We start from the raw sequence: 115343 nt of genomic DNA on the forward strand, positions 1-115343 counted from the left end.
TAGCTTCTTTTCGGAGCAGTTTCGACGGTGAGAGGCTCATTTTGAGACGCTCACTTCCACCACCTGTGACAAGCAGGTTACTTGATACGCTGAGAGTTCCATTTTCGCACTCCCAGCTTCTTTTCGGCGCGGTTTCGACGGTGAGAGGCTCATTTTGAGACGCTCACTTCCACCACCTGCGACAAGCAAGTTACTTGATACGCTGAGAGTCCATTTTCGAACTCTCAGCTTCTTTTCGGCGTGATTTCGACGGTGAGAGGCTCATTTTGAGACGCTCACTTCCACCACCTGCGACAAGCAGGTTACTTGGTACCTGAGAGTCCATTTTCTCGAACTCTTAGCTTCTTTTCGGAGCAGTTTCGACGGTGAGAGGCTCATTTGAGACGCTCACTTCCACCACCTGCGACAAGCAGGTTACTTGGTACCTGAGAGTCCATTTTCGAACTCTTAGCTTCTTTTCGGAGCAGTTTCGACGGTGAGAGGCTCATTTTGAGACGCTCACTTCCACCAACTGCGACAAGCAGGTTACTTGGAACGCCGAGAGTTCCATTTTCGCACTCTCAGCTTCTTTCGGCGCGGTTTCGACGGTGAGAGGCTCATTCTGAGACGCTCACATCCACCGACGGCGGCAAGCAGGTTACTTGGAACGCTGAGAGCGCTGTTTCCCCACTCTCAGCTTCTTTCCCAGGGTGAGCCTCGCGGACAAACAAAAGGCGTGGAGAAGGAGCCAATTGGCTGCCTCTCCACGCTCCAATAAATGTATTAGTGCGTGCTGCTCGCTTCTTCCTTGATCGCTTTCAAGCGCTTCATGACGTCGTTTGCGCCGCGGCCGTAGTAATCGTGAAGCAGGTTGTACTCGGCATACAGCTTCTCGTAGACCGCAACGTTTGCCGGGATTGGCTTGAACGTTTCTTCGCGAACGCGGGCCATAGCTGCCGCTGCGTCGACGACGCTGTCGTAGCCGCCTTTGTCCGCTCCGGCTGCGACTGCGCCGAACATGGCTGCGCCGAGCGCAGGCGTTTGCTTCGAGGCCGCGATTTTGATCTCGCGGTTGGTCACGTCTGCGTAGATTTGCATCAGCAGACGGTTCTTCTGCGGCAACCCGCCGCAGGCGTAGAGCTCGTGCACTTCCACGCCGTTGCTGTGGAATGCGTCGATGATTTTGCGCGTGCCGAATGCGGTTGCTTCCAGCAAGGCGCGGTAAATTTCCTGCGGCTTCGTAAGCAGCGTCAGCCCGACCAGCATGCCGGTCAAGTTCGTGTCGACGAGCACGGACCGGTTGCCGTTCCACCAGTCGAGCGCAAGCACGCCGGATTCGCCGACGTTCAGCGCGGCCGCAGCCTTCTCCAGCCATTCGTGGACGCTGATTCCTTCGACTTTGGCCGCCTCAACGACATACGCAGGAACTGCCTCATCCACATACCAAGCAAAAATATCGCCAACCGCCGATTGCCCCGCCTCATAGCCAAAATACCCCGGAATGATGCCGTCTTCCACCACGCCGCACATCCCTTCCACTTGCTTCTCTTCCGATCCAAGGAGCATGTGGCAGATCGAAGTACCCATCGCCATAACCAGCTTGCCCGGCGTTACCACGCCAACCGCCGGAACGGCCGCATGGGCATCGACGTTGCCGACTGCAATGGCCGTGCCTGCAGCAAGCCCCATTCGCGCAGCCATCTCGGCCGTAAGCTCGCCGGCCTTCGTGCCGAGCGGAAGAACATCGCCGCGCAGCTTCGTTTCCGCCAAATCCTCGAGCCGCTCGTCAAGCGCTTTCAAGAAAGCGCGATTCGGATAACCGTCTTGCTTATGCCAAACCGCTTTATAGCCGGCCGTGCAGCTGTTGCGTACAATGTTGCCCGTCATTTGACCAACGACCCAGTCGGTCGCCTCAACGAATTTATCCGCGGTTTCATAGATATCCGGCGCTTCATTCAAGATCTGCCATACTTTCGCGAGCATCCACTCCGAGGAGATTTTGCCGCCGTAGCGAGGCAGGAACGCTTCTCCGCGTGCCGCTGCGATTTCATTAATGCGGTTCGCCTCATCCTGCGCCGCATGGTGTTTCCACAGCTTCACCCAGCTATGCGGGTTCTCCTTGTAAGCCGGATCGAAGCACAGCGGCTGACCCGCTTCATTAATCGGCAGCATCGTGCAAGCCGTGAAATCGATGCCAAGCCCGATAATAGCGGCAGGATCAATGCCCGATGCACGCACGACTGCAGGCACGGATTGCTCCAGTACCTCAATATAATCGGCTGGGTGCTGAAGCGCCCAATCATGCTCCAATTTCAAGCCGGTTTCAGGCAAACGCTCATCAATGACATTATGGCGATAAGGGGTGACATGCTCGGCAATCTCGGCTCCATCGGACAAGCGAACAAGCACCGCGCGACCGGACTCCGTACCATAGTCAACGCCAATTGCATATTTAAGATTCATTATTAGGCCTCCTATAATAATGTACATTTCGGCTTGCAACGCTGACTGACTACGCTATACTCCCCGACTTCTACTTCTGCCCGTAATATGCGTTCTTGCCATGCTTCCGCAAGTAATGTCGATCAAGCAGGTGCTGATCCATCGGCTGCACCTGCGGGTTCAGCTGGAAGGTATGCAGCGCCATCTTGGCCGCTTCCTCGACGACAACGGCGTTATGAACCGCATTATGAGCGTCCTTTCCCCAGCAGAATGGCGCATGGCTGTACACGAGCGCAGCCGGTACTTGCAGCGGATCGATGCCGCGTTTCACGAAGGTCTCTATGATGACATTGCCCGTCTCCAGCTCGTACGCTCCACTAATTTCAGCTTCCGTCATCGGACGCGTACAAGGAATTTCGCCGTAAAAATAATCCGCATGCGTCGTGCCCAATGCCGGAATCGCGCGTCCCGCTTGTGCCCAGCTTGTAGCCCACGGCGAATGGGTATGCACAATGCCGCCAATCCCTTCAAACGCCTTGTATAGCGCCACGTGCGTCGGCGTATCCGAAGATGGACGAAGGCTGCCTTCCACCACATTGCCATCTAAATCCACCAGAACAATTTGCTCAGCACGCAGTTCCTCATAAGGCACTCCGCTAGGTTTAATGGCAACCAATCCGCTTTCGCGGTCAATGCCGCTTACATTTCCCCATGTGAACGTCACAAGCCCATAACGAGGCAGCTCCATATTCGCTTCCCATACCGCTTGTTTCAATGCTTCCAACATACGCCCGCTACTCCCCTCGCCAGGTCAATTGTAAGCTCATTATAACTTGTACGTACAAGTGTGTCACGACTTAATTTAGGACAGCACCGAAGCAGGGCCGGTAGATTCACGAACGATCAGCTTCGGTTCATAGATGACATCGGCGATACGTTCCTGTCCGCTGCGGCGCTCGATCATAGCCATCAGCAGAGCTACGGCATCCTCGCCCATCTTCGTCTTGGGATGCTCGAACGTGGTAAGCTTCACTTCCGTTGCCGTCGCAAGCGTCGCATCATCGAAACCGACCATGGATAGATCGCCGGGAACACTTAGCCCGCTTCTGCGAATGACATCCAGCAGCCGTACGGCCAGCTCGTCGTTATAGCACACAATTGCCGTGGGACGTTCAGCCGGGTCACGAAGCAGCAGTTCAGCAAGCATAGCTGCAGGCTTAATTAACTTCTCTTCGGTCGTATAACGGATAATAGATTCAGGCTGCAGAGTAAGCTTTCGCACCCTCAATCCGCGCATAAAGCCCCGCATCCGGTGCACGCCTTGAAAGTCATCCGTCTTAAAGAATCCCGCGATCCGCTGATGCCCGAGCTTCACAAGATGCTCCACCGCGCGGAAGCCTCCCAGCTCATCGTCCACCTTCAAGCAGACCGCATCCAGATCGCTGTATCGTTCATTCAGCATGATATAAGGGATGTTCCGTGCCTCCAGCGCGAGAAAATAATCCAAATTCGGATTGCCCTCCGCACTCTTGGTCGGCTCAATGATCAGTCCGCCAAGCTGCTGCTGGAGCAGCATGGACTCCAGGTTCTCCCGCTCCCGCGACTTCTCGTTCTCTGTGCTGGAGAGCAGCAATCGAGCTCCATGCTTCCGCAACTCGGATTCCACGCCGCGCACGATCGTCGGGAATATATAATCCGAAATATGCGTCGTCATCATCCCAATCGTCAGCTTCTGCTGAGGCTCCGCACGAGACTGACCCCTCTCCGCGTCCGACACAAAGGTGCCTTTGCCTTGAGCCCGGTACAGCCAGCCCTCGGCTTCCAAGTCGCCAAGCGCTTGCCGAACGGTCTGCCGGCTGAAGCCGAAGCGCGCTGCGATTTCATTTTCTGATGGAAGCTTATCATGGGGCTTGAACTGAGCCATCGCGATCCATGAGACAATTTCCTCTTTGAGCTGTATGTATTTGGGTGGAAGCTGTTCCTTCATGGCCAAGCACCTCTATTTTCTGTTGTTTCCGCCAACTTGTATGGATGTAGTATAGCATGCACTCAACTTGTACGTACATACAAGAAGGATAAGGGCCGTTTCCGGCTCCATTCGCATAAAAAACTAGACCTCCGTGCAATTTACAAACACGATCGGACAGCTGTAAGATGATAGCAGCACGGCCATTTTGAGAGGAGGGTTTGCATGCCCGAAGGCAACCGTTATTTGCGCCTGACGATCTTTTTGCTTGCGGTATTATTTGCAGCTTGTATTGTCATTCAAGTGTACATAGCCGGAATGGCTACGTTTATCGATGGCACGCATTGGTCCGACCACAAAAATTTCGTCCATATTATTGAACCGGTGCCGCTCGCGATATTCGTTCTGTCCTTCTTCGGCCGCGTGCGCGGAGCCGTTCGCTGGATTGGATTGGCCATGCTCGTACTCGTTATGGCCCAGTACGCGACCGCTCATTTGAGTGACAAGCTCCCCTACTTCTCTGCTACGCATCCCGTCATCGCCTTAATTCTGCTATGGTTGTCCGTTTATACGGTGAAGCGCTCTTATCTGATTTGGCGCCGTACGATATAGAATAACAAAACCCGCATACGCCGTTAACCAGCGGTACATGCGGGTTTCTTTATTAAGCGTCTCGAATAGCAGGCAAACTGATCTTGACGACGGTTCCGCGCTTCAGCTCACTCTTAATATCAATCTCACCGTGATGTTCATGAATGATTTTGTAGCTGGCCATTAACCCAAGTCCGATGCCTTGTTCATTCGTTCCGTAGAAGGGCTGCCCCAAATATCGGATTCGTTCAGGGGCAATGCCGCGTCCCGCATCCTCTACCCGAATGATGACACGGTCGCCGGTATCCATGCAAATCACTTTCACCACGCCGCCATCCGGCATGGCATCAATCCCATTTTTCACGACGTTCATAATGGCTCGTTTGAGCAGCTGCTCATCGCAATACAGGTAAGCATTCATCGACGCTTCGTTTTCCACCTCTATGGAAACTCCGTTCTGCAACGCTTCTGCCGCCAGCGTGGATTGAACCTGCCTGATGATACTAAGCGGTTCGCGTTTTACAAACTGCACGGAAGGATATGGCCTCGACAGCAAAATAAATTCTTTGGTGAGCGCCTCAATCTGGTTCAGCTCTTCCGTCATAATCTCGATATAGGATCGAAACTCAGAGCTTGTACCCATCAACTGCAGAAACCCTTTCACCGCGGTAAGCGGATTTCGAATTTCATGCGCCAATCCAGCCGCCAGCTGCTGAGAGACATGCAGTTTGTTATAGTGATGACTGAGTTCCTCTATGCGCAGCTGATCAGCAACCCGCTTAAGCTCCAGCTCGTCCATAACGACTTGGGCCAGTGTTTCAAGTATACCGATTTCCTCGTCCGTGATATGTCGCGGCTTGTAATCCAGCACGCAAAGAACGCCTAAATGCTGCCTATCGCGGCCCGTTAACGGAACTCCCGCATAGAAACGTATGCCGCTCTGTCCTCGGATACAAGTCTCCGTGCCCTCACAAGATTCCAGACCTACATCCATCACGAAATAGGGCTTATTGTAATAGACAGCTTCACTGCATAGACCGGAATTCATCTCTATCTCACGCAGATCGGTGCCGTAACTCGATTTCACCCAAATCCGATTTTCGTCAACGAATGTAATCATGCATAGCGGAATGCCAAGCAGCTGCGCCGCCAAACTCGTAATTCTATCAAAAGCATCTACCGGCGTGCTGCCCTGGATCGGATAGGTTCGTAAAGCATTTACTCCTGCATATTCGTTCTCGGATGAATTGGGCATAGATGCCTGCCTTTCAAAGTTGTAATTTTCCCATTTTTTTCATGAATGCATCATGGGTATTAGCCATTATTTTACCAAATTAACTAAGGATTGCATATTCCGCGTTATGCCGATTGTGTAATTTTTTTTTACATTATTGTGCAAAACTCACATGCCACATTGCGGATGGCTATATAGAGCCTTCAACAAGCAGAGGAGCTGTTCGGCAACCTGCCGCTCAGCTCCCCTTGGAAAGATCAGTTCAAGACGATCACGCTTGGATCCTTCGTCTCGTAATGTTTACTCGTTAGCTGCTTTGCGGCCATAGGTCCTAATGATCGCTTGATGTTTCTCATCCGCTTGCTGCATGAGGAGATTGAATTCCTCCCGGTCTCCTCGCAGCAGCGCCATCTGGCTTTTCTCCATCACGACCGCTAACGAGTTGGCCCCGATATCAAAGGCCACCCCTTTGAGCGTATGGACTAGCCGCTTCGCTTTGTTCAGATCCCCTTCGTGAACGGCTTGAAGAATCTGCGCAATCGCTTCCGAGTGATTGGTTATAAATAATGCGAGTATCCGATTATAGAGTGCCGAATTTCCGCCAAGCCTCGTGATAACACCTTCCGAGTCCAGCTTGTCACCAGCTTCCTTCTCCTTGTTCTGACAGAAACGCAGCAGCACATTATAGAGATCCACAGGGTCAAACGGCTTCGTGAGATACCCGTTCATGCCAATCGACAGCACCTGATCCTCTACGCCTTTCATCACATCGGCGGTCATCGCAATAATCGGAACCTCATCTCCGAATTCCTGCGCTCTTTCTTGTGCTCTGATCGCTTTGGTCGCCTCATAACCGTCCATGACCGGCATTTGCAAATCCATCAGAATGGCGTCGTAAACCTTGAGCCCCGCGAGTTTGACCGCCTCTTCCCCATTGCTTGCCACGTCCACATGACGGACCGCCTCGCGCAGCAGCTCTTTGGCAACCAATTGGTTAATTTCGTTATCCTCCACCAGCAAGATTACAGCATCCTTCAGATCTGTAGGCTGGATCGGCTTCATCCCGCCATCCGGCAGATTATAGACGCCATCGCGGTGAAGCAGCTCACCCAGCTCGTTATACAATTGAGACTGGCTGATCGGATACAGCAGCGCCTTCGAGATGTAAGGCAGCTGGCCCGCTGCTTCATATTCCGCTTCATGATAGGCGCTAATGAACAGGACAGATGGGCTTTTCCCATCGAAATCGCGGATAATCTCCTCAGCAAGCTTAGTCGCGCATAACCCACTCAGCTTCCAATCAATCAGAATAAGATCATAGGCATTGCCAGCCAGCAGCAGCTTCCTTGTCTCATCGGCATCCGAGCTGGTTTGGACCTTGAATTCCAGCTGCTCGAGCTGATTCTCAAGCACGGAACGCATCTCGTTATCCTCGCACACAAACAATAAACGAGGTTTCTTCTTACCGTAAACCTTTCCGTCCTCGCTTGGTTTGCCTGATGGCAAGGCCGATTGAAATGGCAGCGTGACGGTGAATAGGCTGCCTGCACCGAGTTTACTTTCAACCGCGATACTTCCGCCCATCGTTTCGGTCAGCTTCTTGCTAATGACTAAGCCGAGGCCGGTGCCCCCGAATTTGCGCGTGGTCGTCATGTCCGCCTGCGTAAATTCCAGGAACAAATTGCTGACTTGCTCCTCGCTCATGCCAATGCCGGTATCGCGAATGCCAAAGGACAGCGTAGTCGTCCGCTCCTCTTGGGCAACCAGGTTTACGGCAATGGACAGCTCGCCTTTAGGCGTGAATTTGACCGCGTTATTCGTAATATTCAGCAGTACCTGCTGCAAGCGGAACGGATCGCCCGTCAGCATCTGAGGAACATCGTGATGGATGTCAAAATGGAACCTCAGACCGGTTTCGTTCGCTTTGTAGCTAATGAGATTCGAAATATTGCGGAGCACCTCATAGAGGTCAAACCGCGTCGATTCCAGGACGATCTTATTGGCCTCGATTTTGGACAGATCAAGCACATCATTGACCAAATTCAGCAGGCTCTTGGCTGCCGTAATGGACTTATCCACGTATTCCAGCTGCTTCGGATTCAAATTGGATTGCTGAAGAATATAATTGAGACCGATAATCGCGTTAATCGGCGTGCGGATTTCGTGACTCATATGAGCCAGAAACTGACTCTTCGCTTTATTCGATTCATCTGCCGCTTTACGTTTCATGATATCGCTCGTATCCACGGCACTGCCAATTACGTCAACAACTGCACCTTGATTCTTAATGGGATGCAGCGTCACGAGAATATTGATATCCATCATCGTGGTTTCGTAGGTTATCTTCTCTCCTTGCCACGCCTTCTCATATTGAACTTTAAGAAACGCCGCAAAATCCTTCGGAAATATCCGTACGTCGTCGATGGATTTCCCAATAAAGTCATTCGGCTTCCCTCCTACTCGTTTCAAGAGCTGGCCGTCAATCAAGCTGTAAACAAACAGACCGTTCTTCTTTCGAAAACGAAACGTAAAACCGGGCTGCATGCGAAGTAAGTAACTCATATCACGTTCGGTTTGAATCATCTTGGTTTTGTAACGATGATTGCGGATGAGATAATAAAGGAAGCAGGCGATCAGCTGGGAGTAAATAAGTTGAATGAGGATGTAGAGCAGGATTGTGTCGAATTTCATCTGACCTGCCAAACATAAGGCTCCATAGTAATAGATTAGCAGAAACAGAGCTCCGACAGGCCACTTGAGCCAATACGATCGGATTCGGAAGAACAGATAACCTGTAGCATAGGCTGCCGTTATCCCAATAGCCGCTTGTACCCAATTCATAGAACCGTCTTTAATAAATCTGCCTATGTATACGACGATCAGCTCTGCAAGCGCCCCTGCCGGACCCCCGAAGAAAGCAGCCAGCATCAGCGCGATTCCCCGCAAGTTCAAAGGCACTTCCGCACCTTGAATCTGTATGCCGAAGAACATCAGAATGACACCCAATAAACCGAATATGCCACCTATGTATACACGTTTAACAAACGTCGGTTTAGCCTGATTCTCCTCTCGGATAAAGAACGGGGAGACAAAAAAAAGATACACGCTGAGTATCGCAAAATTTAGGATTAAATCTTTAGGCACACCGTCACCGTCCAAGGGCTTTTTATACTAATTTACAACATTAATCGACATTTCAATAGCCCTCGGACATAAATAAATGTGAATATTGAAGTAGGTATTTCCTCCTTGATTCGCAGGCGATAAATCTGACATGAGTTGGAAAGTTTTACCCTGTTCGGTTGGCAATATTACACAGTAATGGGGTGGTTTCGCGCGGTGAGCGTTGATATTCTCACATTCGCACCTGCAGGGTATAGCTTACCGTAATCGGCCTGCCTTCTCTGGCGAATTGCCCCCACACTTTATAGATTCCGGGAGCAGGGAAGGTCGCATGAAATGCAGGCGCCGAATCTGCGCCTTTCGCATCGATAGGGTGCACATGAATGTACTGCTCCGAATCTCCGCTAATAATGACGACATGTCCGGCAGCTCCCAAATAAGGTTCGAGATCGGTAGCAGGCTTCTTCGTCTTGGCATCCGCAATATGGAACGTCAAGTTCGTCTCTTCACCTGCCGCCAAGCGGTCATAGGTTAACGTAACGATCTCTTGCCCGGTAGATTTCGTGAGTGTTGTGTCCGGTATGAGCGGCTTCGACTCCGCTTTACCGCTTAACAGGATGGCTTGTCTCGATACGACAGAGCCGCCTCCCTCCGGCTGAAACTCCGCGAATAAACGGTACTCGCCCCCGAAAGGAAACGTTGTATCGATCGTGAACACGCCCTCTCCGTCATAGTCCGGATGGATATGGTTGAAATACGACAAATCTTTGCTCACCACAATGAGATGAAGCAGCTTCTCATGCATAACCGCGAACTCCGTCACGAGCTTCCCATCCGGGCCATGAGCCATAAATTGTATCCGCGTGTTCGACTTCGGAGTCGGCAGCTCGGGATTTAATCGCCACATGCCTTGAATCTCGGAGCTCCCCATCTCATGGCGCTCATGCTCGTGATTTCCGCTGACGGGGGCGGAGTCTCCCTTTATGCTCGCCGCTCTGGAGCAAGCGCTTAAACTAAGTACGAGTACTGCCAAGCCAACTATTGCCGCGTTTCGTTTCAAGCTTTCCACCTCTTCGAGAAATCATCCTATCCCCCTCTATATTCCACAAAATGGCGTCATCCATACTCTCCCGGTAACGCAAGCTCAGTAGGACAAGGCTACAGACTGATTCACGTAAGTCGCATCCTTGAGCGTCCTCAGCAGAAAATGTGCCACGTCGGCACGGGAAATTCGCCCTTTTCCACTCGGCACCCCATGTCTGGCCTCCAGGTATTCGCCTCGCAGCCGTCCATTCATAAGCTGCAGCGGTCGAGCAATTGTCCATTGCAATCCGCTGGCTTCGAGCGCATCAGCAGCTCGGCGATGATCGGCCAGCACCTGCCTCAGAAGCAGCTGCGCCAAGAATCCGGTCAGCCCCGGAATCTCGCGGTATATGCCTGCAGAAGCGACGTAACCAATCCGCTCCACGCGATGCTGCTGCATGCCCGCGATGAGATTGGCGGTCATTTCGGATATCGTTTTTCCGCGGCTGAACCCTCTTGTACCGAGACAAGAAACAACGCTATCCTGGCCTTCAATGGCACGGCTTACAGCAGCAGGATCCAGCGCATTGCCTTGCACAATATGAAGCTCGCCATTCCCTTTGCTTGGCAAGTCGATTTGCAGCTTCTGCGGCGAACGAACGAAAGCGGTTACGGATTTCCCCTGCTCCAGCGCCTGCCTGACTACCTCTTGCCCCGTCCTCCCGCTTGCTCCAAAGACGATGATCTTCATCGTACTTCCACCTCCCGTCCGCTGCATTTTTCTATTGACTTTCGACCTTATTTATAATAATTTTAATTTAGTACTTATTATCATCTAGATTCAAGTTCAATCCCGTTGGGTTATAGAGGGGAAAGGAGCAATCATTCATGGAAGATATCGTTATCGTAGGCACAGGGCCAGCCGGATTAACTGCAGCCATTTATCTCGCTCGTGCCGGTTACAGTCCGCTTGTACTCGAGGGACCGCAGCCGGGCGGCCAATTGACCACTACTACAGAGGTGGAGAACTTCCCGGGATTTCCAGGTGGCATACTGGGCTCCGAACTCATGTCGAATATGCGCAGTCAAGCGGAGCGCTTCGGCGCGCGTTTTGAGACAGGCTGGGTGCAGCATGCTGACCTGTCTGAACGTCCGTTTAAGCTGTCTTTGGACGGCGGCCGTGAATTGATTGCAGGTGCCATGATTATTTCGACAGGTGCTTCGGCAAAATATATGGGTATCCCTGGTGAACGTGACAATATTGGGCGAGGTGTGAGCACCTGTGCAACTTGTGACGGCTTCTTCTTCCGAGGCAAGAAGATCATTGTCGTTGGCGGCGGCGACTCCGCAATGGAGGAAGCCGGCTTCCTGACCAGGTTTGGCACTGAGGTTCGTCTCGTGCATCGCCGGGAAGAGCTTCGCGCATCCAAGATTATGCAGGACCGGGCACGCGCCAATGACAAAATAAAATGGAGCCTCGGCGTCACTCCGATCGAAGTCGAAGCAGGTGAGCACAGCGTGAAGGGACTTCGTGTCCGCGATAACGCCACCGGCGAAGAAACGCTCCTTGAAGCAGATGGTGTATTCGTAGCCATCGGCCATACGCCGAATACCGCTTTCCTAGGCGGACAAGTAACGACGGATGAGCTTGGTTACGTCGTTGTCACGCCGGGCACCTCGAGGACGAATATCGAAGGCGTCTATGCCTGCGGCGACGTGCAAGATCACCGTTACCGTCAAGCGATTACTGCGGCAGGAAGCGGCTGTATGGCTGCACTGGATTGCGAGCATGATCTGGAAGCATGGAACAGGGCGGCAGGGCTTGCGACAGACACAGCGGTCAATGTGTAAAGTGTAATTCCTATATCCTATTATGAAGGAGCTGTTCAAGATGACGACTAAACTACAAACGAAACTCCAAGGCACTCTAAACAAACAAATCGCAACGTGGAGCGTATTGTACATCAAGCTTCATAACTACCATTGGTATGTGAAGGGCAACCAATTCTTCACCCTGCACGTGAAGTTCCAGGAGCTGTACGAAGAAGCCACGCTGCACGTGGATGAAATCGCGGAACGCTTGCTCGCGATTGGCGGCGAACCGATTGCGACTATGGCAGAGTACCTCAAGCAATCCAGCGTGAAAGAAGCAACGGGCAGCGAGTCCGCCGTAGAAATGGTCGACTCCATCGTAGCCGATTTCACCTTGGTCGCTTCCGAGCTTAAGGAAGGTATGGAAGAAGCGCAGTCCGCCGGCGACGAGACGACCGGAGACATGCTGCTTGCGATCCACAGCGGACTAGAGAAGCACATTTGGATGCTTAAAGCGTTTAACGGGAAACAAGTTTAAGTCGGCGATCCGGCTGGAGCAACTACCATCGCGCATCATCTGCGCGGGGTTTATTTATACAAAAGACACCTTTTGCAGCCGGGAGCTTCCCGCTGCAAAAGGTGTCTTTTTCGCATCTCATCTATTTCTTCTTATTCGCCGCAATTTGCTCGGCCAGCTCGTTCAAGTAAGCCCAGCGGTCCATCAGCTGCTCAAGCTTCGTTTCTAGCTCCTGCTGTTCCTTCAGCAGATCTTGCAGGGTAGCCGAGTCGCTGCTCGATACTTCCATCTTCGTTTGAACGGCCGCAAGCGCAGCTTCGGCCTTCTCGATATCCGAATCGATGGATTCAAATTCCTTCTGCTCTTTGTAGGTCATCTTAGTCGGAAGAGCAGGGTCGTTGCCGGTCGCAGCCGGCGGAACCGAGGCAGCTTCCGTCTTGCGCTCCGCAGCTGTTGCACCGCCTGTGCCTGCGTTCGTTCCGGAACGACTGCCGTACTGAGCCGCATACTGCTGGTAATCCGAGAAGTTGCCCACATGCTGCTCGATCATGCCATCGCCCTCGAAGGCGAAGATGCGCTCGGATGTCCGATCCAGGAAATAACGGTCATGGGATACGGTGAACACGACACCGGGGAAGTCGTCCAGGTAATCCTCCAGCACCGTTAGCGTCGTAATGTCCAAATCATTCGTCGGCTCATCGAGCAGCAGCACGTTCGGCGCTTCCATCAGCACGCGCAGCAGCTGCAATCTGCGCTTCTCTCCGCCGGAGAGCTTCGCGATTGGCGTCCATTGCTGCGCCGGCGGGAACAAGAACCGCTCCAGCATTTGTCCCGCGGTTATGTTCGTTCCGTCGCCGGTCGTGATGCGCTCCGCGCTCTCGCGGATATAATCGATGACGCGCAGCGACTCGTCCATCTCTTCGCGCTCCTGCGAGAAGACGCCGAGCTTCACCGTCGGGCCAAGCCGAACCTCGCCTGCATCCGGCTCCAGCTTGCCGGAGATCAGCTTCAGCAGCGTCGACTTGCCTAAACCGTTACGGCCGACGATGCCTACGCGATCCTCCGGTACCGCAATATAGCTGAAATCGCGGATGACTGTCCGTCCCTCGAAAGCTTTGGTCAGCCCTTCAAGCTCGATTATCTTCTTACCAAGCCTCGTGGAAGCTACGGAAACCTCAAGCTTCCCGTTCGCCTTCTCCGGAGCTGCAGCATTCAGCGCTTCAAACCGCTGAATACGCGCCTGCTGCTTGGTCGTCCGAGCCTTAGCGCCTTTTCGCATCCAAGCAAGCTCATTGCGAAGCAAGTTCTTGCGCTTCGCTTCCGACGACGCCTCGCGTTCCTCGCGGTCCAGCTTCAATTCAATAAACTTGCTGTAATTCGCCGTATAGAAATAGGCTTTCCCTTTGTCGAGCTCCAGCGTCCGGTTGCTGACGCGGTCCAGAAAGTACCGATCATGCGTAATCATCAGCAGCGCGCCTTTGCGTTTCTGCAGCATACCCTCCAGCCATGCGACGGACTCGTTGTCGATATGGTTGGTAGGCTCATCGAGCAGCAGCACATCGGCCGGCTGAATCAATGCCGCAGCCATCGCGACACGCTTGCGCTGGCCGCCGGAGAGCGTCCCCAGCTTGGCGCCATAGCTTGCGATGCCGAGCTTCGAGAGCGCGATCTTCGCTTCGCTCTCGATGCCCCAGGCATCCAGCTCCGCCATCCGCTGATTGGCGCGCACCAGTCGCTCTTGCAGCCCTGCGTCGCCCGGCAGCAGCTCCAGTGCTTGCAGCGCTTCTTCATAGGCGCGCACCGCAACCATTTGCGGCGAATCGCCGCCGAGCACATGCTCCAGCACGGTCTGCTCGGGGTCAAACTGCGGATCCTGCGAGAGCATTCGCACCGTTACGCCCCCGGCAACAAGAATAGAGCCCGAATCAGGGGGCTCTATTCCTGCAACAACTTGAAGAAACGTCGATTTACCGGTGCCGTTGACGCCGATAATTCCGATTTTGTCGCCCGTTTCCACGCCGAACGACACGTCTTGAAACAATATTTTTTCACCGTAGGTCTTTGAAATATGATCAACCGTTAATACGTGCATCTTATTATTCCCGCCTAACGTTAGTAAATCGCAAAACGCACCGCGCTACGCGTGAATGGTTCGAACATAGCGATAGCCGTTAATCCGTATCTACCCACTTTAAACGATCTGCTAAGCTTCAATCAAATCTTTCTTTGCAAAATCGCTTGCCGCTTGCTCAGCCTTGATCGCGATTGCCGCCATCGTACGGACCGCCTCTAATGGATAGCTCCCTGAAGCCGTCTCGCCGGAGAGCATCACGGCATCCGTGCCGTCCCATACGGCGTTGGCTACGTCGCATGCTTCTGCGCGCGTCGGACGCGGGTTGCTTTGCATCGAATCCAGCATTTGCGTAGCGGTAATAACGAATTTGCCTGCGCGGTTACATGCTGCAATCATGCGTTTCTGTGCCATCGGCACTTCTTCAATCGGAATCTCTACGCCAAGGTCGCCGCGAGCAACCATGATGCCTTCGGACGCTTCCACGATTGCGGCAAGCTCATCCAGACCTTCTTGGTTTTCGATTTTCGAAATAATTTGGATATGGCTTGCGCCCTTCTCTGCAAGCAGACGCTTCACTTCAAGGACATCCTCCGCGCGGCGGACGAACGACATCGCGATCATATCAACGCCCGTTTCGATACCGAAGGCGATGTGCAGCTTGTCTTTCTCCGTTACGCCCGGCAGGCTTGTTTGAATGCCCGGCAAGTTAACGCCTTTACGAGACTTGATGATGCCGCCGTTCAAAATCACGCACACCACTTCGCTGCCCTCAATACGAACCGCTTGCAGCTCGATCAAGCCGTCGTCAATCATAATGCGCGAGCCGACTTTAACATCTTTCGCCAAGTCATACGAAACCGAAATCCGCGTAGCCGTACCGACGATCTGCTCTGTCGTCAAGGTCAGGAACTCACCGCTTCTAAGCATATAAGACGATTCTTGAAGGACCCCTGTCCGAATTTCCGGTCCTTTAATATCAAGCATAATGGAAACAGGTACGTTCAACTTGCTCGCTGCTGCCCGAACCGATAAAATCCGTCCGCGGTGGTCATCCAGCTCGCCATGCGCCAAATTCAATCTTGCTATATTCATGCCCGCTTTCAGCATTTCTTCCAACATGTCAGCCGACATACAAGCAGGTCCCATCGTGCATACAATCGCCGTCTTTTTCATGTCGATCACTCCCAAGTCTAATTTCGTTCCGTTACTTTCATTCTAAAAGAACAATTGCACGATTGCATAGGACTATAGTACAGTGGTTGTAAAATAGTACGATCATTGTCTGAAAGTGAGCGTTGCCCCATGTTTCATATCTTCGATATCCGGCAAGAACGCGGCATTCTGCAGGGGGAGCGCCGCGTCCTCGGCATGGACAGCTATACATTGGTCTGGGTTCGTTTCGGCCAAACGAGCTACGCCTACTCCGGTCAAACGATCAGCTGCCGCAAAAACGAGCTGCTGCTCATTCCCGCCGGCGTTCCCGCTGCGGAGCTGCATGGCGCCGGGAGCATCCGCGAGAGCGTAACGGTGCGCTTCAGCCCGGCTGATATTTCGGCCATGCAGCTGCTGCCTATTCTGGCGAGAAGGACACCGCTGCGCTGGATGACGCATATGCCGGAGCTGCTGCTGGAGAAGCTGCTCTATATCGTGGAGCAATGGAGCGCCCGCGACCGTTACTTCTCCGTCATGTGTTCGGCGCTGCTGACCGAGCTGATCGTGACGATCAGCCGGGAGTATGACGAGGGCGAGAAGGCGCCGTCCTCCATCCAGCACATTGAGCGAATGAAGCGCTACGTCGAAGACAATTACCGCGGCAAAATCACAAAGCTCGAGCTCGGCACCTGCATCAACGTCAGCCCGAACTACGCCGCCTCGTTATTTCGCAAAGTAACCGGCCTCACCATCAGCGAGTACGTGCACCGCAGACGGATGAAGACGGCCCATTACATGCTGCGCCACTCCCAATTAACCGCACAGGATATCTCCGAGCATCTCGGCTACAGCGATCCTTCATATTTCAATCGCATTTTCAAACGCATCATCGGCAAGCTGCCTTCAGATTTAATCGCAGAGCGCACGGCGCGGGAGTGAGTTGGCGGGTTGTGTGCACTCTCTTCCACACATGGGGGCACCATTGGTTAGCTTGAACACTGAGAGTTCGATTTCGGGACTCTCAGCATCATTTTCGGCGATGTTTCGGTGGTGAGAGTTCGGTTTTCGAACTCTTACTTCCACACAAGGAGGCGGGATTAGTTGGTTGGTTCGCTGTGTAAGCGGAATAGCCGCTTACACGGTGCATTTTTGGCGGTTGGACAGACTGTAAGCGGATATGCCGCTTATGGCCTGCAAATGTGTCTGTTCGGAGGCGGGATTGGCTGGTGCGCAAAGGTGTCTATTCGGGGCGGGATTGGGCAGAAGTGGCGACTTGGGACAGATAATAAATAAATAGACGTTTACTAAATAACGCTATTATTTAAGCGAATTTAATTAAGAAACATCTATTTTCTACTTCGGCACCTAAGTTTCTCCCCACAACAAAAAAGGCCGCCAACACAACCTTGGCGGCCTTCCATAAACGTCAACCCATTCCTCTACCCCACTCCGTGCGCGGCGACTCGAAATCGACCATGTCGTCGATGCTCGGCGACAGCGGTATGGCAACCATTCGCAGCGCATCCATCGGGCGAAGCATGGAACGCAATTCGTATGGCGTCCGCAGCCCGCGCTTCAACCAATCGTTGATATCCTCCTGCTCCAGGATCGCCGGCATCAGCGACTGATAAGGAGACACATGCGAGTTGGCTTCGGTCATCAGCATCGTGCAGGTGCGCATCTCTTCGCCGGAAGCCGGACGAAAGACATCGTAGAGTCCTGCAATGGCAAACGTCCCGCTTCGCATCGTAAGCTTCATGCGATGCACTTCCTTGCCAATGGTGCGCGTTACATAGAACCCCGTGCACGGGATAATGCAGCGCTGCTTATTCGCAATGCGCTCATAAATCGGTTTATCAAACAACTCCGAGCTGTCCATCCGCACGGAATCCCGTGCCCAGTAAGGTACCATCCCCCACCTGAACTCATCCAAAACCCTTCCATTCTTCGTCTCAATAATCGCAGAAACCGAATCCGTCGGGTTAACTTCATACCGGTTAGAAATATAGAACAGTACATTGTCGAGCTCGAACCGCTCCGTCAGCTCAGATGCTTGAGCCGTTATCGATATTGACTGACACATGGTAAACACCTCCATCTATTTCGGCTATTATTTCCGGTTTAGCCAAAATCATGTGCGTCCATGGACAGATCCTATATAATATTACTCAACATGACTCAAGCAAAAGGAGGGGACACGCGGCCAATGACGGATAACTCCATTCAAAATTTCTCCAAAGGAGAACGGCTGCTGCCGTACGCCTCCCTATTCCAAACCGATCACGAATCGCAGCAGCTGCCGATCTTCGTCAACCGGGTCCACGAATCGTTCGACCTCGTCATGCACGCGCATGATTTTATCGAAATCTGCATGGTGACTGAAGGGACCGGCTTCCACTATATCGGCGACGACCAAATGCCCGTATCCCGCGGCGACTTGTTCTTCATTCCGGTGGGCATCTCGCATGTCTTTCGTCCCAGCTCCACGGCAAAAGGCCGCTCGCTCATCATGTACAACTGCATCTTCACGACGGGGCAGCTGGACAAGCTATTGCAAGCCGTCTACGCAGACCCGCAAATTTCCGATTTGCTAAGCGAGCTCAATAAAGCGGGACAATGGCTTCATGTTCGGGATCGCAACGAGGAAGGGCAGCAGCTCTTTCATAAACTGCACGACGAATTTACGTCTCGCAAACCCGGGTTTACCGCTAATCTGTGCGCCACAACCATTGAGCTGCTCATCATGGTCTACCGCAGATGGCTGGAGAAATCCCAGCCACAGACGATGCAGCAGCAACAACCAACCCCCTCCGCATCCGCGTCCATGCAGCAAATCGTGGAGCAGATTGACGCCAACTGCACGGCGGAGCTGCATGTCGCCGATATGGCGGCGCAGCTCGGAATCAGCGAGCGGCATTTTCAACGCGGTTTCAAGAAAGCAACAGGCATGACGTTTCTGGACTATGTACAGAGTGCGCGAATCGATCTCAGCTGCAAGCTGCTGCTGCGCACAGATGCCAGGATTAGCGAAATCGCCGTCCAAGTCGGCTACCAGGATATGAAGTTTTTTAACGAGCTGTTCAAGAAGAAAACCGGCGTAACACCGCGCCAATACCGACTCTCGCCCAAGTAACCGCGAGGTGCGGCACCAACCGAAACCGGGGAGCCCGCCGGCTCGATGGACTCCCTATGCACCGCCTCGAACTCTCCGCTAGCTCGTCAGGATAAAAGCTTCCCCATCCGTGATCGCCACCGTATGCTCGTATTGCGCACCGATCGATCCGTCCAAAGTCCGTGCCGTCCAGCCGTCCTGATCAATATTGATGTACGGCTTCCCCGTCACAAAAATCGGCTCGATGGTGATGACCATGCCTGCAGCAAGCTTCTTGCCGGTTCCGGCCTTCCCCTTGTGATGAACCTGCGGTTCCTCATGCATGCTGCGTCCGATTCCATGTCCGATGAACGCATCGACGATGGAATACCCCTCCGACTCCGCCACACGCTGCACCGCATTCCCGATATCGCCTATTCGTTTGCCCGCAGTCGCCTGTGCTATCCCTTGATAGAGCGCATGCTTCGTCGCATTCATCAGCCGCTCCAGCTCAGGACTCACATGGCCAACCGCGTAGGTCCAAGCCGAATCGGCCATCCAGCCATCAAGCTCCGCGACCATATCAATGGTCACGATCTCCCCTTCGCGAAGCGGCACATCCTTCGGAAAACCATGACAAACAACCTCGCCCGCAGAAGCGCAGGTCGCGTACGGGTAGCCTTTGTAGCCCTTCTGAGCGGGGCGCGCCCCATTTTGGCGCATATAGGCCTCGACGAACCGGTCGATTTCAAGCGTGGTGACACCGGGCCGAAGCCGCTTCGCAATCTCGGCATGGCAGCCCGAAACGATCCGGCCCGCTTTGCGAATCAGGAGCAGCTGTTCATCGGTCTTGAACTGAATCATACGGCATCCCTCCATAAGCGTTAGCTGAGGTCCAGGAAGCAGAACACACGGAACACGCGAAATAAAAACAAAAAAACCTTGTCCCTATCGTGCCGGGCAAGGTTAATGGTTCAACTTAATTAGCTTACGGATGATCGAAGTCGTCCCATCTCATGCTCAACGAGCATGGTCAGTTCCTCCTCATACCCGCCCATAATACGATATTTGCGGATATAGTCTCGGACAAACTTTCGTGAATCCTTGGGCTGAAAAATTCTTGTTAGTTCCTTGAGGCTTTCTTTGACTTCATTATGGCTGCGTTTCGCCATGAAATCCCCTCCTAGCATCGGCTTAGTGGTCCTAACAATTACTGCACGAGAACGCGCACGGCGGAACTTGAACCGCGGCTGGTACTCCTCATTGATGTCGAACGATCGGCTTGTATGAAGGTGGGTTAGGAGTTTAGGGAACGACAATGAAATCAAATGCCTTTTTTGAAACAATCGAAATTGTTTCATTTATCAATCAATTATAACATTTTAAACTTAGATATAAAAGCGAACAGATTTAATTTTACAATTCATTCAGATTTTGTCGTCTTCCAAGGTTTCGTGTCTGGTCGCAGCAGACTCTTCGGCGGACTGAATGAGCTCTTCGTTCGGTTGATCGGTTCGGTGAGAGTTTGATGGTGATGCGGCTGACCAGGCACTATTCTTATAGACGCGCAAATAGGCCACTACACCTACGATTGCGACAATGATGCCAAACAAGATAACCACGTTCGTCATCCATGGACTAACCACGTCAATCTCCCCTTTCCCCCAATTTGTTTTCCAGATATGCTAATTATAGGGGAAAGGGATAACGCTTTCAATGTCACGAACAACCCTCTGCGAAAATGTAACATGTTACAATTAAGTTACTCTGCGAAACGTTCCGCTCCCCCATGCAAGCAGCTCTCCACTATTATCGACAATACGCCCCTGCATTGTGAGCGTTCGACGCGATTTATGAATAAGCAGCGCTTCACAGCGTATAGTCCCGATACCCGTGCTCTGCAAATAGTGGACATTCAGCTGCGTCGTCACCGTCTTCTCGCCCGGACACTCCAAGATCACGACAAGCCCCATTGCATTGTCCAGCAACGAGGCCAGCACGCCGCCATGAACGATGCGGGCTAGATTCAGATGCTCCGGACGCACATTCAGCGACACGACCGCCTTCCCCGGTTCCGCATGATCCAGCTCGCAGCCAAGATGTCCCCAGAATGTCGGTTTGGCCGCCTCGGCCAACGCATCAAGCGCAGCTCTTGCATTATGGGGGCGCGCTTGGTCCGATCCCGTTTCCTTCTCGCTCATTCGCTTCCTCCTCCTGCAGCTTGCGCCGCAGCACCTTCCCAATCATCGTCATGGGAAGCTCGGTGCGAAATTCATACAGATGCGGCACCTTAAATACAGCTAACCGATCTCTGCACCACCGATCAAGCTGCATGGATGACAGGCTCACATCTTTGCGCAGCACGATAAACGCCTTCACCGTTTCTCCCCGATAAGGGTCCTTCACGCCAATAACGGCAGCATCACGCACGCCTGGATGCTCGTAGAGCACCTCTTCTACCTCGCGGGGGTAGATATTGAAGCCGCCTGCGATAATGATATCTTTGATCCGATCCACAATGGCGAAGAAGCCGTCGCTGTCCATTTGCGCCAAGTCTCCGGTGCGCAGCCAGCCGTCCTTAAAGGTCGCTGCGGTAGCCTCCGGCCTCCCCCAATAGCCGAGCATCACCTGCGGTCCGCGCACGAGCAGCTCGCCTACTTCTCCCTGCGGAAGCTCTTCGCCCGTCGTCATATCGACGATTTTGGCATCGGTGTTAGGCAATGGCAGGCCGACAGTGCCGATTTTGCGCTTGGTCCAGATCGGATTGACATGCGTCACCGGCGACGCTTCCGTCAGGCCGTAGCCTTCGATAATTTTACCTCCGGTTAACGCCTCGAACTGCGTCTGCACTTCAAGCGGCAATGGCGACGACCCGCTGACGCATACCCGAACAGAAGATAGATCGTATTTTTTTACGTCGGGATGGTTCAACAACGCGATGTACATCGTCGGCGCGCCCGGAAATAGCGTCGGTTTCAGCTTCTTGATCGTCTCCAGCACCACGCCGACCTCGAAGCGAGGAAGCAATATGATCGTACCGCCAATCATCACGGACAAATTCATAATGACCGTCAATCCAAAAACATGGAAGAGCGGCAAAGCGGCAAGAAATCGCTCTTTCCCTTCTTCCATGCGGTAAAACCACGCCACAGACTGCCTGGCGTTCGCGATTAAATTTCGGTTCGTAAGCATGACGCCCTTCGCAATGCCCGTGGTACCCCCGGTGTATTGAATCAGTGCGACATCGGCGGCAGGATCGACAGCCACCTCGGACGGCAGCTTAGGCGCTTTTGACATAAATGAGGTATAACGCATTACTCCGTGCTTGCCATACGCAACTTGCGGATTATTTCCGGAGCGTCTTTGTTTAATCGGGAAGAGCAGGTTTTTGGGAAAAGGGAGCGCGTCTTGGATAGAGGTAACGATTACGGTACGCAGCTGGGGCACGGGGCCATCCTCAGGCGTCTTGCCTCGCACCCGTTCTAAACGGGGGTACAACAAATCCAAGGTTACAATCGCTGCCGCGCCGCTATCCTTGAGCTGATGCTCCAGCTCCCGCTCCACATAGAGCGGGTTCGTCATGACGACAACAGCGCCGGCGAGCATCACACCGAAGTATGCGATCATCGTCTGCGGGCAGTTCGGCAGCATGATCGCGACGCGGTCGCCTCTGCCGATGCCGGCTGCCTGCAGCCCCGCGGCCATCCGCTGGGAAGCGGATAGCAGCTCGCGGTAGGTTGTTTTCTTGCCGTAGAAATGCAGCGCTTCATGGTTAGGGTACTTGGCGGTTGTTTGAAGCAGCATATCGCTTATGCTTATATTCGGAATTTCCACATCAGGCGCAATTTCACCGGGGTAACAGCGAAGCCAGGGCCTCTCTCGCGGTTCTTCCATCTCCAAACGCCTCCCCCTACAACGTGTATTGCTGGCTGCGGATGACGCGCGCGGCAATGCCGCGTTTAAGCGAGATCGTATCGACAAGCGGGGAGCGTGTCAGTTTCTTCATGACGGCCAGCTGGGTTTGGAGCGCATCCCCTTCTTCCAGCGCGGCGAGCGTCGTTTTGGCGTAGCGCTCGATCCGTTCCATCGCCTCTTGAACGAAGACGACTGTCATGTCGATTGCATTTTGCGTGGCTGCAGCTGATGCTGAATCGCCGCGCAGCAGCATTTTGCGCGTACGCAGATTGGCGCTTTCCATTGCGAACACTTGAATCATCATGTCGGCCAAGAGGCAGAGCACTTCCTGCTGCTGCTCAAGCGCAAGCCCATACTTCTGTACCGCCATGCCGCCGACGGCGAGGAAGATTTTCTTGCCCTGCTGGATGCGGAACGTTTCCTTGCTGAGCGGCTCGTCGAACAGAGGAAGCGGCATGGGCTGCAGCAGCTCCGCCTGCAAGGCGCGTGCTTTGCGCAGGAGAGGCAGCTCGCCCTTGAGCGCTTTCTTCATCAAGGTGCCCGGAATGAGCATGCGGTTGATCTCGTTCGTGCCCTCGAAGATGCGGTTTATCCGAGAATCCCGGTAGATGCGCTCCACCTTGTAATCCTTGATATAGCCGTAGCCCCCGTGGATTTGGACGCCTTCGTCCGCGACATAATCGAGCACTTCCGTCGCAAACACCTTATTAATGGAGCATTCCAGCGCATACTCGGAAATGGCTTTTGCCGCGATCATCCCGGCGTCCGCCCCTTCACTCGCCGAACCTTCAACTTCGCTCTCCTTGAGCATTTCGTCGATCCAGCCTGCCGTTCGGTAAACCATGCTCTCCAGCACATACGTAGCGATGTTCATATCCGCGAGCTTCGCGCCGATCAGCGGAAACGACGCGATTGCCCGGCCGAATTGTTTGCGCGTGTTGGCATATTTGACGGCAAGCCCGATCGTTTCCTTCGCACCTCCGACGCATGCCGCCGCCAGCTTGAAGCGCCCGATGTTCAGGATATTAAAGGCGATAAGATGGCCTTTCCCCACTTCGCCCAGCACATTTCCAACCGGAACCGGCGTATCGTCGAAGAAGATCGGGCAGGTCGAGGAGCCTTTAATGCCCATCTTGTGCTCCTCCGGTCCAATGCTGAAGCCCGGCAAGCCGCGCTCCACGATGAAGGCAGTGAAGTGGTCCCCGTTCACCTTCGCGTACACGATGAACAAATCCGCGAAGCCGGAGTTCGTAATATACAATTTCGAGCCATTCAAAATATAGTGCTTCCCGTCCGGCGTCAGCCTCGCCGTCGTGCGCGCACCGAGCGCATCGGAGCCGGAAGCGGGCTCCGTCAGGCAGTAAGCGGCGATCTTCTTGCCCACCGCAAGGTCGGGCAGATACTTCTCCTTCTGCGCCTGCGAACCGAAGAAAACAATCGGCAATGTGCCGATCCCGACATGCGCCCCGACGGAGAGCGCGAAGGACGAGGCTTCCGCCAGCGTCTCCGCGAGCAGCGTCGAGCTTACTTTATCGAGCCCCAGCCCGCCATAAGCTTCCGGCACGTCAGCGCCAAGCAAGCCGAGCTCGCCGGCCTTCTGCATCAACTCCACCGTCAGCTTATAGTCGAGCGCCTCGATTTCGGCATCGCGGGGGCGAACTTCGCCCACCAGAAAAGCGCGCGCCGCATCGGCAATCATCCGCTGCTCCTCGGTAAAATCCTCCGGGGTCACGATTGCGCTCGGCGACATATCCTCCACGACAAATCGGCCGCCCCATCGATTGTTTTGCGCCATCTGACGTTCACTCCTTTCTATCATGGCGATACTTCGAGCACCCCTGCTGCGCCCATGCCGCCGCCGATACACATCGAGACGACGCCGATTCCGCCGCCGCGGCGCCGCAGTTCATGGATGAGCGAGACGGTCAGCTTCGTTCCCGTGCAGCCAAGCGGGTGACCCAGCGCGATGGCGCCGCCATTCACATTGACGCGTTTCGGATCCAGGCCGAGCTGCTCAATAATAGGCAAGCACTGCGCGGCGAAAGCTTCGTTCAGCTCGAACACATCCACCTGTTCTTTCGTAATGCCGGCGCGGTCCAGCGCTTTCGGAATCGCTTCAATCGGACCGATTCCCATAACCTCGGGAGCAACGCCCGCTACGCTATAGGCGCGGAAGACCGCAAGCGGCTTCGTGATCCCCAGTTTCTCCGCACGCGCGCGGCTCATCACGATTACAGCCGCGGCGCCGTCGCTCATCTGCGAGGTATTGCCCGCCGTGACCGTCCCTTCGCGCGCGAAGGAAGGCTTCAGCTTCGCCAGCACCTCCGGGGTCGTATCTGCCCGGACCCCTTCGTCGCGGTCAAAGAGCAAGCTGCGCGCCCACGGCCGGCCGTTATCGTCTACCCCTTCCCGCTGCACTTGAAGGGGGACGATCTCGTCGTGGAACCGGCCTTCCGCTTGCGCCTGCGCCGCCTTGCGGTGGCTCTCCGCAGCGAAAGCGTCCTGCGCCTCGCGGCTAATCCCATAGCGCCGGGCCACCTCCTCGGCGGTATGGCCCATGCCCATGTACACCTCCGGCATCGCGTCGGCAATGCCGGGATGCGGCGAAAGCTTGAAGCCGGTCATCGGGACATGGCTCATGCTTTCCACCCCGCCGGCGAGCACGACCTCGGCCTCGCCAAGCCGGATTCGCTCGGCCGCGTAAGCAATCGCCTGCAAGCCGGAGGCACAGAAGCGATTCACGGTAACAGCCGGCGTCGTGACCGGATAGCCCGCATACAGCGTCATGATGCGGGCGAAGTTCAGCCCTTGCTCGCCTTCGGGCATGGCGCACCCGATAATCACGTCCTGCACATCGCCGTACGTCAGTCCGGGGACACGATCCACCGCTGCTCGCAGCACCGCTCGGCCCAGATCCTCGGCTCTCGTATCCGCCAGACTGCCTTTCTTCGCTTTGCCTACAGCCGTCCGTACCGCCGACACAATGACAGCGTCGAGCGGATGGTTTGCTTTCAACATTGGCGGTCACCTCCTTGAGCTTAACTTCCGATTTCCCGCTAATTCCGCAGCGGCTTACCCGTCGCAAGCATATGCCGCATCCTCGCCTGCGTCAGCGGCTCGCCGCACAGGCTGAGGAACGCTTCGCGTTCCAAATCGAGCAAATATTGCTCGCTCACTTCCGCTCCCGGAGCGGCATCGCCTCCGGCAAGCACATGCGCGAGCTTGCGGCCGATGCGCACGTCATGCTCGCTCACTTGCCCGCCGAGGCGCATCGCGTCGACGGCCAGCTGCAGCACGGCACGGCCTTCGCGCCCCGCTACGCGGATGCGGACTCCCGCAGGCTGCGGCGCGTAGCCCGCTTGATCAAGTTCAAGCACGCGCCGCTTCGCCTCCGCCACGCGGCTCTCGCCGCGGATAATGACGCGATCCTGCGGCCGCATCAGGCCGATGCGCTGCACGTCATAGCCGCTGCCCGAAGTCTTCGCCATCGCGATGGTCTCGAACAGCGCATTCACATGCGGCTGCAGATCGCCTCCAGCTCCGGCGCGCGAAGCCGCCAAAGCCGCCGCTTCCTTGCAGCCGCCTCCGGCAGGAATGAGCCCAACACCGGTCTCCACGAGACCGAAGTACGTCTCCGCGGAGTAGATAATTTCATCGGCAGGCAGGCAAGCTTCCACGCCGCCGCCGAGCGTCATCCGATGAGGCGCAGCGACGACCGGACGATCCAGCCGTTTAAGCAGCAGCATGCTGTCCTGGAACAAGCGGATGATATCGTCCACCTCGTCGAAGTCGCCATTTTGCGCTTCCATCAGCAGCATCATAAGGTTAGCGCCGACGCAGAAGTGACGCCCCTCATTCGCGACGACAAGTCCGCGCCAATTGCGGCTGACCTCATCCGCGCTTTGACGAATCGCGGTTAGAATATCTCCGCCAATCGCATTGTTCGGAGAGTGGAAGGCCAAGCACGCGACTTCATCGCCCAGATCGAGCAGCGATGCGCCGGAATTGCCCAGAATCACTTTGCCGGACCGTTTGAGGCCGGCCAGCGATATGACATCCGGCTCATCCTGCACCAGCCGATACTCTTCGCGGTTCACATAGAACCTGCGCTGTCCCTCTTCCTTGTAGAAGCTCGTGTTACCCGAGGCCAGCCACTCGGAGAGCCACGTCGGAATGTCTTCTCCCTCGGCACGCATCCGCTGAACTGACCGCTCAAGGCCAATGGCATCCCACAGCTCAAACGGCCCGAGCTCCCAATTAAAGCCCCAGACGAGCGCGCGATCCACATCATGGACCGTGTCCGCCACAATGCCGATCTGACGAGCGGCATAGAGGAGCACCGTCTTGATCGACTGCCAAGCAAATTGCGCGTAGCGGTCGTTCGTATCGGTGAAGAGCAGCGCTTTCACCTTGCCTGCTGCCCCTTTTGCCGACTTGGACGCTTCGATAATCGGCGAATTCACGTTTTTCTTCGGGGCGTAAGTCATCGTATCCAGCTGCAAAGTCTCAATATCGCTGCCGCCGCCGGGCCGCTTGATTTTGCGATAAAATCCGGCTCCCGCCTTCTCCCCAATCCACCCGCGCGCAACAAGCGCTTCAAGCTCCGGGGGTCTTGTGAACGCTTCTTGATCGATCGCATCCTCACTGCGCTCCCGCACGTTATCCACAACATGAAGCAGCGTATCGAGTCCGACCAAATCGAGCATGCGGAACGTCGCCGTCTTCGGCCTTCCCATGGCCGGCCCCGTCAGGGCATCCACTTCATCGACGCTTAGTCCATATTGCTTCATAGCCGCAATCGTGGTCAGCATGCCGTACGTTCCGATCCGATTGGCAATGAAATTCGGCGTATCCTTCGCAATCACGACGCCTTTGCCGAGCTGAAGCTCGCAGATCCGGGTCAGCCGACTCATAACAGCCGCACCCGTATCCGGTCCCGCCACAAGCTCAACCAGCTTCATATGCCGAGGCGGATTAAAGAAATGCGCCGCTGCAAAATGGGTCCGAAACGCCTCGCTCCGCCCCTCCGACATCGCCGCAACCGATAGGCCGGAGGTATTCGTCGTAATGAGCGTCCCCGGCTTCAGCACCGTTTCCACGGCCGCAAACACACTGCGTTTCACATCGAGCCGTTCCACCACGGCTTCAACAATCCACTCAACGCCTGCCAGCTTGGCGAGATCATCCTCCAGATTGCCTGCCGTAATCCGCTGGGCAAAAGCCAAATCATACAGAGCAGGCGGCTGCTGCCCCGCCAGCTTGGCAATGCTTGCCGCTGCAAGCCTGTTGCGGACACGCTTATCCTCCAGCGTCAAGCCGGCACGGCTTTCCTGCTCGGTCAACGCGGCAGGCGGTACGTCGAGCAGCAGCACGCTGATGCCTGCATTGGCAAGATGAGCGGCGATGCCGGCTCCCATAACACCCGACCCAATAACAGCCGCGCGGCGGATTGGCGTCGACCGTGAAGCTCGTACTCCCACATAGCTCCCCCCTTTTAAGTGACAGTGCTTGCTTGCGATTTTCCGAATACACTTTCGGCGAGCAGTTCCGCAACATCCCTTGCTCTGACCTTCTCCTCCGCGCCAAGCTGCTTGATGCCATCCTCCATCATCGTGAGACAATACGGGCAAGCCGAACCGATAACCGTCGGAGAGGTTTCCAGCGCCTGTGAAGTTCTGGCCTCGTTAACCCGCAGTCCGGTGCGTTCTTCCATCCACATGAGGCCGCCGCCGGCTCCGCAGCACATCCCGTTTTGCCGGCTTCGTTCCATCTCCACCAGGTTGACGCCGGGGATTGAATTAAGCACTTGGCGCGGTGCATCATAGATACCGTTGTATCTGCCTAGGTAGCAGGAATCGTGATAGACGATCCGCTCCCTTACCTGATGTACGGGCCGCAGCTTGCCTTGCGCGACAAGGCGGGCAAGCATCGTAGTATGATGCTCGACAACGACCGACGTGCTTAGACCAAAGTCCGAGTACTCATTCTTGAGAGAATTGAACGTATGCGGGCAAATCGTGACAATCCGTCGAATGCCATAACGCTGCAGGGTCTCGACATTGTCGCGGCAAAGCGTCTGGAACAGCAGCTCGTTGCCCATCCGCCGCGCCGTATCGCCGGAGTTTTTCTCCTCGCCGCCCAGCACGGCAAACGGAATGCCGGCCTCCTGCAGCAAACGAACGAAAGCAAAAAGCACCTTGCGGCTTCGCTGATCATACGCCCCCATCGTACCGGCCCACAGCAGCAGCTCCGGCTGCTCGCCTTGCCGAACGGCTTCCTGCATCGTCCGCACGGGCTTTGCCGGTTGTTGAACGCCACCGCCGCCGCTCAGAGCAGCCGCTTCAGCCTCATACGCCTTCAGCCATGCAGCACGTTCGCCGCGCGGCAGTCCCCACGGATTGCCTTGCCGCTCGATATTGTTCATCGCGCGCTGGCCTTCTGCCGGAATGCGGCCTTCCATGAGGACGAGGTAGCGGCGCATGTCGATGATTTTGTCCACATGCTCGTTGCCGACGGGACATTGCTCCTCGCAGCTGCGGCAGGTGGTGCAGGCCCATAGCTCCGACTCCGTCATCACCTCGCCGATCAGCGCCACTTCCGAAACCGCCGTATCCTCGTGTACGTTCCATGCTTGCTGCTGCACGGTCATCGTAGGCTCGATCGTCGTCGTCGTCGTTGCCGCCGAATGGTGAGCGTTGCTGCGGTGCACCCATATCGGCGTTGCGCTCGTCATCACATGCGCGCTCGTTTGCAGCTTTTCGACTTGCCCGCCAAACGATGGGACCCACGGCGATTTGGAAGTAATCGCCGCTCCTTTCTCGGTCAGGTGGTCGCGCAGCTTCACGATGAGATGCATGGGCGACAGCAGCTTGCCGGTGTTTGAAGCGGGACAAACGTTGGTGCAGCGCCCGCATTCGACGCATGCGTAGAGGTCCAGCAGCTGTTTGGACGTGAATTGCTCCACCGCGCCGACGCCGAAGGACTCCGCTTCCTCATCCTCCAGATCGAGCGGTACCAGCCTGCCTGGAGGCGTTTTGCGGCGAAGCCACAGATTAATGGGCGCTGTCATGATGTGAAAATGTTTCGACTGCGGCACATACACCAGAAATGCCAGGAGCACCGCATAGTGCAGCCACCAAAACAACTCATAGAAAACCCTTCCCACGGCAGCCGTCATGCCGATGTCCCGCAGCGCTTCCGCTATTGCGGAAGAAACGGGAGCATGGCTCGTGTAAAGGGAATTCGCTTGGAGCTGCAGCTGCCAAGGCGCATGCAGTCTGTCAAACGATTGCGTGAGGAGGACCGTCACCATCAGCCCGCCAATAAACCAAAGCACGAGGGATGGCTTCCACCCCCTCTTGAGCCGTCTAAGCTGCTCGACGTAACGCCTGAAGCCGCCGTACAAAATTGCCAAAAGAACGAGCACCACGGTTATTTCCTGAGATTGGACAAAAGCCTCATAAGCCGGCAGCGGCAGCGGCTTCCCGCTAATTCCTTTCCAGATGATATCAATCGCACCGAATTGCAGCACGATAAAGCCATAGAAGATGACGACATGCATAAGCCCGCTGCGAATATCCTTCAGCAGCTTCCGATGGCCAAACACCTGAAGCACCCAGTCCCAGCCTCTGCGCGTACTCTCGTTTCCCGTTGCCGCCGATGCGAGCGCTGCGTTTGCCGCGAAGGAAGAGGTATGCAGCATCTCCTCGCGGTTATCATTTTCGGGATCGGACGTATCGCGAGCGGCAGAGGATGGCCAATTCGGCCCCCCGTTGCGGCCCATCCGAATGTAACCTACGCGACGCATCACAACGGTGTAGAAGCACCAGAGCGCAGTTCCCGTCATCCCTGCAAAAAGCAGCCATCGCAACAACGCCGCAAGCAGATGCGCACTTAAAAACCCCACAAGGATCCCTCCTTTTCTGGAATCGCGGAGTGATTCAGTATATGTCCTCCCAAGCGGTAACATGCGGAAAGGGCTCCATCGAAGGCGGCCGCCGCGGTCTATTTTAAGGGCCAAGTTCATAAGGTAACACTGGGCGAAGCATGTATAGAGGGCTTAGTTTATCGTATTCGGACGCAGAGCGGCCGTATGACTGATACGAACGATCGGGAGGTGTTTGGTACCGATGCAAGTAGTGGTTCTGATGAAGCAAACCTTTGATACGGAGGAAAAAATCGAGCTCGTTGGCGGGGCTGTATCCGAGCACAGCGTGAAATACATCATTAACCCTTACGACGAGTACGCGCTTGAAGAAGCGCTTCGGCTGCGCGACACCCATGGCGGCAGCGTCACCGTCGTCAGCTGCGGACCGGAGCGCGCCGTCGAGGCGCTTCGCACCGGCCTTGCGATGGGAGCCGACGAAGCGGTGCATATCAGCGATGAGGGGCTGCATGGGAACGACCGCGCCATCGCGGCGGCGCTGGCCGCAGTCGTGAAGTCGCTGCAGCCGGACCTCCTGCTGGCCGGGCTTTTTGCCGTTGACCGCGGAGCGGGAAGCGTCGCCCTGCAGGCGGCGGAGCTGCTCGGTTTGCCGCATGCGTCTGCGGCGCTGAAGGTTGAGGTGCGGACTGGCGGCGGGAGCGGTGCGGGAAATGCAAAAAGCGGTGCGGCTTGGGCAAGCAGCGGCGGGTTGACCGCCGTCGTGGAACGGGATACCGAGTGGGGCTTGGAGACGGTGGAGGTCCCCCTCCCCGCGCTCATTACCGCGCAGCAAGGGCTGAACGAGCCGCGCTACCCTTCGCTGCCGGGCATTATGAAAGCGAAGCGCAAGCCGCTTAAGCAAGTAACCGCAGCGGAGCTCGGGCTAGGCGCGGATGACCTTGCGCCGCGGACGGAGCGGGTCGCGCTGCTTGCGCCGCCGGTGCGCGCCGCGGGCCGCAAGCTCGCCGGCACGCCGGGCGAGCAGGCTGCCGCGTTGGCCGATTTGCTGCAGCGCGAAGCGAAGCTGTTCTGATCGCGGTGAAGCTGCTGCGGAGCAAAAGCGGCTATTTAAGGTCTGTCCCTTTCGATGTCAAAGTAGATCCCTGGGTGATCTACTTTCTCTCCATTTGCTGATTTCCCGCTAATGTAGATCCCTAGGTAAGCTACTTTCTCGCATTATTACGAATTACCGCCAATGTGTATCCCTACGCATGCTGCTTTGTTGCTAACCAGCCACGGCGCGGGCGGACCGATCGGTCGCGCTGCTTGCGCCGCCGGTGCGCGCCGCGGGCCGCAAGCTCGCCGGCACGCCGGGCGAGCAGGCCGATGCGTTGGCCGATTTGCTGCAGCGCGAAGCGAAGCTGTTCTGAGAGCACCACCATTTATGCTATGGAGGTATACGAGCGATGAGCGATTCATTGAAACGAACGGCACTCGTGTATGCCGAGTGCGCGGAGGGCAAGCTGCGGCGCGTGGCGCTGGAAGCGCTCGGCGTCGCCAGGCTGCTGGCCGGTGACGGCGGCAGCGTGCACGCCGTCTTGGCCGGCGGCGGTTCGCCGGCAAGCTCGGCGGCGCTCGCTGAGGCTGCCGCCGAGCTTGCCGCCCGGGGGGCGGGGGTCGTCCATGTCGTCGACGACCCCGCCCTGGCGGGCTTTGCGCCCGAGGCGTACGCCGCCGCCATCGGCGCAGCCATTGCTGCGGTGCAGCCGAGCATCATTCTGCTCGGCCACACCGCGGCGGGGCGCGAGCTCGCGCCCCGCGTGGCCGCCGCCGTGCATGGCGGCCACATCGCGGATGTGACTGCCGTGACCGTGCCGGAGGACGGCGATGTCGCAGACGCGATCTTCACTCGCCCGCTCTACGCCGGCAAGGCGTTCGAGCAGCGGCGCATCGAGCGGGGCGCACCGTGCGTCATCACGGTGCGGCCGAACAACCTGCCCGTCGCGGAGCCGGTCGATGCCGGCAGCGAGGGCACGATAGCGGCGCTCCCCTACGCCGCGCCGCCTTTATGGACCATCGTCCGCGACGTCGTGCGCAAAGCCAGCGGACGAGTCGATCTCGCCGAGGCGGATATCATCATCGCCGGCGGCAGGGGCGTGCGCAGCGCAGATGGTTTCGCGCCTCTCGAAGCGCTGGCACAGGTGCTCGGCGGCGCAGTCGGCGCCTCGCGCGGTGCCTGCGATGCGGGCTACTGCGACTACGCGCTGCAGATCGGCCAGACCGGCAAAACGGTCACGCCAAAGCTCTACATCGCCTGCGGCATCAGCGGCGCCATCCAGCATCTCGCCGGCATGAGCCAATCCCGCGTCATCGTCGCGATCAACAAGGACCCCGACGCCCCCATCTTCGGCGTAGCCGATTACGGCATCGTCGGCGACTTGTTCGAGGTCGTGCCGCTCCTCACCACAGAGTTCGAGCGAATTTTATCGAATCCGAGCAACTAATCGAGCCAAAATGTCGCCCTCAGAGCAACACATCTGCAGAAAAGTAAGGTAACAGTTCCCCCACATTAGCCAAAACAGACCTTTTCAGCTCAATAGCGGTAACTCATACCGCACATGCAGCGAAATCCGGCATGTTCGACTAAAGAGCGGTAACCGATACCGCTCCTACAAATCCAAAAAGGAGCTGCCCTCCACCATCCAACCCGGATGATAAGGCAGCTCCTTTTTTCACGAAAACATCCTCTTCCTCATCACATACCAGCTATCCGCGCCCTCGGGGTAGAATAGATGCTCTCTTACCTCATAACGCATCCCCGCGTAGAAGTTTACGTTGCCCGGAATCGACAGCCTCACGCCAACTTCGGTTTCCGAGCAGCCGCGTTCGACCGCGAAACCCTCTAAATACGCCATGATCTCGCGCCCTATGCCTTTGCCGCGCCAAGCCGGCTTCACGGAAACTCTGCCGATATACAAGCATGTGTCCTTGAACGAGTAAACCGCCGCCCCAACTGGCTCGGCACCTTCCCAGACAATCACGGCACCGCCGCCTCCCGCGATTTCGCCGCGAATGCTCGCTTCGGTTTCCCTCAGCGCCCCCGATTGCGGAACCAGCTTGCCCTCAAACTCTTGAAAAGCTTCCCGAATCGTTAACTGCACGACTCCCGCTTCATGAAGCTCAGCATGTTTAATCAGACGCGACATAGCGACCACCGCCCACTTCGGTTTAACAGCCAACAACTTCCGTTTGTCCTTCTCCCGAGGCCGCTTAGCCTCTTCCGAGCCGCTTTACGAACCGATAGCCGGCAACCGCAATCGCATATAACACCATCACTGCCGCCGCGAGGGTCATGTAACCGATCCACCCGACATGCATCACCAGAAAGTAACTGTCATGGTACGCATAATCCTGCGGTTGCCTATTCTTCAGTTCCACAATGGCATAAAGAATGGCATACACAACTCCCGGAAAAGCGAGCGAGAGCACCGCGCCTGCGGCAGCTTGCCGCCTTGTCATTCCGTATCCCTCCCAGCCTGTGTTTTCCTCATGAGGCAGCAAGCTCTCGATCTATTTTCTATCGTTTTTTAAAATCAATCTCAAGGAAGCGGTCAACCTCAGGAATCCATCTGTTCTCGACAAAATCAACATGCACCGGATGCGCGTTATAAGTCTCGTAATCTTCTTGGCTGTCGAACACCATGGAGAAGCCGTAATCGTAGTCGTTTTTCACACTTACTTGCTTAAACACGCTAAACGCCTTCACGACCGGAATCGAGGTCAACAGACGCTCGCCGTCGTTCAAGAACTGCTCGGCCGCAGCCGATCCTTGCTCATGCTTCAAATTGAAAATAACCATGTGCTGAATGCTTGTCTGATTCATTTGGTTATGCCTCCTAGTTATTAATGATATCTATTGGCCTTGCAACTAACGCCTCTAATAAAAATGTTGCAGAAACCCGCTACCCAGCTGACAATACTCACACTACGTATCCGCCGAAAAAATCGCAATACCCGATCGTTTCATCCAGCCCGACCGCGCCCAGAAGCGATTGCCAATCTCGTTGTTCTCTAAGACGAACAGATGGCATTTCTGAATACCCGCTTCGCGCAGCTTGTCCAAACTCAGCTTCACGAGCTGCCCGCCTATCCCCTTGCCCCGCTGATCCGGCGATACAGCCACATGGTAGATAAAGCCGCGCCTGCCATCATGCCCGCCTAATATCGTACCCGCCACTTGCCCGGCGCTATCTTCACAGACGAAGCTGCAGCCGGGGTTGCGAGCTAAGTAGGCTTCGATTTCCTTGCGGGCATCAGCTTCGCTCAGCACCATTCCCTCCGTCTTCAGCCATAATGCGTGGGATTCATCGTAGTCTGCCGCTAACATCTCTCGGTAGGTCAGCTCCATAAACGTTCCACTCCTATCAGCTCATCCAGTTGAAATTCCAGTCGGTACACGTCCGGCATCGAGGTGTTCTTCCAGAACTCCCAGCCGTAACGAGCATCGAACGCATGCAAAATCATACTCATCACATTGCCGTGCGTCCCCAAAACGATGGATTTGCCCCGATAATCACGGAGCAGCTCTTTGATAACCGGCACCGCCCGTTGCTGCGCCTGCCTGAACGATTCCCCGCCGGGAAGCACCGCATCGTGATCTGCGAAGGATCGCATAATTGCCGCCTGAAACTCGCCTTCTGCCAGCGGATAGTCAATGCCGTGAAGCTGTCGCTCTCGCAGCTCTTCAAACGGAATAATCGGTAATTCGCGCTGCTCGGCTATTCCCTGAACGGTCAGCATTGCTCTGGCATACGGGCTGGAAACGACTGCGTCGACAGGTGTATCTAGCAAAAGCGCCGTTACTCGGTGAACATCCTCTTGTCCTCTTGCAGACAAGCCCCGCGTACGGTCCTCTTTAGGCGAATAGGAGGATTCCGCATGCCTGACCATATAAAGCGTTGTATTCACTCGCACCACTTCCCATCCTGCTCCTCATTCCCATGCCATCCATTATAATCCTATCCGTCTTACAGCAACACCCTCTTTTGCATGCCAAAAAGTCGCCCGCCCCTCATTAGTCGAACAACCTCTCCCGACACTTATTTAGACAGAGTCACGACCTCATTCGAATTTATCTAGACGATTTCTATTATTGCATATATAAACCTAGACTGATTTACCTCTTCGTCTATAAAACCATACCCACAGCATCGTAATCATCGCGCCATAGAGCGTAACCTCCATATCGTGCTGGGCATCCCATTTGTCCCCCTGCGCACCAAGAAACATGTCCCCCTTCTCCGCAGGGGCAACAAACACCACATACATCTCTCCAATCTCATAAACCGCAGCGAAGCCCAGAAGCAACCATGGAACGAGTAAGTAAGACCAGCCTTTGCGCAAACCCGTGACGCCGGTCAGCACCTCGACTGCCGGATAACCAAGCAATAAGCCGAAAGCAAAATGAACCACGCGGTCATACTGATTCCGCTTAAAATGAAACAGATGGTGCATGAGGCGATCCAGAGGCGTTAATCCGTATGCATAGTGCGCGCCAACTGTATGCAGCAAGATGAAGATCATGATCAGCGTATAGGCGAGGTTGTTGAATTTGAAATAGCGATATCCGATTACAAGTCCGACGATCGCCAGGAAATTCAATATATTTTCCATCCACCAGTCAAACACATGGACGGGATAAAGCGCCAGCAGCCCCCATAGAATGACAAATATGACGATGACGACTTGGAGCCCTCGATTGCTTCGAAAAGGCATGCGCATACACTCCTCATGTTCATGTCCCCTCATCATTACCGGGCCGTTGGCTAAATATCCTAGGCAAATGCCCGTTGACAATTGGCTGGCTTGGGAGTATAACAAGGTTAATTGAATGTTGAAATTCGTTGATGGGAACACGCACATCGCTATGGACAATCCCCAGAGAGTCGGCGCACCCGCTGAAAGCCGACGTTTGCCGAGCTATGCCGCATCCTCCCGAAGAAGCCCTGCAGAACCCGCCCGCTTCAAGTTTGCTTGAAGTTTGGTCAGTAAGCATGGACGGTATCCGCCGTTATACGGAGCGCGTATGTTAGTACGTGACAAAGAGCCGTTTCATCCTTCGGTGACGAAGGGTTTAACGGAAGCAGGGTGGTAACGCGAGATCAATCTCGTCCCTTGAGGGACGGGATTTTTTTGTTGTTTATAAATATCCGGGGAGGAATGGGCTGTCATGGGAAATGAATGGAATGTGAGTTCGACGATCTCTGTTGGTTTGACCGAAATTGCACAAGCGCAAATGCACGTAAAGGAAGTGGCGGCACGTACACCTCTGCAGCATAACCGTGTGCTGTCCGAACGCTACGGCTGCAATGTTTATCTGAAACGGGAGGATTTGCAGGTCGTCCGTTCATTCAAGCTGCGGGGTGCGTATCATTTGATCAAATCGCTTCCCGAAGAACGTCTGATGCGCGGCGTCGTCTGCGCCAGTGCCGGCAACCACGCCCAAGGCGTCGCCTATTCCTGCCATACGCTCGGTATCCCCGGCAAAATCTATATGCCCAGCACCACGCCTCGGCAGAAGGTCAATCAAGTCGCTTTCTTCGGCGGTGCCGATGTAGAAATTATTTTAACCGGCGATACGTTCGACGATGCGTTCAACGAAGCGATTGCAGCGAGCCGCAAAGATGATCTTGCTTTCATCCATCCCTTCGACGATCCGAAGATCATCGCGGGCAACGGGACGATCGGCAAAGAGATCATGGAAGCAATCGAATCTGCGCCGGACTTCGTGTTCGTCACCATTGGCGGCGGCGGTCTTGCTGCAGGCGTAGGCGCTTATGTCAAAGCCGTCTCGCCAAGCACGAAGCTGATCGGCATTGAGCCGGAAGGCGCCGCTTCCATGCGTGCCTCGCTTGATGCGGGCGAAGTGCAGACGATGGATACGATCGATAAGTTCGTGGACGGCGCTGCCGTTAAACGAGTCGGCGAACTCACCTTCCGCATGTGCCGGGATATGATCGACGACATTATTCTCGTGCCGGAAGGCAAAGCTTGCACCGCAATGCTGGATCTGTACAACGAGAATGCGATCGTCGTCGAGCCGGCAGGTTCCCTGCCAATCGCGGCGCTGGATCTGTACCGGGAACAAATCGCCGGCAAAACGGTCGTTTGCGTCGTCAGCGGCGGCAATAACGATGTCGATCGCATGCAGGAGATCAAGGAGCGCTCGCTCGTATTCGAAGGGCTAAAGCATTACTTCATGGTCAACTTCCCGCAGCGGGCAGGCGCTTTGCGCGAATTCCTCGATGAGGTGCTCGGACCCGATGATGATATTACCCGCTTTGAATATACGAAGAAGCATAACAAAGACAACGGTCCTGCGCTCGTCGGCATCGAGCTCAAGAACCGCAACGATTACGAACCGCTCGTTGCGCGCATGCACAAGAAGGGACTTAACTTCCTGGAGCTGAACAAGGATCCCGTTTTGTTCAATCTCCTTATTTAATGTTTTTGTAAAGCCTGGCCGCTCCTCCCTTGGAGCGGTCAGGCTTTTTTGCTGTCTCTTACTGTTACAAGCAATGATCCGCCGCTATTTGGGGAACTCTATGCTTTACCAGTTGCGGAGGCATAACTTGGATTTTTGTTCCAGCTTGCATATAATGAAGAAGACGTCTGCCCGCTGGTGATAAAATGCTCCATTAACCTGCCCAAAGGGGATGTGACATCATTACTACTCGTCTATTCGGCCGTGAAATCGTGTTGTTCTCGGTCATTTTATTTCTGGTTGAATTTGTCCGCGGCGCTGCATTGATCAGCTTCCTTCCGATCTTCGGAGAGAAGACGCTCGGTTTGTCCCTCGACATCATCGGCATTGCCATTACCGCTCACTACTTAACCGACACCGCGCTCAAGATGGCCATCGGGTACTTGCTTGATCGTTTCTCCATCCGGTTTGTCGTGCATACCGGCTTATTCGCTTCGCTCGTCGGCATATTCCTCCTTCAATTCGCAGAGCAGCCCTGGCTGTTCATTACCGCTGCCGCTTTATATGGCGTCGGCATATCGCCGATATGGATCGTTTGCCTGACGAAGGTTTCCGAAGATCGCCGGGCCATGCAGATGGGTTTTCTATACACGATCTGGTTCGTCGGCATCGGTGCCGGACCGATTGTGACGAATATTTTGCTCGATCACAGCACGGCTTGGACCTATTATTTGCTGCTTGGCATGGCACTGCTGTGCTGGCTGCTTTCCCTATTCATCAGCAACCAAAAATCGGATGGCGCAACTTCTTCGCTACCATTACGCGAACAGCTCGTAATACTAAAGGAACGTCTTCGGCATATGCGTCTGCTGCTGCCCGGAATGGTGCTTCAAACGATGGGTGCGGGCATGCTTGTTCCGATTCTGCCGAGCTTCGCCGAGAACAAGCTTGGGATGAACGGCGCGCAATATTCGCTGCTCTTACTCGCAGGCGGCGCCTGCACCGTAGTCGGTCTCATCCCTCTGGGACGCTTATCGGACATCCTTGGCGGGAAGAAGTGGTTCCTCGTCCTCGGTTTCGTTATGATCGGCGTTGCGCTTTACCTCCTATCGCTTGCTCCGCCTATGTGGCAATGCATCGTGCTTACGGCCGTCCTCGGCTTATCTTACGCCACGCTGCTCCCTGCTTGGAATGCGCTGCTGGCCAATTATGTGCCTCCTAAGCAGCAGGGGCTCGGTTGGGGAATTTTCTCGACCGTGGAGGGCATTGGCGGGATGATTGGTCCTGTTGTCGGCGGCACGCTGGCTACATGGCAGGGGCAATCCGCCGTACTTTGGTACAGCGGAATTATGTATGCATTAATCGGTTTTTTCTACATTTGGTTCCCATTCCGTGCGTTTAAAGACAGCAGCCACGGCAAAACGTGATGATAGCAAGGAGAGAACACGGAATGAATGTCTTGCAAGAATTGATTGACTCCTTTAAGAAAATGGACCTCGAACACCTGCAGCGAACGCTGGAAAGCTACAAAGCTTACGGACCGCTGCCCGGTATTCTGCTGCCGCTGGCAGAATCGTTTCTGCCGATTCTGCCGCTGCTTGTATTCGTTGCGGCCAATGCGAATATTTATGGGCTGTGGCTCGGCTCATTCTACTCCTGGCTTGGTGTATCCGTCGGATCGATTCTTGTGTTCTGGCTCGCACGCAAGCTGGGCGGTCATTTCAGCGGATGGCTTCGCCGCCGTTTCCCGAGAGCCTCGAAGCTGCTCACTTTTATTGAGCGCCGCGGCTTTACGCCGATCTTTCTGTTTGCCTGCTTTCCTTTCTCGCCTTCAGCCATCATAAATATCGTATCCGGTCTTAGCGGGATTTCCTTCGGTTCCTTTGCGCTTGCTATTCTACTGGGTAAAGCGGTTATGATTTTCAGCGTATCGCTGCTCAGCTTTAATATTGGCGATTTGCTAGAAGAACCGTGGCGCATCGTGATCACCCTCGTGCTGCTCGTCGTCATGTGGTTTGGCGGCAAGAAGCTGGAGTCGCGCTATCACCTGAAATAACCCGGGGGAGGGTCCGCATATATGATGAATGTAGTAGCAACCGGCATCGTCTTGCTTATTGCCGGCGGACTTGTCGCAGCCATGGTTTTTATGATTCGCTTATCGACAGATGATTCAGGCAAACATCCCGAGATCAAACAATTCGTGGAAGCGCTGTTCGGCGGCACCGCTTCCCCTGTTCAAGCTGATCCCGCCAACGGCGGACAACAAGAGAGCGCGGCAGCTCGCGCCGCTTCTTCAGACGAGCCCTTCAGCGAGCCTTGCCCGGCTTGCGGCGATCCCGTCACGCATCTGCATCAGGAGTGCCCTTCTTGCGGGCTGCGACTGATCTAACCGCTTTTCGCAAACGGTCTCCAATGATTCCATTCGCACATAGTTTCGTTCCCCCTGTGGCAAACTGTTAAAGGATTCTCACGACTAACAGCAATCAGGAGGCGATCACGTTTGTCAGGTGAACAACCGTCCCACTTGCAGAATAAAGCGAGTAAGGCACAGTCTAGGGCAGATCGAACAGGAGTAGGCAAAGCGCAGGCAAGCAAGGCGCAATCCGAAGCCGATAGTGCCGCTGTAACGAAGCACGGGCTGTAGTCTTTTCATCAGGAGGAGAACGTTATGAGCGAAGAAAAAGGCCATTTTCAGATGGATCCCATGTCCGGAGAACCGGTTGAAGTAGACGGTGTATATAAGAATGAGTGGGGCCGTGAGGAGAAGCTCGCGCGCGGTGAAGTGTTCCCGGCAGATCCGATGCTGGGCGCGACCGAGTGGGAGCTCACTCAGCTCGATATGGAAAACCATTCAAACGGAGAGACCGATCCTCGGCTCTATCCGAAGAAGGATGCCACTGCCCACGATGCTCATCTTCAGCATCCTAAGCGTCATCCTGCCAAACCGAATAAGTTGGAGTAAACCTTAAAACGCCCCTGTATCCGGCGCCAAGCACCGGTACAAGGGCGTTTTCTCGTTATCAACTAGTCTGCTCGCTGCTGTACCTGGTCCGACACACGCTCTAATCGGCGCAAATGGTACGCATACTCCAGCATGGCAGATGCCACGAAGACAAGCCGTTTATGCTCGTCCGGGTCGTCGCGCATATAATCGGTCAGCTGCTTAATGAGCCTCGCTTCACGTTCTTCCTCGGGCTCGATCGCAGCACTTGGTTTCATTTTTCCCTCAATCTTCAGCAGGATCTGCTCATGGTACTTCGTAAGTTCTTCGATCTGACGATCGAATCGCTGCGCCCATGCTTCTGCCCCCGCAGCCGAAAAATAATGCTCCTCCACAACCTCGAGCAAATCGACGCCTTGATGAAGCGCCTTGATGAGATGCTTCGACAGAATCAATTGCCGTGCGCGTGCCTGCCTGCGCTGCGGCAACAGCGAACGTTCTTCCTCAAACAGCAGATAAGCCTCGTCGAGCTTGCGCAGCGTTCCTTGCAGCTTCTCTTTCTCCTTGCGGTGCACATCCTCACGCATCTCATTGGAAATCGCCATGCGCAGCAGCAACGATAATTGCGTATAAGCTTCCTGCACTTGAACGGTGAACAGCTTGCGCGGACGCGGCGGAATGACGAGAATGTTAACCGCGAAGGCGGCACCCATTCCCGTCAGTACCATGAGGAAACGTTCCACCGCAAACAGCCAGCCTTGTTGATTGGCTTCCATCACCGCTACTACAGTCACGAGCGTCAGCCCGATCGTATTTTCCATACGGAGCCGAATACTGATCAGGATGACGATAATGCAGACCAAACCAACCGCAATCGGAGTTTGTCCGAATAATCGGACGGCTGCGAGCGCCACGATGGCTCCAAGCACATTCGTTTGCAGCTGATCTACAATCTGCTGCCAAGAGCGTGAGATAGAGGGCTGGATCGTAAATATCGAAGCAACGGCCGCGATGATCGGGGAAGGAAACTCCAGCAGATTGCTCAGATATACCGCCAGCGCTACCGCGAGGCCTGTTTTCAACACGCGCGCGCCAATGGTCATTCTGCTTCGCTCCCATTCTCGTTAAGTTCATCGGCCGAAGCATAGACCATTACGGCTGTTTCAGCAACGGGAGCTCCGTTCACGACCAGCTCAAGCCGGTGCAGGCCCGGATAATGCTTACGTGTCGTTAAGTCGGTGAAGTCCAGCTTCTTCCCGCCGGCCAATCTTGTTCCCGGCGCCGCGCGCTTGTCGCTCAGCAGGAACCGCTTCTGCGACACCTTGCCCCCTGCCTTCGCATAGAAGACACCTAGCTCAATGCGAAGTTTAATCGGCTCGCTTGTCGAATCGCCCAGCCGCAAAGCGTACCGGACCTCGACGATTCCGCCGATCTTGACGCTCTCTTGCATAACCTCGATTTCAGCGGCATCCACGCAGTTTTCCGCTGCCCCTTCCTCATAGCCGAACAGCGCCATAATTTCAGGATCGGCTGCTTTAATCAGCGTTCTGCAGCCGTGCCGTACGATCCAGTCCGTGAGCGTATGTTGGCCCTTCCAGCGAGCAGCAATTGCTTTTACGGCGTCAGGATGATCTTTGGCGATATCGTTCAGGTTGTTCGCGACACTCTTGCGCACATAGAGCGATGGATCGCACTTGAGCAGCTCCAGCAGCGGAATGATTGGGGATGGGTCACGTTTGAACATGGTGAGCGCCTGGGCCCACGGCAATCGCGGTCGACAGCCTTCGCTGGCCAGACGGCGCAAATGCTCATTCTCGCTTCGAGCCCATTCCATCATTCGAGCCATCGTCCGCTCCGGCTCTTGCAGCAGAAACGGCCTGATCGCAAACTCTGCCGTCGATTGAATCGTGAACTTCTCCAGTGCATGCATGGAACGCTCCCAATCGGAGAGTCCATAGCGTTCTACGAAATCGGGAAAGAATAAATAAGGAAATCCGGCGCAACGCTCATGAATCGCAAGCAGCACATCCAGAGCCTCCGGGTAAGATGCGGGCAATACCGCCCCTAATGATTCCGTAATTCGGCGGATTCGGCCCTTGAGCTCAAGCTCCTCCCAGCCTTCGCCGGTGACAAGCAGCGTGAAGCGTTCACGCTCGAAGGCCGGCCACTCGGATGCGGTTAGCTCCGCGAATCGCCGCAGAAACGGCATGTCATACATCAATTTCAACGGTTCTGCCATCTCTCTGTTCTCGCCTCCTTTCGCTATTATAGCCGATTCTTCTGCAAAAAGAAGTTTTCAACCTGCTTATCCCCCTTTATAATGAGCACATCAGAGGAGGCGTCAACCACATGTGGATTTTTGCCGTAAACGACAAGTCCGGCGGCGGCCGAGGCAAGAAAGTATGGAAGCTCGTAGAAGCTGAGCTGCAGCGCCGCAAGCTCCCGTACCGCGCGATCCTGGCTCAATCGCCGGAGGAAGCATGCGCAGAAATTCGCAAGCAGCTCGCGTTACACTCGGCCAGCAGTACGGACTCGGCAGTCGAAGCGTCTGCCGGCGGCGGATCACCCGGCAGCCCCGCAGCGCGTTCGGCAGTTCGCGCAGTCGTCGTTATCGGCGGAGACGGTACGATCCACAGCATACTGCCTGCCTTATATGAGAGCGGCGTGCCGCTTGGCATCATTCCTTCCGGCTCAGGCAACGACACAGCGCGCGCCTTTCATATTCCTGCGGAGCCGATCGAAGCACTCAATCGCATCCTCAATTGCGAAAGCGCTTTACCTATAGATCTCATCCGGCTGCGCAGCGCCTCGGCAGACGGACAGACGACGATGCGACCCGTTCTTACCGCGCTCGCGGTCGGTTTCGACGCCGCAATTGCCGCAGCCGTCAACCGCTCCGTCTATAAGAAAATATGCAACCTGCTCGGGGCAGGCTCCTTCGCTTATGTCATCGGCCTCTTCCAGATGCTGATGTCCTATCGCCCCCGTCCGATTACGGTGACGGTAGACGGAACCGCGCACGACTTCGAGCGCGGCTGGATGGCGGCCGTATGCAGCGTTCCGGCTTATGGCGGCGGCTTGCGGATCTGCCCGGATGCTTCGCCCACCGACGGCTTGCTGGACGTGTGCGTGATCCATACTTGCACTCCGCTGCAAATGCTGCGCGTATTCCCTACGCTGCTTAGCGGCGCGCATGTTCGCCTTCCCTATGTAAAGATGCTCCGCGGCAAGGCCGTTACCGTTGAGGCTCAGCAGAGGTCGGGTGCAGAGCCGATAGGAATTTACGGCGACGGCGAGCCAGCCGGCGCCACTCCCTTATACGCAGAAGCAGCCGGCAATCGCATTAGCTTGCTGCGGTAACCGGCTGCCTCTATGCAGCTTATGACGAAAGCGCATCATGATACGCTCATGATGCGCTTTCGTCTTCTTGGCGCAGCCGATGAATCGGCGTGACCTTATTCCAAACCTCAACATCCGTAACCTCTGCCGGAATCTGAAATGGCAAGATGATATCGAATGTCGTTCCATCCCCTACACGGCTTTTCACTTCGATGCTGCCTTGGTGATTGTCTACGATTTTGTAAGTCACCATCAGCCCCAGACCCGTGCCCTTCTCCTTGGTCGTATAGAAAGGCTGACCGATCTTCGAAAGCTGGTTCTGCGGAATGCCGGGTCCCCGATCCGCGATGCGCGCGATAATGCGATTGCCTTCACGCAAGCAAGTAACGGTGATTTTTCCGCCGTCCATCATGACCTCAATCGCGTTCTTGAGCACATTGATAAACACTTGCTTGAGCTGATTCTCGACGCCTCGCACCCATAGCGCTTCCTCGCCTAAATTCGATTCGATCTCAATATTGTGCAAAATCGCCTGTGCTTCCAGCAGCGTAATCGTATCCGCCATAATGGAGCGGATATCCTTGTATGCCAGCTCGTAAATTTGCGGCTTGGAGAGCATCAGCAGCTCGCTCACGATCGATTCGATCCGATTCAATTCCGATTTCATAATGTCGTAATAGTTCTTGCTGTTGTTGCGCCCGGATGCGATGAGCTGCAGGAAACCCTTCAAGGAAGTGAGCGGATTGCGGATTTCATGCGCGATCCCTGCCGCCAGCTGGCCGGCCACATAGAGCTTCTCGGAATTAATGAGCAGCTCCTCGTTCTTCTTGCGCTCCGAGATGTCTCGGATAATGATTTGAAACACCGGCTTGCCCGACAGCTTCGTGCTGGTCTCAATGACCTCCGTATGCAGCGGCTTCCCTTGCACCGTGAACCAATCCAGCTCGATCGGGCTCTGCCGAACCCGCTGCTTCGTCACTTGAAGCATTCTTTTGAGAACCGTGTGAAATTTGGGCTGCAGAAACTGGTAGACCGGCTTGCCGAGCATATCGGCCTCGCTGTCCGCCGCAAACATTTGGAGTCCGGACCGGTTGATATATTCCCATTTCTCATCATGAATGATCGCGATCATGTCGATGGATGTTTCCACCAGCAGCTTATAGCGTTCATTCATAGAGGTATAACGACGATCTACATACCGGGCTACCAGGCTGAATACGAAGATGACCAGCGTAGCCAGACCAAGCACGATGGAGAGCAGCTGCATGTAATCGTTCAGTCGATCCGCGGTAAGCACGACCGAATAGATTACGGTCACGGTTTCCAGCCCTAACAGCTGCATAATAATGCCGGTGAAGCCGAGCAGTAAGCCCGCGAGCAGCATGGAACCGTTCTTCCGCTCGAAGATATAGAAAGAGACCGCTGTCCCGAGGAAGCTGAACAGAAACGAAAAGGATGCTAACTGGTAATGGATGCTGTAGCCTTCCACCTGCACGCTTAGCAGCGTGGAATAAATCAAAGAGCTCGTTCCGAGTGCCATCAGTAAACTGCAGCCCAGCAAACGAATCGTATGCGGTAACCTTGAGCCCAGCAGCCGGAAGGAACCGTAAGCGCTCGCCATTATGCTGAACAGTTTAACAATGATGGTCCAGTCTATGAGAATCATGGTGTCTGATGTCAGTAAGATGATGAAATGGCTTACCCACAAACCGAGTCCATAAACAAGCGCACCGCTAAGCAGCCAATATTGCCGCATGACACGGAGCATTTGGAGGTGACCGATCATGCTGTACATCGTGATGGAGGCAAATAAATTGATTGTGAGTGCCAGCATCAACGGCATCCACTTATCGCCAATCATTAGTTCACTCATTATGATTCTCCGATAACGATAGATTTTTGTGGAAGTCTGCTAGCTGTGAAATTCGACATTTTCCCAAATTATCCTTTTTTCTTCGCCAGGAAAGTGCAGGAACACCCTTCCTATGACATCCGGACTGTTCCTGAAGTGGGAGGTGCGCTATAATATTGCAAGTAAAGGAGTGAACTTATGGTTAAAATTTTAAAAGAGTTTCGAGAATTTGCCGTCCGCGGCAACGTGCTGGATCTGGCAGTCGGCGTTATCATCGGCGGCGCCTTCGGCAAAATTGTAACTTCCATGGTCAACGACATCATTATGCCGCCGATCAGCTATCTGCTTGGCAACGTCAACCTGACCGATAAATTTATCCCTCTGTCCGCAGATGATTCCGTGAAAATCGCTTACGGTAGTTTTCTTAACGTCATTCTCGATTTTACGATTGTCGCCTTCTGTATCTTCATGATTGTTAAAGGGGCCAATACCCTTCGCCGCCTCAATGCCAAAGAGACGGAAGAGAAGCCGGCCGAGCCAACGGACAAGACCTGTCCGTACTGCTTGTCCAAAATCCCCGTCAAAGCTACTCGCTGCGGCCATTGTACGTCTCATCTGAACGACGAGCCGGCCGAGCTTCAAGAAGGCTTGTCCTAGTCCGATGGCCACGCTTGGGCACGCTTCCGAAGAAGAGCACTTCGACATTTACGACGAAGCCGGCGCATGGCTCGGAACGGCTCCTCGCAGCGAAGTACATGCTCGAGGGCTATGGCATCGTTCCATTCACTGCTGGCTGGTGCGGCGCGACGGCAATCGCAAGCTGGTGCTGTTTCAACAGCGGAGCTCGGACAAGGATACGTACCCGGGCTTCTACGACATTACGGCTGCCGGTCATCTGACGGCCGGCGAGTCGATGCGCGATGCTGCACGCGAAATTGAAGAGGAGCTCGGCGCTCCCGTTCCGTATGAAGCGCTTATACCGCTTGGCGAAGCGCGCAAGGAAGCCGCGGGATTCGCCAAGGGTGCAGCGTTTGTAGACCGCGAGGTCAGCGAGGTGTACGGTTTCGTTTATGACGCGCCGCTCGGGTCGCTGATCCTGCAAGCCGAAGAAGTGGCCGGGGTGTACGAAGCCGACCTCGAAGAGATGATTGCCCTGTTTGACGGAGAGCTGGATCTTGCAGAGGCGGCCGGTTTCCGGCTTGGCCCTGATTATCAGCAGCTCCCTTCGACGGTACAAGTGAAGGCCTCTGACTTTGTAACACGGCCTTCAAGCTATTATTCAGGCGTATTCCGCGCTTTGCTGCTCCATTTGTGAGCAGCAGGGCGGAACTGCGCCTTTTTTTGCCTCTTCCGGACTGACTCCTTGCTGAGCTTGCGCTGACCTGCCCCCGGTTCCCTGTGGATGCTGACTTCCGGGCCAGGCTCGCCCCTCTGCCGCCTCCTACGAAGCCGTTCTGCCCCGCCAACTGTTCCCACCGCTTATAGAACTGATCAAGCATGCCATGGATTTGATAGAAATACGTACTCTGAGGCGCCAAATCGAAATCATTCAGAAAGTCTTCGCCAAAAACTCTAGACGCCTCTTGATGAATGCATCCATGGAAATTCGAACCCTCGATAAACAGCCCGAGCTGATCCAGCGAGCTGAAAGACTGTAAGTTATTCATAAGGCGCGCTTCGGCCGATTTGTTATAACAGCGGGTGTTGCGGATCGCCTCAGGCACGCTTTGCCACGGCGCGACCAGCTGCGGATCATACCCTTGTTGATAGTACCACTGCAGCGCTTTATTGATAAAATAACGATGGAATTGCATAAACTTCGCACCATAGCCCGCCGGCAGCTGCGACGGATCATCGTGATGATTGGCATGGTGCCATTGCACATGTTCCTGCAGAAGCGCTTGTGGAAAATTCGGAATTAACGGCATACCTGTCCCCTCCTATGCCAAACGTCCATTTCCAGTTAGTCTATGCCGGTGTCATGGGAGGGGTTCGTCACAAAATAAGGGCTGCCTCACCGAAGTGATGACAGCCCTTACAGAGGAAGACGGTTCGCCAATCAAATTTAGAAGTTGTTGCAATTTCCCATCGATACGCAAATGTCGAATGTAATGCGGACGTCGCAGCAGTTACCAAACACACATGAAATGCGTACGCAAGCCATCCGGCCTTGGTGGAAGAAACAGACAACATTACAGTTGGAGCCGATCAATTCTTCAACGACTTTACGGTTTCTGCAGCGGATCGCACGAACAAGCTTAGCAGCTACAGCCGGCGAACGAAGCTGACAGAACAAATCGGAAAGATCTGCACCTGCCTCTTGGATACCTTCTACAGCGCCATCACGTTGGTTGCAACAATGGCTTCCGCTTCTGCTTCCCATCACTTGCTCGTTGGAAACACGCGCGCTGCTGGATTTCCGGGATTTCGATTTTGCAGCAACCTTCTGAACACTCTTCACTTTCAATTTAATTGACACCTGATTTCCTCCTTTCAAACGAACTACAATACACTATGAAAGGAGAGGTGTTCTAGTATAAGACAAGACTCCCGTGGCTATCGCATAACCTGAAAGCCACTGTCTCTGCGTAGTCGATCGCCTTCCCCTCTATCAGCCTACTTCTTATAGCCGATTTAGTGTCATGGGGGTATAGTAGCCGCTATTTCATCTGCACTCGCGGGCCGCGATTTCACACTTCTGGGAATAGCAAAAAGGCGCGATCTCCGATACTTCGGAAGCCGCGCCATTTATAGCTAGACATGGTGCTGGTGAAGGGAATTGAACCCCCGGCCTACGCATTACGAGTGCGTTGCTCTGCCCCTGAGCTACACCAGCATGCAACTGCAATTGCTGCATAGAACTGCTGCTTTTTTCAATATACTGCAACCATTTCTCATCGTCAATCCTCTTTCCGGCATTCATCTTGCACCGCTGTGAGCCCCCTATGGAGCTTGAATCCCCCGTGATCAAACACGGGGTTAACGTACAGTGAAGAGCCCTTTTTCGAGCGAAACGATTGGATTTGAAAATCAGACCTTTGCAGCCGGCTCCGTTACGTGCTAACGAATTGCAGGGGCCTTATTTGCCTGAAAACAGCCCTTTTTCAATTCTAACGAATCGTGGAAGCCTTATTTCGGGGAAAATGGAGCGAATATGGCATCTAAGCACGAATTAAGGTCTGTACGATTCGTAAGATTTTCAAATCGAGCAATTAGGCTGATTTAAGACCTCAGGGATTCGTTAGAGCAAAACACAAAAAGTGTTGCAATATGCAACAATTCATTTTAGATACTTCATATGCAGCAGCCTGCCGGCGCAAACTGCGCACACAGCGGCTCAGCCTCCGCTCCTACTCCTGCGTCACCATCGGCACGCCGCCATACGGCGTAACCGGAAGCCGCAGCGTGAACTTGCTGCCCTCGCCCTTACGGCTCTCGAGCGACAACGTACCGCCGAGCAGCCGGGCCAATTGCAAGCTGATCGACAGGCCAAGCCCTGTCCCGCCATAGTTGCGGTTAATGGAGCCGTCTTCCTGCTGGAACGCCTCGAAGATCAGCTGCTGCTTCTCCGCCTCGATTCCGATGCCCGAATCGATAATGGAGAACAAAATGCGTTGCGGTGGCACCACTCGCACGGCCGGGCGGCCCCACGACGCCGGATTCCAATTCCGAAGCGTTCGCTTCTTCAGCGCAGAAGGCTCGATCGGCACGCCTCCCTCTACTTTGACAACGAGCTTAACAGAGCCCGATTCCGTAAATTTGAAGGCATTCACCAACAGGTTCCGCAAGATCTGATTGACCCGCAGCGCATCGGATTGCATAGCCTCCGGCACAGCCGGAGAAATTTCGGTTTCGAAGAGCAGCTTCTTCTGTCCTGCAACCGGGAGAAACTGCTGATGCAGCGTTTGGACAAGCTCTTCGATCGATAACGGCTCGAAGTTGATATCCATCTTCCCGGCTTCCACCTTGGAGAGATCAAGAATGTCATTGATCAGCTGCAGCAGATCGTTCCCTGCCCCATTGATCAGCTCCGCATACCGGACATCCTCGGCACTATACCGATCCGTATCCTCTTCCTGCATTAACTGTGACAGCAAAATAATACTGTTTAGCGGCGTCTTCAGCTCATGCGACATGTTCGCCAGAAACTCGGATTTGTATTTACTCGCCAGCATCAGCTCGCGAGCCTTTTCTTCGACCTCGCGCTTAGCCTCCCGCAGCTCCCGCGTCTGTCTGCGCAGCAGCATATTCATGGTTCGCAGTTCGTCGACTCGCTGCTGCTCCTTCTGGAAATCGCGAATGATAAAAATCAGCAGCGCGCATAACAAGAGTCGCAGCGGCAGCGCATAGATGCCAAACTCCAGCCAGTACGTACGCACACTCATGAGATCCAGGTGAAGCAATGTCAGGGTCACAATTAAGGCATACACTACATTTACTACAAGTAGGGTGGCCGTACTTTTCCATACGAATCGCCACGGCTTCCATTTCAGCCAGTTGCTTAACCAAGCACTTACGAGTCCGACGATAGCCATGTTCAGGAACCCTGCTATAGCCGCTTCGTCAAAGTCGAGAAATAGCCGCCCGAAGCCGATACCGACGCCGATCAGCGCGATGACGAGCGGGGACGGGAAGACGAGCACTGCAATGATAAGCGGCGCTATGCGCAGATCGAGCAGGTGCAAATCGCCCATCCGCGGTCCGAATGCCATCGCACACCAACCGCCGATTATGAACATCGCAATCGTTAGGCCATATTTGACACGATTCGACGCGTATTGAAAAAGGTATCTATACCCCAAATCAAACAAATAAGCGAGCGCGATGAGCAAACTGATATTGGCGAACAATGCTTTTGCATTAGTCAAAACGTGATCCCCCTGCCTTCCGATTGTTGGTTATTACCCTATATTTGGTGGAATGACACACAGGCGGATTAATATTGTACCTCTTCGCAAATAATACCATTACCCCCTGCTCAGCATGCCGAAATTTGTTGTAATTTGTTAGAAAAGGTTGAGTAAATCAAACAAAAGTCTCATTTCGATTTTATAAGCGACTAAAAGATTTTGTTTACAATGAGGTTATTAAAGTAAACGGAGGCGCATTCCCAATGACAAAGGTCATTACCTTCAAAAATCGTTCCGTTCCAGTCCACTACCCATCCGAGCAACTCTCCTACATGGAGCTCCTGCATAATAAATTGTTGGAAATGGAATACAACTTTGATTTCCGTAAGAAGTGGAAACGAATCAAGTCGGTTGAAATGATTCGTGACGTCGCTATTTTACAATACAGCGACGGTACAAAGCTATATCTGGAAGTGTGCTAACGGACTCCCCCTCCGGCTTGCATACATCATAGCGAAAAGGGCAGTCCATACACGAAGGCGTATATTCGACAAGTCGAATGTGCGCTCGTGCAGACTGCCCTTTATTTTATTACACGGACTGCAGCTGAAGGAGATGCGTACCGATCGCTTCCTCTTGCATCGGCATGCCGAGCAGGTACCCTTGATAGAAGTCGCAGCCCCATTGCTTCAACAGCTCCAGCTGTCCCTCGTGCTCTACGCCTTCTGCCACAACCTCAAGACCCAGCTCATGCATCAGTGCGATCAACGCCTTCACAATCGCGCTGTCCGCATGCTGATCGCAAATATGCCTGATATACGAGGTTTCCAGCTTCAACGTGTGCAGCGGCAATTTCCTTAAATAAGTCAATGAAGCATATCCGATACCGAAGTCATCCAGTGCAATGCGGATGCCTAAATCTCTTAGCTGCCCCAGAACCGCGCAAGCCTTCTCGCCGCAATCGATCATGCTTCTCTCGGTAATTTCGATTTCCAAGCCTGCTGCCGACGTCGCTGTATCTTCAAGTATGCGCTGCAAAGACCTTACGAAATCCGGCGAAACAAGCTGGTTCGGCGATAGATTAACCGATATGATCATGTTCGTCAGTCCTCTGGCGCCGGTCCTGTTCAGCATCCCGCATGCCTCGCGGATGACCCATTCGCCGATGTCCACGATTTGGCCGTTCAGTTCGGCAAGCGGAACAAATTCCTCCGGCATGATTAAACCCAGTTGTGGATGCTGCCAGCGCAGAAGCGCTTCAAAGCCTCTCAATCGCCCATGCACCTCGTATAGAGGTTGATAATAGAGCGACAGCTCATCGCTCTGCAGGACGGTACGCAGCGCGATTCTGATGGCTTCAGTCCGCAGGATCTGCGCAGCACCGTCTTCCGCATAAACGACAACCTGGTTACCGCCTGCGGCCTTTGCTTGCTGAAGCGCCGTTTCGGCATGACGAACAAGCCGCTCTGCCGTCTCGCCGTCTGCAGGGTAGCTGCTTACGCCGATACTGCAGAATGGCTGCAGGTTCTGTCCGCGGACCTCCAGCCAATCCTCCGCCGTCTTCTTTAGCTCCTCGATGAGCTTGTCCGATTCTATAGAAGCATCGTCCATTTTCACGAGTCGGAATAAGAGGAATGCATTGCCGCTTAGCCGAAACACCGAGCCCGACCAATGCGTAAGCTCGCACAGACGATTGGCCATTTGACGAAGCGCCTCGTCGCCGAAAGCCGTCCCTCTGGTTTCATTGATGAGATAAAAGCGATCCATATCTACTAGCGCTGTAAGCACGCCTCTATTGCAGCTTCTTGCCAAGGAAACTGCTCTTGCCAACATCGCAAATGCAGCCTTCCGTCCCGGCAAGCCTGTTAGCGAATCATATACCTGATCAGCAGGCACATTCCCACGGCGCTGCGAAGCAGCCCGCTGAGAGAATGGATCCCTGACTTCCATCTCCAATCACCCGTCCTTCCGACCTAATTCCAACATTGCCTTACTAGGTAAATTATCACATAAAAACAGTAGGAATAAAGTAGCTATGTAAGGTTAATTTATTAATTTTAGCTAAAAAAACGCATAAAAAAGCGCTCTGCCGCATGAGTTTCGTGCCCCGGCACAGAGCTTCTGTTATTTCTGTCATTATATGGTTTGTTTCATGAAAAAAGCAGCGCTTCAATGATGCGCTGCTTTTTTCATTGTTCATTCGAATTGTTAATGCAAAAAACAGCACACAACGTCTGATTTTTGCATTGTTAATGAACCGACTCCACCTCGGTCACATACTTATACCCGACTCCCCAGACGGTACGGATATAGTGCGGCTCCTTCGGGTTCTTCTCAAGTTTGCGTCGTAGATTCACGATATGTACATCGATTGCTCGGTCCGTAACAAAGGAGTCAAACCCTCGAATCGCATTAATTAGATCTTCTCGGCTGAATACTTTTCCGGGATGTGTAAGGAAGAGCTTCATCAGTTCAAACTCGGAGAAGGTCGTTTCGACAAGCGTACCGCGTACAAGCAGCAAGCGCCGCTCCGAATCCAGCCTGATTGTCGTCTCTGCTTTCTCATTGTCGTTCTCGGATTGAAGTGCCCCTTCCGCAACCGCAGATTGCATCAGCTTCGCTCGGCGAATGAGCGCTTCAACGCGAGCGCTCAGCTCGTGCATGGAGAAGGGCTTGCATAAGTAATCGTCTGCGCCTGCGCGCAGTGCTTGGACGCGTTCAGACACTTCAGATTTCATAGAAACAATCATAATGGGAACCGAGGAGTGTTGGCGTATTTGGAGGCACAGCTCTGTACCATCCCAGTCAGGCAGCATGAGATCGAGTAGAACGACGTCCGGCTCGAACTGTTCCAACAGCTTTAATCCCAGCGTGCCGGTAGCAGCTTGTTTAATTTCGTAGCCCTCTTCAGACATGTACATGGACAGCATATCGCTCATCATCACATCATCTTCGATAACCAGTATTTTGTACATGTTTCTCACCTCATGAAGGGATTCATGAATCGACTAATCTTCTTACTACTAATATACAATAGGAAGATCAACCCAACAATAGATTGTTAGAATTTTGTTAGGTTATATTGTCGAATTCTGTCAAATCTGACAAATGAGAAATAAGCTCTTTCAGAACGTCATTCACTTCTGCAGCGGCTTTGTACACCGTCTCAATTTCCAGTAATTCTTCCGGTACTTTGAGCAGCTGCTCAAGCTCTTGCGCGGCTTTGGCCAGCTTGATTGCCGACAAATTACCCGCGACTCCTTTGAGCGTATGCGCCATCCGGCGGGCCAGCGTGAAATCCCCGTTCGTCAGCGCTTCATGCAGCCGCTCGTCGAAACTTACGTAATCCTTCACAAACAGCTTTAACATATGGTTCAAAATATCTCGCTTCCCATTCACCCGCTGAAGTGCTTCTTCCAGCTGAAGGCCCGGTATCCCCTTGTGCAGCCATTCGTCATCAAGCGATTGCACGGGCACGTAAACAGCACCGACGGCATCACGGTCTCTGGACTTCGTCTTGGTCGGCTCGACACGCAGTTCCCCTCCGTATCGAATCCACTTCGATATGATCTGCAGCAGTGCATCCGGAGGAATCGGCTTCGTCAGCACATCATTCATGCCCAGCTGCATATACCGGTCATGGTCCTCCTGCATAATATTCGCCGTAAGCGCCACTATCGGCAGCCGATCGTACTTCGAGTCCAGGCGAATAATCCGCGCCGCCTCATCGCCGTCCATTTCCGGCATATGGATGTCCATAAGTATGAGATCATAGCGTCTGGAGGTTAGTTTGCGAAGCACTTCGGTACCCGTCTCCGCCACATCCACCGTAAAACCCCATTCGCGCAGCTGTTCCACTGCAACGAGCTGATTGATATCATTATCCTCGGCAAGCAGAATTGCCCCGCTTGGCCGCTTCGGCTTCTCGACAACGGCAGCAGCCACCTCGGCATTAGCCGTCGTCACAACCCGTTCTGTATGCTCAAACAACGTCAATAGCGATTGATAGAGACTTACCCGAGTGGCCGGCTTCACAAGAATGGTATCCGGACGTTTCTCTACCGGCAGCTTCAGAAGCTCTTCGCGGCCGTATGCCGTCGTAAGCGCAATCGTTTTAACCCCGGCATCCCTTGCCGTTTCATGCATGTTGTGCCACGTTTCTTCCCCGTACATATCGGGCATTTCAAAATCAAGCAGCAACGCGAAAGGCCGAACGCCGATACCTGAACGAAGAAGCCTCTCCTGAGCCGTTTTCCATGAAGCGAGTGTGATTGGCGTCACCCCGCAATCTTCGAGTCCAACGCATATTCGCTGACTCAGCAGCTCGTAGTCCTCAACAACCCAGACGGAATACTCCCCGCCTTGTCCCAGCAAGAATCGGCCTTGCTGCCGCTCCTCCGCTACAGGAAGCTCAATCGTAAAGGTAAACTGACTGCCTTTGCCGATCTCACTCTTCACTTGAATGGTGCCGCCCATCAGTTCCACCAAACGCTTCACGATGACCAGGCCAAGGCCCGTTCCGCCGTATTTGCGATTCGTGGCGGCATCCGCTTGCACAAACGGTTTAAACAGCTTGGAAAGCTGCTCCTCCGTCATGCCGATTCCTGTATCTTCCACGAGGAAGGCCAGGCGCACATTCTTCTCTAAACGCCCGCGCGGATGCAATTGCACCTGCAGCTTGACATGCCCATGCTCCGTGAATTTGATCGCATTCACACATAAGTTCAGCAGCACCTGCTCGATTCGCAGCCAGTCTCCGATCAATTGCTCCGGCAGGTCACTCGGTGTATCGATAATGAATTGGAATCGTTCCTTGCCGCCTACGAACATGCTCAGCAGCTCCGTCAGCTTATGGATCATACTGTACGGGTCAAACGGCATTTCGTTCAGCTCGATCTTGCCGGCCTCGACTTTAGCAAAGTCCAAAATATCGTTAATAATCGAGAGCAGCGCTTCGGAGGAATCCCGCGTCTTATGCAGATAATCCAGCTGCAAGGCCGTCAGCTCCGTCTTCTGCAGCAGTCCGGTTAAACCGATGATGCCTGCCAGCGGAGTTCTGATCTCATGGCTGATTTGCGCTAAGAAATGGCTCTTGGCCAAGTTGGCGCTCTCCGCCTCGCGCCTTGCGTGCTCAAGCTCGAACTGTACCCGTTTATGCTCCGAGATATCACGCGCAATACAAGAATAGAAGGTTTCACCCGTCTCATCGTCACGGTGAACGACTAGGATCTTGGAAACCGGAATGAACTCCCCTTGCACCGTCCTCAGCAGTACCTCGTCCTCCTGGTAGCCGTATGCTTGGGCATCTTCGATGCCTTGCAGCAGCTCGCCAATGGTGCGCATCGGCATTTCATCATTGTCATTATAGGATTTATGGATGCCAAGGAGCGTGCGCCCCGCCGCATTAATATAGAGCAGACGGCCTTGATCATCGAACATCGCGATAAGGTCCTTCGCAGCCCCCATCACCTTGAACTGTCTGTTTCGCGCCTTCTCTGCTTGCTTCTGCATCGTAATATCGCGGGCAATCGCAGCCACTCCGATAAACTTGCCCTCTCGGTCCCTCATCCCATTCGAGCTGTGGGCAACCGGGAAGCTGGTTCCGTCTTTGCGCAGATAATTCCACTCCCGTTCATAGGAGAAGCGCTCCGATCGAAGCATTTCGAAAACCGTAATATCAGCCGGGACCGGGTAGCCGTGACGACCGGACAGCCGCTCAGCCTCGCGCTGAATATCCGCCGGATCAATAAACAGCAATCCCGTCGCTTTATTAATGACCTCTTCCGCCTTGTACCCCAGCATCAGCTCCGCCGCCTTACTGAAGTAAGTAACGCGATATTGATCGTCAAGCACAATGAAGGCGAATTGATTCTGGTTAATCATCGCATCCATGCGGCCGAACATGCCGCTCAGCTGCACCTTCATTTCGTTGACCGAATGCGACAGCTGCGAGATCTCATCCCCGCTGTCATCCAGTACGTTATTCACGTCGAATCGACCGGCAGCGGCCGCTTCCGTTACATTGATTACGCGTTTAATCCGTCTGATGATATGATCGGAGAACAAGAAGAAGAGAATCGTCAGCATGGCCTCCGCAATGACAATAGAGAGAACCGAACGCCACTTAATGGCTTCCAGCGGCTGCCTAATTTCGGATAGGGATACGTTTAATCCAATATGCCAGGATGTACCTTTTACAGCGGAGAAAAACAAAATGGAGGAGCCGGATTGCCCATCCAGCTCAAAATAACCCTTATCATTAACGAGCATATCCAGCGCAGCCGGCTGGAATGGCAGCTCTTCGGACAGGATCGATTTCGAAGCCAAGTCAAGCAGCCCGCTCTCCTTAGGCGCTTCGATGATTTCTGCCTTATCGTTATACATGAATAATCTGTCGGTGGTCCCAACCCGAATATTTAAATGTTCACTGTACATACGTTCTGCGAGCAAGGAGGCGTAAATAATGCCAATAACCTCGTTGGTCGTCCCGTATACCGGAACTTGGATCACAATGATTTTGCTCTTCGTGCTGCCGTTTGTCATCGGATCCGTCACGACGACACGACCGCTCATGGCTATAGGAAAGGAGGGATCATTCGCTAATTCGATGATTCTTCCGTCGCTCAGCAGCGCTTTACCGCTTGGATCGGCGTAACCGATCGTCTCGAACGGCGAACCCGTTCTGCGCGTCTCATTCCAGAAGTAAGCTTCTCGTTCAAAATTCGCGCCGAAGCGAACCTGGTCGGTTCGGCTCATCACTTCTACCTCTGCTCGGCGGGTATCGATCCAAGAAGACAAATTGTTAGCTGTATTTTGAACCTTCGTATTGGCCTTCTCGATAAGCGCTTCCATAATGGTATGCTGGGCTGCTGAGTAATTGCCGTAGCCGACAATTGTCAGAGCGCCAGAGGTCACAACGAGGATAAGGACAAGCACTTTGGTTCGCAATGAGAAACTTCCCAATCTAAGCCCTCCAGTAAGGAACAAGGTAGTCATTTTCCCTATTATACCTTGAGAGGAAATAGCTTCATAGATCAGGATAGCGTTTCAGTTCGATAAAGCCTAGGAGTTTGTTTGCATTTGCAATACTTGCACACGATGAATGTAGTAATGTTTGGAGCAGTATCCTTTACTGATCGACGACTTCTGGCATTTCACCCACTTGCACAGGGTTGGCTCCGCGGATTGACGGACCTTGGTCACGACCGGATCTCCGTGTCTGCGCCAGCGCTGATGATGCATGGAGCACATGTTCTTCGCCTTCACCGGTTTGTCACATTCATTAACGGTACAATTCTGCATTCGAATTCGCCCTCTCGATGTAAATACAATGATGCAAGTCTATGTATTATTATGAGTGAAAATGCTTCATTTGGAAAGTTCCCGAATTTGCATTTTTGTTGATATTTGTAGCATTGCAAGATCTGCATGGATGATATAAGGTAGACCGAATAATAAAAATATTCATAAATAATCATAATAACTTATAAATAATCAGTTGATAATTCAGTTTTCCACTCTTATACTGTTCTATAAACGACGAATGGATTGCGTTTACATTCGATAGATTGTAGATGCACTCAACAGCCAAAGCCGATTGCGAGGGATAGCCAAAGTGACACTATTGACCGCTATATTTCATACCATACGAACGCCATTAGCTGTTGTCGTAGGACGGGGTGACGACATACGGTTTAACAGAGCAAACAAGGCCTTCTCCAATCTTGTAGGCTGCTCTGAAGCAGAACTGGCGGGCTTGCCGCCAAGCAGACTGTTTTCGGCTTGGAACAATAACAATCTGCTCACCTCCATTAGTTCTGAAACGGTACTGTTAGATCGGCCGAAGCCCGATGAGCCGCAGCGTCTGCTCCTCACCTGGGAAGCCGTTAAGGATACGGAAGAACCGGCTTACCTGCTCACAGCCGAAGATATTACGGCCAAGACCTGGATCGACACGATGAGCAGCTCGAAGAAAGTCATGTTCTCCGGCATATTAAACGATCGTTATGTCATAGAGCGCTATTATCAGCATGATTCTGCGCCGCTGTATGGCCGCCTCTTCCGCATCGAACAAGAATCTCTGCATGAATTCTTCAATAACCATGATCGCGACCGTCTCTTCTACGCACTGGAGCAAGCAGCTCTTCACAATCGGATGGACCGCATTGTCGTACAAACCAAGCTGGCCGCCAACACCGCCCAGCTGGAGCTGCATATCACCTTCCGTCCCTTCTATAGCGGCGATGGTGTACTGAAGCACTTCGGTTTTATTGTGACGGATGTCCAAACGATTTCGGAGGCTATCGACCCTTCTGTTACGTTAAAAGTGCTGATGGCGCGCAGTTATATGTCGGCTCAGCAGCTATCCATTGAAACCGGAATATCGCTGCAAACGATTTCGAAGCTTCGCAATGGCAAGATCGGCAAGCCGCAGCGGCAAACCGCGATGCTCATTGCATCCAAGCTGAACGTGACGCCGCAAGATATATGGCCTTAATACCCAAAAGCGGAGATCCATGGGATCTCCGCTTTTCTGCGTATTTTGTCGCTTTCCAACTCTAACGGTTGTGACACAGCCGGAGACTTTCACGGGCAGCCTGAAAAAGGAGATCCCGTTTAAGGATCTCCTCTTATCTCATAATTGTGCCGCTTTATGTACGAGCTTCAAGCTGCGGCTGTTTGCCGCGATCTCTTCGAAAAATTTCGCATCCGCAGCAGCCAGACGCCGCCATGCTTTGACACAGGCCGGATCGAAGTGAGCTCCGCTGCCTTGGATAATAATGTTCATCGCTTCCTCATGCGTCATTGCCTGGCGGTAAGAGCGTGAAGAAGTCAGCGCATCATAAACGTCCGCGATCGCAGTAATACGTGCCAGCAGCGGGATGTTCTCGCCGCTCAGCCGATCCGGATATCCGGTTCCATCCCATTTCTCATGGTGAGAACGGATGACCGACAGCTCGTCTTTCAGAAACCCGAGCCGCTTGCACATATCATAACCGGAAACCGGATGCCGTTCGATAACAAGACGCTCCTCCGGCGTAAGCTTCCCTGCTTTGTTCAAGACGGCATCCGGCACTCTCAGTTTCCCTACGTCATGCACCACGCCGCCTTGCGCAATAGCACGCAGCTGATGCTTATTGAGATCCATCTCCTCGCCAAGCCGGAGCGCATACAACGCTACGCGATTATTATGACCGGCCGTATAGGCATCGCGCGCCTCCGTTGCCATAATAAGCGCTTGAACGCTTGGCGTCTTGCATGCTTCCAGCCAAGCGCGCGGATCGGATTGAAACAATACCTTCAGCGAATTGCTGAAGGAGCCTTGCGAGAAATACTGGCGCAGCAGTCCAACCAGCATGATGACCATAGAGAATAATAGCAATACATGATAGAGCCACCAGCTCAGTTTCCAAGACGTGCCCATAACAATGATATATTGTGCCGCGATAATGAGCCCGACACTATAGACAATGGCGCGCTGCAGCGGGAATCCCGCATTTCTGTACGATTGCCAATACCGATACATCGTCCACACGCAAGTTATACAAGTAATCGACGAGGCGATCCATTTGTATGGATCTAAATTAAGCGGAATATCATCTATGAGATGCGGCTGTTGCAGCGCCAGTAAGAAAATAAAACCAAGCAGCATCAGCCACGCCGGAATGAGCCACATTCGTATTTTGGAGAGCTGTCTAATAATAAATCGATCGGTGGATACGGATGACAAGAACAGCCACACGGAGGTAATCAATACGCTAAGCTGCGCTAACACACTCGGCAAATGCCCGGCATGAATGATGAATCCCGGCGTGGTCAGCCCATGTAAGACGAATATACCGGCCAGCGATACATACGCAAGCGACATGAACCCTACTTTGATATTCCGCAGACGATGTCCGGCAATACCAACCGCAATCGCGGCCACTATGGCCAGCGCAGCCACAAGCGTTACAATTTGAAAATGCCCCTCAGGCGCCTCGACGGAAATATCCAGCGTTTTCGAAGAGCGCAGCCCTTCAAAAAATAAAATCGGCAGGAGGGCGCCCAGAATCGGTCCGATGGCGGATTTTTCTTTCATCTGCATGGGTTTAAGCTCCTTCTCTTAGTTCTGCCTCTCAAGGTACGCAAATCAGTCGCCGACTTGAATGGTCGTAAACATCCCGCCGGCCGGCAGCGTAAAATTATTCGAGGTATGATGCGGGATATGGCAATGAAACGGCCAGCGGCCCGGATTCCATGCACCGAACTGAATATCTCGCGTCTCGCCCGGCGCAACGAATACCGTGTTTTTGCGAAGTCGGTTCCACGGCGGTACTTCATTACCGTCATAAGCGGTCTCCAGCATCTGCACGCCATGAAGATGCATGGGATGCCCTTGCATCCCCAAATTAGCCAGTCGAATCCGGACACAGTCCCCCAATCGCACATGAAGCGGAGAAGTATTCGGAAAGCAGCGTCCATTCATCGTAAAGAAATTAAATGCGTCCGACATTGGATCGACGGCATAGCTACCCGGCTGAAGCTCCCCTTTGGGAAGGCCGTCCAAATGAAACTCCTGAAGCATATAGGCAAAGTCTCTGGTGACTTGCTTCTCCTGTCGATTTCGAATGATGAACAGCCCGCCAAGTCCCATCATTTCTTGCCGTATGGATTCATAATGGCTGTGATACATATGGGTGCCGGGCGGATTAACAATCCGAAACCGGTAATCTAATCCGAATCCCGGCTGTATGAGCGGCGATGGCTCGAACGGCGGTACGCCATCCATCGTGTTCGGCACGTCAAGCCCATGCCAATGAACACTCGTCGGCTCCGGCAAGTTGTTAATGACCCGAATTTGTACGAAATCTCCCGGCTCCACGACGATGGTCGGCCCCGGAATAGACCCGTTATATCCATAACCTTGCATAAATACTCCTGGCAGAAGCTCCTGCTGAACCACACCGGCGAACAATTCAAAGCACTTCACCCCACCAATTACGCGATAGGGCAGCAGCGGCAAATCCGGCGATTCTACCATTCACATCTCCCCCTGTTCATAAACAACGAAGTTTATGCTGGGAAGCACTAGGATATGACTTCTGCCTAATAGGTCTATTATCCTTCTTTCAGAATATCGGTTTTTCGACAATAAAACTGTAATTCCGCGGAAACAAAAAAAATAGGGTCCCGCTTGCTCAAATAAGCAAATGGAACCCTATTACATGTTTACTTAGCGCCAACCGTTAAATCGCCGGATCCTGTATGAATATGCAGCGGAATGGATCCACTGCCGAAGAGGAGCACGTCGCGATCATCCTTGTCCGTCGATTGCTCTCCACCATCCCATTCATTGTCGAGGTCGCCCGAGCCGTGACTGAACGTAATGCGCGCCGATGCCGGCTGTTCGTCGGTCAGGATGGATACGTCACCGCTGCCGGTCTCCAGCTCGGCAGGCTGTTCGAGTGCTTTCAGAATCAAGTCGATATCACCGCTGTTTGTTTCGATCTGAAGCTCTGCGACGGCATCTTCTAACTCGACATCCCCGCTGCCGACATCAACCGTAATCTTCTTCGCCTTTACGCCTTCCGTAGATACATTGCCTGAGCCTGCATCCACGGCGATGAGATCCGCTGCCGTAACATCAGCAAAACTCATGTTGCCGCTGCTGATCTCAGCTTCTATGGATTGCGAATTCAGCTTCTTGAGCGTCATATCCCCTGAACCCGAATGAAGATCAATATGATCCGCATTCAGCTGCGCAATATCAATGTCACCGCTGCCCGCATCAAGCATCAGTTTCCGATACTGCTGCTCCGGCAGCTCCAGCCGCAGATCCAAATTGCGAATGTTGATGCCAATTGCAAAGCCGACTCCGTCCTCCACGGATACCCGAAGGACATTCCCCTCTTTCTCAAGCTGCAGCTTCAGTTTATCCCGGTATTTCTTGCTGGCACGGCCTGTGAGCTCTGCTTTCACTTCATTACTCGAGCTCGGAACGACAGTCAGATCCAAGCTGCCGGTATGAATCTCCACCTCTTCAATGCCATCTCCGGCTACTGTCTGCTCTTGGGCTACCTTCTCCGTTCCGAAGGAGAGCGCTCCGTCTTTACGGAACGTGCCGAAGGCGCCGATCAAACCGACCACGAGCAGTATCAACGCGACAACGATCCAATTTCTCATCCTTTTTTCACCCTTATCACTCTGGAATTAAATTTCAAGTAACTTAAAGTCATCTTGGCAAAAGCCCGCGTCAACCAGTGCGCGCCTGCGCCGATCAGCATTCCGAGCGCAATCAGCACCATGGAGAGGAAGGTTCCTTGCAGAAGCGTGATTCCGCCGCCAAATGCGCCTTCATAGATCGCCATAACCGAGGAGAGCCCGATGCCAATGGCCGTCGCCCATATCGCCACAAGCACACCGAGCAGCGCGACATAAGGTCCCAGCACGAAAACGAGATTGAAGAAACCTAAGCTGACCGCAGCGAGTACCGCCCGTGATACGAGCGTGATGCTTCCGCTCTTATTCGACGCTTGATCGACGCGATAATTGAGCATCAGCTCCTTCGCAATCAGCCGCGGGTCGCCAAGCTCATTGGCAGCTTCCACTTCCGAACGTCCATGCTCGGCTGCCATGCGAAAATGCTCTTCATAATCGTACATCCATTCCCTGCGAAGCGGCTCCGGTACGGGAGAAAGCAGCTCCCACAGCTGTCCCAAATACTGCTCTCTGATCATCGTTCGACACCTTCCTTAATCAATTCATCGACTGCGACGGAGAATGTCCGCCATTCACTGATTAGTCCCATGAGATGCGTATGCCCTTTGGGCGTGAGCTTGTAATATTTTCGCGGCGGTCCTTCTGTTGATTCTTTGAGATAGGTTGAAAAATAACCCTCCTGCGTCAAGCGGCTGAGCAGCGGATACACACTGCCGACGGCGACCTCGAACTTCGCGGACATGGTGACCGCCAGCTCGTACCCATATCGGTCCTCCCAAGCAGTTAACGCAAGAACGCACAAATCGAGTACGCCTTTCTTAAACTGTACATTCATAGTCAACGCCCCTATACCATATCGTTAAGTATTCATCATTGTAGAATAGCTGGTCGAAAAAAAAGTCCCTGCTGCTATAGTATATCGCTCACTATTCATTTATGCAATATAGCGTTGGAAAAATAGTTGTTCGCCCTTAGGAACCGTCGCCGGGTTTTTGTCCACTGCCGCAATATGGTATGCTTGTTCGCATATAACCATACTTGGGAGGCTTCCGACATGAGTCAGAATCGCTATGAAGTGAAATCACATCACGATGAAACATATAGGCTATATACATTAACGGATTCCGTTACGAATTCTTCGGTTACGATCTGTCCGGAGCGAGGTGCCATTGCAACCAGCTGCATTCTTGGCGGTGAGGAGCTGTTCTATCTCGATAAAGCGACCTACCTGGATCCGGAGGCGAATATCCGCGGCGGTAATCCGATTCTTTTCCCCATTTGCGGCCAACTGCCCGGTGGGCAATATGAATGGAACGGCACGTTGTATTCGATGCGAAATCACGGTGTCGCGCGCAACCGCGCTTGGGAAGTTGTTGCCGACTCCGATGCCGGAGAAGCCGCTGTAACGGTACGTTTACGCAGCAGCGAAGGTACGCTGGCCGAGTATCCATGGCAGTTCGAGCTGTTGTTTACCTATGCGCTTGTTGAAGGCGAGCTGCAAATCCGCCAGACGTACAGCAACCTGTCGGACTCCGCGATGCCGTTCTATGCGGGATTCCACCCGTACTTCCGCTCCGAATCGAAGGACTTGGTGTATGGAACAGATGCGACGCGTTATTTGGATTATAACGACAATGAGGTTAAATCCATCGACGGCGCGATCTCACTTGATGGCTTGAAAGAATCCGTCGCTTTGCTTGATGCTGCTGCGCGTTCCATTACGTTCCCCGGCCCCGATGGCCGTGGAACCGTTGCATTGTCTTACAGCGATGCGTTCAAGTACGTGGTGCTGTGGCAAGTGAACGGATCCCCGTTCGTCTGCGTCGAACCATGGATGGCGCTGAACGGCGAGCTGGTCAGCAGGGACGAGCTCCCGATGCTGGAGGCCGGCGGGAAGATGGAGCTGCTGCTGAAGATCGGCTACAGCGGGTAAGGATCGGCATGTGCGAAGAAGGGCCAAACATCCGTAGGATGTTTGGCCCTTCTTCATAGTGGCTAGCCGGCTGATTTGGCTCGCCCCGTGCTGCCGGGCTAAAGAGCGTTACTAATGACCTCTCTTTAGCTAATATCCACTATTTGCGGCGTATGAGCGGTAACTCGTACCTCTCGCATGAGAAGTAACTCGTACCTCTCTTTAGCCGATATCCACCATCTGTGGCGCATGAGCGGTAACTCGTACCTCTCATACCCACCCAATGTTACTCCACGGGCCGCTCTCAACTAACTTAGCTGTTCCTACTTCATCCGTCGTTCTCCCGCCATTGTGCTGCTATGGAATACTACTCTCCGTGCAGGCTTCTGTACGTAAATTTGCAGCCTCAGTTTCCGTGTAGACCTCTAGGTGTGCTTTTTGCACGAAATTCACTATTTCGGCTTCTATGTAGACCTCTGGACGAGCTTCTAGCACGGAATTCAATGCCTCAGCCTCCATGTAGACCTCCTGATGGGCTTTTTGTAATTATTAGCTACTCTAAACTCACCATTCCCCACACCATGTGTTGCTCAGGGAGCTACTCTTTCTCTAAACTCACCATTTCCCCGCCAATGAGTTGCCTTCAGAGCTACTCTTTCTCTAAACTCACCATTTCCCCGCTCATGTGTTGCCCTGAGAGCCACTCTTTACTAATTAGCGTTAGCTCCTGCCACTCTAATAGTTACTCCGACAACCGCCCCTACATTGTAACCCGCCCGAGCTACTCCCCGCGGCAGGCGATTACTTGTCGCTCGAACTTACCCTTGCGGACGATGCAGCGGTCGGTGATGGTGAAGCCGGCTTCTGCGATGTCGTCGTCGATGAGCTCCGTCGTGACGATGATGACGCGGTCTGCCAAGCGTCCCGCACTGCGGAGCATAGCCATTCGCTCGGCTGATGGCAGCTTCGAGCACAGATTGTAAGGCAGATCGAGGATCGCCGAATCGAAGGCTCGCCAGCCGGCCGACGCTGCGCCTTCATCCGCTGCCAAAGTAAGCTCTCTCGGTTCCAGCGTCGTCATATCCGCCAGCTTGACCACGTCCGGCATGCCGAAGTGAGCCAGATTAATACGGGCTCCCTTCAGCGCCAGCGGGTTATTATCGAAGCCGACGATGGAGATGCCCATCGACAACGCTTCGATGATAACCGTGCCGATCCCGCAGCAAGGATCAATGACGCGCTCCTCCGTTGTCGGCGCAGCAATATTGACAACCGCCCGGGCTACGCGCGTGCTTAGCGCGGTGGAATACGGCTGCGGTTTGTCGTTATACTTTAGCCACAGCGCCTCGCTTTTCTCATACTCCCCGAACAGGTAGCGCCCCTCCGCATAGGCTACGCCGAATAACCGATCCGGCCGCCGCATCTCCGCTTTGCCAACGATCTGCCAGCCGATCTCCTTCTCAATGGCCCGCTGGCGGTCGAAATCGAACGACTCGCGCTCATCGCCTCCCCCGACAAACATGATCTTGAACGTATCGCCATCAAGTCGGACAGCATCGGCAACCTGCGCAGCAATGCCGGCAGGATCATCGGCCAGAAGCATAACGGCCAGCTTTCCACGGATAAAAGGGCTTCTGCCCGAATCTATATTTTTATCGCTAATCACACAACCATGATTTGGCTCACAACCGAATAACGAGCGCATTTCCATCCCACACAAGTCCGCCTCATCCTCATGAGAAGTGACCGGATAATAATAACTGCCCACGTAACTTGCTTCGACCGACTCTGAACCATTTACCACTTTTTGCACATTTTCACCCTCATTATCCAGCTGCTTAACACCCTAATTCATTGCCCCAAACTGCGGTAGGTTCGAAATACGATCGATTGATTGTAGTTACCGAAGCCCTCGCCGTAGATGGTCAAACCGCCGACATGCTCGGCCTCTTCGGGTACCGCCAATCGGAGCAGCCAATCATTGCGCGTTCTGACAATATCCTGCAGCTTTACGTCCGACAAGCGCTGGCCGTCGAGGTAGGTGCCGCTGCTTGTTACGCGGATGATTTTGAGCCAGCCATATTGGTTGACGGTCCACCAAGCCGGCGTCAGCTTGCCTCGTCCCTCGCCGGAGTCGCCGGGGCTGGTCCATACGCCAAGCAGCGTGTCATTCAAATAAAAATGAATATCCGAAGGCCAGTCCGCTCGAACGCCCGGCGCCTCCGAGCCGATTTCTAGCGAAATCTCAATTTCCTCCAGCGTCTGCCCCTGGAGCACATAATTGGGGATGCGGTACTCCACATACCCTTTGCCGAACCAGAGGATTTGCGCATGCATGCGTTCCGGCTCCATGAAAAAGCGCGGATCGTCATATTGCCCAATGATATGCTCCGAAGTCGCCAGTCCGCACGTCGGATGAATCTCGAAGCCGGTATAATGGCCGACCGGGATCGATACTTCATGAAACTCCCGTTTCGGCTCAGCCGTTTTAGGGATCAGAATCTCCACATGCCCTGCAGCTAGCGAACAGATCTTATGCGTGCCGCCCCCTCGCCTTACCAGCATCGTGTCGATTAAGCCGCCCGCTTCCAGCTTTCTCGCATGCATCGTCACGATCGCACTGCTCAGCCCGAGCGCCGCGGCCAGCTCCTTAATATTCATCGGCTGCACCGACAGCAGCTCCAGAATATGCAGCCTCACCTCGCTCGCCAGCGCCTCATACAGCGGCAGCCATTTGCGGTCCAAATTTGCCCGTATCATTCGATTCACGATTCCCTTCCCATCCTTCAATTAACAAATATATTAATTCAATTTACGTCAAAAGAAAAGCTTGCGCTGTAAGCCCAGGTTAAGGTTTAATTAGCGATATAGCAATCATTATATTATTAACTTATTAATGTTTTTATTAATCCAATTTCATGAATGCAGAGGTGAAACATCGCATGTCGCTGAAAGCAAAAATGATTATCGAAAAGGATTTTACGATTGGCGAGGTGGATAAGCGGGTTTTCGGTTCTTTTGTCGAGCATCTGGGCCGGGCCGTTTACGGAGGCATCTACGAGCCCGGACATCCGAGCGCCGATGAGCAAGGATTCCGCGGCGATGTGCTGGAGTTGGTCAAAGGGATAGACGTGCCGATCGTCCGTTATCCGGGCGGCAACTTCGTTTCCGGCTATAACTGGGAGGACGGCGTCGGCCCGGCGGAGCTTCGCCCGAAACGGCTGGAGCTGGCTTGGCGGACGATCGAACCGAATTTGTTCGGCCTGAATGAATTCGTCGATTGGTGCCGCAAGGCGAACACCGCGCCCATGATGGCCATCAATCTCGGTACGCGCGGGCCGAATGAAGCCCGTCAGCTGGTCGAGTACGCCAACCATCCGTCCGGTACACAATTAAGCGATCTTCGTATTTCGCACGGCTACAAACAGCCTCACCAAATCAAGACCTGGTGCCTGGGCAACGAAATGGACGGACCGTGGCAGATCGGCGCGAAGACCGCGGCTGAATACGGCCGAATCGCTGCCGAGAGCGCGAAGGTAATGAAGTGGGTCGATCCTTCGATCGAACTGGTTGCCTGCGGCAGCTCGAATCTCACGATGGCGACGTTCCCAGAATGGGAGCGCACCGTGCTCGACCTTTGCTACAACGAGGTCGACTATATTTCCTTGCACCAGTACTACGGCAACCGGGACAAGGATACGTCCAACTTCCTGGCGCAATCGATGGGCATGGACTCTTTTATCAACACGGTTATCTCCACCTGCGACTATGTCCAGGCGACGAAACGCAGCAAGAAGCGGATGAACCTCTCCTTTGACGAGTGGAACGTTTGGTACCATTCCAATGAGGCCGATTCCCGGATCGAGCCATGGTCCGTCGCGCCGCCCCAGCTGGAGGACGTCTATAATCACGAGGACGCCCTGCTGGTCGGCAGCATGCTGATCAGTATGCTGAAGCGAGCCGACCGCGTCAAAATGGCCTGCCTCGCACAGCTCGTCAACGTCATCGCCCCGATCATGACAGCAAACGGCGGCGGCGCTTGGAAGCAAACGATTTACTATCCTTACATGCACGCCAGCGTATTCGGACGCGGCACGGTGCTCGTTCCGCTGATCCAATCGCCGAAGTACGACGCCAAAGATTACACCGACGTTCCGTACCTTGACGCCGTGGCTGTACACAATGCCGAAGCCGGCGAAGTTACGGTATTCGCGGTGAACCGCCACTTAAGCGAAGCGCTGCCGCTCGAAATCGATCTGCGCAGCTTCGGAACCTTCCGCATTCTGGAGCATATCGTCATGGAGAGCGATGACTTGAAGGCAGCCAACACGCTTGATTCGCCGAACCGCGTGTCGCCTCATTCGCAAGGCAGCGCCATTGTCGAAGGCAGCACGGTCCAAGCCGCGCTTGGTAAAGCTTCTTGGAATGTAATCCGGATTAAGCTGTAGGCATAATCGATAAAAGACCCGTAAGCGCCGCTGCGCACACCGTGCGCATCCGTCTCCTACGGGTCTATTCGCGTTACAAACGCCCCTCTGCAAAAGCAAGCACATAGGTCCAATCCACTTCGTTCAAATCATGCCGCCCTGCCCGGATATGGTACCCGCAGCGCTCGGCATGAAGCGGCGTATCCAGCTCCGGAAACGGCGCGGCTGCCAAGCCGCCCAAGCCATGCAGCCGGTAAGCAGGCTCAGCCAGCTGAAGGGACAAATACTCCGAAGCCGGATCGGCCCACTCATCCTCCGCGGCGCTTGATACATACAACAGCCGCGGTGCAATCATAGCGAGCAGCATGTGCTGGTCAACCGGCAGCTCTTCTTCACGCTCGTTATAACGCTTGTAATTATCCGCGAACCAGTGCGGGAACGCGGTATTGATCTGATGAACCCGCTCCCCGGCCTTCCCTCTCGAAATAGCCGCGCCGGTACAGCCCGACTCATTGCTGACGACCATGGCGAAGCGCTCGTCGAGCGCGCCGGCCCAGAGCGCGGTTTTGCCCCCGCGGGAATGGCCGATGACGGCAACCCGGGCCGAATCGACGTCCGGGTCTGTCTCCAAATAGTCCATGGCGCGGCTAAGCCCCCACGCCCATGCGGAGATCGTGCCCCATGCATCCCCATCGCGAGGCCGATCATTCGGATCAAACAACCCATGAACCCCGTTGCGGAAGCCGTCATGCTCGTCGGGATCGATGTCCTCGGCGGCAATCATCGCCGTGCCATACCCGCTGTCGATAATTTGCTCCACCGGCCAGAAAGGCGTGGAAGGCGATTCCCCTTCCCGCACCGCCGACAGCCTGCCGTGATCAAGGAGCAGAAACGCGGGCCACCGCTTCTTCTCAGCCTCACCCGTATCGGCAGGAACATACAAGGTTAAGCGAATCCGACCTTGGCCGCCGCTTTCTCCTTCGCCATCCCCTACAAAATGAATATCGATCTTCTTGCGGACGGCCCTGCCATTAAAACACGGCTCTTGCGCAGCAACGGCGAAGATCATCCATTGCGGCCGACTCACCGGCTGCCTGCCGTAAACATGCTCAGCGAATAGCTCAAGCAGCTCGGGCCTGCGCCGCTCCATCCATTCCCCTGCCGAATCGATTTCATTGCCATCAAGACTGACCAGAAGCTGCGGTATCGAACGTTCCACGGATTGTTCCTCCTTTGATAGCTGCATATGCCGTAATACATTCGACCCGGTGCATAATTTTCCTCCGCTTGGAAAAAAATACTTCGAGAGGTGTAGCAATGGAAGCCTATGTCGAAACGCTGAAAAAGCAAACAAAAACCCAGCACGACTTAAGAATCGATCAGCTCCAAGTGGGATCGATCACACTGTGGATCGCCGGCTACGAATCCCTTGTAAGCTGGGAGGAAACCATTTCGTTTATCTCGAACTGCGGCATCGGCGCGGATTCCGGCTTCGAGGAAATCTGCGCGCGCTTATTAGGGCAAGCTTGGACACCGGCCACTATGGATCTTTTGCTGCAAGGGAAGGTCGTCTTGATCGATGCGACGGCAAATCGCGCATTCAGTTTTCAAGGCAAGCTCAAGCAGCTCGATCGCGCGATTGATAAAGCGGAAAACGAGTTCCTCCCCTTCTCATCAGCGATCGCCTTCATGGAGCCCTTAACCACCAACATGGGCATTCTGCGCAGAACGATCGATTCAACCGAGCTCCAGATCGAGATTCTTCACTTCCATGGCGTGGCTCAGAAGCAAGCTGCCTTGGTGTATCTGTCGGAGGACGTGGATCGGGATTTGCTCGAAACCGTCAAGAACGCCTTGAAGAAGGCTTCGAAGCAAGACGTCCGGAACGGACAGGACCTCATCCGCATCTTCGGCCAAAGCCGCTATCATTTGTTATCTCCTTATCATAAAACGGAGCTGCCCGGACAAGCCGTCGCGTCCATGATGCAGGGCAGAGTCCTTCTGCTGATCGACGGCGAGCCGACCGCGTACGTGCTTCCCTTGATATTCAGTGATTTCATTGCCTTGGAATGGGACAGGCAATTCCCTATACCCATCATGCTGCTCCTGCGCGGCTTGCGCTTGCTCAGCATTCTGGTCGCGCTGCTGATACCGGGGCTGTATGTGGCTCTTGTATCCGTTAATCCCGAGACGCTGCGGATCGAGCTCGCCCTTTCCATCGCCGAGAGCCGGATCGGCATACCGCTGCCGACGTTTCTGGAGATGCTGCTGCTTCTAATAATCAGCGAAATCATCATCGAAGCGACGCAGCGTCTGCCCAAAACCATCGCATCGACGAACTGCTTGATCGGCGGCATTATCCTCGGTCAGGCCATCGTCGACGCCAAGCTCGTCAGCAATCTCGTCATCATCGTGCTTGCCGCCTCGGTGACGGCTCATTTTGCTTTTCCAAACTACTTGAATACGCTGATCGTGCGGATGCTGCGGTCAGGCGTCGTCATCCTTTCCGGCGTATTCGGGATCTTCGGCTTATTCGTCGCCTTTATCGCCATCTGCTACTACGCGTGCAGCCTGCAGCGGTTCGGCGTTCCGTTCATGGATTTTCTCTCCGCGAAAGAAGCGAGAACAATGACTCTAAGAAAGAAGTGTCGCAATTGATGCATCGATGGGTCGCCACTATGACTGCTCCTATATTCTTTATAGCCGCCCACTGCAGCATCCTGTTTGCCGCCTTTACGCGTTCGATGCTGGAAACGACCGAATACGGCCATTGGGAGCCCGTATGCTTGAGCATGGGGATCGAACTGTTTCTGCTTCTGCTACTTCTGCTCGGGTTCCGCAAAGCGGGGAACAAAGATTACGCCGACCTGTTTTTGCCCCTTGGCAAATGGATTAGCGCCGCACTGATCGTGCCGCTGGCAGGTTTTATCTTGCTTATTCCGATTTTGGCGCTGCGTTATTTTGCCGAACTGATGATTATCGTGTTCATCGCGCGCTCACCGCTTCACGTCATCTTGGCTGTGCTCTGCCTGCTTATGTTCTTCGGGGCTTCCATCGGACCGCAGGGCATTATGAGAGCCAGCACCCTGCTCACGTTAATCAACTTTCCCGTGCTGTTATTCGCCGTATTCGCATGCTTTCAGAATGCCAAATTCGTGCGCGTTTACCCGCTTATCAACCCAAGCATGGACTTTTTGTCCAACAGCACCTTTTTAATAACGCTGTTCTCGATCTGCCCGTTCCTGCTTCTAGGCATGCTGCCTCCCGTATGCAAGGTGAAGATAAGGCCGATCTTAATCAGCTTTATCTTAATTTCGTTGCTGCACGTTGTCGTCCTGTATATTCCGATCGTTATTTATGACCTTAATGCGGCGAAGATTATGAACTTCCCGCTCATGACCAGCTTCGACTCCGTTAACATTACATGGACGGTGTTCAACCGGATTTCGCTGTTTTACGCCGTTGCGCTGCTTGCATTCGTCATGACGCTCAGCTCGTTCTCTATGTGGTCTTCCGCGCTCCTGATTCGCAAGATTATTCCGGCTTGGCGCGAGACCTACATCCGGATTTGCCTTAGCCTCATTGTCTTCTTGATCAGCTTCATCATTCCAAGCTGGAACGATTATATCCGCGTCTTTGCCGCGGATACGTGGTTCCGCCTGTTGATTTACGCGGTCATTCCGACCGCCGTCTTCTTACGGGGAAGATCTATTGCCGCTCAGGAGCGAAAGCGGGTTTTGAGTGAATGATGCGCCGGGCACGTACAGCTGTTTTGCTGCTCCTTTGCATGCTTTCCTTAACCGCCTGCTGGGACATCAAGGATGTCAACCATCGCATGCTCCCTATCGTTATGGGCATCTCTTACGGGGAGGCAAAGAAATATCGGGTTTTTATTCAAGTTCCGCTTCCGTATGGCCGAAAGCTCATTTCCAAGGTGCATTACGAAGAGGCCGACACAATCAGCAAGGCGCTGACCCAAATCGATACCAACATCGAAGCCGGCATCGACTTCATGCATCTGCAGCTGGTTTTGTTCGATCGCAAAGTGGCCATAGACGGCATCCGGGACGAAATGGCTTATATGATACGAAGCCAGCATATGCCGACGAAAGCGCTTGTAGCCATCACCTCGCAAAATATCGAGCAATTTCTCAATCATACCGGAAAATCCATCCAGACCGACGGAAGCGCCTTAATGAATTTTTTCAATAAGAACGCCGGCTGGAGCCCCGAAATCAATCTTGCCTATCTCTGGCAAACCTTCGGCGCCATCCACTCGGATACGCAGGATGTCACGATTCCGATTCTGCAGTCGGGCAAATCGACCATGATGGAATTCGTTGGCTCGGCCATCATGTCGAAGGAAAAAATGGTAGGCGAAATTTCGCAGGAGCAATCGCTGCTGGTGAACTTATACGACGAGCTGTTCCAAGGCTCGGTAGTCGAAACCGCCCATCAAGCCAGCGTGTCCATCGTCAATTGCGATAACCGCCTTCGCACGTCTTGGAGGGACGGAAAGCCCGTGCTGAACATGCGCTTGAAGCTGTCGCTGCATCTGCTTGAGAACAACGGCAACATGACCGAGCAGCAAATCGAAAACGCGTTATCGGAGGCAATGGAGGTCCGGTACAAGCAATTATTCAAGAAGCTGCAAGCCAGCAAAGCGGATTCGCTGGGGACGGGCGAATATTTCCGGAACAAGCTGGCCTTCTCCAAGCTCAAGCAATGGCGCGAAACGTATTACCCCCAGCTCATTCCGGAAATCAAAGTGAAATGTATCATTACGAATACGGGCGACATCCGGAAAAATTAGCCGCTTTTAGTTCGGCTCGCTTAACAAAAGAAAGACGGCGCTAATCTCTGCGCCGTCTTTCTTTTGATGCCTGAAGCAGCCGAGCTGCGGCTGAGGCAAGCCTACAGCTGGTAACCGACGGCTTTCTTCCAGCCCCCGTACACGTCATCACGCCACGCTTCATCCAGCTCCGGCTCGAAGGTACGATCCAGCGCCCACAATCCGCGCAGCTCATCCATACCGCTCCAGAAACCGACGCCGAGACCGGCCAAATACGCGGCGCCGAGCGCGGTCGTTTCAAGCAGCACCGGTCTAATTACGGATGCGCCGAGCAGATCGGCTTGGAACTGCATGAGCAAACCGTTCGCGACCGCTCCGCCGTCGACGCGCAGCTCCCGCAGCGGCAGCCCCGATTCCTCGGTCATCGTGTTCAGCACATCCGCCGTCTGATACGCGATCGACTCGAGCGCCGCGCGCACCAGATGGGCCGAGGTAGCGCCACGGGTAAGTCCGGTGATCATGCCGCGCGCATCCGCGTTCCAATACGGCGTGCCAAGCCCGGTAAACGCCGGCACGAAGTAGACGCCAAGCGTATCCGCGACCGAAGCGGCCAGCGCTTCGCTGTCCGCTGCATGCGCAATCAGACCGAGCCCGTCGCGCAGCCACTGCATGACGGAGCCTGCCGTGAACACGCTGCCTTCGAGCGCGTACGTAGTGCGGCCGTCAATCTGCCATGCAATCGTCGTGAGCAGTCCTTTCGCCGATGCTACCGGCGCGCCGCCGGTGTTTTTGAGCAGGAAGCAGCCTGTCCCGTACGTATTCTTCGCCATGCCGGTATCGAAGCAGCCCTGCCCGAACAGCGCTGCCTGTTGGTCGCCCGCAACGCCCGCGATCGGAATCCCTGCCGATTGCGAGCCTGCCGCACCGCCTCCGGCAGCATCGCCAAGCAAACGCGTATACCCGAATATGCCGCTGGACGGCTTCACCTCGGGCAGCATGGCTGCGGGAATACCGAGCTTCGCCAAAATGTCGGCATCCCATTCCAGCGTATGGATGTTATACAGCATCGTCCGCGACGCATTGGACACATCCGTAGCATGCACGGCACCTTCAGTCAGCTTCCAGATCAGCCAGCTGTCGATCGTTCCGGCCAGCGCGCGTCCTTGCTCCGCTTGCTCGCGAATACCAGGCACCGCATCGAGCAGCCACTTCAGCTTCGTGCCGGAGAAGTACGGATCGAGCAGCAAGCCGGTCCGCGCGCGCACCTCGTCCTCCCAGCCATCGGCTTTCAGCGATTCGCACAGCGCACTCGTCCGGCGGCATTGCCACACGATCGCGGGATGAAGCGGCTCACCGGTTTGCGCGTCCCAGACCACAAGCGTTTCGCGCTGATTCGTAATCCCGATCGCGCGAATCTGCTCCACGCCAACGCCGGCCGCCGCATCGCGCATCACCTGCAGCTGCTTCCGCCAAATCTCATTCGCATCCTGTTCCACCCAACCAGCCTGCGGGAATATAGAAGCGAACTCCTGCTGCGCCGATCCCGCAGCACGACCTTGCTCATCGAACAGGATCGCCCGGCAGGAGGTAGTCCCCTCGTCCAAAGCTAATATATAGCGTTCCATCGTCTTCGCTCCCCGTTACAAGCCTTTTCAACCTATTCCTGCACGAATTCGGGAAATTCCGTCACAGCTTTCAGCTCCGCTTGCACGCGGGCCAATTCTGCCTTGCACTGCGCGTCATTCCAGCCGAAGCGCTGCCCCATCAAGTGGAGGATAGGCTGTACCAGCGTTTCCGCCCGTTTGCGGTCAAATAAAATCATACTCGTCCGCCGCACCAAGAAATCAACCGCGCTGCAAGTCATCTCTTCCTCGATCGCGTAATCGAGCTCCGCCCGTAAAGCACGATCCCATTTCGCAGCAGCAGATGCACCTGCAGGCGAGGAAGCAGCCTGCCCTGAAGCCGAAGCACCGGCCGCACCGGTAAAGCCGACCGATACCGTAATGCGGCCGTTTACCGCTTTGGCCGCCGGCCCCAATACGGAAGCCCCCGCGCCTGCACTTACGCCAGCCGAACCGGCTCCCGGCAGCCCCGCGCTCGCAACCCCGCCGGCAGCTCCCGCAGCAACGCCTGAGTTCCCGCTCTCCGCTTCCCTGAGCGCGGCATAACGCGCCAATAGCTGCGCGGCATTGCTGCCATACCTCGCAACCCAGATCTTCAAATCCTCCTGCGGCACACCCAGCTTCAAGCCTTGGCTTAGCAGTTCCTTTTGCAGCTCGTCGAACGAATGATATCCGCCATAATCGCCGCCGGAGAGCATCTCATCTCCTGTCGTGCACCGGCCGAACTTACGGCCGGTCCCGCGCTTAATCTCATCCGCCACGAGATCCACGACCTTCTCGGCCATTTTGCGGAAGCCTGTCAGCTTGCCGCCTGCGATCGTAATGAGTCCCTTCTCCGAAATGAACATTTCGTCTTTCCGGGAAATTTCCGAAGGGCTCTTTCCATCTTCGTGAATGAGCGGCCGAACTCCTGCCCAGCAGGACTCCACATCCGCCGCCTTCAGCTTCGCCTCGGGGAAAGCCGCATTGGCCGCATGGAGCAAATAATCGCGGTCGGCGCGCGTCGTCACGACGGAACCGGGATCGCCGTGATAGAACGTATCCGTCGTCCCGATATAGGTTTTGCCGTCCCGCGGGATGATGAAGATCATCCGGCCATCCGGTACGTCGATGTAAACCGCCTGCTGCACCGGCAGCCGTTTACTGTCCACGACCAAATGAACCCCTTTTGTCAGCAGCAGCCTTTTGCCCGTTACCTCGCCGTCCAGCCTGCGCACGTGATCGACCCAAGGCCCTGCCGCATTCACGATCTTCCGCGCATAAACGTCATAGTGCTTGCCGCTTCGCATATCCGCAATTCGAGCGCCGCATACTACGCCGTCTCGATACAGCATTTCTTCGACTTTGGCATAATTCACAATCTCCGCGCCATGCCGATGAGCCGTCTTCATCACCTCAAGCGTGAGCCGCGCATCGTCTGTCCGATACTCGTAATAGTAGCCCGAACCGCGCAGCCCCTCCCGCTTCAGCAGCGGCTCCAGCGCTTCCGTTTGCTCACGCCGGTACATTTTGCGCCGCTCCGCACGTTTAACGCCCGCAAGTCTGTCATAAATATATAACCCAATGGAAGAAGCCAAATAACCGTAGGTGCCGCCTTTATAGACCGGCATCAGCATCGGCGTCGGCGTCACGACATGAGGCGCATGCTTATGCAGCAGCGCCCGTTCGCGACCTACCTCCGCAACCAATTTGACCTCACCTTGTTTCAAATACCGCAGCCCGCCATGCACCAGCTTGGTGGAGCGGCTGCTCGTACCTTGCGCAAAATCGCCCATCTCCACAAGACCTGTCCGAAGACCGCGCCGCGACGCATCCCATGCAATCCCGGCCCCGGTTATGCCACCCCCGATGATAAGCACATCGAGCAGCTCCGATGACATTCGCTCTAGACGCGCAGCCCGGTGCTCCACCGAGAAAGATTCGCCCATGCCGTTCATTCCTCCTTTACCGTACATCCGAAAACGGAACCGTTACCCCTTAACCGCCGAACCGACCGTAAGCGCATTTTCCACCTGCTCGCTAAAGAGCATATACATCAGCAATGTCGGCAAGCTGGCAATCGTCATCGCCGCGCCCATCGCACCCCAGTCTGTCGTGAATTGACCTTGGAAGAAGAGTAAACCAAGCGGCAATGTTTTCAAAGACTCTTTAGTTATCAGTATAAGCGCAATAGGAAATTCATTCCACGCGGCGAGAAATACGAAAATAATCATCGTCGCAACCGCCGGCCGTATAATCGGCAGCATGATGCTGAAGAACGCCCGATAGATCGATGCCCCGTCGATGCATGCCGATTCTTCGAGCTCAACCGGAATACTGCGGAAGAAACCGTAGAATACCAAAGTGGCAAAAGAAAGATTGAACGCAATATACGGAACGATCAGCGTCGCGTAGGAGTTCGCCAGATGAAAATCGCGCATCAGAATCGCGAGCGGAATCATAATGACCTGCACCGGCACAAACATGCCGATCGTCATATAGACTCTGGCGGCGCCGCTAAGCCGCCATTTCATGCGCGCCACCGCATAGGCGAACAGCACCGCAAGCGATAGACTTCCGACGACGGTAGCTATAGATACGATGACGCTATTCGTAAAGTACTGCGGCACATTGAAGCTTTTCCAAGCCGTCACATAGTTCTCGAACCGGAAATGCGCCGGAAATCCAAACGGATTGGTGACGAAGATTTCATTATTGTCTTTGAGCGAATACGCGATCATCCAGAACAAGGGATAGATAGAGAGCAAGGCGTACAGCCAAATCATCAAATTGGACACGGGGTGCTTCAGTTTGAACATTCTCATAGATGGCATCTCCTTCCTAGTATACGATGGGATCGCGCGCGATAAGCCGGTTAATCAGCAGCGTAATGACCAAACATTCCATGACAAGAAACGCTGCCGAGGCGCTGCCGTAACCAAACTCGCCCACCCGGAACGCCGAGCGATACATCATGTAGGTGAGCGTATACGTAGTCGTACCCGGGCCGCCGCCGGTCATAATGAACATGTTTGCAAAAGCATTCAAGCCGCCCGTGAGCGCCAGCACCAAGCAGAATTTATAAGTTTCGGAAAGCAGCGGAATCGTAATGCGGGCATGGGCCTGCAGCTTGTTGGCCCCATCGATCCGTGCCGCTTCCATGTAATGCTCCGGTACCGATTTGACCGCCGCCAGCAGCAGTGCAAAGTGATACCCCATGTACTGCCAAGCATTAACGGCTGCGAGTGCAAAGATGGCGGTCTTCTCATCCGTCAGCCAATCCTGGCGGTACGAAAGGCCGAGCGCCTCAAACAGCTTATTCAGCAAGCCATACTCGCCGTTATACATCGCAAGCCACAGCTGGCACACTACCGTGATGGACAGCACGACGGGAATAAATACGCTGATCCGCACGAATTTACGGCCGCGCATGGCGATTTCCGCTACGGCGAAGGCAAGCAGCGTGCCGATCACGATTTGCACAACCGCAATGACGGCCGCGAACACCGCGCCGTTATACACGGACGTTCGGAATATGCGGTCATGGAACAGTCGCGTATAGTTGTCGAGGAAGATGAACTTCCCTTCGGTCAACCCATCCCAATCCAGCAAGCTGCGATAGAAGACCTGCACGACCGGATAGAACACAACGATGGTATATAGTAAAAGGGCCGGTAAAATAAACAGTAGAATTGCCGTCTTGTTGCCCAGGTATTTTCTCATGCCGCCACTTCCTTTGTTATGAAATCAATGCTATAGAGAAGAAAAACCCATACCGGGAAGCCGGCATGGGTTTTTCCGGTTAAGCTTACGCGCCGCACCGCTATCGGACGGTGCTTTGAACCTGATGCTTCATGCTTGCGTCTGCCTTACTTCGAAGCCTCAATTGCACTGTCTACATCCTGCACGAACTGCTCGGCCGTATAGTTGCCTGTCATTAGATTTTGCGATGCATCCTCAATGGCTGCTTTAAACTTCGGATTGCTCAGTCCCCATGCGAACGAGGTTGTTTTCATGCTAGGGATATCTTTGGCCAGCTGCTCCATCGTTGGCGGGAATTTATTGATGATCGCTTTATCGACCTTCGTTGCCACGATCGGCGTACCGCGCTCGGTGTATTTGTACTCCGCATATTTCTCAGCGATGAACGCCGCTACTTTCGCCGCAAGCTCAGGATCCTTTGTTGCCGAGCTGACCGCATAGCCGCCGGGACCGCCGCCGCCGCTGAAGTTCAGCTTCGCGCTTTCATACGCCGCTGCATCTGCTGCCGGGATATACATGTAAGCCAGCTTGTCGCCAAGCGCTTTGGTCGAAGCATCGATTTCCCACTGACCGTTGACGAACATCGCCGCTTTTCCTTCATGGAACAGCGCTGCCGCTTGATCGTAGTTGAGGTTCGTTGCGCCTTTCGGCAGCAAGCCTGCACGTACAAGCGTGACGATTTGCTCCGCCGCTTGCTTGAACGCCGGGTCGCTTGCTTTCGCCTCGCCTTTGTCCAGCTTCGTAATGCCAGCCGGCTCTGTGCGAGTAGCGAACATATCGAACAGGGCTACTGTCGGCCATTTCTCTTTCGCGAATAGGGAGAGCGGCGTGATGCCTTTCTCGTTGAACGCTTTTACCGCCGTCATCAGCTCATCGTAGGTAGTAGGAACCTTTACGTTGTTTTTCTCGAAGAGCTCTTTGTTGTAGAACATCAGCGCCAGCTCATTGCCGGCATAAGGGAAGGCGTAGATGTGGCCGTCTTCCGTGACGAGCGTGTTCATCGCGCTCGGCTGCATTTTGTCCTTGAAACCGAACTTGTCGGCATATTGGTCAAGCTCGAGAATGTTGCCTGATTTCTTCAATGTATTGATAATGTCCAGACCCGCTTGGAAAATATCCGGCAGATTGCCTGTAGCTGCATAAGTCTTGAGCTTCTGTCCATCATCTTGCGCCTGTACGTCGAGCTCCAGCTCCACATTCGGCATTTCCTTCTTCAGCTCCGCGACCGCATAATCGTAAGGCTTCTTCGTATCGTCATCCGCATATTGCGCGTAAATCCGCAGCTTCACCGGCTCCGTATTCTCTGCCGGAGCGTTCGTACCTTCTTCGGCCGGCTTGTTGCTGCTGCCCGTGCTCGCATTCTTCTCTGTGTCGTTATTCGAGCCGCATGCCGCCAAACCAGTTACCATCACGGCTGAAATAAGCATTAGTGTCCATTTTTTCATCTTTAATACCCTCCCCTATTACTATTACTGTGTGCTTCCCTTACGTTTCTCATTATAAAATGCCGTTTCTCCCCCGATAATGGAAAAAACGATGGCGTTTTGTATTATCCGCGCATCGTTTCATTCCCTTTTATCCGATTCTCGTATTCGCTCGGCGACCAGCCGAAGAACTTCTTGAAGCTCTTGCTGAAGTAGCTGCCGTCGCTGTATCCGATGCTCTCCGCAATGTCCGACAGCTTGCGATTGCCTGCTCCGAGCAGCTCCTTCGCTTTATTCATCCGAATATGCGTGATGTAATCCGTGACGGTCATCCCGCTCTCTTTCTTGAACACGGCGCGCAGATAGCTGGCGTTGATGAATACATGCTGCGCTACCTTCTCTACCCCAAGCTCGGCATCACCGTATTGCTCCTCGATGAAAGCTTTTGCCGCCTGCGCGATGATGGACGATCTTGTTTTCTTGTATCGCCTCGTATAGTGAACGGCCTTGGCGAACAGCTCCTTCATCCACAGCTCCGCTTCGTCTATGGAAGCTAGCTCGCGGATCTCGTGATACGGGAAGAAATGCTCGCCGAAGCAATCCTCTATAGGCTGGCCTGCTTCGCTGACATAACCGAGACAGACCGATACGAGGCTCATGCAAATCACATAAGTATAGTCGATAGACAGCTTCTGCTCCCGGATGAGCCGGAACAGCCCACTTAGCTTAGCATCGATTCTCACATCATCTTGCGCGCGCAGCAGCAATTGCAGCTCATCGCCAAGCTCCGGCGGATATTGCACGCCTGTACCTTCCTTCGAGATGTGCTGCCCGAAAGCGATGACGCGATCATTGCCGAGCACGAACTTATTCTGAAGCGCCGTGAGCGCTTCTTCGTACGAGCAGCGAATGCCGCCAATCCCGCCGTAAATTTGGCCAACGCCGATGGTGATCGTTAATTTCAAATAGCGTTTGATCAGCATGCACAGCTTCTCGAACGGCTCCAGCTTCGGAAGCCCGGCCTGGGCTTGCGAGCCTCTGATCGAGGCGCCTGCGCCTGCGCCATGCGGCAAGCCATATAGGCAGATGATGCGGCCTTCCGGTCCATTGAAGATAACGGGCTTCCCTCCGGAATCCTCCATCGCTTCCGCAAGAATGTTGGTCACGGCATATTTCCACAGCAGCCGTTCGCTTACCTCGCCCCACTTGCGATCGATCTCATCGATCTCAATGCACGCCACCGCATAAGCCTTGGCATCCAGCTGCAGCTGGTAGGAGCCGAGCTGCTGCAGAAGCACGTCCTCATGCTCCGCCAATTCTCCGCTGACCAGCCGGTTCAGCACGCTCTCCTTCATGAGCTGCAGATTCTTCAGATGCGTCGACTGCTCTTCCCTCTGTTTGCGGTGATGCTCCTGCAGCTTCAGCAGCGTGAGCGTCAGCTCATCCTTGGAAAAGGGCTTTAAGATATAGTCCTCGACGCCGAGCTTGAGCGCGCGCCTTGCATAGTCGAATTCGTTATGGCCCGTGATCAGCACAATGCTGATGCCGGGGTAGTCTTCTTTCAACCGCTGCGCAAGCTCCAGCCCGTCCATAAACGGCATCGTAATATCGACAAGCGCAATATCCGGCGTTGTCTGCTGCGCGATCTCGAGCGCTTCCAGCCCATTCTTCGCTTCCCCAATGATCCGGTAGCCGTACAGCTCCCAGTCCAGCACCGTGCGTAAATACTCGCGGAATATAGACTCATCATCCGCGATCAGTAAATTCAACATGCCTGCCGCCTCCTGTCTCCTCATGCTGTTCCATAGGCAATCGTACTTGAATCTCCGTTCCCGCGCCGGGCTCGCTGATTAGCGTAAGTCCGTACCCATCTCCAAAATACAGCTTAATCCGGCTGTCGACGCTGCGCATCCCGAACGAACTGCCGGTATTTCCGGCAGCAGACAGCACTGCGGCGGGCGTTGTGTTCGGTGAATCTGCGCTTGGCCGCAACAACGTCTCCAGCCTTTCCGGCGGAATGCCGACTCCGTCGTCCTTGACGGTAAGCAGCAAATCCTGCCCTTCGATGCCGCCTGTCACGATAAGGTGGCCGAACGTCCCTTTTGTCTTCAGCCCATGATAGATGGCATTCTCCACGAGCGGCTGCAGCGTCAGTTTTAACACGGTACAAGAGAGCACTTCCGGCTGGACATCGATTTGGTAATCGAACACGTCGGCATACCGGATCCGTTGAATGGCCAAATAATCGCGCAGCCCCTGCAGCTCATCCTGAAGAGGAATCGCCTCTTTACCTTGGCTTAAGACGATGCGGTAATAATCGGCCAGCGATTTGGTTGTTCGCTGCACATCCTTGACTCGCCCGATCTCCGAGAGCGTATAGATCACGTCGAGCGTATTGTACAAGAAATGAGGTTTGATTTGGGATTGAATCAGGGCCAGCTCGTACTCCCGCTTCTTCTTCTGTTCGAATCGCACATTATCGAGAAGCAAATTAATGCGCGTAAGCATCGTATTAAAGCCGGATGCGAGCAGGCCCAGCTCGTCGTTCGATTTGACCGGCAGCTGGATGGTCAGATTTCCTTCTTTCACCAGCTTCATATATTTGGTCAACAGTACGATGGGCCTGGCGATGAGCCGATTTAGAATACCCGCGCCCATCAGCGCGAACAAGAAGCAGAAGAAGCCGATGGTCATGATGAGCGCCGTGATTTTGCGATTATCCGCCGTCAGCGCATTAAACGGTTCCATGGAGATCAGCTTCCAGCCGAACTTAGGCATCTCCGAGCTGATGACAAGCAGCTTCTCCCCTAGGAAACGATCGATTGTCGAACCGCTGTTTGTTTGATTGATCCACTGTCGAAGCGCCTTGTCTTCCACGGGCTTGAGCAGCTGCTCCTTATGAGTAGAGGAGACGATCGTTCCTGCTTGATCTGTCAGCATGTAGCTGCCGCTTTGATCGTTACCGATGTTATTGTAAATCGCCGAAAGCGATTGTTCCTTCACATTAAGCACCAGCAGCCCAAGCTCCTGGCCGGTGTAGATGTTATTGATTTTCTTGCCCACCGTTAGAACCGGCTCGTCCGCTCCGAGCGTCAGATAGCTTCTTTTGTCCATCGGAAACCAGATGTTCTGGCCGGTCGTTTCGCGAATGCGCTTCATCATCGGGGTCTGCAGCAGCGTCTCCGGCTGAGGCGCGCCGGCGTTCTCAATCGCAGCCGATGTACCATAGATCGTGCCATAGGTATCAATGAATGCAGCGCTCTCCACATCCGGAAAAACAAGCAGCGCGAAGCTAAGCTGATTGGTAATCAGGGTCGACAGCAGCAGCGAACGTTCCCGGCTAATTTCCCCTTTGTTATGGTCTTGAATGACGCGGTTTAAGTTGATCGTTAGTATATTGGCGCAGCTTTCCGCATTCGTCAGAATACCATTCATACGCGTAATGATCAGCGAGGAATTGTCGCTCACATTGCTGATCGTCTTGTCGACGATCGCATTGGTGTAGATGGTGTTGGACGCAAAGCCCAGCACCAGCAGCGGTACAATGATCAGCGGAATATAGATCGCGATGATTTTGCTGCGAATGACTTGATTCCGCAGCCAATTGGGATAGAGCCAGTTTGTCAGCACAAGCGCGTTGCTCCTTTCGCAATTACCCAAGATCCAGCAACATTATAGCACAGCCCTGTTCAAAGGCACCTCCTCATGCTACACTCTAGGAAAATAAGGCTGCATGCAACTGGCGAAATCAGTGGAATGAACCACGAGGGAGCATGCGGATCGAATTACACCGTTCGCCTGGGGAGAAGTATTTGCGGCTGGCTATGTCTGAGGACTAGCCTGCCTGCGGATGCTTTTTTTCGTTTCTGATCGACCGTACATTCAAGGTGAGGGAGAGGATCTCTAATGGCCATTGTACTGAAAGCGAAAGAAGCGGCTGAGCTCGTGTATTCGGAAATAGCGGCCCGCGTTAAGGAATGGAAAGAGAATGGAAAACAGCCGTCTCTGGCGACACTGCTGGTCGAAGGTGATGCTGCCTCAGCTTACTATGCAAGCTCCAAGCAGAAGATTGCCGAGAAGCTGAGTATCTCGTTTCAGCTCCATACTTTCGCGAATGATGTCTCGGAAGAGGAATTGAAGCGCGTCATCGCTACGCTTAACGAGGACGAACACATGCACGGCATCATGCTCGAGCTCCCTCTGCCCGCGCATTTATCGGCATCTGCAATTGAAGCTTGCATCGCCCCTGCCAAAGATATCGATGGCGTTACTCCATCCAACAAACTTGCGGTTTACACCGGCAATGACACGGGACTTTATCCCGCAACGCCGCAGGCCTGCATCGGGTTACTCAAGCATTACGGGTACAAACTAGAGGGTCGCAACGTGGCTTTAGTCGGCAGGGGTCAAACCGTCGGCCTTCCGCTGTTTCATCTCCTTCAACGGGAGCATGCTACCGTGACCGTTTGCCATTCCAGGACGCCGGATCTGGCTGCTCAGCTGAAACATGCGGAAATCGCCATCGTGGCGGTCGGCAAGCCGAATATGATTACGAAGGATATGGTGCATCCGGGCTTAATCCTCATCGACGCAGGCATTAACGAGCGTGCAGACGGTTCGATCACCGGCGATGCCGCTTCGGATCTGAGCGATGGAGCCGCTGCTGTCTCACCGGTTCCCGGCGGAGTCGGCACCTTAACGACCGCGATTCTGTTTCGCAATCTGATGAAAGCAATGGATATCCAAACGTCGATGAAAGGAGATGCGTGACGATGACTACAGTATCGTGGGATGATTCCATTCGCCGCTTCTTAGAGAAGGCGGCCAGCGCCGACCCCACTCCCGGTGGCGGAAGCGCCGCTGCCCTTGCCGCAGCGCTCGGCACGGCCATGACCGCAATGGCGGCCCATCTCTCGCAAGGAGAGAAGTACGCCGATGCACGGCTTCAAGTTAACGCTGCATTGAACGAGATGCAACGGCTTTCCGCCTCTTGTGAATCGCTGCTCGCCGAAGACATTTCAGCCTTCGACGGTTATATGCATGCATTGAAGCTGCCTAAACAGAATGAGTCTGAGAAAGCTGTTCGCCAAGAGGCGCTCCATAACGCGACCATTGCCGCCATCGAAGCGCCGCTCCGGCTGATGGAGGTGTGCAGAGCGGCGCTTCTGTCTACACTAAGCATCGCTTCCTGCACGAATGCGCATGTCATCTCCGATCTCGGTATCGGCGCCTTACTCCTTGAAGCCGCTGCGCAATCCGCGCTCTTAACGGTGGAAATCAATTTAGCCGCACTGAAGGATGAAGGGATGAAAGCCCTTTACGCAGCGAAACGCGCCGCCCTTATCGCTGAAATCGAACAACTCAAAAACCGGACATTAGCTGTCGTACGCGACAGAATCTAATGTCCGGTAACCTGTTTCTACTATGGCTCAAGCCGCTCCCTGCACCCTTACGCTGAAGCGTACGCCTTCAGCCGTATTGGCGATGCTATATTCAGCGCCGTGAGCATCCAATACTTTGCTGACAATATAGAGACCAAGTCCGCTGCCGCCGGTGGAGCGGCTGCGTGACTGCTCCACCCGGTAGAACGGCTCGAACAATCGAGGCAGCTTCGACTCCTCCACCTGCACGCCGGTGTTCAGCACCTCCAGCCTGTACCACGGATGAAGCGACTTCACCTGCTGCTCGCTCCCCTCGTCTGCTGCGCGATACTCCTCGGATAACCGAACAACGACCCGCTCCGCATCGCCGGAATATTGAACGGCATTGGTGATGATGTTCGCCACAGCCTTCGACATGAGCCGCTCATCGGCCGTAATCATCGCTTCCTCCGGCAGTTCGACCTCCAGCCTCAGCTGTTTGACGCCTGCCAGATAGCTCAGATTGTTCATCGATTCCCGAACCAATTCGGATAGGTCCACCTTGCGCATCAGCGGGCGGAAATCCCGACTCTCCAGCTTCGACAGCTCCAAGATCTCGTGCACCAGCTTATCCATGTCCTGCATGATCGTATAGGATTGGCGCAAATATCTGTCCCGATCGCGATAAGAGCCCACGTTCGCAATCATGGCTTCCAATTGACCGCTTACCGCGGTAATCGGCGTCTTGAGCTCATGGGAAATCGTCGCCACAAACTCCCGGCGCTTCGCTTCCTGTTCGCGTTCCTGTTCAATATCGCTCTTGAGCTGCGCGTTGGCATCCTGCAGCTCCCCCATCGTCAGCTGCAAATTAACCGCCAATTTGCTGAGGCTTAGCGACAGCTCGCCCAGCTCGTCCTTCGTATTCAGGGCAGGCTTCGTTACGGAGAAGTCGAGTTTGGCCAGCCGCTTTGCCACTCGGTTAAGCGAGAGAAGGGGCCGCGCGATTAAACGCGAATAGATGAGCGCCCCACCCACTGCAATAAGGAGAATCGGGATCAACATGTAGGGCAGGAACAGCAAGATGACATCCGCCGCTTCCCCGATCGGCTGCAACGGGGCATCCACGGACAGCGTATAAGGATCGTCGCTTTCCGCGAATCTAATCGTCTTATCGACGCTCAGCATATGCATGTTCTGGCCGCTGCCATTACCGTCGCCCGGCCCTTTCATCACATCGCGGCTATCGAGCGCACGCCCTGCTTCAAGCTGCTTGCGCATGCCCAGGTAGCTCGCATTTCGGGACAGCCAGCCGTTCATTCCCCGATAACTCGGCGGGATATAATACCCCTGCCCCTCCTTATCGCGGATCATGAGCGCCGCATTATGCTCTTGACCAAACTTCGCCATGAGCGGAATGGCATCAGCCGCACTCACGCCGTCGATCTGTTTCACCAGTTCGCTGAAGCTGCTCTCGAGCCGAGATTGCTTGATGTTCTTGTAATAACCCGGCAGCATGAAGTAGAGGGTCAAGTAGATCAGCAGCGCGGATACGACCAGCAGCGCAGCCGTAACCATGAAGATTTTAAACCGTATCCCCTTGCGCCGGATCATCCTTCCACCGACGCCAGCTCAGACTCCAGCGAGTAGCCGACCCCTTTTACCGTGCGAATGACGGAGATCCCGAGCTTCTTGCGGATATTCTTAATATGAGCATCGACGATGCGGGAGTCGCCGTAGTAGTCGTAGCCCCATACTTTGTCCAGCAGCATATCACGTGTCATAATCCGTCCGGCGTTATGTACGAGCGTGTGCAGGATATCGAACTCCTTCGTCGTCGTGTCGATGAGCTTGCCGTCGACGAAGATTTTGTACGCGTCGGCATCCAGCCTTAGTCTTCCGTCAAACAGCTGCTCCCCGGACTGCCCGCTGCGCGTGCGCCGAAGGACAGCCTCCACCCGCTTCATCAAGACGTGAAAAGAAAACGGCTTCGTCACATAATCGTCCGCCTCTTCCTCGAACGCGCGCAGCTGATCCTTCTCCTCGCTAAGTGCCGTCAGTACGATGACCGGCGTATCGGAACGCTCGCGAATATTGCGGCATATCTCGTAGCCGTGCATGGAAGGCAGCATTAAGTCTAATATGACGAGGTCATACGACGACTGCTGGAATTTCTCCCAGCCTTCCAGTCCGTCCCCCGCTACATCCACCTCGTATTGTTGAGCCCGCAGAAACTCAGCAATGAGCTCTTGTATATAATAATCGTCTTCGATGACCAGTATTGCGGCAGGCATCGTCCAATCCCCCATCCTACTCAGCATGTTACCCCCAGCATAACCGACGAAGATGAAAACAGTATGAATCGTTTCTGAAAAATAACTGAAAACCATTCGTAAAACAGCAAAAAAAACCACCAGCGATCCGCCGATGGTTTCGTTAAGCGCATAAATAGTTGATGGCCTTCATCAATGCTCGTTATTCTGGCGTGCCAGCTTCTCCTGCGCCATGCGCACAAGCTCTTTGACCATCGCTCCGCCGATCTGTCCGCCAATTTGACCTGCCGACTCCGTCGATAGTTGGCCGTTGTAACCGTGCTCCAGCGGAATGCCGAGTGATTTGGCTACTTCAAATTTCACATCATCGGGTCTGCTCGGATTCACGACATAACCTTCCCGCCGCATCACTTCCGCCTTAAATGCGCTCATTTGAGCATCAGCGCCCGGTACCAGATGTTTTCTCCGACTTCTTCTTGCCATTATTCCTGCCGCCTCCTTAGGGTTGAGTCGTATTCCTTACCGTTCCCTAAGGATAATTTCTCTATTCAAACCAGCCCTTGAGCTTAAACCATGCAAACATGCCCGCAGCAAGCAGCACCATAAACACCAGCACCATATAATAGCCGGCATGCCAGCCGAGCTCGGGCATATTGGAGAAATTCATGCCATAAATGCCGGCAATAAAAGTTAACGGCATGAAGATCACCGTAATGACCGTCAATGTTTTCATAATGGCATTCATCCGATTGGCGTTCAGCGACATATAGTGATCGCGCAGATCCGACGTCATATCGCGATTCGAATCCACCATCTCCGCGAGCTTCAGCAGATGATCGTAGATATCGGTGAAGAACAAATGGTAATGCTTTAAGGCTTCGATCCGCTGCGAATTGAGGATACGGTATAGCAGGTCCCGCATGGGAACGATTGTTTTGCGCAATCGGAGCAGCTTGTTTCGAATTTCGAACACCTGGCTCAGGTCCGTCCGGAATCCTTGGTCGGTGCCGCCTGTTTCGATTTCCAGCAGCTGATCCTCGATCGCCTGCAGCGCCGGAAAATATTGATCCACCAGCTCATCCATCACCGTATATGCGGCATGCAGATTGCCATGCGCTTCCGTATGCGGCTTGCGGATGATTTTATCCCAAGCACGATCGACCTCATGGAGCGGCAGCTGATGGTAGGTCACCAAGAAATTCGGACCGACAAATACATCCACCTCTGATGCCTCAAGCGTCTGCTCGTGGATCGCGTGAAGCACGAAGAAATGCACGTCGTCGTAATGGTCCATTTTGGGACGCTGCAAGTAAAGGAGACAATCTTCTATAGCCAGCGGGTGAAAATGAAAGTAGTCATCGAGAAGCCTAGCTTCTTCTCCCGTCGGCTCGCAGAAATCGACCCAGTACCATTTTAGATGCGCGATTTGGTTTAAGTCCTCCAGCTTGTTCAGCTGTTTAATATGGTGATCATTCGTAACGGCAACAATTCGAATCATGGATCATGAGGCTCCGTCCGTAGTTTTGTCTTCATTGTAGCATTAACGGTATTTAAACTTGAAGCTCACAACGCCGCTGTTATCCATCGTGTAGGAATAGGATGCGAGAGAATCGCCATAGTTTCTCAGCAGCGCTTCCCAGCCGCTCGGTCCTTGCTCGTCCTTATACGTGCGTTTAATGGTGACGGAGGTCAAGCGCGCCTCCACGGCGCTGCTAATTCTCGCTTCGAACTCCGCTTGATTGTTCACGGTGAGGCCGTTGATGACATAATAGTTAAACGTATTGGCTGTAGCTTGCGGAAGCGTATCCTTCCATGCATGATCCTCGCGAAGCGCTTCATCCGTCACGTTGAAGTAGCCGTAGTTCAATCGCCCCGCCACATCCGGAACGGGATCGTCCCATGTTACATCGAGGTTGTAATACGCGCCGTCAATCTTCACTTTGTTCCACGCATGGCTGCCGCCGTCTGCCGTACCGATTACGATATGCGATTCAATGCCCGCCATACTTAGCAGCAGATCTGCCGTCCCCGCATAACCTTGGCATACCGCGATGCCATTCATCAGCACCCCATACACGGAGTAGGATTCCGGCGGAACGGTGTCATTCTTGTAATTCTCGTAATCATAGGCAGTATGCTGCAAAATATAATCGTGAATCGCAAGCTCGCGTTCATATTCGGTCATACCCGGACGGATGATCTCCGCAAGGACCGCTCTCGCTCGGGTGTAGATTTCCTGCATCTGTTCGTTCTTAATGACAACCGGAAGCGATTGTTTGGCCGCCCCCAGGAGATCTTCCTCATCGTTCACAAAATACGTCCCGAACCGCGAGAAAATCCGGTACACCAGCACGATTGCCTGCTCCCGTGTCGTCGTCACGCGCGGTTGAAAACGCAGCTGATTGCCGCTCACATCGCCTTTCATGATGCCGTTTCCGGCCAGCATGCCGATCGCATTGCGCGACCACTGGGCGAGCTGCTTGTCGTCCGCGAATTTCGGCGGTGTTCCTTTTCCCTCTTGGAGCTTCGTTTGGAAGCCGGCTTTGGCCAGCGTGTTATAAAGCATCAGCGCGAGCTGCTCCCGCGTTACATTCGCCTTGGGCGAGAACGTGTTGGGGCTTGTCCCTTTAATAATGCCCAGCTCGTAGGCTTGGCCGATGCGAGGGTTGTTTGTATCCCGAAACGGATTCTGCTTCGGATCCGCCGGTTTCGTGTCGGTCAGCACTTCATAGAGCTGAACCGCCATTTCGCAAAATTCCTGCCGCGTCAATGCCAATCGATAGCTGTTCGTTAATCCATATGGGATGAGTCCGCTCGAAATCGCATCTTGGATTTCTTGCTTCGCCCACTCGCTCGGTGATCCGGTTGCTGCTGCTGCATGCGCTCGTGTCGGCGCCGTTCCCAGCTGACTCGCTGTCGTGCCGATGGCGGCGACGATGAGTGCGATTTTGATCCACTTCTTCGTTCTCATGCTTCTCGTGATCCCCCTGCTATTCGCAAATCTAGCAATCTAGTTCCTACTAGCTTATCACAAAATTTGTCTATCATTTACAATTTTATGGATATTAATCGTTTTTACTATATGTTTAACCTTCGAGATGGAGTTGCGAAACGAGGGGTAATGCTGAGAGTCGGGCTTTCCTACTCTCAGCTACTTTTTCATGCGGTTTTGCCGCTGAGAGTCGGATTTTCCGACTTTCAGACCCTGGCGCAGGCGTTTTCCCCTACTTTGGGGTGCTGAGAGTCGGGTTTTGCGACTCTCAGCTGCTTTTTCACGCGGTTCTACCGCTGAGAGTCGGGTTTTCCGTCTCTCAAGTCCTCATCCCGGCACTTCTCCCGTCTCTGGGGATGCTGAGAGTTCGGTTTCTGCACTATCAACTGCTTTTTCGGACGGTTTTGTTACTGAGAGTTCGATTTTGGAACTCTCATGGGGGCGGGGCACGCGCTTTACCGCGTTTGGGGATGCTGAGAGTTCGGTTTTTGCACTCTCCACATGAACACATCGAGTGGATTTCCCAGACTTTAAGCGAGATATGCCGCTTAAGGCAGCAAAACTAGTCTAGTTGGGGCTCCGATTAGCGGATATAACGCTTATCGAGCCGGTTCGAAGCTCGAAGTGAGCTCATCCGGCGATATTCACAGACTTTATGCGGATATGCCGCTTAAGGCAGCAAAACTAGTCTAGTTGGGGCTCCGATTAGCGGATATAACGCTTATCGAGCCGGTTCGAAGCTCGAAGTGAGCTCATCCGGCGATATTCATAGACTTTATGCGGATATGCCGCTCTTATCAGCATCCCGTCTCACGAAAAACCCCCTCCCATGTAAAGGGGAAGGGACTTGATCATTTTACTCTGTTACTGTTATCTCACCCTGCATACTAGGGTGGGTGGAGCAGTCCACGACAAACTGACAATAAAAAACACCCGCAGAATGCAGCCGCAGCCGCTTCCCGAAGGTGTTTCCATGCCCATTCGTACTGTTATTCGTTCAAATAAATCGTTGCCCGGTTCTGCAGCTGCTTCGCCGCTTCCTCGGCCGACTTGCGGCCCTCGAAGAACGCCGCCGCTTCTTCCTTCACCATATCCATGATGGCGTTATCTTCACCGCTGTAACGTTTGATGCGCGGGATCATATCCACGATCTTCTTGATGTCCGCATCCGTCATTGTAGGAGGCGAAACTTCCCCTTCGGGAGTGGACATCTTCATGTTGCCGCTCGTCAACATCTTCATCGATTCCTCGACCTGCTTTGCCGTCATATCCTTGCGCACCGAGAAGCCAAACATGCCCGGCGTTCCCTGCATCTCCGCAGAGAGCAAATATTTCAAGAATTCCCAAGCTTCCTTCTTCGCGCCCGACTTCGCATTCAGGGCAAGCATAAGATCGCTGTCGAACGTCATGCCCTTCGCTTCGCCGCCGGACGGGGTTTGGAAAACCTCGCCGCCGCCATCGCCCTGGAACATCATCTGCGGAAGCATCACCAGCTCCATCGGCATCATCAGATTCATATGGCCAAACGATTGCTGGCCGCGGCCCGCCATCTGATCGTTGATCAATCCATCGTCGTACAAGCTCTTCAGGTTCTCCAGCATAGCCGCAAAATCTCCCGAATCAAACGATGCTTTCTTTCCTGCCGTATCCACATAATGCTCATAGCTCGACTCGACCATCAGCTTCAGCAGCTGTTCCTTTGTCATCCCTGTCATGGCGTAACGGTCCGGCTTGCCGTCACCGTCCTCGTCCTTCGCGATCTTATGAGCAATCTCCGCAAAATCCGCCCATGTCCATTTGCTGTCGTCGACTTTAACGCCTGCTTGGGTCAAATCCGCATTGCTGCCCAGCATAATATCCAGAGAGAATTTCACCGGCACTGCCGCCTGCTTACCTTCACTGTTCGTCACCGCATCCATAATGCCTTCGTAATAATCCTGAAGGTTAAACGTTTTGTCGTCCTTCATCAGCGCTCGAAGATCAACCAGCAGCCCTTTCTCCGCATACTTGTTGAACGGTAAATCCTGCACCGCAATAATGTCGGCACCTTTGCCTGACATCAGCTCCGTATTGACTGTGCTTACGAATTTTTCCACATCCGCCGGGTTTTCCTCCCCGCCTATTGCTTTCGTGACCATTTTACCCATCTCCGGCGTTGCAACGGCAGCCTGAATCTGAATATCGATATCGGGATGCGCTTTCTCGAATTGCTTCTCCGCCGTTTCGAGAAACCGGTCATTCTTCAGGACGGAAATGGAAACGACCGTTTTGCCGTCCTTGGTTTTGACGGCGGGCTGCTCCCCGTCCGCATTTCCGCCATTGCCGCTTGAGCAAGCCGACAGGGCCGTCATCAATGCCAGGCTGACACAGCCGGATTTGATTGTTTTTATCTTCTTGGCTGACTTCATCTTCATCGTTAACACTCCTAATGATTAATGGGATTATTTCATTCGGACACGCTGGCCTTCGCTCAGCGGCTCGCTCATCTCTTCGATGATTTGCTCATCCGGCATGATGCCGTCCATAATTTCGGTATTCGTTTCATCCGAATCCCCAATCGTGACCGCAGCCTTCTCGGCGGTGTACACGCTCCCGAGCGGCCCCTTCTTCTCCTTGACGATCCATACAAAATAACCATCGCTGCCTTGATGCACCGTACCGCTCGCCAGGATGATCCCGCCGATTTTCCCGGTTTTTTTCACCGACAGCTTCACTTGATCCCCAAGCTTGAGCTCCTGCCCGGTGAGCTTGATCGTAATTTTCTCGCGTTCTTCGGTATCGCCGGAGCCGCCCGTTGCATTCCCGCTGTCGGCATCCTCGATGTCTTCGACCGTCCCTTTCGCCATCTTCCACCTCTCACCGCTAACAACGGAAAGCGAAACGGCTTCGCCGACGCGCAGCTTGTCCGCATCATCCGCATCATCCGTGAAGCTGAAAACCAGCCCCTGGCTCACATCTGCAAGGACCGCAACAGCCTGCCCCCGCGGCGAAGGCAGTCCTTCTGTCGCCTCAAGCTTGGTGACAATGCCGTCGAACGGTGCCCTGACAGCGCTGGCGTTCTCAATGGAATCGCGCATCGTCTCCAGCTTGCGCCGCTGGATGTCCAGGTCGTATTCCGCAATTTCCAGTTCACGCTTCAGATCGCGGACTGCGGACTGATCGTCCTGTCGCAGCGCGTCTACAACTTGCTCCCGCTGCTTCTCCATCCGCAGCTTCGCCTGCGCATACCGCGTTTCTTCATCCTCCAGATTCCGCTTGGCCTCTGTCGTATCGTAAGAAATCAGCAGTTGCCCCTTCTTCACGGCGTCGCCTTCTTCAACATGAATCTTCGTCACGTCGCCGTCGCCTTCGGCGAACAGTTCCTCCGTTTTCTCGGCTTCCAGCTCGCCTTCGCCGGCAATCGTACGCTCCAGCTGGCCGAAAGCAGGCTTCGTCACCGTCACCTTCGGCAATGCCATGCCCGCAATCGTGTTCGAGAAGAAAGTGAGCACGGCCAGCGCGCCAAAGAAAAGGATCAGCACTGTTCCCATCAGCCGTTTACGCCGCTTTAATCGGTTATCGTCCAGCATCGTGGACATTCCCTTCAACTCCTAGATGTTTGTTTGGATTCTTTACGCTAGCCCTTCAGCCCGGAGAGCTGAATCCCGGCAATCAGATCGTTCTCGCCATAGAGAAAAATAAACAGCATCGGCGCCATGTAGAGCACAGAAACGGCAAAAGCGATGCCCTGCTCCCCTTCCCGTACCCGGGAAAGATAGACCGACAGCGGCTGCTTCGCCGCATCGGTTAACAGGATGAGCGGCTGCTCGACCATGTTCCAGTTGTCGATGAAGAGCAGAATTACGAGCGCGGCAAGTCCCGGCCTGCACATCGGCAGCACAATACGCAGGAACAGCTGCGCATGGCCGGCGCCGTCCATTTTGCCTGCTTCCACGTAAGCCGTAGGGATTTGCAGCATAAACTGGCGCAATAAGAAGACGCCGAAGGCCGCGAAGATGCCCGGCCAAATAATAGCGCCGAAGCTGTTCAGCAGTCCAAGCCGGTCCGCCATGATGTAATTCGGCACAAGCGTTACTTGGAACGGCATCAGCATCGTGATGAGATAGAGGAAGAACAGCTTGTCCCTTCCCGCAAACTGCAGCTTGCCCAGCGCGTAAGCCGCGAGTGCGGCAACGAGAGTCTGCCCCGCAATAATCGGCACCGTCATCACAACCGCATTCCAGAACATAGCCAGAAACTGCGGTTTTCTGAAGAGCGCTTCCCCGTACTGCTCGAGCGTCACCTTGTCCGGAATCAGCTTGAGCACGGCGAATTGGCCGGCCTTCGAATCGGACGCGCCTCCGGAATCGCCTTCCGCACTCGGCGATAAAATGCCATATGCGGCCGTAATTTCATCCTCCGACATGAAGGAATTGCTGATCGTAAATACAAGCGGAAACAACATACCTGCCGCGAATAAAGCAAGCATGAAAGTAAGCATGATTTTGGCAAAGATTCTCGGCTTGTCCCTCATTCCATCCGCCTCCTCAGCGCCCGCTCCAGCCTGAACACCACTGCAACAAACACCGTGATGACAAGCGCCATGACATATGCGGCCGAGGTCAGCTTCTGGTAATCCAAGGACAGAAACATATTGTTCATATAATGCTGCAGCATGTAGATGCTCTCATCGGGATATTCCCCTGCGATTAAATACGTCTCGCGGAACACTTTGAATGAACCGATAACGGACATGACGAAAACGAAGAACGCCGTTGGCGTTAAGTATACGAGCGTAATATGGCGCAGCTTCCACCACCAGCCCGCACCTTCCACGGACGCTGCTTCGTAATAGTCCTCCGGAATATTTTGCAGACCTGCCAGGAAGAGCACCATGTTGTAGCCCGCGTTCTTCCACAGGAAGACCAGCAATACAACGGCTCTTGCCGTTCCCGAGCCCATCCAGTCCTTCGTTGCCAGGCCATAATCATGCAAATAGGCATTCAGGAAGCCATTGCTGTCGAACAAAATCTCCCAAAGCATGACGATGGACGCGACCGGAACGACAAGCGGCATCACATAGAACGTCCTCAGCCAGTTTCGGGCATACACATCGCGCGTGAGCAGCATCGCCAGCAGAAGCGACAGAACCATCAGCAGCGGAACGCTTACGGCCGTGAATAACGCGGTGTTGGATGCCGCCTTGCGAAATGAGCTGCTCTGCAGCAGGTCCGCGTAATTGGAGAGGCCGACGAAACTGCCGTTCACGGGACTGTCTACCAGCGAATAGTAGCATCCCGCCGCAAACGGAATCAGGAAGAATAGCCCGAAGCCGATCAGACTCGGCAGAAGGAACACGACCGCCGCACTGCCGTCTCGCTGCAGCAAGCGATTGAATTTCATAACAACCTCCTATACGATAGTGGGAGCGAATCCTTTTGTTTCAACGAGCAGAAAATCGATTTCGGGATCCTTTTCTGCTCGTTTTGAGCTATAGAACGGCGCGAACCGCTTCTTCTCACTTGTAACTGTAAAAGCGCGATGTGACAGCTGTGTGACAATGAAGGAGGAAACGGTATTGTGAGCGGAAATGTACTGCTTGTCGAGGATGAGCCGCTAATGCGGCAGCTTATTGTCGACTACTTGCACGGGGAAAATATTAAGGTTATCGAGGCGGCCAATGGCGAGGAAGCGCTGCTCCGGTTCGGAGCAGAATCGGTCGCGCTCGTCATCTTGGACATTATGATGCCGAAGCTGGACGGCTACAGCGTCTGCCGTTCGATTCGCGAAAGGTCCGATGTCATGATTATTATGCTGACGGCTCGGTCAGCCGAAGACGACAAGCTCCTTGGCTACGACCTGGGCGCGGATGATTACATGACGAAGCCGTTCAGCCCTAAGGAGCTGACTGCGAAGGTCAAAGCCCTGTTGAAACGAGCCGAGCTCTTGGCCGCAGCTTCAGCTTCGACGAATACGGACGGTCAGGATGCCGGCGTGATTTCGTTGGACGGGCTAACGATTAGAGAAGCTTCGCACGAGGTGAAGGTCGAAGGCGAAGAGCTTACGCTGTCTCCGAAGGAGTACGATTTGCTGCTCTACATGTATCGCAATCGGAACATCGTACTATCTCGCGACATGCTGCTCAATCATGTGTGGGGCTTCGATTATTTCGGCGATGCGCGAACGGTCGACACCCATATTAAGCGCCTGCGGCAGAAGCTGGGCGTTAAGTCGGACCTCATCTGCACCGTGCGCGGCAACGGCTATCAGTTTAAGGTGAAACGATGAAGCGCGGGCGGAGCGTTGCGTTTAAGCTGTTTACCGTCACGGCCATCGTGTTTATCGCCTTCACGACCCTCATGATGGTGCTGCAGCTGACCTTCTTCGAGAGCTATTACGAGCGGCAGAAAATCAAGGCCATTACGTATGAATTTACTGCTCTGAGGGACAAGTATATTACGGTAGGCGATACGCCTGAGCCCGGAGGGGATTCGGCAGAGCCAGGCACATCCACGTCGAGTCCCGCCCATAGGGGGGATACGGTCGCTCCGAAGCCTCAGCCGGGTACTGCTGACGATGAGGGAGTCACGTTCCAGAAGTTTATTGGGGCGTACAGGATGCCCTATATGGACGAGATGCCGGGAGATGTAACGTCCGTGACGTCCAGGGGCAGCGGTTTGCCGCTTTATTTTGGACCGTTCGAGAGCAAATACTTCGCCTTGACCGCTAAATTCGAGTTCGATGAACAGGGAATTAAAACGATGGCCATCGGAGCCGGAACGAAGCAGAGGAGTGTCACGATCAGCATCGACCAGCTGAGCGGCGATGTGATGCGCATGATACAAAATCCGGTCTCCCAAGAACAAGTGGACAATCTAATGACAGGCGTTATCCAGTGGCTGCAGGATCCCGAGAAGGTCAATCAGGTGTTCGGCAGCGGGCAAACCGTCGTGTATCGCGCGCAAGGGTTCGGTCCGATGAAGCTCGGCGATAACCAGCTTATTGCGGCAGCCGCGCTTCCTTCAAACGACGGTGCGCGCCAAGTGCTGTTTGCTGTCTCCTCGCTGCAGCCGGTCAGCGATGCCGGGATGGTTATTAAAGACTTTTATCTGTATTTCTACGGGCTTGCGGTCGTGCTCATTCTGCTGCTGTCCTTCCTCTACTCCGGCATGATTACGAAACCTCTGCGGAGGCTGAACCAGGTGGCGCTTCGCCTCTCCAAGCTGGATTTCTCGGTGAAGAGCGGTATTAAGCGCAATGATGAGATCGGAAGCCTGTCGCAAACGTTTGATTTTCTATCTGACAACTTGCAGCATGCGCTTGACGAGCTAAAGGCAGCGAATGTGCAGCTCAAGGAAGAGTTCGAGAAAGAAAAGCAGCTGGAAGCGATGCGGCGCGAATTCGTAGCGGGAGTGTCGCATGAGCTAAAGACGCCGATCAGCTTGATCAGTGGATATGCCGAAGGCTTGCGGGACGGCATCGGAGGCGCCGAGAAGCGTGAGCAGTATCTCGGTGTCATTATGGACGAGACGAGCCGGATGTCGGGTCTCGTCAACGATATGCTGGACCTGGCGCAGCTGGAATCCGGCAAATATCGTCTCGTGAGCGGCAGCTTCGATCTGCGGGCATGCGCGAATGCTTTCATGCAGCGGCACGCGGAGCCGCTGGAACGTAAGGCGATCGCGTTGAACGCATTGTTGCCGGTGGAGCCTGCTGAGATGACGGCTTACGGCGACCGTTTCCGGCTGGAGCAGGTGCTCGCGAACCTCATGAGCAACGCCATCCGCCATACCTCGCAAGGCGGCGCGATCGAGCTGCGCATTGCCGAGGAGCCGGATCGCTGGCTGCTCTCGCTCTGGAATGAAGGCGAAGCGATTCCGGAAGCGGAGCTGAAGCGCATCTGGGAGCAGTTTTACCGCACCGATCACTCCCGCAGCCGCGAACTTGGCGGGACCGGAATCGGGCTTGCCATCGTGAAGCATATTTTGCTGCTTCATGGCAGCACGTTCGGCGTGCGCAACCACGGCAGCGGCGTCGAGTTCTACTTCACCGTGGCGAAGACGGATAATGACTCTGGAGAGACTGAGGCCTAGAAGAGCCTGGAGTAACGATTCATTCACATTTGTTTTTGCCGAGGGGCTGTTTCTGTCATCGTTAAGGTGATAGAGGCAGCCTTTTTTTCTAATTGAACCCGTTCAAAGAGAGGTACTAGGTACCGCTCTTCTGCGTGCAATGGTGGTTTGGCATCAATGAGAGGTAATAGGTTCCGCTTTTCAGTGTGCAATGATAGTTTGGTGCCAATGAGAGGTAATGCGTTCCGCTCTTCTGCGTACAATGGTGGTTTGGGCTCGATGAGAGGTACTAGGTACCGCTCTTCTACGTGAAATGGTGGTTTAGCAACAATGAGAGGTAATGGATTCCGCTCAACAGCTGTGAAGTAGCTTACGTAGGGATCCACATCGGAGGAAACCGGGGATACGAGAGAAAGAAGATCACCTAGAGATCTACTTTAGCGGAAAATCAGAGAATAGAGAAAAAGAAGATCACCTAGAGATCTACTTTAGCTGAAAATCAGGGAATAGAGAAAAAGAAGATCACCTAGGGATCTACTTTAACGTGAAATCGGGGATATAAGAAAAAGTAGATCAGCTAGGGATCTACTTTAGCGGGAAATCAGGGAAAGGGTATGCGATTCCTAGATCCACCCGTTCTTCTCCGCGATTCCAATCGCATCGATGCGGTTCTTCGCCTCCAGCTTCTGGATCGCTTCGGACAAGTAATTCCGAATCGTGCCCGCGGAGAGGAACAGCTGCCCCGCGATGTCGCTGGCAGTCAGGCCTGCAGCCGCAAGCCGCAGCACCTCCTGCTCCCGCTCCGTGAGCGGATTCTCCGTCTCCCAGAACGATAGCGCCAGCTCCGGGCTCACCGCGCGGCCGCCTTGCGACACGGTGCGCAGGGCTGCGCCAAGCTCGTCGATCGGAGAATCCTTGAGCAGAAATCCGCGCGCTCCGGCCTTCATCGCCCGCTGGAAATACCCCGAGCGGGAGAAGGTCGTCAAGATGACTACCCGGCACGGATGGAGCAGCTCCTTCAGTTTCTCCGCCACATCAAGGCCGCTCATCTCCGGCATCTCGATGTCCATGACGCAGAGATCGGGAGACAGCGCGCAGATCATATCCAGCGCTTGCTTGCCATTCTCCGCCTGGCCGATGACCTCGAAGTCATTTTCTAAATCCAGCAAAGCGCTCAGCGCGCCGCGCAGCATACCTTGATCTTCCGCCACTACGATCTTCACAGCTTATCTTCCTCCTTCTTTCGCCGATGACTTCTCCACCAAAGGAACCGTAAACGTCAGCGTCGTGCCTCTGCCTACCGACTCCAAGGCCAGATCGCCGTCTATTAGTTTGAGACGCTCTCGCATCCCGCGCAAACCATTGCCGCCTGCCAGTCCGCCGCCTGTTTCGAACGGCCGGGATTCTGCAGCTTCACTGCTCTTGCTGACTCCGATTCCATCGTCCGCCACAATCAGCTTCAGCTTGCCCGGCTCCCATTCCAGCCGAACGGTACATACCCGCGCGCGGCTGTGCTTGACGATGTTCGTCACCGATTCCCGCAGGCACATCCCCAGAATATTATCGAGTAGCGGCGATGGCAGCTCCCGATCAAAGTCGCTCCCCTCCCGCTCCAGCACGATACTCGCCGCCGCTAAGATCTTCTTCGCCTGATCGACCTCGTCGCGCAGCTTGACGGCATTCATCCCCGACACCAGCTCCCGCACCTGACGAAGCGCCGCACGCGAGGTCGCCTGAATATCTCGAACCTCCTGCACGGCGCGCTCGGGCTGCTTAAGGATCAGCTTCTCCGCCAGCTCGCTCTTCAGCGTAATCAGCGAAAGGGTGTGACCAAGCGTATCATGCAGATCCCGCGAAATACGCTGACGCTCTTCATTCTTGGACAACCGCGAAATTTCTTCGTTCGCGAGGATCAGTTTTTGGCGCAGCTCTCTTGACCTTCGGCCAAACACCAGAGCAAACGGAATAACAATGATGACAATCATCGCCGGAAGAAACTGCAGCAGCGCATCGGTGTCGTCATACAGCTTCCAATACCACATGGTCGACGCAAACAAGGCCACAAGTCCGCCAAACGCAATGGTCAGCTGCTTGCGGCTCGTCAGCATGCCGATTATAGGGGCCGGGTAGAAAGCCATGTACAGGGAAGCCTCATCGCTGAAACAAAACACGCCTATGATAAGAAGCATCCCCAGTATGCACAAGAGACGCCCCCGCTCGTAACAGTAGCTGTAAATGTAAATGGCGATAAAGACAACAACCGCCGTCAGTCCCATCGCGGCTCTGGCCGGCGTTTGATTGAATAAATGATAAAGCGGAAACACAAGATAAACTAACCATATCATAGCGAACAAGACAGGCGGGCCTACTGGAGGCCGCCTCATCATTTTGGGCATGCAGTTACACCGCTTCCTGCTTTTTCATTATCCACGATGATACCACCATCAGAACGACTACGTAAATCACTAAGATACCGATTCCCGACCAATCCAAGGCATGGCCGCCGATAATGTTCCAAGCGCCCTGCCCAAGTCGGTACGTCGGTGTTACCTCGGCAACCTTCTGCATCGTGGAAGACATCGTTTCATACGGCATCCACAGACCGCCCACAACGGATAAACCCATATAAGCAACCGTGCTCAATACCTGTACGGCATCCGGATTGCGCATCGTGCCGAACAAGGTGCCAAGCGTCATAAACGACAACCCGCCGAGCCAGATCCATGCTCCGCTGGCGATCCAGGTCGTAGCAGGCAATTCGATACCCTTCGCAATACCGCCAATTAGGAACATCATCACCACGATGAAGAGATTGATAATGGCTTGAGACGCGATTTTCGATACGATATAGGCCCATGACGGCAGCGGCGTAATGCGCAGCATGCGGATCCAACCCTGCGAGCGCTCACGTGCTAATCGGATGCTATAGGTCGAGAAGCTGGCTCCGATAATGCCATAGCAAGTCATCGACATGAGATAATAGGCGGACCAGTCCACGCCGCCGACAACCTTATTGTCGCCAACGATGTTGGAGAACAGGAAATAGAAAATAATCGGCATGACGATGGAGAAAATAAAAAACCGTTTATTGCGAACCGTACGCAGCAGCTCCGCCTTACATTGGGCGAGGGTCGCCTTCATCATAGTTCCATTCATTATCATTCACTCCCGTTAGTTTATCCTGATCCTTCAGGTGTTATTTCGTTAATTCGACGTTTGTTGAACAAGCGCTTGGAACGCATCTTCGAGCCCGCCGGTTTGGATTTCAATGTCGCGCATATCAAAACGTTTCTCAACCAACGCTATAATCAGCCGGTCCGTGTCGGAGCTGTACAGCTTCACTTTACGACCGCTCCATTCCACATCCGTCACATCCGGAAGTGCAAGCAAGGATTCGGTTGTTACGCTGTCGCCTGCGATGAAGGAGATCACACGTCCCGTCGTCTCGGCTTTAATTTCGCTTGGCGTACCATCGGCGATTAGCTTCCCGTTATTAATCACGATAATGCGGTCAGCAACGCTGTCGGCCTCATCCAGATAGTGCGTGGTCAATACAATCGTTTTGCCCTTCCCTGCCATCGCTTTGACCGTATCCCAGAACAGCTGGCGCGAAGTGACATCCATTCCCACGGTCGGTTCATCGAGAAAAATAACATCCGGATCGCCGGCAAGCGCCAGCGCGAATCCAAGCCTTCTCTGCTGCCCGCCTGACAGCGCGGTTGCGAACTTATTCTTCTCTTCTACCAGGTTGGAAACCTTCAATAGGTAATCGAGCGGCAGCGGCTTCTTATAGTAGCTGCGGAACAATTCAATGCTCTCGCCTACCTTTAGTCCATCGATTACGCTGACATCCTGCAGCATCGCGCCGATTCGGTCCCGCACCTGCTGATCGCGGGGATCGCCGCCAAGCAGCTTCACCGTGCCTTTCGTCGGCTTGTGCATGCCGAGTATCATGGATACGGTCGTTGTTTTGCCCGCGCCGTTCGGACCGAGCAATGCCACGACGGTTCCCTCCGCGATGGATAACGTCAAATCGTTGACGGCCGTTTTCTCTTTATACACCTTGCTGACTCCGGTTAGCTGTATTGCAGCTTTCATGATCGCTCACTCCTCGATTCGCTTTCTTTGATGTCCTTAGTGTACCGAATTGCTTCTGCGTCCGACATGCATGAATGTAATCTGTTTCGCATGACAAATGTCATATCGTTGAAGTTTCCAAAGAAAAGAAAAGAATGGAACTTGATTTCCTGCCCGGTTGTGTGTATAATCAGGAGTTGTATCAAGTGTAACCTCTGGTTTTTTCCTCGTATTCGTTGTGATTACCCTTCAGATCACCACATTCAAATTCCTTTTATTCACGGCTGCTTTAAGGAACACGGATTCACACTGGCGCGGTCGAGGAACCGCAAGGACGTTAGAGAGGTTAGGGCTTTCGTTGCTTTCGTGCAAGTTTTTTTAATTGAAAGTAGGAAGACATTAGCGGTTACGCTTATCATATTTTGCGGCGCAAGTTACGACGCCTGCACATAGTGAACATACAAGAAGGAACGAATGACGGCGCACATGGCGCGTTGTACGTCTCTTCAAACCAAAAAAGACCCTCGCTTCTATATGAAGCGGGGGTCGTCCAATTTATATGAGCTATTTTAACCGACCGGGACCGCGTTCACTCTCTTCTCCAAGCTAATCCACACCAGCCCCGCAACCATGAACACCGTACCGCCGAACTGCCAGCCGCTGATTTGCTCGCTGAAGAAGAAATAACCGGCCGCAACCGCTGCCGCCGGCACGACATAACGGAAGAAATTCGCACGCGTTGCGCCGATCTTGAACATGCTCGCATTCCACACCACGAACGAGAATAGCGTGCAAATCAGTACATTATAGGCGATAGCCGTATACGAGCTTGACGTTAACGAGCTCCATTCCACCTTGCTCCACGAACCTAGCGTGAACGGGAACATAAACAGCATGCCGAAGGTGATGTACCAGGTGCTGACGCGCAAAGCCGAGTACGTTCTCATCAGCGGCATGCACGCGAGGTTGAACAAAGCGCCGATGATGCTAACCCCAAGTGCAAGCATATTGCCGACCATATTATTCGAGGAGAGGTCAAACCCCTCCGATCCGCCCAGAATAACTAGGCAAACTCCTGCCATTGCCGCAACTCCGCCAACGATCAGACGAGCCGACATCCGCTCCCGCATAAACAACGGTCCAAGCAATGCCGCGAAAATCGGCCAAGGTGCCACGTTCAACAGCGAGGCGTTAGCCAGCGTCGTATACTTGATCGAATACATCACTGCAATTTCCAGCCCCGTTACGCCTACCAAACCGATGGCCGCCAGCTGCAACGCCACCTTGATCGGTACTCCAACGCTGCCTTCCTTCAGGTAAAGCAAGAAGAAGAAGAACGGCGTCGCGATGGAGAAACGCAGAAAAGCGAAGAGTATCGGATCAAAGGTCTCCATCGCTTTCCGTGATACGCCAAAATTAGCTCCCCAGATCGCGGCAACCAGCACCAAGCCGAGGTAATAAATCCATTTGCGATCTTGCTTCATTCGTTAGCCTACGCCCCATTCCCGTAAGTTTCCATTGCCAACAGTTTGACGGATTTAGGGTTGAAATACAACAAAAAAATAATCGGCGCTCCGCGTTGGAGCAGCGATCAGGACATCTGAAGGTGAAACGGCCGGTCGCCGTCCTATCTTAATAAAACGGCTTCAGCACCATGAAAATAAAGAGCAGCGCCCCCATCGCCGTCGCTCCGTAATAGAGCTTATTGGCTTTGTTCAGCAAACGAACCTGATTGTCGGGAACCATCTGATCTGCGCTTAGCGACTTCGAATTCTCGATCTCCACGCCGAGCTGCTTCGTCACCGGCGCGGCAAAGCCGATCACCAGCACTTGAATCGCGATATAGAGCGCAAGCGAGGCCAGAATCCAGAAGCTGACGAACTCCCATCCGTCCGCAAATACGAGAATAAGCCCCGTAATAACGGCGAGCGAGCCGCCAATCTTCGGAAACAGCTCCAATTTACTGCCGAGCTTAATCGCGCTGCGCAATTCGCCGACGCTGTCTTTCTTGCCGAATAGCGTGTGGATGAAGAACGTTGGGCCTACCCCAATGATGGCTGACATGACGTGGATGAGTACTAGCCATTTCATTTTAAACTCACCTCTTTTAAAATTTTTTTGGAAAAACTCAACTATGTATGGAACAAGATGTATAATAACACGCTGTCACTTACAGCTATCTTACGCACGGCTTACACTAAAAAATTCCAATTCACTGACTTCCTTTGTCAGCAATGTAACGTATACTAGAGAGACTTTGACAAGCACACTAAGAAGCCCGGGAGGCATTTCAATTGGATAAGCTCGACTTAACGAAAACAGATAAAACCTATTACGGCGCAAGCAAGAAGCCCGAGCTGATTGCATTGCCGGTCCTGCCCTATTTGCAAATGACCGGCTCCGGCTCTCCGGAGAGCGACGCTTTTAAAGCTGCGATTGAAGCGATGTATACAGCGGCGTACAGCATTAAAGCGCTGTGCAAGCAAGCGGAGCAGGACTTTACGGTCGCTAAGCTGGAAGGTTTGTGGTGGGTGGAAGACATGAGCCTGGATCCGCTCGAAACGCCGCGCGAGCTGTGGCAGTGGACGCTGCTCATCCGTCAGCCGGATTATGTAACGGCGGCGATTGCTGAAGAGGGACTGCAAACCGCGATGAAGAAGAAGCCGCATATGCCGGTGGAGCGTGTCAGCTTCGGCCAGCTCTCGGAAGGGACATGCGTGCAAATGCTGCATGTCGGCCCGTTCAGCACAGAGCCGGAAACACTTGCGATTATGTATGCATACATAGAGGAGCAAGGTCTTGCAATCAGCGGGAAGCATCATGAGATTTATTTGTCCGACTTCCGGAAGACGGCGGAGGAGTCGCTTCGGACGATATTGCGATATCCGGTTTCTAAGTGAAGCTACAAAAAACGTTCCCTAGCCGTTGTGGTAACGGTTTGGGAACGTTTTTTAAATAGCGGCTGCAATCGTATCCGTTTAGGAAACTTTCATAATGCTGCTTAGGGGTGAATCACTGCTTGATCCCGGATTGCGGGCGGCAATCTGGCACAGCATATCCTGTGCCATCGCCTCCAGCGTATAGCGCGGCTTGAAGCCCCACTCGTTCCGTGCTGCAGACGTATCGAGGGAATTCGGCCAGCTCTGGGCGATTTGCTCTCTTATCGGATCGATCTGATACGTAAGCTTGAACGACGGAAGCAGCTTTCTGATTTCGGCAGCCAGCAGCTCCGGATCTATGCTCATCGCAGAAACATTGTAGGCGTTACGGTGGATCAGCTTAGCGGAATCCGCCTCCATCAGCTGGATGATCGCTTCGATCGCATCAGGCATGTACATCATATCCATGAATGTACCCTTATCAATATAAGAGCTGTATTCGCCGCAGCGGAGCGCTTCGAAGAACATCGCTACCGCATAATCGGTCGTTCCGCCGCCCGGCGGCGTTAGGTAAGAAATCAAGCCGGGGAATCGCAATCCACGCGTATCGACGCCGAATTTGCGATAATAATAGTCGCACAGCAGCTCGCCGGCTACTTTGTTAATGCCATACATGGTAATCGGACGCTGAATGGTCAGCTGCGGCGTGAGATCCTTCGGCGAATCCGGTCCAAATACACCGATCGAGCTGGGGGTGAAGAATTGGCACTTCAGCTCGCGCGCTACTTCAAGCGCATTCAAGAGTCCGCCCATGTTCAGCTCCCAGGCAAACAGCGGGTTTGCCTCAGCTGTCGCCGACAGAAGAGCGGCGAGGTGGATCACGGTATCGATGTTATATTTTCGCGCGATATCAAGGAAGGCTTGGCGATTGTTCACATCCAGCAGTTCGAACGGTCCGCCTGCCGCTGCCGGCGATTGGCTTGGTTTAATATCGGTTGCAATGACTTGATCTTCTCCATAACGGGCGCGCAGCGCGGCGACAAGCTCACTGCCGATTTGGCCCGATGAACCGGTTACCAGTATTCTCTTCATATCCGTTTCGCCTCCGAATCTTAAGGTGAGCTGTCTCTATACGCCGATTTGCTTCTTCACATTCTCATAGATGGCGAGCGCCAGATCGAGCATCTCGGTCGTATGTGCTGCCGTTGGCATGTTGCGGACTCGGCCCGCGCCTTTCGGAACGGTCGGGAATACGATCGCTTTGGCATATACGCCCGCTTCAAACAGCGCTTTGCTGAACTGCTGGGTCTTCACTTCGTCTCCAATGATGCACGGAATGATCGGCGTTTCGGTATGTCCGGTATCGAAGCCGAGCTGCTGCAAGCCGTTGCGGAAATACGCGGCATTGCTCCACAGCTTCTCCTGCAATTCCGCGCTGTCGGATAAAATATCCAGTGCGGCGCCGCATGCTGCGGCAATTGCAGGCGGCGTCGCCGTCGAGAACAGGAACGGACGGCTTCTAACTTTCAGCCACTCGATCAGCTCGCGTTTGCCGGCTACATATCCGCCAACGACACCGATCGCTTTGGACAACGTGCCGATTTGAAAATCGACCCGATCGGACAGCCCGAAATGTTTAACCGTGCCTGCCCCTTTGCCAAGCACGCCTGAACCATGCGCATCATCGACATAGGTAATGAGGTCATAACGTTCTGCAATGTCCACGATTTCCGGAAGCTTCGCAATGTCTCCGTCCATCGAGAACACGCCGTCTGTGATCACCATGATTTTGTTATATTGACCGGACTCCCTTGCATCCTTCGCCTGCTTCTCCAGATCTTCCATATCGGAATGCTTGAACCGAATTACCTTCGCTTTGGTCAACCGGCAGCCGTCAATAATAGAAGCATGGTTGAGCTCATCGGAGAGAATCGCATCCCCCGCCTCCATGACCGCTGAAATCGCTGCCATATTACAGTTGAAACCGGATTGGTACGCTATAGCGGCCTCCGTTTGTTTGAAACGCGCTAATTTCGCCTCCAGTTCTTCGTGAATGTCCATCGTTCCGTTGATCGTGCGCACGGCACCGGCGCCTACGCCGTATTTGCGAAGGGCAAGCTCTGCCGCTTGAATGAGCCTTTCATCGCCTGCCAGCCCCAAGTAGTTGTTGGAGGAAAGATTGATCAGTTCTCGGTTGTTAATATGAATAAGCGGACCGTTGCCGCCTTGCAGGACGTTAATCTCGTTAAATAAGCCGTTCTTCTTCATTTCTTCCAAGTTGCGCTGCAAATAAGCGGTCAATGATGTACTGGACATAGTCGGCATCCCCATCTCAATTGGTTTTGGCATCCATTTGCTTATATTATACATATGTATGTTATGACGCACAATAGTTTTGTATGCTATAGCGCACAGATGGATTTCGACTTTTAAGCACGATTGGGCTACAATAAGCTAAATAGGAGAGCGAGGCAGGAGGCTTTTTATGGAGCAGATTCATATCAAACTGGGGCGGAATTTGAAAATGATCCGTCAAACGAGAGGGCTCAGCCTGGACAAGGTCGCCGAGCTGACCGGCGTCAGCAAAGCGATGCTCGGACAGATTGAACGCGGGGAGACGAGCCCGACCATCTCGATTATTTGGAAGATCGCCAATGGGCTTCGGCTTTCTTTTACCACGTTAATTGAGGAGCCTCCCTCTGAGGTTGCCGTCATTACAAAAGAAGACTTGGACCCGCTGCTCGAAGCAGACGGACACTATCGCGTCTATCCGATGTTTCCGTTCGAGCCGACGAAGAAGTTCGAGGTCTATTCCGTCGAAATGGATGCCGGATGCACGCATGAATCCGAGGCGCACAGCCCCGGCGTGGAAGAATATATTCTCGTCTCTACCGGAACGCTTATCGTTGAGATCCAGAACGCTTCCTATACGGTAGGTCCCGGCAGCGCTGTTCGCTACGCGGCGGATCAGCCCCATTTGTACCATAATCCCGGTGAAGACATCGTCCGTTACGATGCGATCATCTACTATCCTTAGAAGATGAAGAAGATGAAGATGATTATGAAGATAAAGATGATTATGAAGATAAAGATGATCAAGATGCAGATAAAGAAAGGACGATTAATGCTATGAATAATCGTATTGCGCAGCTGGTTGCTTACATGGATCAGCATGCCATTGACGCCGTACTTATCACCATGCCGAAGCATGTCTATTACTTGACCGGTTTTGCCACTGACCCGCACGAGCGGTTTCTCGGCTTGTTGATTCCTCGGCAAGCGGAGCCGCTGCTGATCGTGCCCGCCCTTGATCTGGAGGCAGCGCAAGCTGCATCGTCCGTGACGAGCATCCATACGCATACAGACACCGACAATCCGTATGAGGTGTTAACTAAGCTTATGCCTGCGGGCGTTCAGTCGCTTGGGCTGGAGAAGGGCTATATGACGGTCAGTCGCTTCGAGGCGATCAGCCGTGCCGTTGGCGCGAGCGTCTATGCGGATATCGACGGACCGCTCCGCGAAATGCGCGTCATTAAGACGCCGGACGAAGTCGTGCGCATGAAGCATGCCGTCCGCATTATTGAGGACGTGCTGCGCGCGGGTATCGCCCAAGTGAAGCCGGGCGTTAGCGAAATCGAGCTCGTGGCCGAGCTGGAGTACCAGATGAAGAAGCTCGGTGCGAGCGGTCCTTCATTCTCGACGATGGTGCTGGCCGGCGAGAACTCTGCTCTGCCGCACGGCGTGCCCGGTTCGCGCGCGGTGCGCGAGGGCGAGCTGTTGTTGTTTGATCTTGGCGTCTATGCCGATGGGTATGCATCGGACATTACGCGGACGTTCGCGGTTGGCGACATCTCGGAGGAGCAAACGAAGATCTATAACACGGTGCTGGCGGCGAACCTGCGCGGGATCGAAGCCACTCGCCCCGGTGCTACGCTGGCGAGTCTCGACCGCGCGGCCCGCGAGCATATTGAGTCGGCCGGCTACGGGCCGTACTTCATGCACCGGCTAGGCCACGGGCTTGGGATGGACGTGCACGAGTATCCATCCGTGCATGGGCAGAACCAGGACGTGCTGCGCAGCGGCATGGTCTTCACGATCGAGCCTGGCATCTACGTGCCGGGCGTCGGCGGCGTCCGCATCGAGGACGACGTCCTCGTGACGGAAGGCGGCGTCGAGGTGCTGACGGCGTTCCCGAAGGAACTTACGGTAATCGGGTAGAGATAGGTTGGTTGAGGGCTGAGAGGTTGAGGGCTGAGAGTCGGATTTTCCGTCGCTCAGTCTTTTTTTGTGGTGGATTTGGTGGTGAAAGTCGGGTTTTCCTACTCTCAGCTCCCCGTGAGGGTTCGGATTAGTTAGTTTTGGTGACTGAGAGTCGGATTTTCCGTCGCTCAGTCTTTTTTTGTGGTGGATTTGGTGGTGAAAGTCGGGTTTTCCTACTCTCAGCTCCCCGTGAGGGTTCGGATTGGTTAGTTTGGTGACTGAGAGTCGGATTTTCCGTCGCTCCGTCTTTTTTTGTGGTGGATTTGGTGGTGAAAGTCGGGTTTTCCTACTCTCGACTCCCCGTGAGGGTTCGGATTGGTTAGTTTGGTGACTGAGAGTCGGATTTTCCGTCGCTCAGTCTTTTTTTGTGGTGGATTTGGTGGTGAAAGTCGGGTTTTCCTACTCTCAGCTCCCCGTGAGGGTTCGGATTAGTTAGTTTGGATTCTGAGACTTCCATTTGGGCACTCTCAGACTTTTTTCAAGGTGGTTTCGACGCTGAAAGTTCCGGTTTCGCACTCTCAGCTCTCCGCGAGAGGGCCGTCGGCGACGAACCCTCCGCCCTTACACTTCCACGTTCACATTAATAAGCGGAGTCGCCCATTCGATCCAGGACAGCTCTTCCCTCAATAAACCCACCTTGCGGCGGTACAGCAGGTAACGACCGAATTGTTTGGACGTGGAGTCCTTCACGATCGTCGGGTCAGCCTGCATGATCTCGAGTTCCGCCTCCACTCGCTGCAATCGCTCCAAGAGCGCCGCTGTCCGTTCTTGAAACAAACGGAGCGCAATCGCTGGTTCCACCAGGCCGATCGCATAGACTTTCAACAGAAACTCGTCGCGCTCGATGCTCTCCCCGGCCGGTGCGTCGTCGATCCAGCTCCGCAGCGCTGCTGCTCCATCCTCTGTGATGGTGTACAGCTTCTTATCCGGCTTCCCCGTTTGCCCGATCAATTCGCAGGTGACCAGCTTCTCCTGCTCCAGCATAGCTAACAGCGGATAGATTTGGCTGTGCTTGGCCTGCCAGAACAATTTGAGCATCTTTGTCAGCTCGTACCCCGTACACGGCTTGCGCGCCAGCATGCCAAGCAGTCCATATGACAATGTATTCATGAATCCTTTTCCCCCTTAAGGCTGTCTATATGAGAAAAGAGTACCATAACTGCCTCCGAAACGCATGCTAAGCCATATCGTCATTGCCATGGGTACGCTTTCTTGCTAAGATTATAGCAGGTTCCGCTCGGTACGGAGCAGCGATCCTGCCACCGATTTTGCGGATAAAAGAGGGATAACTATGAATCAAACGGAAGCGGAATTCAGCAATTTGGTCAAAGCGTTCCGCAAGCGGCATATGGGCAAAGGCCCGAGCCGCATTTCGACGACTTTCTGCAAGCATTGGGCCATTTGCGAGATGGACGGCAATTTGTCGCCGGTCGAGAAGTTTATTGCTTCGGCGAGCGATGGCAAACAGATGCTGCGCGAAGCGCGAACGCAGTGGGTAAAGGACATTTACCGCAACCACCCTCCTATTGAGATGGAGCGGCTGCTTGGCGCACGGTTTCTGGAGTTATATGTAGATATCGATATTGACAAAGATTTCGGCATGTCCGTGTTTGTATTCGATCAAGACATTGAACGCAAATTCGGGAGCAGCCGTTAACGATAGGTGTTGGCGCTTAGCAGCGAACCTGCAAGAGACTAACCGCGAAGAGACGATTTTTCTTGGAAAAGAAAATGTCGGGCTCTGCGCGGTTTTTTTATTCCCAACAATTTTAGAAGGAGGCCATCCCTAATGGGTAAAACCAAACATTCCGGGCCAATCAAGCTCCCGAGCAAACCCGATCCGAAGCTATGGGTAAGCAAAGTCCCGTTCGGACTCGGCAAAGTAAAGCCGAAGCATATTCGCGACACGATCAAAGTAATGGCCGACAACCGAGATAATCTGCCGTATGCGATGCGCATTCTGACCCAAGGCGTCTGCGACGGCTGCGCGCTGGGCGTTTCCGGTCTCTACGATCAGACCCTCGCCGGTCCGCATGTGTGCACGACCAGACTCAATCTTCTGCGGCTTAACACGATGCCGGCGATCAAGCCAAACGTGCTGCACGCCGACATCGACGAGCTGCGCAAAATGGACAGCACCGAGCTGCGCAAGCTGGGCCGGCTGCCTTATCCGCTCATCAGACGCAAAGGCGAGCGCAAGTTCAGCCGCTTGTCCTGGGATGCCGCGCTCGACATGATTGCGGAACGAATCCGCCAAATCGATCCGAAGCAATTGGCATTCTACTTAACGGCTCGCGGCATTACGAACGAGTCTTACTACGCCGCGGCCAAGGTCGCGCGTTTCCTGGGAACGAACAATATCGACAATGCTTCTCGCATCTGCCACTCCCCTTCCAAGACGGCACTTAAACGTTCCGTCGGAATTGGTGCATCGAGCTGCAACTACAAGGATTGGATCGGCACCGATGTGCTCGTCTTCTGGGGCAGCGTTGCCGCTAACAATCAGCCGGTATCGACCAAATATATGTACGCGGCCAAACGCAAAGGAACGAAGATTATCGTCATTAATCCTTATCGCGAGCCGGCCATGGACGGGTACTGGGTCCCTTCCATTGCGGAGTCTGCGCTGTTTGGCACCAAGCTGGCCGACGACTTCTATCAAGTCAACATCGGCGGCGATATCGCCTTCATGCACGGCGTGATGAAGCATTGGTTCGCCATGGAGATGGAAAAGCCCGGCTCAGCCATCGATCGCAAATTCGTCAATGAGCATGTGAACGGCTACGAAGAGCTTCGGCAGCACGTCAAGAGCCAAGACTGGGCACAGCTGGAGCGTTCCTCCGGGATCTCGCGTCAGCGGATGGAGGAATTCGCTGAGCTGCTGGCGGCCTCGAAGTCCGGCGTATTCGTCTGGAGCATGGGGCTGACGCAGCACCGCTTCGGCACGGACAACATTTCGCAGGTGGCCAATCTTGCGCTGCTTCGCGGTTTTCTGGGCCGCGAATATTGCGGCCTGATGCCGATCCGCGGACACAGCGGCGTACAGGGCTCCGGCGAGATGGGCGCCGACCCCTTCAGCTTGCCGGGCGGCGAATTCAAAGGACAGGACATCCCTCGCGTCGAGGAGGTCTGGGGCTTTAAGCTGCCTACGTGGCAAGGCGACATCGTCGGAGTCACGCTGGAGAATGCGCTGCTTCCCGAAGATCATGAGCGGAAGCTGAAGCTGTTCTATACGTCCGGCGGCAACTTCCTGGAGACGATGCCGGAGCCGGATTTTGTCCGCCAATGCTTGGAGTCTATCCAAATCCGCGTCCATCAGGATATCGTGCTGAACACCTCCACGCTGGCTGATGCGGAAGAAGCCGTTATCGTCCTTCCGGCGATGACGCGCTATGAGCAGCCTGGCGGCGGCACCTCCACTTCAACGGAGCGGATGGTGTATTTCTCGCCGGAGATCGCCGGCCCTCGCATCGAGGAAGCGCGCACGGAGTGGCAGATCTATTGCGATCTTGCTGCGCGCGTAGATCCGAAGCGCGCTGCGCTCGTGCAGTTCAAGGACGCGCATGCCCTGCGCGCGGAAATCGCCAAAGCCTCCCCGAATTACGATGGCGTTCAGCATCTGAAGAACAGAGGCGATGTGTTCCAGTGGGGCGGCGCTTGGCTGTGCGAGGACGGCGTTTGCCCGACGAAGGACGGCCGCGGACAGCTCATCCCGGTGGAACTGCCGGAGCTGCGCAAGCCGGAAGGCCATTTCTATATCACGTCCCGCCGCGGCAAGCAGTTCAACTCCATGATCTACAGCAACAAAGATCCGTTCAACGCGGCAGACCGGTACGATGTTCTGGTAAGCAAGAACGATGCGGCGAAACATGGCATTACGGAAGGCGAGGCGGTCGTCCTCTACAACAGCTGCGGCAGCTTCCATGGCAGAGCGAAGTTCGCCGACATCGCTGCCGGCAACCTTGAGCTCTATTGGCCGGAGTGCAACCCGCTGCTGCCGAAGAAGGTGTATGAACCTTTTGCAGGGATACCGGAGTACAATACAGCAGTCGTGATGGAGCGAGCGGAAACGTATCATGCGCTGAAG

The 115343-nt window shown here is 54.1% G+C and carries 99 protein-coding genes, 1 tRNA gene, 1 pseudogene and 1 riboswitch (1 of these 102 running past the window's edge); of the genes and pseudogenes, 33 read left to right on the forward strand and 68 right to left on the reverse strand.

The genetic code is table 11. The features are described 5' to 3' along the window. Nucleotides 1–762 precede the first annotated feature (762 nt). The 3 genes from I8J30_RS26735 to I8J30_RS26745 all read right to left on the reverse strand — a co-directional run bounded on the left by I8J30_RS26735 (nucleotide 763) and on the right by I8J30_RS26745 (nucleotide 4408). On the reverse strand, nucleotides 763–2442 hold the full coding sequence (locus I8J30_RS26735) for a ribulokinase (RefSeq protein WP_210663376.1): 1680 nt from the start codon (nucleotides 2440–2442) through the stop codon (nucleotides 763–765). A 70-nt stretch (nucleotides 2443–2512) separates the two neighbouring features. After that, nucleotides 2513–3208 (reverse strand): L-ribulose-5-phosphate 4-epimerase, encoded by a 696-nt coding sequence (araD, locus tag I8J30_RS26740; RefSeq protein WP_276316186.1) that lies wholly within the window; start codon nucleotides 3206–3208, stop codon nucleotides 2513–2515. Nucleotides 3209–3283: 75 nt separating this feature from the next. Next, nucleotides 3284–4408, reverse strand: a complete 1125-nt coding sequence (locus I8J30_RS26745; RefSeq protein ID WP_210663378.1) for a GntR family transcriptional regulator — start codon at nucleotides 4406–4408, stop codon at nucleotides 3284–3286. Nucleotides 4409–4612: 204 nt separating this feature from the next. On the opposite strand from I8J30_RS26745, the gene I8J30_RS26750 reads away from it, so the two are divergent. Further along, nucleotides 4613–4999: a DUF6220 domain-containing protein gene (locus I8J30_RS26750; RefSeq protein WP_210663379.1), complete on the forward strand. Its 387-nt coding sequence runs from the start codon at nucleotides 4613–4615 to the stop codon at nucleotides 4997–4999. 52 nt (nucleotides 5000–5051) lie between these two features. Here the strand turns inward: I8J30_RS26750 and I8J30_RS26755 are convergent, their stop codons facing one another. From I8J30_RS26755 to I8J30_RS26770, 4 genes are all read right to left on the reverse strand, one after another. Continuing rightward, complete coding sequence (locus I8J30_RS26755) at nucleotides 5052–6233, reverse strand: GAF domain-containing sensor histidine kinase (RefSeq protein WP_210663381.1); 1182 nt, start codon at nucleotides 6231–6233, stop codon at nucleotides 5052–5054. 279 nt (nucleotides 6234–6512) lie between these two features. Further along, entirely contained in the window at nucleotides 6513–9356 is a 2844-nt protein-coding gene (locus I8J30_RS26760) for a response regulator (protein ID WP_210663383.1), read from the reverse strand. Between the two features lie 211 nt (nucleotides 9357–9567). Then, on the reverse strand, nucleotides 9568–10395 hold the full coding sequence (locus I8J30_RS26765) for a hypothetical protein (RefSeq protein ID WP_210663385.1): 828 nt from the start codon (nucleotides 10393–10395) through the stop codon (nucleotides 9568–9570). A gap of 84 nt (nucleotides 10396–10479) precedes the next feature. Continuing rightward, nucleotides 10480–11109 carry an NAD(P)-dependent oxidoreductase gene (locus I8J30_RS26770; protein ID WP_210663387.1) on the reverse strand — a complete coding sequence of 210 codons (630 nt, stop codon included), beginning with the start codon at nucleotides 11107–11109 and terminating at the stop codon, nucleotides 10480–10482. A 137-nt stretch (nucleotides 11110–11246) separates the two neighbouring features. On the opposite strand from I8J30_RS26770, the gene trxB reads away from it, so the two are divergent. Further along, a complete protein-coding gene (gene trxB / locus I8J30_RS26775; protein ID WP_210663388.1) occupies nucleotides 11247–12209 on the forward strand; it encodes a thioredoxin-disulfide reductase in 963 nt (320 codons plus the stop codon). Nucleotides 12210–12249: 40 nt separating this feature from the next. After that, on the forward strand, nucleotides 12250–12708 hold the full coding sequence (locus I8J30_RS26780; RefSeq protein WP_210663390.1) for a Dps family protein: 459 nt from the start codon (nucleotides 12250–12252) through the stop codon (nucleotides 12706–12708). Nucleotides 12709–12829: 121 nt separating this feature from the next. On the opposite strand, the gene I8J30_RS26785 is transcribed toward I8J30_RS26780, so the two are convergent. Together I8J30_RS26785 and pyk are read right to left on the reverse strand one after the other, a co-directional pair. Continuing rightward, nucleotides 12830–14779, reverse strand: coding sequence for an ABC-F family ATP-binding cassette domain-containing protein (locus tag I8J30_RS26785; protein ID WP_210663392.1), 1950 nt, complete (start codon nucleotides 14777–14779; stop codon nucleotides 12830–12832). A gap of 150 nt (nucleotides 14780–14929) precedes the next feature. After that, a pseudogene (pyk, locus tag I8J30_RS26790) lies at nucleotides 14930–15934 on the reverse strand (pyruvate kinase); the annotation flags it as partial. 129 nt (nucleotides 15935–16063) lie between these two features. Between pyk and I8J30_RS26795 the strand changes: the two are divergent. Further along, nucleotides 16064–16852: an AraC family transcriptional regulator gene (locus I8J30_RS26795; protein ID WP_210663396.1), complete on the forward strand. Its 789-nt coding sequence runs from the start codon at nucleotides 16064–16066 to the stop codon at nucleotides 16850–16852. Nucleotides 16853–17014: 162 nt separating this feature from the next. After that, complete coding sequence (locus tag I8J30_RS26800; protein WP_210663398.1) at nucleotides 17015–17206, forward strand: hypothetical protein; 192 nt, start codon at nucleotides 17015–17017, stop codon at nucleotides 17204–17206. A gap of 133 nt (nucleotides 17207–17339) precedes the next feature. Here the strand turns inward: I8J30_RS26800 and I8J30_RS26805 are convergent, their stop codons facing one another. Beyond that, nucleotides 17340–17996, reverse strand: a complete 657-nt coding sequence (locus tag I8J30_RS26805; RefSeq protein WP_177246065.1) for an SOS response-associated peptidase — start codon at nucleotides 17994–17996, stop codon at nucleotides 17340–17342. 123 nt (nucleotides 17997–18119) lie between these two features. Between I8J30_RS26805 and I8J30_RS26810 the strand changes: the two genes are divergently transcribed. Beyond that, the gene (locus I8J30_RS26810) at nucleotides 18120–19046 is read left to right on the forward strand and encodes an AraC family transcriptional regulator (protein WP_210663400.1); all 927 of its coding nucleotides are present in this window, start codon (nucleotides 18120–18122) and stop codon (nucleotides 19044–19046) included. 78 nt (nucleotides 19047–19124) lie between these two features. On the opposite strand, the gene map is transcribed toward I8J30_RS26810, so the two are convergent. The 9 genes from map to I8J30_RS26855 all read right to left on the reverse strand — a co-directional run bounded on the left by map (nucleotide 19125) and on the right by I8J30_RS26855 (nucleotide 30765). Next, nucleotides 19125–19868 carry a type I methionyl aminopeptidase gene (gene map, locus I8J30_RS26815; RefSeq protein WP_210663402.1) on the reverse strand — a complete coding sequence of 248 codons (744 nt, stop codon included), beginning with the start codon at nucleotides 19866–19868 and terminating at the stop codon, nucleotides 19125–19127. A 119-nt stretch (nucleotides 19869–19987) separates the two neighbouring features. Beyond that, nucleotides 19988–20176: a hypothetical protein gene (locus tag I8J30_RS26820; protein WP_090978737.1), complete on the reverse strand. Its 189-nt coding sequence runs from the start codon at nucleotides 20174–20176 to the stop codon at nucleotides 19988–19990. A gap of 255 nt (nucleotides 20177–20431) precedes the next feature. Further along, nucleotides 20432–20650, reverse strand: coding sequence for a hypothetical protein (locus I8J30_RS26825; RefSeq protein WP_091224153.1), 219 nt, complete (start codon nucleotides 20648–20650; stop codon nucleotides 20432–20434). Between the two features lie 111 nt (nucleotides 20651–20761). Then, entirely contained in the window at nucleotides 20762–21205 is a 444-nt protein-coding gene (locus tag I8J30_RS26830; RefSeq protein ID WP_210663404.1) for a PaaI family thioesterase, read from the reverse strand. After that, nucleotides 21162–22898 carry a long-chain-fatty-acid--CoA ligase gene (locus I8J30_RS26835; RefSeq protein WP_210663406.1) on the reverse strand — a complete coding sequence of 579 codons (1737 nt, stop codon included), beginning with the start codon at nucleotides 22896–22898 and terminating at the stop codon, nucleotides 21162–21164. The genes I8J30_RS26830 and I8J30_RS26835 overlap by 44 nt, the downstream gene beginning before the upstream one ends. 16 nt (nucleotides 22899–22914) lie before the next feature. Then, nucleotides 22915–24714, reverse strand: coding sequence for an acyl-CoA dehydrogenase family protein (locus I8J30_RS26840; RefSeq protein ID WP_210663408.1), 1800 nt, complete (start codon nucleotides 24712–24714; stop codon nucleotides 22915–22917). A 20-nt stretch (nucleotides 24715–24734) separates the two neighbouring features. Then, nucleotides 24735–25937: an acetyl-CoA C-acyltransferase gene (locus I8J30_RS26845; protein WP_210663410.1), complete on the reverse strand. Its 1203-nt coding sequence runs from the start codon at nucleotides 25935–25937 to the stop codon at nucleotides 24735–24737. A 38-nt stretch (nucleotides 25938–25975) separates the two neighbouring features. Further along, nucleotides 25976–28399: a 3-hydroxyacyl-CoA dehydrogenase/enoyl-CoA hydratase family protein gene (locus I8J30_RS26850; protein ID WP_338044959.1), complete on the reverse strand. Its 2424-nt coding sequence runs from the start codon at nucleotides 28397–28399 to the stop codon at nucleotides 25976–25978. A gap of 14 nt (nucleotides 28400–28413) precedes the next feature. Further along, nucleotides 28414–30765, reverse strand: a complete 2352-nt coding sequence (locus I8J30_RS26855; protein ID WP_420831256.1) for a (Fe-S)-binding protein — start codon at nucleotides 30763–30765, stop codon at nucleotides 28414–28416. A 283-nt stretch (nucleotides 30766–31048) separates the two neighbouring features. Between I8J30_RS26855 and I8J30_RS26860 the strand changes: the two genes are divergently transcribed. Continuing rightward, nucleotides 31049–31876: an electron transfer flavoprotein subunit beta/FixA family protein gene (locus tag I8J30_RS26860; protein WP_210663412.1), complete on the forward strand. Its 828-nt coding sequence runs from the start codon at nucleotides 31049–31051 to the stop codon at nucleotides 31874–31876. 385 nt (nucleotides 31877–32261) lie between these two features. After that, nucleotides 32262–33287, forward strand: a complete 1026-nt coding sequence (locus I8J30_RS26865) for an electron transfer flavoprotein subunit alpha/FixB family protein (RefSeq protein WP_276316188.1) — start codon at nucleotides 32262–32264, stop codon at nucleotides 33285–33287. A gap of 228 nt (nucleotides 33288–33515) precedes the next feature. Here I8J30_RS26865 and I8J30_RS26870 read toward each other — a convergent pair whose 3' ends face one another. The 6 genes from I8J30_RS26870 to I8J30_RS26895 all read right to left on the reverse strand — a co-directional run bounded on the left by I8J30_RS26870 (nucleotide 33516) and on the right by I8J30_RS26895 (nucleotide 36558). Then, nucleotides 33516–34025 (reverse strand): GNAT family N-acetyltransferase, encoded by a 510-nt coding sequence (locus I8J30_RS26870; RefSeq protein WP_210663416.1) that lies wholly within the window; start codon nucleotides 34023–34025, stop codon nucleotides 33516–33518. Between the two features lie 28 nt (nucleotides 34026–34053). Beyond that, nucleotides 34054–34302, reverse strand: coding sequence for a hypothetical protein (locus I8J30_RS26875; protein WP_210663418.1), 249 nt, complete (start codon nucleotides 34300–34302; stop codon nucleotides 34054–34056). Between the two features lie 58 nt (nucleotides 34303–34360). Continuing rightward, nucleotides 34361–34666, reverse strand: coding sequence for a Dabb family protein (locus I8J30_RS26880; protein WP_210663420.1), 306 nt, complete (start codon nucleotides 34664–34666; stop codon nucleotides 34361–34363). A gap of 102 nt (nucleotides 34667–34768) precedes the next feature. Continuing rightward, complete coding sequence (locus I8J30_RS26885) at nucleotides 34769–35191, reverse strand: GNAT family N-acetyltransferase (RefSeq protein WP_210663422.1); 423 nt, start codon at nucleotides 35189–35191, stop codon at nucleotides 34769–34771. After that, nucleotides 35182–35751: a histidine phosphatase family protein gene (locus tag I8J30_RS26890; protein ID WP_338044960.1), complete on the reverse strand. Its 570-nt coding sequence runs from the start codon at nucleotides 35749–35751 to the stop codon at nucleotides 35182–35184. Before I8J30_RS26890 ends, I8J30_RS26885 begins: the two co-directional genes overlap by 10 nt. Before the next feature lie 198 nt (nucleotides 35752–35949). Next, nucleotides 35950–36558, reverse strand: coding sequence for a DUF2238 domain-containing protein (locus I8J30_RS26895; RefSeq protein ID WP_210663425.1), 609 nt, complete (start codon nucleotides 36556–36558; stop codon nucleotides 35950–35952). 454 nt (nucleotides 36559–37012) lie between these two features. Here I8J30_RS26895 and ilvA point away from each other — a divergent pair, with 454 nt between their 5' ends. The 6 genes from ilvA (at nucleotide 37013) to I8J30_RS26925 (ending at nucleotide 41228) form a co-directional block, all read left to right on the forward strand. Continuing rightward, nucleotides 37013–38287 carry a threonine ammonia-lyase IlvA gene (ilvA, locus tag I8J30_RS26900; protein ID WP_210663427.1) on the forward strand — a complete coding sequence of 425 codons (1275 nt, stop codon included), beginning with the start codon at nucleotides 37013–37015 and terminating at the stop codon, nucleotides 38285–38287. 251 nt (nucleotides 38288–38538) lie between these two features. Continuing rightward, nucleotides 38539–39693 carry an MFS transporter gene (locus I8J30_RS26905; protein WP_338044961.1) on the forward strand — a complete coding sequence of 385 codons (1155 nt, stop codon included), beginning with the start codon at nucleotides 38539–38541 and terminating at the stop codon, nucleotides 39691–39693. A gap of 23 nt (nucleotides 39694–39716) precedes the next feature. Further along, entirely contained in the window at nucleotides 39717–40322 is a 606-nt protein-coding gene (locus tag I8J30_RS26910; protein WP_091224166.1) for a TVP38/TMEM64 family protein, read from the forward strand. 21 nt (nucleotides 40323–40343) lie between these two features. Then, nucleotides 40344–40655, forward strand: a complete 312-nt coding sequence (locus I8J30_RS26915) for a hypothetical protein (protein WP_210663429.1) — start codon at nucleotides 40344–40346, stop codon at nucleotides 40653–40655. Between the two features lie 111 nt (nucleotides 40656–40766). Further along, entirely contained in the window at nucleotides 40767–40910 is a 144-nt protein-coding gene (locus I8J30_RS26920; RefSeq protein ID WP_210663430.1) for a hypothetical protein, read from the forward strand. Between the two features lie 24 nt (nucleotides 40911–40934). Further along, complete coding sequence (locus I8J30_RS26925; RefSeq protein WP_210663432.1) at nucleotides 40935–41228, forward strand: transposase; 294 nt, start codon at nucleotides 40935–40937, stop codon at nucleotides 41226–41228. A gap of 62 nt (nucleotides 41229–41290) precedes the next feature. Here the strand turns inward: I8J30_RS26925 and I8J30_RS26930 are convergent, their stop codons facing one another. Then, a complete protein-coding gene (locus I8J30_RS26930) occupies nucleotides 41291–42310 on the reverse strand; it encodes an FUSC family protein (protein WP_210663434.1) in 1020 nt (339 codons plus the stop codon). After that, the gene (locus I8J30_RS26935; protein WP_210663436.1) at nucleotides 42307–43446 is read right to left on the reverse strand and encodes a DNA alkylation repair protein; all 1140 of its coding nucleotides are present in this window, start codon (nucleotides 43444–43446) and stop codon (nucleotides 42307–42309) included. Before I8J30_RS26935 ends, I8J30_RS26930 begins: the two co-directional genes overlap by 4 nt. 110 nt (nucleotides 43447–43556) lie before the next feature. Here I8J30_RS26935 and I8J30_RS26940 point away from each other — a divergent pair, with 110 nt between their 5' ends. Beyond that, entirely contained in the window at nucleotides 43557–44567 is a 1011-nt protein-coding gene (locus I8J30_RS26940) for a diacylglycerol/lipid kinase family protein (RefSeq protein WP_210663438.1), read from the forward strand. Nucleotides 44568–44613: 46 nt separating this feature from the next. On the opposite strand, the gene I8J30_RS26945 is transcribed toward I8J30_RS26940, so the two are convergent. Then, nucleotides 44614–46419 (reverse strand): ATP-binding protein, encoded by a 1806-nt coding sequence (locus tag I8J30_RS26945; RefSeq protein WP_210663440.1) that lies wholly within the window; start codon nucleotides 46417–46419, stop codon nucleotides 44614–44616. Between the two features lie 177 nt (nucleotides 46420–46596). Here I8J30_RS26945 and mscL point away from each other — a divergent pair, with 177 nt between their 5' ends. Beyond that, nucleotides 46597–47055 carry a large-conductance mechanosensitive channel protein MscL gene (gene mscL / locus I8J30_RS26950; protein ID WP_210663442.1) on the forward strand — a complete coding sequence of 153 codons (459 nt, stop codon included), beginning with the start codon at nucleotides 46597–46599 and terminating at the stop codon, nucleotides 47053–47055. Between the two features lie 4 nt (nucleotides 47056–47059). After that, nucleotides 47060–47713 (forward strand): NUDIX hydrolase, encoded by a 654-nt coding sequence (locus I8J30_RS26955; protein WP_210663444.1) that lies wholly within the window; start codon nucleotides 47060–47062, stop codon nucleotides 47711–47713. A 750-nt stretch (nucleotides 47714–48463) separates the two neighbouring features. Here the strand turns inward: I8J30_RS26955 and I8J30_RS26960 are convergent. From I8J30_RS26960 to I8J30_RS26970, 3 genes are all read right to left on the reverse strand, one after another. Continuing rightward, entirely contained in the window at nucleotides 48464–48877 is a 414-nt protein-coding gene (locus I8J30_RS26960) for a hypothetical protein (protein WP_210663446.1), read from the reverse strand. Nucleotides 48878–49159: 282 nt separating this feature from the next. Beyond that, nucleotides 49160–49234: transfer RNA gene (locus tag I8J30_RS26965), tRNA-Thr, on the reverse strand. A 514-nt stretch (nucleotides 49235–49748) separates the two neighbouring features. Continuing rightward, the gene (locus I8J30_RS26970) at nucleotides 49749–51266 is read right to left on the reverse strand and encodes a sensor histidine kinase (protein ID WP_210663448.1); all 1518 of its coding nucleotides are present in this window, start codon (nucleotides 51264–51266) and stop codon (nucleotides 49749–49751) included. A gap of 245 nt (nucleotides 51267–51511) precedes the next feature. Here I8J30_RS26970 and I8J30_RS26975 point away from each other — a divergent pair, with 245 nt between their 5' ends. Beyond that, nucleotides 51512–51730: a hypothetical protein gene (locus I8J30_RS26975; RefSeq protein ID WP_091224188.1), complete on the forward strand. Its 219-nt coding sequence runs from the start codon at nucleotides 51512–51514 to the stop codon at nucleotides 51728–51730. Nucleotides 51731–51839: 109 nt separating this feature from the next. Here the strand turns inward: I8J30_RS26975 and I8J30_RS26980 are convergent, their stop codons facing one another. The 4 genes from I8J30_RS26980 to I8J30_RS26995 form a co-directional block, all read right to left on the reverse strand. Continuing rightward, nucleotides 51840–53198 carry a putative bifunctional diguanylate cyclase/phosphodiesterase gene (locus I8J30_RS26980; RefSeq protein WP_210663450.1) on the reverse strand — a complete coding sequence of 453 codons (1359 nt, stop codon included), beginning with the start codon at nucleotides 53196–53198 and terminating at the stop codon, nucleotides 51840–51842. Nucleotides 53199–53497: 299 nt separating this feature from the next. Then, nucleotides 53498–54223: a response regulator transcription factor gene (locus I8J30_RS26985; protein WP_210663452.1), complete on the reverse strand. Its 726-nt coding sequence runs from the start codon at nucleotides 54221–54223 to the stop codon at nucleotides 53498–53500. A 97-nt stretch (nucleotides 54224–54320) separates the two neighbouring features. After that, on the reverse strand, nucleotides 54321–58211 hold the full coding sequence (locus I8J30_RS26990; protein WP_210663455.1) for a response regulator: 3891 nt from the start codon (nucleotides 58209–58211) through the stop codon (nucleotides 54321–54323). Nucleotides 58212–58310: 99 nt separating this feature from the next. Next, nucleotides 58311–58550 carry a hypothetical protein gene (locus tag I8J30_RS26995; RefSeq protein WP_210663456.1) on the reverse strand — a complete coding sequence of 80 codons (240 nt, stop codon included), beginning with the start codon at nucleotides 58548–58550 and terminating at the stop codon, nucleotides 58311–58313. A gap of 313 nt (nucleotides 58551–58863) precedes the next feature. Between I8J30_RS26995 and I8J30_RS27000 the strand changes: the two genes are divergently transcribed. Continuing rightward, the gene (locus I8J30_RS27000) at nucleotides 58864–59745 is read left to right on the forward strand and encodes a helix-turn-helix domain-containing protein (protein WP_210663458.1); all 882 of its coding nucleotides are present in this window, start codon (nucleotides 58864–58866) and stop codon (nucleotides 59743–59745) included. Nucleotides 59746–59883: 138 nt separating this feature from the next. Here the strand turns inward: I8J30_RS27000 and I8J30_RS27005 are convergent, their stop codons facing one another. The 5 genes from I8J30_RS27005 to I8J30_RS27025 form a co-directional block, all read right to left on the reverse strand. After that, nucleotides 59884–61335 (reverse strand): HD-GYP domain-containing protein, encoded by a 1452-nt coding sequence (locus I8J30_RS27005; protein WP_240548415.1) that lies wholly within the window; start codon nucleotides 61333–61335, stop codon nucleotides 59884–59886. 45 nt (nucleotides 61336–61380) lie between these two features. Next, nucleotides 61381–62271 carry a multicopper oxidase family protein gene (locus tag I8J30_RS27010; RefSeq protein ID WP_210663460.1) on the reverse strand — a complete coding sequence of 297 codons (891 nt, stop codon included), beginning with the start codon at nucleotides 62269–62271 and terminating at the stop codon, nucleotides 61381–61383. Between the two features lie 188 nt (nucleotides 62272–62459). After that, nucleotides 62460–63413: a DUF4097 family beta strand repeat-containing protein gene (locus I8J30_RS27015; RefSeq protein ID WP_210663462.1), complete on the reverse strand. Its 954-nt coding sequence runs from the start codon at nucleotides 63411–63413 to the stop codon at nucleotides 62460–62462. Next, the gene (locus tag I8J30_RS27020; RefSeq protein ID WP_210663464.1) at nucleotides 63410–63967 is read right to left on the reverse strand and encodes an HAAS signaling domain-containing protein; all 558 of its coding nucleotides are present in this window, start codon (nucleotides 63965–63967) and stop codon (nucleotides 63410–63412) included. Before I8J30_RS27020 ends, I8J30_RS27015 begins: the two co-directional genes overlap by 4 nt. Next, complete coding sequence (locus tag I8J30_RS27025) at nucleotides 63964–64284, reverse strand: PadR family transcriptional regulator (RefSeq protein WP_090978661.1); 321 nt, start codon at nucleotides 64282–64284, stop codon at nucleotides 63964–63966. The genes I8J30_RS27020 and I8J30_RS27025 overlap by 4 nt, the downstream gene beginning before the upstream one ends. Before the next feature lie 219 nt (nucleotides 64285–64503). On the opposite strand from I8J30_RS27025, the gene I8J30_RS27030 reads away from it, so the two are divergent. Continuing rightward, nucleotides 64504–65382, forward strand: coding sequence for an aldose epimerase family protein (locus tag I8J30_RS27030; protein WP_210663466.1), 879 nt, complete (start codon nucleotides 64504–64506; stop codon nucleotides 65380–65382). Nucleotides 65383–66142: 760 nt separating this feature from the next. Here I8J30_RS27030 and I8J30_RS27035 read toward each other — a convergent pair. Beyond that, entirely contained in the window at nucleotides 66143–67174 is a 1032-nt protein-coding gene (locus I8J30_RS27035) for a TRM11 family SAM-dependent methyltransferase (protein ID WP_338044962.1), read from the reverse strand. Between the two features lie 38 nt (nucleotides 67175–67212). Next, nucleotides 67213–68121 (reverse strand): ArsR/SmtB family transcription factor, encoded by a 909-nt coding sequence (locus I8J30_RS27040; RefSeq protein ID WP_210663567.1) that lies wholly within the window; start codon nucleotides 68119–68121, stop codon nucleotides 67213–67215. A 182-nt stretch (nucleotides 68122–68303) separates the two neighbouring features. On the opposite strand from I8J30_RS27040, the gene arfA reads away from it, so the two are divergent. Beyond that, nucleotides 68304–69809 carry an arabinosylfuranosidase ArfA gene (gene arfA, locus I8J30_RS27045; RefSeq protein WP_210663468.1) on the forward strand — a complete coding sequence of 502 codons (1506 nt, stop codon included), beginning with the start codon at nucleotides 68304–68306 and terminating at the stop codon, nucleotides 69807–69809. Between the two features lie 73 nt (nucleotides 69810–69882). Here the strand turns inward: arfA and I8J30_RS27050 are convergent, their stop codons facing one another. Next, entirely contained in the window at nucleotides 69883–71007 is a 1125-nt protein-coding gene (locus I8J30_RS27050) for a glucuronyl esterase domain-containing protein (RefSeq protein WP_338044963.1), read from the reverse strand. A 98-nt stretch (nucleotides 71008–71105) separates the two neighbouring features. Here I8J30_RS27050 and I8J30_RS27055 point away from each other — a divergent pair, with 98 nt between their 5' ends. Genes I8J30_RS27055 through I8J30_RS27065 form a run of 3 tightly spaced genes read left to right on the forward strand, consistent with a single transcriptional unit; the run spans nucleotide 71106 to nucleotide 74601 of the window. Further along, nucleotides 71106–72446 (forward strand): spore germination protein, encoded by a 1341-nt coding sequence (locus tag I8J30_RS27055; protein ID WP_210663472.1) that lies wholly within the window; start codon nucleotides 71106–71108, stop codon nucleotides 72444–72446. Next, a complete protein-coding gene (locus I8J30_RS27060) occupies nucleotides 72446–73537 on the forward strand; it encodes a GerAB/ArcD/ProY family transporter (protein ID WP_240548420.1) in 1092 nt (363 codons plus the stop codon). Before I8J30_RS27055 ends, I8J30_RS27060 begins: the two co-directional genes overlap by 1 nt. After that, the gene (locus I8J30_RS27065; protein ID WP_210663476.1) at nucleotides 73534–74601 is read left to right on the forward strand and encodes a Ger(x)C family spore germination protein; all 1068 of its coding nucleotides are present in this window, start codon (nucleotides 73534–73536) and stop codon (nucleotides 74599–74601) included. The genes I8J30_RS27060 and I8J30_RS27065 overlap by 4 nt, the downstream gene beginning before the upstream one ends. 101 nt (nucleotides 74602–74702) lie before the next feature. Here I8J30_RS27065 and glpK read toward each other — a convergent pair whose 3' ends face one another. The 7 genes from glpK to I8J30_RS27100 form a co-directional block, all read right to left on the reverse strand. Further along, nucleotides 74703–76205: a glycerol kinase GlpK gene (gene glpK / locus I8J30_RS27070; RefSeq protein ID WP_210663478.1), complete on the reverse strand. Its 1503-nt coding sequence runs from the start codon at nucleotides 76203–76205 to the stop codon at nucleotides 74703–74705. A 32-nt stretch (nucleotides 76206–76237) separates the two neighbouring features. Next, nucleotides 76238–78130: a glycerol-3-phosphate dehydrogenase/oxidase gene (locus I8J30_RS27075; RefSeq protein WP_210663480.1), complete on the reverse strand. Its 1893-nt coding sequence runs from the start codon at nucleotides 78128–78130 to the stop codon at nucleotides 76238–76240. A gap of 42 nt (nucleotides 78131–78172) precedes the next feature. Beyond that, nucleotides 78173–79006 (reverse strand): carbohydrate ABC transporter permease, encoded by an 834-nt coding sequence (locus I8J30_RS27080; protein WP_240548416.1) that lies wholly within the window; start codon nucleotides 79004–79006, stop codon nucleotides 78173–78175. Between the two features lie 16 nt (nucleotides 79007–79022). Further along, the gene (locus I8J30_RS27085; RefSeq protein ID WP_091224230.1) at nucleotides 79023–79904 is read right to left on the reverse strand and encodes a carbohydrate ABC transporter permease; all 882 of its coding nucleotides are present in this window, start codon (nucleotides 79902–79904) and stop codon (nucleotides 79023–79025) included. Nucleotides 79905–80050: 146 nt separating this feature from the next. Further along, nucleotides 80051–81388: an ABC transporter substrate-binding protein gene (locus I8J30_RS27090; protein ID WP_210663482.1), complete on the reverse strand. Its 1338-nt coding sequence runs from the start codon at nucleotides 81386–81388 to the stop codon at nucleotides 80051–80053. Between the two features lie 104 nt (nucleotides 81389–81492). Then, a complete protein-coding gene (locus I8J30_RS27095; RefSeq protein WP_210663484.1) occupies nucleotides 81493–83139 on the reverse strand; it encodes a response regulator transcription factor in 1647 nt (548 codons plus the stop codon). Beyond that, a complete protein-coding gene (locus I8J30_RS27100; RefSeq protein ID WP_210663486.1) occupies nucleotides 83114–84997 on the reverse strand; it encodes a sensor histidine kinase in 1884 nt (627 codons plus the stop codon). Before I8J30_RS27100 ends, I8J30_RS27095 begins: the two co-directional genes overlap by 26 nt. Before the next feature lie 95 nt (nucleotides 84998–85092). Next, nucleotides 85093–85178: riboswitch (ZMP/ZTP riboswitch) on the forward strand. 95 nt (nucleotides 85179–85273) lie between these two features. Here I8J30_RS27100 and I8J30_RS27105 point away from each other — a divergent pair. Continuing rightward, nucleotides 85274–86137 carry a bifunctional 5,10-methylenetetrahydrofolate dehydrogenase/5,10-methenyltetrahydrofolate cyclohydrolase gene (locus tag I8J30_RS27105; RefSeq protein ID WP_210663488.1) on the forward strand — a complete coding sequence of 288 codons (864 nt, stop codon included), beginning with the start codon at nucleotides 85274–85276 and terminating at the stop codon, nucleotides 86135–86137. Between the two features lie 2 nt (nucleotides 86138–86139). Beyond that, on the forward strand, nucleotides 86140–86769 hold the full coding sequence (locus I8J30_RS27110; protein ID WP_210663490.1) for a cyclodeaminase/cyclohydrolase family protein: 630 nt from the start codon (nucleotides 86140–86142) through the stop codon (nucleotides 86767–86769). Nucleotides 86770–86796: 27 nt separating this feature from the next. Here the strand turns inward: I8J30_RS27110 and I8J30_RS27115 are convergent, their stop codons facing one another. The 9 genes from I8J30_RS27115 to I8J30_RS27155 all read right to left on the reverse strand — a co-directional run bounded on the left by I8J30_RS27115 (nucleotide 86797) and on the right by I8J30_RS27155 (nucleotide 97371). Beyond that, nucleotides 86797–88338, reverse strand: coding sequence for a sensor histidine kinase (locus I8J30_RS27115; RefSeq protein WP_240548417.1), 1542 nt, complete (start codon nucleotides 88336–88338; stop codon nucleotides 86797–86799). Further along, complete coding sequence (locus I8J30_RS27120) at nucleotides 88335–89018, reverse strand: response regulator transcription factor (protein ID WP_210663573.1); 684 nt, start codon at nucleotides 89016–89018, stop codon at nucleotides 88335–88337. Before I8J30_RS27120 ends, I8J30_RS27115 begins: the two co-directional genes overlap by 4 nt. Nucleotides 89019–89189: 171 nt before the next feature. Then, nucleotides 89190–89480 carry a small, acid-soluble spore protein, alpha/beta type gene (locus tag I8J30_RS27125; RefSeq protein WP_210663492.1) on the reverse strand — a complete coding sequence of 97 codons (291 nt, stop codon included), beginning with the start codon at nucleotides 89478–89480 and terminating at the stop codon, nucleotides 89190–89192. Nucleotides 89481–89541: 61 nt separating this feature from the next. Then, on the reverse strand, nucleotides 89542–90495 hold the full coding sequence (gene corA, locus I8J30_RS27130) for a magnesium/cobalt transporter CorA (protein WP_210663494.1): 954 nt from the start codon (nucleotides 90493–90495) through the stop codon (nucleotides 89542–89544). A gap of 42 nt (nucleotides 90496–90537) precedes the next feature. After that, nucleotides 90538–91968 (reverse strand): S-layer homology domain-containing protein, encoded by a 1431-nt coding sequence (locus tag I8J30_RS27135; RefSeq protein WP_210663496.1) that lies wholly within the window; start codon nucleotides 91966–91968, stop codon nucleotides 90538–90540. A 1010-nt stretch (nucleotides 91969–92978) separates the two neighbouring features. Then, nucleotides 92979–94403 carry an ABC transporter substrate-binding protein gene (locus tag I8J30_RS27140; RefSeq protein WP_210663498.1) on the reverse strand — a complete coding sequence of 475 codons (1425 nt, stop codon included), beginning with the start codon at nucleotides 94401–94403 and terminating at the stop codon, nucleotides 92979–92981. A gap of 27 nt (nucleotides 94404–94430) precedes the next feature. Next, nucleotides 94431–95567 (reverse strand): efflux RND transporter periplasmic adaptor subunit, encoded by a 1137-nt coding sequence (locus I8J30_RS27145; RefSeq protein ID WP_210663500.1) that lies wholly within the window; start codon nucleotides 95565–95567, stop codon nucleotides 94431–94433. 38 nt (nucleotides 95568–95605) lie between these two features. Further along, nucleotides 95606–96502 (reverse strand): carbohydrate ABC transporter permease, encoded by an 897-nt coding sequence (locus I8J30_RS27150; protein ID WP_210663503.1) that lies wholly within the window; start codon nucleotides 96500–96502, stop codon nucleotides 95606–95608. Beyond that, complete coding sequence (locus tag I8J30_RS27155) at nucleotides 96499–97371, reverse strand: carbohydrate ABC transporter permease (protein ID WP_210663505.1); 873 nt, start codon at nucleotides 97369–97371, stop codon at nucleotides 96499–96501. The genes I8J30_RS27150 and I8J30_RS27155 overlap by 4 nt, the downstream gene beginning before the upstream one ends. Before the next feature lie 177 nt (nucleotides 97372–97548). Between I8J30_RS27155 and I8J30_RS27160 the strand changes: the two genes are divergently transcribed. Together I8J30_RS27160 and I8J30_RS27165 are read left to right on the forward strand one after the other, a co-directional pair. After that, nucleotides 97549–98256, forward strand: a complete 708-nt coding sequence (locus tag I8J30_RS27160; RefSeq protein WP_210663507.1) for a response regulator transcription factor — start codon at nucleotides 97549–97551, stop codon at nucleotides 98254–98256. Next, nucleotides 98253–100061 (forward strand): sensor histidine kinase, encoded by a 1809-nt coding sequence (locus I8J30_RS27165; RefSeq protein WP_210663509.1) that lies wholly within the window; start codon nucleotides 98253–98255, stop codon nucleotides 100059–100061. Before I8J30_RS27160 ends, I8J30_RS27165 begins: the two co-directional genes overlap by 4 nt. A gap of 602 nt (nucleotides 100062–100663) precedes the next feature. On the opposite strand, the gene I8J30_RS27170 is transcribed toward I8J30_RS27165, so the two are convergent. The 6 genes from I8J30_RS27170 to I8J30_RS27195 all read right to left on the reverse strand — a co-directional run bounded on the left by I8J30_RS27170 (nucleotide 100664) and on the right by I8J30_RS27195 (nucleotide 106208). Continuing rightward, nucleotides 100664–101263 carry a response regulator transcription factor gene (locus I8J30_RS27170; RefSeq protein ID WP_210663511.1) on the reverse strand — a complete coding sequence of 200 codons (600 nt, stop codon included), beginning with the start codon at nucleotides 101261–101263 and terminating at the stop codon, nucleotides 100664–100666. 3 nt (nucleotides 101264–101266) lie between these two features. Next, nucleotides 101267–102385 carry a sensor histidine kinase gene (locus I8J30_RS27175; protein WP_240548424.1) on the reverse strand — a complete coding sequence of 373 codons (1119 nt, stop codon included), beginning with the start codon at nucleotides 102383–102385 and terminating at the stop codon, nucleotides 101267–101269. Between the two features lie 55 nt (nucleotides 102386–102440). Further along, nucleotides 102441–103196 (reverse strand): ABC transporter permease, encoded by a 756-nt coding sequence (locus I8J30_RS27180; protein WP_210663515.1) that lies wholly within the window; start codon nucleotides 103194–103196, stop codon nucleotides 102441–102443. 48 nt (nucleotides 103197–103244) lie between these two features. Continuing rightward, nucleotides 103245–104138 carry an ABC transporter ATP-binding protein gene (locus I8J30_RS27185; protein WP_210663517.1) on the reverse strand — a complete coding sequence of 298 codons (894 nt, stop codon included), beginning with the start codon at nucleotides 104136–104138 and terminating at the stop codon, nucleotides 103245–103247. Nucleotides 104139–104686: 548 nt separating this feature from the next. After that, nucleotides 104687–105601, reverse strand: coding sequence for a DMT family transporter (locus I8J30_RS27190; protein ID WP_210663519.1), 915 nt, complete (start codon nucleotides 105599–105601; stop codon nucleotides 104687–104689). Nucleotides 105602–105749: 148 nt separating this feature from the next. After that, on the reverse strand, nucleotides 105750–106208 hold the full coding sequence (locus I8J30_RS27195) for a DUF2269 family protein (protein ID WP_210663521.1): 459 nt from the start codon (nucleotides 106206–106208) through the stop codon (nucleotides 105750–105752). A gap of 203 nt (nucleotides 106209–106411) precedes the next feature. Here I8J30_RS27195 and I8J30_RS27200 point away from each other — a divergent pair, with 203 nt between their 5' ends. Further along, nucleotides 106412–107017, forward strand: a complete 606-nt coding sequence (locus I8J30_RS27200; protein WP_210663523.1) for a GyrI-like domain-containing protein — start codon at nucleotides 106412–106414, stop codon at nucleotides 107015–107017. 78 nt (nucleotides 107018–107095) lie between these two features. Here I8J30_RS27200 and I8J30_RS27205 read toward each other — a convergent pair whose 3' ends face one another. Both I8J30_RS27205 and I8J30_RS27210 read right to left on the reverse strand, forming a co-directional pair. Next, the gene (locus I8J30_RS27205; protein WP_210663525.1) at nucleotides 107096–108088 is read right to left on the reverse strand and encodes an NAD-dependent epimerase/dehydratase family protein; all 993 of its coding nucleotides are present in this window, start codon (nucleotides 108086–108088) and stop codon (nucleotides 107096–107098) included. A gap of 36 nt (nucleotides 108089–108124) precedes the next feature. Then, a complete protein-coding gene (locus I8J30_RS27210; RefSeq protein WP_210663528.1) occupies nucleotides 108125–109312 on the reverse strand; it encodes a glycine C-acetyltransferase in 1188 nt (395 codons plus the stop codon). Between the two features lie 169 nt (nucleotides 109313–109481). On the opposite strand from I8J30_RS27210, the gene I8J30_RS27215 reads away from it, so the two are divergent. Both I8J30_RS27215 and I8J30_RS27220 read left to right on the forward strand, forming a co-directional pair. Continuing rightward, the gene (locus I8J30_RS27215; protein ID WP_210663530.1) at nucleotides 109482–110033 is read left to right on the forward strand and encodes a helix-turn-helix domain-containing protein; all 552 of its coding nucleotides are present in this window, start codon (nucleotides 109482–109484) and stop codon (nucleotides 110031–110033) included. Between the two features lie 92 nt (nucleotides 110034–110125). Then, nucleotides 110126–111214, forward strand: a complete 1089-nt coding sequence (locus tag I8J30_RS27220) for a M24 family metallopeptidase (protein ID WP_210663532.1) — start codon at nucleotides 110126–110128, stop codon at nucleotides 111212–111214. A 603-nt stretch (nucleotides 111215–111817) separates the two neighbouring features. Here I8J30_RS27220 and I8J30_RS27225 read toward each other — a convergent pair. Further along, nucleotides 111818–112366: a PadR family transcriptional regulator gene (locus I8J30_RS27225; protein ID WP_210663534.1), complete on the reverse strand. Its 549-nt coding sequence runs from the start codon at nucleotides 112364–112366 to the stop codon at nucleotides 111818–111820. Nucleotides 112367–112547: 181 nt separating this feature from the next. Here I8J30_RS27225 and I8J30_RS27230 point away from each other — a divergent pair, with 181 nt between their 5' ends. Further along, entirely contained in the window at nucleotides 112548–112913 is a 366-nt protein-coding gene (locus tag I8J30_RS27230; protein WP_210663536.1) for a Na-translocating system protein MpsC family protein, read from the forward strand. Nucleotides 112914–113045: 132 nt separating this feature from the next. Continuing rightward, a protein-coding gene (locus I8J30_RS27235; protein WP_210663538.1) for an FdhF/YdeP family oxidoreductase crosses the window boundary here: on the forward strand, nucleotides 113046–115343 show its 5' portion. Its footprint extends 63 nt past the window's final position; the window shows 2298 of its 2361 coding nt (coding positions 1–2298); the start codon lies at nucleotides 113046–113048; its stop codon lies off the right edge, out of view.

The sequence above is a fragment of the Paenibacillus lignilyticus genome, assembly GCF_017942085.1.
Classification (GTDB): Bacteria; Bacillota; Bacilli; order Paenibacillales; family Paenibacillaceae; genus Paenibacillus_Z; species Paenibacillus_Z lignilyticus.

Excerpts from the sequence above, each read along its gene's own strand:
- I8J30_RS27075 (WP_210663480.1), bottom strand. The coding sequence starts at position 78,130 with ATGGGCGAATCTTTCTCGGTGGAGCACCGGGCTGCGCGTCTAGAGCGA.
- I8J30_RS27230 (WP_210663536.1), top strand. The coding sequence starts at position 112,548 with ATGAATCAAACGGAAGCGGAATTCAGCAATTTGGTCAAAGCGTTCCGC.
- I8J30_RS27175 (WP_240548424.1), bottom strand. The coding sequence starts at position 102,385 with ATGATATGGTTAGTTTATCTTGTGTTTCCGCTTTATCATTTATTCAAT.
- I8J30_RS26995 (WP_210663456.1), bottom strand. The coding sequence starts at position 58,550 with ATGCAGAATTGTACCGTTAATGAATGTGACAAACCGGTGAAGGCGAAG.
- I8J30_RS27140 (WP_210663498.1), bottom strand. The coding sequence starts at position 94,403 with ATGAAGATGAAGTCAGCCAAGAAGATAAAAACAATCAAATCCGGCTGT.
- I8J30_RS27040 (WP_210663567.1), bottom strand. The coding sequence starts at position 68,121 with ATGATACGGGCAAATTTGGACCGCAAATGGCTGCCGCTGTATGAGGCG.
- I8J30_RS27145 (WP_210663500.1), bottom strand. The coding sequence starts at position 95,567 with ATGTCCACGATGCTGGACGATAACCGATTAAAGCGGCGTAAACGGCTG.
- I8J30_RS26795 (WP_210663396.1), top strand. The coding sequence starts at position 16,064 with ATGTTTCATATCTTCGATATCCGGCAAGAACGCGGCATTCTGCAGGGG.
- corA (WP_210663494.1), bottom strand. The coding sequence starts at position 90,495 with ATGATTCGAATTGTTGCCGTTACGAATGATCACCATATTAAACAGCTG.
- araD (WP_276316186.1), bottom strand. The coding sequence starts at position 3,208 with ATGTTGGAAGCATTGAAACAAGCGGTATGGGAAGCGAATATGGAGCTG.
- I8J30_RS27020 (WP_210663464.1), bottom strand. The coding sequence starts at position 63,967 with ATGATCAGAGAGCAGTATTTGGGACAGCTGTGGGAGCTGCTTTCTCCC.
- I8J30_RS26755 (WP_210663381.1), bottom strand. The coding sequence starts at position 6,233 with ATGCCCAATTCATCCGAGAACGAATATGCAGGAGTAAATGCTTTACGA.
- I8J30_RS27055 (WP_210663472.1), top strand. The coding sequence starts at position 71,106 with ATGGAAGCCTATGTCGAAACGCTGAAAAAGCAAACAAAAACCCAGCAC.
- I8J30_RS27220 (WP_210663532.1), top strand. The coding sequence starts at position 110,126 with ATGAATAATCGTATTGCGCAGCTGGTTGCTTACATGGATCAGCATGCC.
- I8J30_RS27105 (WP_210663488.1), top strand. The coding sequence starts at position 85,274 with ATGGCCATTGTACTGAAAGCGAAAGAAGCGGCTGAGCTCGTGTATTCG.
- I8J30_RS26980 (WP_210663450.1), bottom strand. The coding sequence starts at position 53,198 with ATGGAAGTCAGGGATCCATTCTCTCAGCGGGCTGCTTCGCAGCGCCGT.
- mscL (WP_210663442.1), top strand. The coding sequence starts at position 46,597 with ATGGTTAAAATTTTAAAAGAGTTTCGAGAATTTGCCGTCCGCGGCAAC.
- I8J30_RS27185 (WP_210663517.1), bottom strand. The coding sequence starts at position 104,138 with ATGAAAGCTGCAATACAGCTAACCGGAGTCAGCAAGGTGTATAAAGAG.
- I8J30_RS27155 (WP_210663505.1), bottom strand. The coding sequence starts at position 97,371 with ATGAAATTCAATCGCTTGCTGCAGCGAGACGGCAGTGCGGCGGTCGTG.
- I8J30_RS26745 (WP_210663378.1), bottom strand. The coding sequence starts at position 4,408 with ATGAAGGAACAGCTTCCACCCAAATACATACAGCTCAAAGAGGAAATT.
- I8J30_RS26785 (WP_210663392.1), bottom strand. The coding sequence starts at position 14,779 with ATGCACGTATTAACGGTTGATCATATTTCAAAGACCTACGGTGAAAAA.
- I8J30_RS27015 (WP_210663462.1), bottom strand. The coding sequence starts at position 63,413 with ATGAGAAATTGGATCGTTGTCGCGTTGATACTGCTCGTGGTCGGTTTG.
- I8J30_RS27120 (WP_210663573.1), bottom strand. The coding sequence starts at position 89,018 with ATGCCTGCCGCAATACTGGTCATCGAAGACGATTATTATATACAAGAG.
- I8J30_RS27060 (WP_240548420.1), top strand. The coding sequence starts at position 72,446 with ATGCATCGATGGGTCGCCACTATGACTGCTCCTATATTCTTTATAGCC.
- I8J30_RS27195 (WP_210663521.1), bottom strand. The coding sequence starts at position 106,208 with ATGAAATGGCTAGTACTCATCCACGTCATGTCAGCCATCATTGGGGTA.
- I8J30_RS26835 (WP_210663406.1), bottom strand. The coding sequence starts at position 22,898 with ATGGAAGAACCGCGAGAGAGGCCCTGGCTTCGCTGTTACCCCGGTGAA.
- I8J30_RS26735 (WP_210663376.1), bottom strand. The coding sequence starts at position 2,442 with ATGAATCTTAAATATGCAATTGGCGTTGACTATGGTACGGAGTCCGGT.
- I8J30_RS26820 (WP_090978737.1), bottom strand. The coding sequence starts at position 20,176 with ATGGCGAAACGCAGCCATAATGAAGTCAAAGAAAGCCTCAAGGAACTA.
- I8J30_RS26805 (WP_177246065.1), bottom strand. The coding sequence starts at position 17,996 with ATGTGTCAGTCAATATCGATAACGGCTCAAGCATCTGAGCTGACGGAG.
- I8J30_RS27025 (WP_090978661.1), bottom strand. The coding sequence starts at position 64,284 with ATGAATGTACAGTTTAAGAAAGGCGTACTCGATTTGTGCGTTCTTGCG.
- I8J30_RS26780 (WP_210663390.1), top strand. The coding sequence starts at position 12,250 with ATGACGACTAAACTACAAACGAAACTCCAAGGCACTCTAAACAAACAA.
- I8J30_RS26880 (WP_210663420.1), bottom strand. The coding sequence starts at position 34,666 with ATGAATCAGACAAGCATTCAGCACATGGTTATTTTCAATTTGAAGCAT.
- I8J30_RS27180 (WP_210663515.1), bottom strand. The coding sequence starts at position 103,196 with ATGAATGGAACTATGATGAAGGCGACCCTCGCCCAATGTAAGGCGGAG.
- ilvA (WP_210663427.1), top strand. The coding sequence starts at position 37,013 with ATGGGAAATGAATGGAATGTGAGTTCGACGATCTCTGTTGGTTTGACC.
- I8J30_RS26840 (WP_210663408.1), bottom strand. The coding sequence starts at position 24,714 with ATGGCGCAAAACAATCGATGGGGCGGCCGATTTGTCGTGGAGGATATG.
- I8J30_RS27065 (WP_210663476.1), top strand. The coding sequence starts at position 73,534 with ATGATGCGCCGGGCACGTACAGCTGTTTTGCTGCTCCTTTGCATGCTT.
- I8J30_RS26895 (WP_210663425.1), bottom strand. The coding sequence starts at position 36,558 with ATGCCTTTTCGAAGCAATCGAGGGCTCCAAGTCGTCATCGTCATATTT.
- I8J30_RS27095 (WP_210663484.1), bottom strand. The coding sequence starts at position 83,139 with ATGTTGAATTTACTGATCGCGGATGATGAGTCTATATTCCGCGAGTAT.
- I8J30_RS26925 (WP_210663432.1), top strand. The coding sequence starts at position 40,935 with ATGAGCGAAGAAAAAGGCCATTTTCAGATGGATCCCATGTCCGGAGAA.
- I8J30_RS26810 (WP_210663400.1), top strand. The coding sequence starts at position 18,120 with ATGACGGATAACTCCATTCAAAATTTCTCCAAAGGAGAACGGCTGCTG.
- I8J30_RS26940 (WP_210663438.1), top strand. The coding sequence starts at position 43,557 with ATGTGGATTTTTGCCGTAAACGACAAGTCCGGCGGCGGCCGAGGCAAG.
- I8J30_RS27150 (WP_210663503.1), bottom strand. The coding sequence starts at position 96,502 with ATGAGGGACAAGCCGAGAATCTTTGCCAAAATCATGCTTACTTTCATG.
- I8J30_RS26945 (WP_210663440.1), bottom strand. The coding sequence starts at position 46,419 with ATGAGTGAACTAATGATTGGCGATAAGTGGATGCCGTTGATGCTGGCA.
- I8J30_RS26875 (WP_210663418.1), bottom strand. The coding sequence starts at position 34,302 with ATGACAAGGCGGCAAGCTGCCGCAGGCGCGGTGCTCTCGCTCGCTTTT.
- I8J30_RS27005 (WP_240548415.1), bottom strand. The coding sequence starts at position 61,335 with ATGCAGATGAAAGAAAAATCCGCCATCGGACCGATTCTGGGCGCCCTC.
- I8J30_RS26935 (WP_210663436.1), bottom strand. The coding sequence starts at position 43,446 with ATGGCAGAACCGTTGAAATTGATGTATGACATGCCGTTTCTGCGGCGA.
- I8J30_RS26985 (WP_210663452.1), bottom strand. The coding sequence starts at position 54,223 with ATGTACAAAATACTGGTTATCGAAGATGATGTGATGATGAGCGATATG.
- I8J30_RS26770 (WP_210663387.1), bottom strand. The coding sequence starts at position 11,109 with ATGAAGATCATCGTCTTTGGAGCAAGCGGGAGGACGGGGCAAGAGGTA.
- I8J30_RS27210 (WP_210663528.1), bottom strand. The coding sequence starts at position 109,312 with ATGTCCAGTACATCATTGACCGCTTATTTGCAGCGCAACTTGGAAGAA.
- I8J30_RS26975 (WP_091224188.1), top strand. The coding sequence starts at position 51,512 with ATGACAAAGGTCATTACCTTCAAAAATCGTTCCGTTCCAGTCCACTAC.
- I8J30_RS26750 (WP_210663379.1), top strand. The coding sequence starts at position 4,613 with ATGCCCGAAGGCAACCGTTATTTGCGCCTGACGATCTTTTTGCTTGCG.
- I8J30_RS26845 (WP_210663410.1), bottom strand. The coding sequence starts at position 25,937 with ATGTTGAAAGCAAACCATCCGCTCGACGCTGTCATTGTGTCGGCGGTA.
- I8J30_RS27085 (WP_091224230.1), bottom strand. The coding sequence starts at position 79,904 with ATGAGAAAATACCTGGGCAACAAGACGGCAATTCTACTGTTTATTTTA.
- I8J30_RS26855 (WP_420831256.1), bottom strand. The coding sequence starts at position 30,765 with ATGACGGGAACTGCGCTCTGGTGCTTCTACACCGTTGTGATGCGTCGC.
- I8J30_RS27125 (WP_210663492.1), bottom strand. The coding sequence starts at position 89,480 with ATGGCAAGAAGAAGTCGGAGAAAACATCTGGTACCGGGCGCTGATGCT.
- I8J30_RS27165 (WP_210663509.1), top strand. The coding sequence starts at position 98,253 with ATGAAGCGCGGGCGGAGCGTTGCGTTTAAGCTGTTTACCGTCACGGCC.
- I8J30_RS26830 (WP_210663404.1), bottom strand. The coding sequence starts at position 21,205 with ATGAGCGAGAAGGAAACGGGATCGGACCAAGCGCGCCCCCATAATGCA.
- glpK (WP_210663478.1), bottom strand. The coding sequence starts at position 76,205 with ATGGAACGCTATATATTAGCTTTGGACGAGGGGACTACCTCCTGCCGG.
- I8J30_RS26860 (WP_210663412.1), top strand. The coding sequence starts at position 31,049 with ATGCAAGTAGTGGTTCTGATGAAGCAAACCTTTGATACGGAGGAAAAA.
- I8J30_RS27190 (WP_210663519.1), bottom strand. The coding sequence starts at position 105,601 with ATGAAGCAAGATCGCAAATGGATTTATTACCTCGGCTTGGTGCTGGTT.
- map (WP_210663402.1), bottom strand. The coding sequence starts at position 19,868 with ATGATTCAGTTCAAGACCGATGAACAGCTGCTCCTGATTCGCAAAGCG.
- I8J30_RS27205 (WP_210663525.1), bottom strand. The coding sequence starts at position 108,088 with ATGAAGAGAATACTGGTAACCGGTTCATCGGGCCAAATCGGCAGTGAG.
- I8J30_RS27010 (WP_210663460.1), bottom strand. The coding sequence starts at position 62,271 with ATGGTAGAATCGCCGGATTTGCCGCTGCTGCCCTATCGCGTAATTGGT.
- I8J30_RS26910 (WP_091224166.1), top strand. The coding sequence starts at position 39,717 with ATGAATGTCTTGCAAGAATTGATTGACTCCTTTAAGAAAATGGACCTC.
- I8J30_RS26885 (WP_210663422.1), bottom strand. The coding sequence starts at position 35,191 with ATGGAGCTGACCTACCGAGAGATGTTAGCGGCAGACTACGATGAATCC.
- I8J30_RS27115 (WP_240548417.1), bottom strand. The coding sequence starts at position 88,338 with ATGATCCGGCGCAAGGGGATACGGTTTAAAATCTTCATGGTTACGGCT.
- trxB (WP_210663388.1), top strand. The coding sequence starts at position 11,247 with ATGGAAGATATCGTTATCGTAGGCACAGGGCCAGCCGGATTAACTGCA.
- I8J30_RS26915 (WP_210663429.1), top strand. The coding sequence starts at position 40,344 with ATGATGAATGTAGTAGCAACCGGCATCGTCTTGCTTATTGCCGGCGGA.
- I8J30_RS27225 (WP_210663534.1), bottom strand. The coding sequence starts at position 112,366 with ATGAATACATTGTCATATGGACTGCTTGGCATGCTGGCGCGCAAGCCG.
- I8J30_RS27030 (WP_210663466.1), top strand. The coding sequence starts at position 64,504 with ATGAGTCAGAATCGCTATGAAGTGAAATCACATCACGATGAAACATAT.
- I8J30_RS27080 (WP_240548416.1), bottom strand. The coding sequence starts at position 79,006 with ATGAGAATGTTCAAACTGAAGCACCCCGTGTCCAATTTGATGATTTGG.
- I8J30_RS26955 (WP_210663444.1), top strand. The coding sequence starts at position 47,060 with ATGGCCACGCTTGGGCACGCTTCCGAAGAAGAGCACTTCGACATTTAC.
- I8J30_RS27110 (WP_210663490.1), top strand. The coding sequence starts at position 86,140 with ATGACTACAGTATCGTGGGATGATTCCATTCGCCGCTTCTTAGAGAAG.
- I8J30_RS26930 (WP_210663434.1), bottom strand. The coding sequence starts at position 42,310 with ATGACCATTGGCGCGCGCGTGTTGAAAACAGGCCTCGCGGTAGCGCTG.
- I8J30_RS27135 (WP_210663496.1), bottom strand. The coding sequence starts at position 91,968 with ATGAGAACGAAGAAGTGGATCAAAATCGCACTCATCGTCGCCGCCATC.
- I8J30_RS27215 (WP_210663530.1), top strand. The coding sequence starts at position 109,482 with ATGGAGCAGATTCATATCAAACTGGGGCGGAATTTGAAAATGATCCGT.
- arfA (WP_210663468.1), top strand. The coding sequence starts at position 68,304 with ATGTCGCTGAAAGCAAAAATGATTATCGAAAAGGATTTTACGATTGGC.
- I8J30_RS27090 (WP_210663482.1), bottom strand. The coding sequence starts at position 81,388 with ATGAAAAAATGGACACTAATGCTTATTTCAGCCGTGATGGTAACTGGT.